This is a genomic window from Pseudomonas sp. Irchel s3h9 (assembly GCF_900187475.1).
GTDB classification, from domain to species: domain Bacteria; phylum Pseudomonadota; class Gammaproteobacteria; order Pseudomonadales; family Pseudomonadaceae; genus Aquipseudomonas; species Aquipseudomonas neuropathica.
Genome location: NZ_FYDH01000022.1, coordinates 1 through 85,748, shown reverse-complemented (window position 1 = coordinate 85,748; position 85,748 = coordinate 1). Strand labels below are relative to the sequence as shown.

Sequence of the window (85,748 nt, the reverse complement as noted above, 5' to 3'; positions counted from 1 at the left end):
ATTACTACTACGACACCCGGGGGCAATTGCTGTCGATCCGCTACCCGGACAGCAGCCGGCATCGGCTGGTCTGGAATAGCCTCGGCCAGTTGACCGAGGAAACCCTGCCCGACGGTGGCGTGCGGCGCTTTTCCTACGACGTACTGGGGCGGCGGACCACGACCGCAGACGAACACGGTGCGGTCACCCGCCAGCATTGGGACGCGCTTGGCCGACTGATTCAGACGACTTTTCCTACCGGCAGCACCCGCGCCTACAGCTACGGCGCCTACGGTCAGGTCACTGCCGAACGGGATGAACTGGGGCGCATTACCCGTTATGAATATGACGACGATCTGCACTTGGTTTCGCGCCGAATCAACCCTGACGGCACGCGGGTGCAGTACCGCTACGACCATGCGCAACTGCTGCTCACCGAGATCGAAAACGAATCAGGGGAAAAGTACCGGCTGGACTACACGCCGACCGGGCTGATTCGTCAGGAAAGCGGTTTTGATGGTCGGCGTACCACGTACGCCTATGACCTCAATGGGCATCTGCTGGAAAAGACCGAGTTCGGTGATGACGGCTCTTGTTTGCTCACTGCGTATGAGCGCGATGCGGCCGGGCGCCTGCTGGTCAAAACCCTGCCCGACGGCATCAAGGTCACCTACCAATACGACCGTCTCGGCCGTTTGATTGGGGTCGACGACGGTCAGCAACACCCGCTGGCCTTCGAGTACGACCGTCAGGACCGGCTGATCACCGAGCATCAGGGCTGGGGCACCCTGCGTTACCGCTACGACGCCTGCGGCCAGCTCAAACGCATGCGTCTGCCGGACAACAGCGTGCTCGACTACCGCCACGCCAAGGGCGGCGCGCTGAACGGGATTGACCTCAACGGCACGCCGTTGACCCGCCATGTCTATCAGTCCGGTCGCGAACAACAACGTCAGCAGGGCCTGCTGCTCAGCGAATATACCTACGACGATCAAGGACGATTACTCGCCCACGCCGTAGGCCATCAGCGTGATGCGCTGTACCGCCGGGATTATGCCTACAGCGCCAACGGCAATCTCGCGCACATTGCCGACACCCGTCACGGCCAGCGCACCTACGGCTACGACGCCCTCGACCGCTTGATCCGCGTACGTCACTCGCGCGACGAACTGCCGGAAAGCTTCGCCCACGACCCGGCCGGCAACCTGCTGATGCAGGACCGCCCCGGTCCCAGCCAGATCAAGGGCAACCGCCTGCTGATGCAGGGCGACCGCCACTACGACTACGACGCCTTCGGCAACCTGATCCGTGAACGGCGAGGCCGCGCACAGACACTCGTCACTGAATACCGCTACGACTGCCAGCACCGCCTGATCGGCCTGACCCGCCCGGACGGACAAACCGCGTCTTACAAGTACGACGCTTTCGGCCGGCGTATCCGCAAAACCGTCAACGGCGAAACCACCGAATTCTTCTGGCAAGGCGACCACCTCGTCGCCGAAAGCAGCGAAAACGAATACCGCAGCTACGTCTACGAACCCGGCACCTTCCGCCCGCTGGCGCTGCTCGACGGTAAAGGCCCGAAAAAGGCCTGCCCGTTCTACTACCAACTCGACCACCTCGGCACCCCGCAGGAACTCACCGACTACAGCGGCGACATCGTCTGGTCCGCGCAATACGACGCCTACGGCAAAGTCGCCGCGCTGACCCTGGCTGGCGACGACTACCTGAACCAGCCGCTGCGTTTTCAGGGGCAGTACTTCGATGCGGAAAGTGGCCTGCATTACAACCGCCATCGGTATTACGACCCGCGGCTGGGGCGGTATCTGACGCCGGACCCAATCAAGTTGGCGGGTGGGCTGAATCAGTACCAGTACGTGCCGAATCCGACGGGGTGGGTGGATCCGTTGGGTTTGAACTCCAACTGCCCGCCGCCGAATAAGCCTGGGTGTGAGGTGCCGGGTGGAAGTGATGGGGCTCAGGTTGATGAGAATGAGCCGAAACTACCGGAAATTGCTCACAATATAGATCCAAAAACTTTGAAGCGAATACATACAATAGAGGGAAAGACCTCAACCAAGACAGTCGAGGATTATAAAAATAAAATGCGCAACGGGTACGATCCAGTAGATCCCATCGATGTCATAGAACATGACGGCAACCTGTATATTCTTGACGGACACCATCGCGCAGCAGCCGCACGGCAAACCTCAACAAATGTGACAATCAAACTCATAACCGACCTTATAAAATACGACAGAACTCTAAACAGTATTGAAGATGTAATAGAGTCAGCAAACAACGTAGGTTTAGACAGATTGGAGCATCGGAGAAGAAGATGAGCGATCAAAATGAAACTTTGGACATCCTGATAAATGACTTCATCTCCATGGTGGAGTCCAGCACGCTGATATTTGAGCGCAAATTTGGCACTCGAGACATTCGAAGGCTTTGGCGCACCAAGGTAATCAAGCGATGCGGGAGAGTTACTCGAGGCGTTAAATATGAATTACATGGTATTGGCTGCCGCATCAATTTATCGACAGGAAGCGTAGATTTCGACTATGGCCCTAACGGTGAAATCAATGGATTTGATACTTGGCGCCTATACAACTTTGCCCGTGAAAGACCCTCTAAACATAGAAAATATTGCGATGAAGAAACCATTAAAAAAGAACTCAAAGAATATATAGAGCTAAAAAAAATCAAAAAAATGTCAGGCATAAGTAACCTGTATGTATTGGCTGACTCAAAAGATACCGATTAGACACGACCACAAAAAGGGCCTGCTCACTCAGGCCCTTAAAACCAATTCCAGACTTTCAACCCAACCTATTCCCCTCACTGCTCATCCTCATCCTCTTCATACTCCATATCCGCCTCATCCGAATCATTCAACGGCACCGTCGCATCATCCATCAACGATCCCGGGTCCTCATTCCCCGGGTCATTGATAAATGGCAGTCCACTCGAACCTTTCTCTTCCTTGCCTTCGGTTTCAGGAGTCATGGCAACCTCGTCATTTCAGGGAGTGTATGACGTTCGAAAAGCCCTACAGCCAATCGTTCCAGAGTCTGACGAGCAAATACAAAAAACCCGGCAAAATGCCGGGTTTCCGTTTAACCCCCCATCAATGATGGCGGTTTTTATGTTTGTTCTTGTGTTTGTGGCCACCACCCGAATGAGAGCCACCATCGTCACCCAGGTTATTACCGACCGCACCACCCGCCGCGCCGCCCAAACCTGCGCCAATGGTCGAACCCGTTGAGCCGCCGAGGCTGTTGCCGACAACCGAACCGCCCGCCGCGCCGAGACCACCGCCAATGGCGGCTTCGGTTCGGTTGCGTTTATTCGCCCCGACGGCACTCCCGGCCGCGCCGCCAACACCCGCACCTACGGCCGCGCCAGTACTGCCACCGAGTTGTCCACCGACCACATTGCCGAGCGCGCCGCCCAAGCCGCCACCCACAGCAGCGGTGCCATCACCAGCGGCCATCGCCCCTTGTGCTACCAGCAAACCGAAAAACAGTGCAGATAATGACAAGCGCATATGAACCTCACAGTTCCCGAAGTGGGACAGTCCGCCCAGACATGGGCCTATGTGAGATTGGAGACGCAAACGGGAAAAACGTTCAGCCATGAAAAAGCCCGACATCGAGCCGGGCTTTTTCTGACAAGGGATTAGTCTCAGTGACGCTTGTGACCTTTGGACAAGTTACTGCCCACTGCGCCGCCCGCCGCACCGCCCAGGCCTGCACCAATGGTCGCACCGGTCTTGCCGCCCAGGCTGTTGCCGATCACCGAACCACCCGCTGCGCCAACACCGCCGCCAATCGCCGCTTTGGTCCGGCTCCCCTTGCGCGCCGCCACTGCGCTGCCCGCCGCGCCTGCTACGCCAGCACCGATTGCCGCGCCAGTGCTGCCGCCCATTTTCTGGCCGACGACATTACCCAGTGCGCCACCCAGACCACCGCCCAGCGCCGCGGTGCCATCACCGGCAGCCATTGCACCTTGAGCAACCAGAAGCCCCAGAACCAGAGCAGGCAGTGTTAAACGCATGACGAAAACCTCAAAAATTGGGATGACAAAAAGGGCCGGGATTTAATGCCGTCGCCGCGCAAAAGTCCAGCCGAAATCAGAGGCTTCGCGTACTCGGCGCCGATTGGACAGCGATTCTGCAAAAGGTTTTATGACAGGCAAAAAAAAGCCCGCTGGGGAGACGGGCTGGAGACTTGCTTTCTAACGGATGGCTTCACCCTACCGCGGTAGACGTGAAAAGTTTGTGAAAGCCCCCCCGCATTTGCCACCGAAGTGCGTAGGACATTTCTCTCACTCAATCAGCCATAAAAAACCCCGTTCAATGACGGGGTTATGCAGTGACAGATTATTTTCTGGATCGCGCGCTGACCTTGGGTAGAAATTTTGCCTTCGGTCCTTTCGGTGCTGTGGATTTGATCTTGCCGGTCTGCACCCGGTCCTCGCCAAAGCCTGACTGGTACTCGGTCTGACCGCACCGTACACAGTTATTGAAGGAAAATTCAGCGCCATCGTCTTCGATATACGGATCAGTCATACCATCGCCCCTTCGCCACCGGTCGACACCGGCAAAAACCCATTCGCCTGAAAAAATATCGACCTCCAACGCTTTTGAGACTAGCTGGTCATTCCTGGACTTGTTATTCAGATCTCCTGATGCCCGACGAATGGCCTACAAAAACTCAACGCGATGAAGTGCCATTGGTCCTGCACCGCTAAAGAATTGCAGAGACAGGCCGTTGACCTTTTTCATACAAATGAATCTCAAGGAGAGAACATGCAAATCAACGGATTCCCGAATATGCCTGTCGTAAAACTCACGGACGAACAGATCGCAGCCGGCAAGGCTGGCGCTGAAAAACTCAAGGAAAAGATCGCTTCCGGTGAAATCACCATCAAGTCTCCGGGTCCGGATACACCGGTTCTGCAACCAGGGGTCATTTACCATCCCAGCAAGCCAGTCGAACCCAACCCGCCTTCTGATACACCCCCTCTGGTCGCCATTGATACACCACTGACCTATGACGAAAGAGGCACCGTGATCCTCAAGCCACAAGGCTGATTGCACCGCAAGATTGAGCCCATTCAGCCTCTGAATGGGCTTACACACCCGTCAAACAAACTCAGCGCAACTTCACCGCCGTACCCGTCGCAAACACCACAACCATCCCGCCCTTCCCGCCGGGCATACTGATCTCAAAGTCCACCCCGACTACCGCATCAGCCTGCAGAGCGCGCGCACGCTCCCGTATTTCTTCGGTCGCCTGAATACGCGCCTCCTTCAAAGCCCGCTCCAGCGTCTGCGAACGCCCACCGAAAAAATCACGCATACCGGCAAACATGTCACGGATCACATTGACCCCCTGCACCGACTCGGCACTGACGATGTCCAGATATGCAGTGATCTGCCGGCCTTCAATGGCGTGAGTGGTGGAAATGATCATGGAGTGTCGTCCCTACAAGGATGAATAAATTCGCGATTGTAATGGCTCAAAGCAGACTTCACGCCGCTGCCAATAAAATCCAGACGCCAGAAACCACAAAACCCCTGACTTCTTTCGAAATCAGGGGTTTTGTGTACTGAATATGGCGGTGAAGGAGAGATTCGAACTCTCGATACAGTTTCCTGTATACACACTTTCCAGGCGTGCTCCTTAAGCCACTCGGACACTTCACCGTATCTCTTCAAACATGTTCTGTCTGTCGAGGCGCGCTAATGTAGTCGAAAGCTTTTCCGATGGCAAACTTTTTTTCAGAATTTTCATGCGGTTAAGAGAAAAAGTCGTTTTGCTCGCTGGTAGGCCATGGCAAACCGGCCAATCTTCGGTGGAGGTGACCCTTCTATATAGAAGCAGAATGCCTCGCCGCGCTGGCTACGCCGTGAAACGGTGACTGGCGAGTCAGTCACGGCGCTTTACCTGGCCTGCGGCGGTGGGTAACGTCTGCCCATCTTTCTTACAAGGAATAGCGTCATGAGTGAGTTGATTTCCTACCACCTCGAAGACGGTATCGCGACCCTGACCTTGAGCAACGGCAAGGTCAATGCCATTTCTCCGGACGTGATTGCGGCATTCAACGCGGCGCTGGATCAGGCGGTGACTGATCGTGCCATCGTGATCATCACCGGTCAGCCAGGGATTCTGTCCGGCGGCTATGACCTGAAAGTCATGACCGCCGGCCCTAAGGAAGCCGTATCGCTGGTAACCGCGGGTTCGACCTTGGCGCGTCGCCTGCTCTCTCACCCGTTCCCGGTCATCGTCGCATGCCCAGGTCACGCGGTGGCGAAAGGCGCTTTCATTCTGTTGTCTGCTGATTACCGCATCGGTGTCGATGGCCCGTTCAGCATCGGTTTGAACGAAGTGCAGATCGGCATGACAATGCATAACGCAGGTATCGAGTTGGCGCGTGATCGTCTGCGTCGCTCGGCGTTCCACCGCTCGGTGATCAACGGCGAGATGTTCGATCCGAAAAGCGCCGTGGATGCCGGCTTCCTCGACAAGGTGGTTGCCGCCGAAGAGCTGCAAGGTGCCGCCCTCGCCGCTGCGCGTCAGTTGAAGAAGATCAACATGCTCGCGCACAAGAACACCAAGTTGAAGGTGCGTAAAGCGCTGCTGGAAGCTCTGGATAACGCGATCATCCAGGATCAGGAGCATCTGGGCTAAGCCCGGCTGATGCGCAAAAGAAGCCCGACCGTCGTGTCGGGCTTTTTCTTGCACGCATGGTTTAAAAGTCTGCGACCGCTCTAGGACAGGTCTGACCCTCCATTCTGAAACATGCGCTTAAACATCGGCTATCTCCGCACTCTATAGCGGCAATTGCCGAAAACAGTGCACATCCGTACACTGCGCCACCTTTTGTCCCGGTGGGGCCTGAAAATGCTGTTCGTGTTTCGTATGTTATTGATGGGCCTGCACTTTATTCTGGCCGGCGTGCTCGGGGTGATTCTCGGGATCTGCCGCCCGTTCAATCCGGACAACAGCCGTCTGTGCGCCCGCCTCTATGCGCTACCAGCGATGTGTATTTTGCGTTTACGGGTGAATTCCGATGTCAGCGGTTTGCTGAACAAACCCGATAGCTGCGTGATCATCGCCAACCACCAGTCCAACTATGACCTGTTCGTGTTCGGAAACGTCGTGCCGCGCCGTACCGTGTGCATCGGCAAGAAGAGCCTCAAGTGGGTGCCACTGTTCGGGCAACTGTTCTGGCTGGCCGGCAATGTGTTGATCGACCGTGGCAATGCGCACAAGGCGCGTCAATCGATGCTCACCACCACCAACACCCTGCAGAACAAAGACACCTCGATCTGGGTGTTCCCGGAAGGCACACGCAACCTCGGCGAAGAATTGCTGCCCTTCAAGAAAGGTGCGTTCCAGATGGCAATTGCCGCTGGTGTACCGATCGTTCCGGTTTGCGTCAGCAGTTACATCAAGCACATGCGTCTGAATCGCTGGCGCAGCGGGAAAATCCTCATACGCTCGTTGCCGGCGATTCCTACAGCCGGATTGACCATGGACGACATGCCCATGCTCATCAATCAGTGTCGCGAGCAGATGCGCGAGTGCATTGAATCGATGGATCGGCAACTGCAAGCTGCCTGAAAAGACAACCCGCCCTGTGCGGGTTTTCTTTTACCCGGTGAACTGTACAGATTTCACTGACTCTCAAGCAGCGACACGGCTAAGCTGAAGCCTTGAATTCCCTGCCACCTGCCAAGAAGAAGTGAATCACCACCATGGGTCGAGTTGTTGCTGCTGCGGTGTACAGCGCAGGCAAGAAAGTCACCAATATTACCCTCGACGAAGGCGCTGCCTGGGCTGCGAAAACCGGTCACTTTGTGTGGATCGGTCTGGAAGAGCCGGACGCTCAAGAGCTGTCCAACCTGCAACGTCAGTTCAACCTGCACGAACTGGCCATTGAAGACGCCCTGGAAAAACACAGTCGACCGAAGCTCGAAACCTTTGGCGACGCTTTGTTTATCGTCACCTACTCCCCCATCCGCGAGAACGGCGTTCTGCAATTTATCGAGACGCACATCTTTGCGGGCAAGGGCTACATCATCACCGCGCGTAATGGCCACTCGGCGTCCTACGCCCATGTACGCCAACGTTGTGAGGCACGTCCACTGCTGCTGGAGCACGGGGAAGATTTCGTACTTTATGCGTTGCTCGATTTTGTCATCGAGAACTATCAGCCAGTCGGCGAAGCGATCCATGCCGAGATCGATGAGCTGGAGCGCAACGTGTTGTGCAGCGCGTTGAATGAGCATGACATTCAGAGGCTGCATGGCTTGCGCCGCGATGTCGTACGCCTGCGTCGGTACGCGGCGCCGATGGTGGAGATTGGCGAGGAACTGCAGAAGCTGAGTTTCCCGTTTATCGACAAGAACATGCGCCCGTACTTCCGTGATGTGCAGATTCACGTCACGCGGCAAATGGAAGACCTGACCACCCTGGCCGACATTGCCAGCCAGACCATCGAGATTGGTGTGTTGCTCGAGGCATCACGGCAAAGCGTGGTGCAACGCAAGTTTGCTGCCTGGGCGGCGATTCTGGCGTTTCCGACGGCGGTTGCGGGGATTTACGGGATGAATTTCCAGAACATGCCGGAGTTGAGCTGGCACTACGGCTATTTCGGTGTGCTGGGGTTTATTACGGTGGGGTGTGTGAGTTTGTGGGCAAGTTTCAAGAAGTCTGGTTGGTTGTAGAGCAAACCGAGTTGTCTGGAACATTCGCGAGCAGGCTCGCTCCCACATTGATCGGTGGCGCACCGGAAATCCAATGTGGGCGCGAGCCTGCTCGCGAAGCTTTTGGCCTTAGACAGTTTCTGGTTTGTGCGCCACAAAACGCATCATCCACTCCGCAACCGTAGCGCCATGGTGTTCCTGCTCCAGGCTCGCCACACCTTTGCTGTAGATTTGCGAACCCAGCGCTTCCTGACGCAGATCCAGCAGCGCCCGCGAATAATCATGGATGAACTCCGGGTGCCCCTGGAAGCACAGCACCTGATCGTTGATGTGATACGCCGCAAACGGGCAGAAATCACTCGAAGCAATGACGGTGGCGTTTTCCGGTAGCGCAGTGACCTGATCCTGGTGACTGATCAGTAGCGTCAGCTCTTCGCGTACCGGGTTCATCCACGGCGCCTTGGCCGCGAGTTTGTAGTTGTGGGTACCGACACCCCAACCCTGGGTCGCGCGCTCGCTCTTGCCGCCGAGCAGCAGCGCCAGCAGTTGATGGCCGAAGCACACGCCGAGCAGTTTGTCGCCGCGCTCGTAGCGGCTCAGCAGGTATTCCTTGAGGGTTTGAATCCACGGGTCAGTGCCGAACGAATCGGCCTTGCTGCCGGTGACCAGGTACGCGTCGAAGGTCTGGTCGTCGCTTGGGTATTCGCCCTGCATCACGTTGTAGACGGTGAACTCGGCGGCAATCGGTTGCTGTGAGAACAGGCGCTGGAACATCTGCCCGTAACCCTGATATTGATCGACCAGTTCTGGACGCAGGATGTCGGTTTCCAGAATGCAGATGCGTAGCGACATAAAAAATACCTGACACGTGATGGGAATAATGAACACCCCAGAGCCTGCCTTGAAACCCCCTGGCAAGGCAAGCCCCGGAATGCGCGTTGTCCTTAGAACATTTCACCTTTTGCCGCTTTGTCCAGCAGCAGCGCGGGCGGTGCGAAACGCTCGCCATACTGCTCAGCCAGATACTGCGCGCGGGCGACGAAATCTTTCACTCCGTATTGGTTGATGAACTGCAACGCACCGCCGGTCCACGGCGCAAAACCGATACCGAAGATCGAGCCGACGTTGGCATCCGCCGTCGAGGTCAGCACGCCCTCTTCCACACAACGCACCGTTTCAATGGCCTGCACGAACAACAGCCGATCACGCACGTCTTTAGGCGAAATCTGCCCGTCGGGCTTCTCGAAGCGCGGCTTCAGCTCGGGCCACAAATGTTTCTGCGCGCCGACCGGATAATCATAGAAGCCGCCACCCGCCGCTTTGCCCGAACGCTTGTACTCGTGAAGCAGCAAGTCAATCACGGCGAAGGCCGGGTGTTCAATCAGCGGTTTCCCTTCTGCCTGTAGGTCCTTGGCGGTTTGCTGACGGATATGGCTCATCAGGCTGAGGGAAACTTCGTCAGAGATCGCCAGAGGCCCGACCGGCATCCCGGCCTTGCGCGCTTCGGTCTCGATCATCGGCGCGCTCACGCCTTCGCCGAGCATGGCGATACCTTCGTTGGTGAAGGTGCCGAAGACGCGTGAAGTAAAGAAGCCGCGACTATCGTTGACGACGATCGGGGTTTTCTTGATTTGCAGGACGAAATCAAAACCTCGGGCAAGCGTTTCATCGGTGGTCTGTGCACCTTTGATGATTTCCACCAGCGGCATTTTTTCCACCGGACTGAAGAAATGCAGGCCGATGAATTTGCCAGGATCAGGCACAGCCTTTGCCAGCCCGGTAATAGGCAACGTCGATGTATTCGAAGCGATGACCGCTTCGGCGCCGACAACTTGCTGGGCGGCAGAGGAAACCCTGGCCTTGAGATCGCGATCCTCAAACACCGCTTCGATGATCAGATCGCAACCCGCGAGATCCGCATCACTTTCGGATGGGGTGATCCGCGCCAACACCTCATCACGCTTCAAAGCATCCATCTGCCCACGGGCGACTTTCTTGTCCAGCAACGCCGCAGAATGTGCTTTGCCTTTCTCGGCGGCAACCAGATTGACATCCTTAAGCACCACTTCAATGCCCGCCGAAGCACTGACAAAGGCAATACCCGCGCCCATCATCCCTGCGCCAAGCACGCCGACCTTACGCGTGACATACGGCGCAAAACCCTGCGGCCGCGAACCACCAGCATTGATCTCGTTGAGTTGAAACCAGAACGTGCCAATCAGGTTTTTCGAGATCTGCCCGGTGGTCAGTTCGGTGAAGTAACGGGTTTCGATCAAGTGCGCGGTGTCGAAATCGACCTGAGCGCCCTCGACTACCGCGCAGAGGATTTTCTCCGGCGCCGGCATTGTCCCTTGGGTCTTGCTACGCAGAATCGACGGCGCAATCGCCAGCATCTGCGCGACTTTCGGATTCGACGGCGTACCGCCCGGAATCTGATAACCCTTCACATCCCAGCGCTGCACTGCCGTCGGATTGGCAACGATCCAGGCGCGCGCCTTGGCCAGCAACTCATCGCGATCCGCCGCCAGCTCATCAATCAAACCCGCCTGCAACGCCTGTTGCGAACGCACTTTCTTGCCTTCGAGTAAATACGGCAGCGCTTTTTCGATGCCAAGCATACGCACCATGCGCACCACCCCGCCGCCGCCCGGCAACAGGCCGAGAGTTACTTCCGGCAGACCGAGTTGCACTGATGCATCGTCCAGCGCCACGCGGTGGTGACAGGCGAGGCAGATTTCCCAACCGCCACCCAGCGCCGCGCCGTTGATCGCCGCGACCACCGGTTTGCCGAGGGTCTCTAGGGTGCGTAACTGCGCTTTGAGGGTCAGCACCATGTCGTAGAAGGCTTTGGCTTCGGGCTTGCCGATCTTGATCAGCTCCTTAAGGTCGCCGCCGGCAAAGAAGGTTTTCTTCGCCGAGGTGATGATGACCCCGGCAATCTGGTCTTTTTCAGTCACTAGACGGGCAACGCAAGCGGCAATGGCCTCGCGGTAAACGGCGTTCATGGTGTTGGCGCTCTGGCCCGGCATGTCGATGGTCAGCACGACGATCGCGTCCTGGCCTTTTTCGTAACGAATGGCTTCGCTCATAACAAGGTTCCTTGAATTCGGGGCTCAGAGGCGTTCGATGATGGTGGCAATGCCCATGCCGCCGCCGACGCACAGCGTCGCCAGGCCATAGCGCAGACGCCGCGCTTCCAGCTCATCGAGCAAGGTGCCGAGGATCGCGCAACCGGTCGCGCCCAGCGGGTGGCCCATAGCGATGGAACCGCCGTTGACGTTGACCTTGTCCGGGTCGACCGCCATGTCCTTGATGAACTTCAGCACCACCGAGGCAAACGCTTCGTTGACCTCGAACAGGTCGATGTCTTCAACGCGCAGCCCGGCCTTTGCCAGTGCCTTGCGCGTTGCCGGCGCCGGGCCGGTGAGCATGATGGTCGGATCGGTGCTGGTGACCGCCGTGGCGACAATGCGCGCCCGAGGTTGAAGGCCCAGCGCACGCCCCTTGGATTCGGAGCCGATCAGCATCAGTGCTGCACCGTCGACGATCCCTGAGCTGTTGCCCGGGGTGTGCACGTGATTGATGCGTTCGACATGGCTGTAGACCCGCAGCGCCGTGGCGTCAAAACCCATCTGGCCGATCATTTCGAAACTCGGCTTGAGCTTGCCCAAGCCTTCCAGAGTCGACTCGGCACGAATGAACTCATCGTGATCGAGCAGAATGATGCCGTTCTGGTCCTGCACCGGCACCAGCGACTTGTTGAACGAGCCGTCAGCCCGGGCCCGCGCGGCCTTCTGTTGCGAGTGCAGCGCATAGGCATCGACGTCCTGACGGCTGAAGCCTTCCAGCGTGGCGATAAGGTCCGCGCCAACACCTTGCGGAGTGAAATGGCTGTGCAGGTTGGTTTGCGGGTCCAGCGCCCAGGCGCCACCGTCGCTGCCCATCGGCACCCGCGACATCGACTCGACGCCACCGACCACCACCAGGTCTTCGAAGCCCGAACGCACTTTCATTGCGCCAAGGTTGACCGCTTCGAGTCCCGATGCGCAGAAACGGTTGATCTGCACACCCGCGACACTGACGTCCCAATCGGCCACTTGCACTGCGGTTTTGGCGATGTCCGAGCCGTGATCGCCAATCGGCGTCACGCAGCCAATGACCACGTCATCGACCTGACTGGTGTCCAGCGCGGTGCGCGCTTGCAGCGCGGCCAGCAGACCGGCCAGCAGATTCACCGGTTTGACGCTGTGCAGGGCGCCATCGGCCTTGCCTCTGCCACGGGGCGTGCGTAACGCATCGAATATCAAAGCTTGGGTCATGACGTCCTCGAACCTGTGCGGGGAGTGATTGCTTGTGACTCCACTCTTGACCCGTGCGGCCATGGATTCAATGACCACAGCGCTCAATGCGGTTGACGCACACGCTCAGACGGACGGTCATCGGCAGCTGGGTGAACCGGTTCAGGTCGGCGAGTTGTCTAGCCAGCGGCCGGCAAAGAAGCTGGCAATAAGCCTCATGCCTTTTTTATCGCATCTGGCAAGCATTCCATATGAAATGGATCTAAGCCAAGCGTGACGCGGCCCCTAATGTAGAACATGTACGTCAGGGTCGTCGGGTTTTGCCGAGGCAGACGTTCTTCAACAGGAAGTGCAGCGCTTGCCGTCATGGATATGCAGGCAGGCATCAGGAAATAACAATAAAGGCGGTCAAGCCATGTTCAAACAACCGAAAGTTCGTCAAGCAGGGCTCATTCTTTTCGCCACGACGCTGTTGTTGATTTTGCCGAATCTGACCAAGGTCATCGGCTGAGTCGAGCGGCAGGCGCTGTTCATCGCCACTGAAAATGTGACTGGCCCGCTACCCGGGCCAGCGTGGCTGTGCCAACCTTGGCGCACTCTCACGACATGGACGGCGATCATTTGAAAGCGCTCATTGTGTTCGGGGCCATGCTGCTGAGCATGCCCTTGTCTGCCGCCCAGTTGGATCTGCAACTGGGCGCAAGCAGCCGCACCTGGCAGACCGAGGAATTGCTCAAGCATCCTCAAGTGCAAACCCTGACGATCAAAAACGATGTGTCCTACAAGAAGGACATGACTTATCGCGCCGTGCCTGTGGCCGCATTACTGACAGGGATCAAACCGCAGGATCACCTGCAAGCGGTGGCACTGGACGGCTTTGCCGCCGAGTTGTCAGCTGCGCCGTTGCTTAATACAACAGGTGCGCGAGCATGGCTGGCCATCGAAGATCCGGCGCAGCCGTGGCCACCGCTGTCGGAAGGCAAGCACAGCGCCGGGCCGTTCTACCTGGTCTGGACCGATCCGCAGGCCGGCAATATCAGCCCGGAGCAGTGGCCGTTCGAAGTCGCGAGCATCAAGCGCATGGCGCCGGTGGCCGAACGCTTCCCTGCCCTGCTGCCGGATCCTGCGTTGAAGGCAGATGACCCGGTGAATCAAGGGTTTGCGCTGTTTCAGAAAAACTGTCTGGCGTGTCACCGGTTGAACGGTGCGGGTGATGCGCAATTCGGGCCGGATCTGAATATTCCTTACAGCCCGACCGAGTATTTCGGCGCGGATTTCCTCAAGCGCTACATTCGTGATCCGCAGAGTTTGCGTCAGTGGCCGCAGGCGAAGATGCCAGGGTTTTCGGTGGAGGTGTTACCGGAGGGGGATCTGGAAATGCTGGTGGGATATCTCAAGCACATGGCCGGGCGCAAGGTTAAGCCCTGAGCACATTTCCTTAAAGGAGTGAGCCTGCTCGCGATAGCGGTGTATCAGTCAGCACATTTGTAACTGACAGACCGCTATCGCGAGCAGGCTCGCTCCCACAGGGGTACGGCGTTTACTGTTGTTGCACCGAGATGATCGGAGTTGGCGAGACGAACACTTTCGCATGCATCTGCTCACACCCACCGCCCCGGCGCATACCGCGCACCGGGCAGGCATCCAGATAATCCAGACCTACCGCCAGTTTCAGATGGCGCTCGGGCCGCGCCAGTTCATTGGTCACATCAAAGCTGTACCAGGCGTCATCCAGCCACGCTTCAGCCCAGGCGTGGCTGGCCAGATGCTCGCAATCCTCGCTGTACAGATACCCCGACACATAACGCGACGGAATCCCGAGACTGCGTGCGCAAGCCAGAAACGCGTGAGCATGATCCTGGCAAACACCCGCACGCCCGGCGAAGGCCTCGGCGGCGCTGGTGTCGACCTCGGTGGACCCCGGCGTGTAGGTCATGTGCTGATTCAAGCCGTGCATCAGATCGATCAGCGCTGTGCGATCACGCCGCTGCTTGCAGGATTTCTCGGCGAACGCGCGTAACGCCTCATCCGCCTCGGTCAAACGGGTAAAGCGCAGGAACGGCAGCGCCGACTGGCTCTCATGCTCGGCCTCGCGCAGTTCGTCGATATCGACCTGCCCGCGCGCACCAATGATGATCGCTTCGTGCGGCTCGTCCATGGTCAGCACATGCAGGATATTGCCGAACGGATCGAGTTGCGCACGCACCGGGCGCGGCAGATCGAGCTGCCAGCTCAACACGTGTTGACGTTCGCTATCGTGTGGGGTCAGTCGCAGGTACTGGATGCTCGCCCGCACCTGATCCTCGTAGTGATAGGTGGTCTCGTGGCTTATGGAAAGTCTCATGCAGCCTCCAGGTAGGAACTGTGAATGGCGTTGCCCAACTGGCGCACCAGCGGGATGAATTCGGTCAGCCACGCGTGCAGGCCTTCCTCGAGAATTTCGTTGATGCCGGTGTAGCGCAGGCGCGCGTCCATCTCTGCCGCCAGACGCTGGGCCGGACGGCCATTGGCACCGGGCAGTTGCGCGAGAATCTGATCGATCTCTTCGGTGCAGGCACGCAGTGAACGCGGTACATCGGCACGCAACAGCAACAACTCGGCAACATGCCGGGCGCCGGGCGCATCGCGGTAGATTTCGGTGTAGGCCTCGAATGACGACAAGGCGCGCAGCAAGGCGCTCCACTGGTAGTAGGCGTGGGCCGTACCGTCGCTGACTGCTTCAGCCTGATCGCCAGCCATTTCATAGCGCGCATCGAGCAATCGCAGGGTGTTGTCCGCGCGTTCGATGAACGTACCGAGGCGAATGAAACGAAACGCATCATTACGCATGATCGTGCCGTACGACGCACCACGGAACAGGTGCGAACGTTCCTTGATCCATTCGCAGAAACGGCTCATGCCATAGCGACTGAGGCCCTGTTCGGCGATGCCGCGAATTTCCAGCCACGTCGAATTGATGTTCTCCCACATGTCCGCCGTGATGCGCCCACGCACCGCATGGGCACTGGCCCGCGCCGCGCCGAGGCAGCTGTAAATGCTCGCCGGGTTAGCCGCATCGAGGGCAAAAAAATGCAGCAGACGCTCAGCATGTAGCGCGCCATGGCGCTCGAGGTAATCGTCAAGGGTACCGGTGATCAGCAACGGCATGGCCAATTCGTGCAAACCATCGCCACGACCGTCCTGCGGCATCAGCGACAGCGAATAACTGATGTCGAGCATCCGGGCGAGGTTTTCCGCCCGCTCCAGGTAACGCGACATCCAATACAGATCCGAGGCAGTTCTACTTAACATGGCAAGCTTCCTTCAATCCTCGACCACCCAGGTGTCCTTGGTTCCGCCACCCTGGGAGGAATTCACCACCAAGGAGCCTTCGCGCAGCGCCACGCGGGTCAAACCGCCGGGAACCACCCGGGTTTCGCGCCCGGACAAGACAAACGGACGCAAGTCGATATGGCGCGGCGCGATGCCGTTTTCGACAAAGGTCGGACAGGTCGACAGCGACAGCGTCGGTTGCGCGATGTACGCGTGGGGTTTGGCTTTGATCCGTTCGCGGAAAGCATCGATTTCCGCTTTCGTCGATGCCGGCCCGACCAACATTCCGTAACCGCCTGAGCCTTGGGTTTCCTTGACCACCAGATCTGGAAGATTGGCCAGCACATGAGAAAGTTCAGACGGGTTGCGGCATTGCCAGGTCGGTACGTTCTTCAAAATCGGCTCTTCGTCGAGGTAGAACCGGATCATGTCAGTAACGAACGGATACACCGATTTGTCGTCCGCTACGCCGGTGCCGATGGCGTTGGCCAGCACCACGTTGCCCGAGCGATAAGAGGACAGCAGCCCCGGCACACCGAGCATCGAATCGGGATTGAACGCCAGTGGATCGAGAAACGCGTCGTCGAGCCGACGGTAGATAACGTCCACCGCTTTCGGGCCGTCCGTAGTGCGCATGAAAACTTTGTCGTCGCGAACGAACAGATCCGCGCCTTCCACCAACTCCACGCCCATTTCCCGCGCCAGGAATGCGTGCTCGAAGAACGCACTGTTGAAGCGCCCCGGCGTCAGCACCACCACGCTCGGGTCATCGATCGGACTTGAGCTTTTCAGGGTGTCGAGCAACAGGTTCGGGTAGTGATCGATCGGGGCAATACGCTGCGCGGCGAACAGCTCCGGGAACAGGCGCATCATCATCTTGCGGTCTTCGAGCATGTAGCTGACGCCGCTCGGTGTACGCAGGTTGTCTTCGAGCACGTAATAAGTGCCGTCGCCGTCGCGCACCAGATCGACGCCGGAGATGTGCGAATAGATATCGCGGTGCAGATCCAGGCCTTGCATCGCCAACTGATATTGCTCGTTGGCCAGCACCTGTTCGGCGGGAATGATCCCGGCCTTGATAATGCGCTGCTCGTGATAGAGGTCGGCGAGGAACATGTTCAACGCCTTGACCCGCTGGATGCACCCGCGCTCGACGATTCGCCATTCACTGGCAGGGATGCTGCGCGGGATGGTGTCGAAAGGAATCAGGCGCTCGGTGCCCTGCTCGTCGCCATAGAGCGTGAACGTGATGCCGGCGCGATGGAACAGCAGATCGGCCTCGCGTCGCCGCTGGGCCAACAGCTCATCCGGCGTATCAGCCAGCCATCGGGCGAACTCCCGATAATGCGGGCGAACCTGGCCGCCGGCATCGTACATCTCATCAAAATAGGTGCGGATCATGCCGTACTCCTTGTCACCCGGACATACAGGCCTTCGCAAGGCCCGTGCCATCGGCATAAACGCTTTGATTTCAATCGGTTGGAAATACACGCCGCAGGCACCGCACCATTCCTGTGCGGCAAATGCCCCAACCGGATTGCCCCCGCTTCATTGCGACGCACTGCATCGCCTATCACCAGCATAGTCAGAGTTGATTTCACTGCCCGGCGCTGCCTGCGGATAATCCGCACATTCGCTGCAAATCTTCACCGGCCCCGGCGCCATGAAGCGGCCAGCTCAACTGATTGGGATCGCCTCGGCGGCCCGCCCCGCTGTAACCCTGACCGGTTTCCTCTCCTTATCGGTCTTCCCTTTTAGCCACCCTCTCCGGTGGCTTTTTTTTGCCTCGGTTTCTTGTTTCAGGGTTTTGCCACAGCGTTTTGCTTATGCCGGAAATGACAACGGCCAACCCGAAGGTCAGCCGTTGCTCAACAAATGAAACCAGAGATCAGTTCAAACGGTGGCGGTTGCGCACCTCCTGCTTCACACCCCAGCCTTCGATAATGCCACCCAGAGGTTCAACCACGGCAGAGAATCCCTGCTCGAAGTCGCCGATATCGTCATATGTCGCGTACATCACTTTGCTCAATTCCAGCGCCCACGCACCGTCATCACGCAGGCTGACCTGGGCATTGATGGATTCACCACGAAATTTGCCTGCCGCCCTGCGCGCCCGCTCCTCGTCCGGGAAAATTGCGTAGAACTCGATGGGATGGAATCGGGAAAAATCGAAACCGCCTTCTTTCATGCGGCGCAGAACATTGCTGCTGATGTCTTCTTGATAGGCTGTGCTCATGAATCGTCCCCCTCGCATAGATGGATAGACTTTCCGTATTCCCGCCCCGGGCCTCTGGCCAAAGTACGACGGCAACGTGGTTGCACGCGGGAACAAGCATGTAGCTGACAAGACCAGACCTTAGCGATCCGTTCGCTGATCTCGGTTGCAGAGTAGCCCCAAGATAGAGCTGCTGCCAAGGCCTGGTGTTGAAGGTGACAAGAAGTATTTCAGATTGGGGTGATGCTGCGGATTTCGATGCTGTTCTGGGTTTTCAGGCTTTTGACGCCAGCATCGGCGGTGCGCCCTTCCAGATCGTTCAGATCCAGTTCGGCGGCGACGGGCAGGAGCCGTGCCTTGATCAATCGAGCGGCCTCATCGTCGCTGGGGCATTCCGCGCGCTCGAACACCTCATCGACAATTTCACCATGATCGTCCACGAAAGTGACTTTCCACTTTTGCATCGGTGCCTCCTCGATCAAACCCGCAAATGGGCTTACACCTATCTCGACTGTGTACGCCGAAAGTTGGTTCAAAAGGATTACAACGGGCGAAGATGAAAAAAACGACATCGACTGTAGGAGTGAGCCTGCTCGCGGTAGCGATTTCTCATCCAACGCTGATGTTGGTAGACAAACCGTAATCGCGAGCAGGCTCACTCCTACAAAGACTTGCAGCGATTATTCAGTCGTTGCTTGGCTTGTTGATCGCCTGCAGCACGTACTGCGGCAAGGCGAACGCACCAATGTGGATTTCCGGGTTGTAGTAGCGGGTGACGATGCCGCTGCCGATGAAGCGCTGTTGCAGGGTTTCACGGCTCAGTTTGCGGTACGCCGGATTGGTCGAGCCCCAGGCGAAAGTCATCGAGCCGCCGATGTAGGTCGGCACGGCTGCCTGGTAGAAGTGCCAGTCCGGGAACAGGCTGTTCAGGCGACCGGCAGTGGTTTTCACTTCGTCAATCTGCATGAACGGCGTACCGTTCTGGGTCACGAGGATACCGCCCTCGTTCAGGCAGCGATGGCACGCCTGATAGAAGTTCTCCGAGAACAACACTTCGCCCGGGCCGATCGGGTCGGTGGAGTCGGAGATGATCACGTCGAATTTTTCCGTGGTGGTGGCGACGAAACGCATGCCGTCGTCAATCACCAGGTTCAGGCGCGGATCGTCGTAGGCGCCGCTGGAGTGGTTCGGCAGGAACTCTTTGCACATATCGACCACGGTGCCGTCGATCTCGACCATGGTGATGTGCTCGACACCGGCATGCTTGGTCACTTCACGGAGCATGCCGCCGTCACCGCCACCAATGATCAGCACGCGCTTGGCGCTGCCGTGGGCGAGGATTGGCACGTGGGTGAGCATTTCGTGATAGATGAATTCGTCGGCTTCGGTGGTCTGGATCACGCCGTCCAGCGCCATCACCCGGCCCATGCGCGGGTTCTGGAAAATCACCAGGTGCTGGTGTTCGGTGCGCACTTCGTGCAGCAGTTTTTCCATGCGAAAACGCTGGCCGTAGCCTTCGTAGAGGGTTTCCAGGTACTCGCTGGTTTTGGTGACGGTCATGGTGAAGTGCTCCGATGAATGCGCGGGCGCCAATCGTGGGGACGATTGCCCGGGAAAGGCGCGCATTCTACGTTGCCGAAGATGACAGGTCGAACCTCACAACCACAATCCCCCTGTAGGAGCTGCCGAAGGCTGCGATCTTTTGATCTTGTTTTTTACAATCAACATCAAAAGATCGCAGCCTTCGGCAGCTCCCACAGGGGTATTGCGGTGTTAGCTGATTCAGATCCGCACGTTGCCCCGCGGTCCGGCAATCGCCCAGATGATCAGGCCCAGCACTGGCAGGAGGATGATCAGCAGCACCCAGACGATTTTCATCCCGGTGGTGGCGCCGCTTTTCAGCACATTGATGATGGCCCAGATGTCGAGGGCGAGGATGATCAGGCCAATCAGACCGTTGAACGTGGAACCCATGGTGTCGCTCCAGAATAGTGGCATGCACTTTTAGGATAGACGGTCGCGCGCAGGGTTCCCTTTTATTGCTATCTCGCTCAGACGTGCACGGCGATCTTGAGCGCTTCGAGCGATGGCGCAGCGGCGATACCGACTTCGGCGCACAACTCCAGCACCCGTGACACATCGTTACCGTAGACCAGTACCACCTGCAGTTCGTCGTCGAGCAACTGGCTGAAGTCCATCAGCGTGTAACCGCCGTTTTCCTTGTTCATGCTGCTCATTTGCACCTGGATGCGGTTGAGTGCAGTCAGGGCTTCGGTCTTGGCCAGTTGCTTGGGTTTGAGGTTGAAATCCACGCCCGGGCCGAACGAGGCGACGATCTGTGCAAACAGGTCAACGTAGGTGTCGGCCTGGAACAGCACGGTTTCCGGCAGGCTGCCGACCACGACCCACTCGCCCAACGCAATCGGGAATGTGTCGTCGTAGTTGATGTCCGGATTGGCTGCCAGAAAGGCATCGGCATCGGCGTAGGCTTGCGCGGCTTCGTCAGCCACTTTCACGATCTCGTCCTCGCCCATGCAGCCAGAGCTGATTTTGCTGATGAGTTCGACGAGTGCGGCTTTCATGAGGTCTGATCCTGTGGCGAAGGTGAATTTCGAGGGCGCGGAGGATAGCGCACAAAGCAAAAGATCGCAGCCTTCGGCAGCTCCTACGTTCAGCGCTCATCCACGGAATGGCAGGCCAACGCGTTCAATGTAGGAGCTGCCGCAAGCTGCGATCTTTTGAGGCCCGTCAGGCCAGCAGTTTTTCCAGCTGCGCGGTGGTATCAACCGCCCCCATCGTGCGCGCCGCATCCAGCGCTGTCACGCCATTGGCGTCCTTGGCTTGCGCATTGGCACCCTTGCTGATCAGGTAATCAACGATTTCAACGCGGTTGAACATCGCCGCCATCATCAGCGCCGTACGCCCATCAAACGACGAGCCTTCGATCTCTGCGCCCGCTTCGACCAGCGCCTTGACCACCGGCAGATCGCCTTTGAATGCGGCGCCGGCAATCGGGCTCTGGCCGTTGCCATTGCGCATTTCCGGGTCGGCCTTGTGTTTAAGCAACACCTGCACCGCATCCAGATGGCCGTAATAGCTGGCCAACATCAACAACGTGTCACCCTTGCTGTTCTTCAGGTTGACTGGCAAACCGGCCGTGACCAGGCGATCAAGCATCTCGGCATCACCGTCGCGCGCCTTGTTGAAAACCTGCTCGGTGAATTCGGCAGCTTCTTCAGGGGTCATCTGGCGGCTTTGGTCGGACATGGGGCAACTCCACTTTCGGTCAATCGGAAAGCCGACAGTTTCCCGAGCGAGACGGTGGCTGTCACCCCCTTTTTCTCAAGTCGAGCCATAGCCAGATTCAATAACGATGCTTGCCCTGATGAATTTCCGCCAACACTTCATCGGTGACCCGAACGTAAGTCTGCGTGCCGGGCAGCCATGCGAAGATCGGGTCATCCCCCGTCTGGCCGGGATCGAAGCCTTCGTTCTTGAGTCGGGTTTTCTGGTATTTGAAGGTGCCAGTGGTTTCCATCTTGACCTTCACTCGCAGGAACAACGGCACGGCATAAGCTGGCATGCGCTCCCGGGCAAAAGTCAGCAACTCGGCGAAATCCAGCGTCGCAAGGGATTCCGCCGGGGTGATCGCCGCCATACCGGCGCGGCCGTTGGTATTGCAGATCTCCACGCCATAAGCCACCGCCTCGGAAATATGCGGGTGTTGCAGCAGAAGATTTTCGACTTCGGTGGTCGAGACGTTTTCGCCCTTCCAGCGATAGGTGTCGCCGAGGCGATCGACAAATTGAGCGTGGCCGAAGCCGATGTTGCGTAGCAGGTCGCCGGTGTTGAAAAAACGATCGCCTTTGCTAAACACGTCGTGCAACACGACCTTGGCGGTTTTCTGTGGATCGGTGTAGCCGTCCAATGGAGCTTTTTCATCGATCCGTGCCAGCAAAAGCCCCTGCTCGCCTTTGCCGACCTTGCGCATGAATCCGTCAGGACTGCGGATCGGCTCGCCGCTGTCATGATCGTAGGCGACCAATTCCCAAGCCATCAGGGAGAAACCGATGGTGTTGTCGAAGTTGAGAATGTTGGTGAATCCGATGTTGCCGTCGCTCGCCGCGTACAGCTCACAGATGTGCTCGACGGCAAAACGTGTCTTGAACTCGGCCCAAGCGCCGGGGCGCAAGCCGTTGCCGATCATCTTGCGCACATCGTGACGGCTGTCATCGGCGCTGGCCGGTTGATCGACCAGGTAACGGCACAGCTCGCCGACGTAACCAATGGTGGTTGCACGGTAGCGGCGCACGTCGCTCCAGAACTGACTGGCGCTGAACTTGCGACGGATCGCGAAGCCCGAGGCACCGTTTACCGCCGAACCCCAGCACACGCAAAGACCGGTGGCGTGGTACAGCGGCAAAGTGCAATAGACGACATCGTCTGGACTCATGTTAAGGGCGATCATGCCGAAACTGGCGGAGCTGCGCATCCAGCGCCCATGCTTGAACACCCCGGCCTTGGGCAGGCCGGTGGTGCCGGAGGTATAAATGTAGAAACACGGATCGTCGAAGAAGATCTGCTGGCTGCTCGGCGGATTCTCGCTGGAGGCGTCGGCACTGGCGCTGATCAGATTGACGTACCCGTCGGGCGCAATGCCCGGATGGCTGTAGGTGTCCTGATCGGCGACAAACCAGGTGCGCGGTGCAGTGATCGCTACTTGATCGCGAATCGCCGCATACGCCGCAAGCAGTTCTTCGCCCACAATAATCGCCACCGGCGCCACCAGATTCACACTGTGGACAAGTGTGTCACGCGTCTGCGAGGTGTTGAGCAGCGCGCTGACCGCGCCGACCTTGGCCAGCGCCAGAATGGTCACCAGCAGTTCCGGGCGGTTTTCGATAAACACCGCGACCACGTCGCCCTTGCCGATGCCCTGCCCGTTCAGATAGTGAGCGATGCGGTTGGCCCACTGGTTGACCTGCGCATAGGTCAGCCGCACATCGCCGTGCAATAACGCCGGCCCCTCGGGATTGCGCAGTGTCGCTTGCTCGAATGTCCAGCCAAGGCCACAGCTTTGGGTCGGATCCGTGACGTTGGCCACCTTCATGCCCTTGACCACCCGCGGGATGGCTTTGGCAATCATCGGCAGTTTGCGGAGCATCATGCCCCAGGTAATCGTGTCGCTTGGCGCGTGACTCATGACAACTCCCCGTTCGACCTTGACGTGCAGGTCGATGTTTTTATTTTTCGGGCTTTGACTTGAAGCAACCGGCGCATTCGAGCACAGGTCGAGGTCGAAAATACGTCAGCGCTTCTCGGGCTGTACACGCGGTTTTTGCAATGTTTTGTATCCGCTGCTCTTTAGCGAGCACAGCGGATCTGCGGATCTGCGATTGGTTCAATCGAATCGATATCGATCCCGCAAAATGCAGGATGCACGATGGCCATTCATGCACTTTGCACGACAACCTGAATTTTAATTATTTTTAACTCTTTGATTTATAACGATTATTTTATTTTCAAATGCTGGCACAATCGCTGCAACCTCCTCTGCATGCTTGCCATTCAAGTGCATACGGAGCTGAAAGACATGAGCCTGATCCAAGAAAAATTTACCTCCCTGTTCTCCAACTTCGACGTCACCACTGCGCCACGTCCCGATGGCGGGATCCTGCTGACCCTGCGCAGCAGCGACGGCAAAGTGTTCAAACGCGCACTGACTTATCAACAACTGCATGCCGGCGACCAACTGTCGTGGGCGATCAGTGCAATTCGTCGTGACCTGGCAGAACAAGCCAGTGAGTTGCCGCAAATTGCCATGCTGCAGAGCCAGCAGCGTTTTGCTCTGCCGACATATCACTCGCTGTAATTTTTAAAGCGCATTAAACAAAACAGGCCGTGGAGCTTTCGCTTCACGGCCTGTTTTTTGTGGCTTATGCAAAACCTGTGGGAGCGAGCCTGCTCGCGAATAGGGTGTGTCAGCCACTGAAAATGCTGGCTGAACGCACGCTTTCGCGAGCAGGCTCGCTCCCACACTAGATCGGTGAGGTCAGAAGGCTTCGGGTTCTATTCCGGTGAACGTGTCGACGGTGATATGGCTGCCCAGCTCCCCGCCTTCGCGGGCTAGGCCGCAGGTTTGCAGGCCTGCCGACTGAGCGGCGTCGAGTTCTTCAACAATGTCCGAGAGAAACAGGATCTCCCCCGGTTCAACGCCGATGGCTTTCTGAATATTGGTGTAGGACTGCGCCTCACGCTTGGGCCCTGAAGTCGTGTCGAAATAACCACTGAACAACGGCGTCAGATCCCCCGCCTCCGAGCAGCCGAAAATCAGTTTCTGCGCCTGAATCGAACCCGACGAGTACACAAATAGTTGATAACCGGCAGCATGCCAGCGCTGCAGCGCTTCAACGGCATCCGGGTAAACATGCCCCTTCAATTGCCCGGCGTGATAACCCTGCGCCCAGACCATGCCTTGCAAGGCCTTGAGCGGCGTGGCTTTGCGATCTTCCTCGATCCAGCTCAAGAGAATTTCAACAACCCGTTCAACATCGGCCTGCGGCGCATTGCTGTCACGGCGCACGGCCTCCAGTTGCTCGGCCACATCGGGGCGCTCGGCGTTCTGGCGGACAAATTCCGGCAGGTGTTTAGCGGCAAACGGAAACAGCACGTCGAAGACGAAACTCACCGCGCTGGTAGTGCCTTCGATGTCCGTAACAATGGCTTTGATCGACATCGAATCAGTCCTCCAGACGCGGGAAGCGGCCGGCGATGTCTTCGCCGGTGAAATTGGCAACCCAGCCTTCAGGGTTGTTGAACAGACGGATCGCGACAAAGTGCGGATGCTCGCCCATGTCGAACCAGTGCTTGGTGCCGGCCGGCACCGAGATCAAATCGTTCTTTTCGCAGAGTACGGCGTAGACGTAATCATCGATGTGCAAGGTAAACAACCCACGGCCGGCGACGAAAAATCTGACTTCGTCTTCGCCATGGCGATGCTCTTCGAGAAACTTGGCGCGCAGCTCGGCTTTTTGCGGGTGATCGCTGTTCAGGCTAATCACGTCGACGGTGATGTAACCGCGCTCGGTCATCAGTTGGTCGATCTGCTCTTTATAGACGCTGATCACTTCTTCCTGGGTGGCACCGGGCTGGATCTTTGCGGCGGCTTGCCAGCGGTCGAAGCGCACGCCCTGCTCGGCCAGGGTCGAGGCGATGTCTTCAAAGTGGGTCAGCACCTTGTTCGGAATCTCAGGGCTTGAGACGTGATAGACGGACAGGCTGCTCATTGGGGCAATTCCTCGGTATCGGCCTTGCCGTCCGGTTCTTGCAGACCGGTCGGGCACAGCATTTCATCAGGCAAATGGGCTACTTCTGGTGAAGTCAGCCTTGGCGGTTCATGACGCTGCGGGTTTTCAACTCGCATTCAAACAGAAATTCAAAGGCCTCGATCTGCCGCAGCGCGTCGTTCATCTGCGCGCCCCAGGTGTAGAGGCCGTGGCCGCGAATCAGGTAACCGACACAATCAGGATGGGCGTCGAGCCAAGGCTGCACCTTGGCGGCGAGGCGCGCAATGTCCTGATCGTTGTCGAAAATCGGCACGCGCACCCGCGATTCGTGGGTCGAGATGCCACTGAAGGCTTTTTGCAGCTCGTAGTCTTCGAACTCGATAAAGTCTTGCGGAGTCAGGCGCGACAGCACCGTGGCATTGACCGAATGGGTGTGCAGCACTGCGCCGATCTCCGGCCGCCAGCTATACAGCTGGGTGTGCAGCAGGGTTTCGGCGGACGGCTTTTTGCCCGGTTCCAGGCTATTGCCGGAAAGGTCGGTGGCGAGCACATCGTCCACACTCAACTGGCCCTTGTGCTTGCCCGACACGGTCAGCAGCGCTTCGCTTGGCGAGAGGCGCGTCGAATAGTTGCTGCTGGTGGCCGGCGACCAGCCGCGACCATAAAGAAAGCGCCCGGCATCGACGATTTGCTGGGCGAGTTGTTCACGCGTAAGGCTCATGGCCTGTCCTCTTGCATACGTGTGGCAATGATAACGGCAGCAGCGAGCGCCGCGAGACTGGCAATACTAAAGGTCAATGTCGCGCCGAGGGCATTCCAGCTGTAGCCGGAATACAACGCGCCCATGGCGCCGCCGGTGCCGGCCAGTGCGGCGTACAGCGCCTGGCCCTGCCCTTGCTGGCGCGCGCCGAAGCTACGTTGCACGAAAGCGATGGCAGCGGCGTGAAAACTGCCGAAGGTCGCCGCGTGAAGCACCTGCGCAAACAACAGCACCCACAAGAACTCGGCGAACGAACCTAGCAGCAACCAGCGCAGCGCCGCCAGCAGAAAACTTGCCATCAGCACCCGGCGCAGGGAAAACCGCGCAAGAATCCGGCTCATCGCCATGAACATCAGCACTTCGGCAACGACACCCACGGCCCAGAGCATGCCGATGGTGCCGCGGGTGTAGCCGAGGCGTTCAAGGTGCAAGGTCAGAAAGGTGTAATACGGGCCGTGGCTCAATTGCATCAGCGCCACGCAGCCATAGAACGCCAGCACGCCGGGGTTGCGCAGTTGCTTGAGAAAGCCCTCCCCGCTCGGCCGATTGCCTTGCGGCGGTTGCGCGTTCGGCACCCACAAGCTGCTGAGGACGATGCCAGCCATGATCAGCACCAGCGCCGCCGGGTAGATATCGAGGCTGAGCCATTCGAACAATCGGCCAAGCGCGACCACGGTGATGATGAAACCGATCGAGCCCCATAAGCGGATTTGGCTGTAGCGCGAGGTCTGCCCCTGCAAATGCGCCAGGGTGATGACTTCGAACTGCGGCAGCACCGCGTGCCAGAAGAACGCGTGCAGCGCCATGACCATCGCCAGCCAGGCGTAGGTTTTGCTGACGAAAATCAACGAAAAAGTCAGCAGCGTACACACCGCGCCGAAGCGCACGATGGCCAGGCGTTTGCCGGTGTAATCGCCGAGCCAGCCCCAGATGTTCGGCGCCACACAGCGCATCAGCATCGGGATCGCGACCAGCTCACCGATCCGCGCGGGACTGAAGCCGAGGTGGTCGAAGTACAGCGCCAGAAACGGCGCTGTCGACCCGAGCAAGGCGAAATAGAACAGATAGAAACTGGACAGCCGCCAGTAAGGGAGCGCCGTCACGGTTATGCCGCGACGGCTTCAGAGCCCGCCATCAAAGCTGGCTCAGCACCGGGGTGCTCACGCGCACATCGGCGTTCTGGCCACGGTGACGCAGCAAGTGATCCATCAGCACGATGGCCATCATCGCTTCGGCAATCGGCGTGGCGCGGATGCCGACGCACGGGTCGTGACGGCCCTTGGTGATCACGTCCACAGGGTTGCCGTGGATATCGATCGAACGGCCCGGGGTGGTGATGCTCGACGTCGGCTTCAAGGCCAGATGCGCAACGATCGGCTGACCGGACGAAATACCACCGAGGATGCCGCCCGCGTTGTTGCTGAGGAAACCTTCCGGGGTCATTTCATCGCGGTGCTCGGTGCCGCGCTGGGCAACCGAGGCAAAACCGGCGCCGATTTCCACGCCTTTCACCGCGTTGATGCTCATCAGTGCGTGGGCCAGTTCAGCATCGAGGCGATCGAAGATCGGCTCGCCCAGACCCGGCATCACGCCTTCGGCAACGACAGTGATCTTCGCCCCAACCGAGTCTTGATCGCGACGCAATTGATCCATGTAGGCCTCAAGCTCCGGCACTTTGTCCGGGTCCGGGCAGAAGAAAGCGTTCTCTTCCACCGAATCCCAGGTCTTGAACGGGATTTCGATCGGGCCGAGCTGGCTCATGTAGCCACGAATGACGATGCCTTGGGTGGCCAGGTATTTCTTCGCAATCGCACCGGCCGCCACGCGCATCGCGGTTTCGCGCGCCGAGCTGCGACCACCGCCACGGTAGTCGCGCTCGCCGTATTTGTGGTGGTAGGTGTAGTCGGCGTGGGCTGGGCGGAACAGATCCTTGATCGCCGAGTAGTCCTTGGACTTCTGGTCGGTGTTGCGGATCAGCAGGCCGATCGAGCAACCGGTGGTGCGGCCTTCGAATACGCCAGAGAGGATTTCGACTTCGTCGGCTTCCTGACGCTGGGTGGTGTGGCGGCTGGTGCCTGGCTTGCGGCGATCGAGGTCGCGCTGCAGGTCTTCGAGGGAGATCTCCAGGCCCGGCGGGCAGCCGTCGACAATGGCGACCAACGCCGGACCATGGCTCTCGCCAGCGGTGGTGACAGTGAACAACTTGCCGTAGGTATTGCCGGACATGCAGGACGCTCCGTGAAATCAAACCCAAATTCGTGATGCGCGCCAGTATACGCAGGCTAACCGAGTAGTTCATCCTCGAACCTTAGTGGTGCTGGCGAGTCCAACCGGCACCTTGGCGAATGATGGCGTGATGATGCTGCGAGTTTTGATCTTGAGTCTTACCCTCTTTGCGGGCTTTGCCCAAGCGACGGTCCTACAACGCCCGGTCACTTTGGATACCGGCACCGGCGAACTTTTCGGTTCGCTGCTGCTGCCAAAATCTGACAACCCGGTGCCGGTTGTCCTGATTATTTCTGGCTCCGGTCCTACGGATCGCGACGGAAACAACCCCGACGGCGGGCGCAACGACAGCCTCAAGCGCCTGGCGTGGGTGCTGGCCAAACACAATATCGCCAGTGTGCGTTACGACAAGCGCGGTGTTGCGACGAGCCTGGCGGCGACGCCGGATGAGCGCAATTTGTCGGTGGAGGCCTACGCGGCGGACGCGGTGGCATGGGGGCAGAAGCTCAAGACTGACCCGCGTTTCGGCAAGCTGATCCTGCTCGGCCACAGTGAAGGCGCGCTGATTGCCAGCCTCGCCGCGCCGAAAGTGGATGCCGCTGCGGTGATTTCTCTGTCCGGCAGCGCGCGCCCGGTCGATCAGGTGATCCGCGAGCAATTGGCTCGCAGCCTCCCACCTCCGTTGATGCTACGCAGCAATGAATTGCTCGACAGCCTCAAGGCCGGCCAGACTGACGACAATGTGCCGCAACCGCTGCAGGTGATTTTCCGTCCGAGCGTGCAGCCGTATCTGATTTCGCTGTTCCGTCAGGATCCCGCGAAAGCCTTCGCGCAATTGAAGATGCCGGCGCTGATCGTCCAGGGCAGCAACGACATGCAGGTCGGCGTTGGCGATGCGCGGGCGCTGAAAGCCGCCAAACCCGACGCCGAACTGGCGGTGATCGACGGCATGAACCACGTCATGCGCATCGTCCACAACGATATGAAGCGGCAATTGGCTTCGTACAAGGATCCGAATTTGCCACTGGCGGCGGAACTTGGCGCGAAGATCATCGAGTTTATTGACGGACTTCGCACCCGTTAAGCGCGGTTTACCCTCTAGTCCTGCAAAAAACGGCCGATAAGCCTTTGTCGCCAGCGCAACGGCTGGCGACAAGCAGGGCTTGGACAGGATCTCGCCGTTATGACTGATACCCCGACTTCACCCGACACCACCGCTGAAAAAGACGCACCGCCAGCGGTCGAGCTGCCGTGGGCGGATGTCCACGTCGAGCACCACAAGATGCTCCGCCTGGCCCCATTGCAGACCGACCGCAACACTGGCGGCCGCCCCTTGCGCTTCGTCGAATTCGGCTATGCCGAGCGCAACAGCAAAGAAAAAAGCCTGATGCGCATGACGATCAAGCTGCCCGGCCAGCGTGTGCGCAAAGAGCAGAATCAGCTGGACGTGTGGGTCGATCACACGACCAAACGTGTGCACTTCGGCCCCGACAGTGGCTTGCAGATCGAACCAATGAACCGTGGCATCGGCCGTTACATGGCCGCGCAAGGCATCAATTGGGCGAAAAAGCGCTGGCCGACCTACACCGTTGACGGCATGGACTTGAACAACAAGGACGCGCTGAACGAAGACACCCGTCTGCGTCGCGATCATTTCCTGCGGGTGCATGGTTTTGATGTGGTGTACGCCGATGCCCAGCACTTGAAGGGCAGCGTCAAGGATGTATTGGTCGGCGATTTGCTCGGCGACTGGAACAGCGAAAAGCTGCAGATCGTCGAGATTCTTGAAGCGGCACAGATGCTGCAGCAGGCCGAACAGAATCTGGCTGAGCAGGAAGTGAAGCTGAAGAAACAGGAAGAGAAGGTCAGCAAGTTCAAGCGTGAAGACGCCGGGCTGCGTTTCACCATTACCTGTCTGGTGGCGTTTGCGGTGTTTCAGGCGGGGCTGTTGATCTGGATTGCTACGCACCGGTAGATCAAAAGATCGCAGCCTTCGGCAGCTCCTACATTGGAATGCGGTAATCCCTGTAGGAGCTGCCGAAGGCTGCGATCTTTTGCTTTTAACGGGTCAGACGCGGGCAGCGAACAGCGCCTGATGATCGCGACACTGCTCCGCCGTCAACATGAACACGCCATGCCCGCCACGCTCGAATTCGAGCCAGGCGAAATCGACTTCCGGGTACAACGCGTCAACGTGTACCTGGCTGTTGCCCACCTCGACAATCAACAACCCCTTCTCGGTCAGATGATCGGCCGCTTCAGCGAGCATGCGTCGCACCAGGTTCAAGCCATCGTCGCCACACGCCAGGCCCAGCTCCGGTTCATGCTGATATTCGTCCGGCATGTCGGCGAAATCTTCCGCATCCACGTAAGGCGGGTTCGACACGATCAGGTCGAAACGCTGGCCCGGCAAGCCATCAAACCCATCGCCCTGCACGGTATAGACGCGCTCATCGACGCCATGGCGCTCGATGTTCTGGTTGGCCACTTCCAGCGCTTCGAACGACAGATCGGCCAGCACCACTTCGGCGTTCTGAAACTCGTAGGCACAGGCGATACCGATGCAACCGGAACCGGTGCACAGGTCGAGAATCCGCGCAGGCTCGCTGCCGATCCACGGGGCGAAACGGTTTTCGATCAGTTCGCCAATCGGCGAGCGCGGGATCAACACACGCTCATCGACGATGAACGACATGCCGCAGAACCATGCCTCACCCAACAGGTAAGCGGTCGGAATGCGCTCTTCGATACGGCGCTTGAGCAAACGCTGCAAATTGACCAGCTCGTCGTCTTCCAGCGCGCAATCGAGGTAGCTGTCGGCGATTTCCCAAGGCAGGTGCAAAGCTCCCAGCACAAGCTGCCGCGCTTCGTCCCAGGCATTGTCGGTGCCATGGCCGAAAAACAGATCCTCCCCATGGAAGCGGCTGACGGCCCAACGAATATGGTCGCGCAGGGTACGAAGTCGGGAAGTGATCACGGGGCAGAACTCCAGAAAAAACGACTGGCGATTCTAGCAGCCAAAACGCGCGACGACGACGCAGGAAAAACATCGCACCGACGGTAGGAGTTTTCTGTTTTTTGCATCGGCTATTGAACAGAACGTGTAACTTGACAAGGCTGCAGGCCAATAACGACGGTGCCTACGATGGTAGCGATTCACAGAACCGCTCAGCCAGAGGACAATGTCGCAAAAGCCCCACCCCAAGGAGCCCCAGAATGTCCGTTCCAAAAACGATGTTTCAACTCAGCGGTCGCGGTTACGCAGCGGCCACACTGAGCCATGCCACCGTGGTCATCATCGATGCCCAGAAAGAATATCTCAGTGGCCCGCTGGCCCTGAGCGGCATGGACGCGGCCGTCGCAAACATCAAGCAAGTGGTTGCCGCAGCCCGTGCAGCCGGTCGGCCGATCGTGCACGTGCGTCACCTCGGCACCGTCGGCGGCCTGTTCGACCCGCAGGGCGAACGCGGCGAATTCATCCCTGGCCTCGAGCCACAGGGCGATGAAACCATTATCGGCAAACTGCTGCCGAGCGCGTTCCACGGCACCGAGTTGCTGGACCGTTTGCAAAACCTTGGCTCACTGGACCTGATCGTCTGCGGTTTCATGAGCCACTCCAGTGTCAGCACCACCGTACGTGCGGCGAAGAATCTGGGTTTCCGCTGCACTCTGGTCGAAGACGCCTGCGCCACCCGCGACCTGCCATTCAAGGGCCGAGTGCTCAGCGCCGCCGTGGTGCAGGAAGCCGAAATGGCGATCATGGCGGACAATTTCGCCACGCTCGCGTTGACTCAAGACCTGATCTGATCGGCTCTGATGGGCGGCTCGCGGCGCCGCTCATCTGCAAAATCCTCTCATTTGCCGCAAATGCCATAGCCTCAGGAACAACCCGGTCAACTCCCGGTCGAAGGGCCGATACCCATTGAGGAAGGTCGGAATGAAGTTATCCGATGGATTTGACGCACGCCGCTTGCGGCCCAAAGGCCAAAGCAACTGGCGTTTTCGATTCGGCGCGGCGATTGCCGCCATTCTGGCGACGTTCGGTGTGCTGCTGGCGATGGCCGGGGCCGCCAGCCTGCTCGGGCGCCCGCCAGCGCTCGGTGATTTGAATGCCACGCCGATGGGTTCGGCGATCATTCTGGCAGTCGGCTTGCTGTTTCTGTATTTCGGTGTCGCCCTGTGGCGTCGTTGCCGGCGTCGCGCCCGGCAATCGCGGGAACTGAACATGTCCCCGCACCTGATGAAAAAACACGACTGAATCACCGGCCTGGCTTTTTGCCGGGCCGTTTTGTTTCGACTTGGGTAAACTGGCCGCCCTTCGCGGAGGCTGACATGCAAGACGACGATTTTTCCCTGTTCAAAAGTGCGATCCAAGGCGTCAAGCCGATCAAGCACGACCGCGCCGACACCGGCAAACCCAAGGCTGACCGCGCACAGATCGCCAAGCTGCGCCAGTCCGCCACCGTGCGCACCGACACTGCTACCGTGGATGGCCTTTCCGACCAGTTCGTGATCGACGTCGGCCCGGAAGACGAGTTGATGTGGTCCCGTGACGGCGTGCAGGAAAGTCAGATGCGCAAGCTCAAGGTCGGCCAGATCCCGTTCGAAGGCAGCCTCGACCTGCACGGCATGAGCGTGGAAAAGGCCCGCGAAACCCTCTGGGCCTTTCTTGCAGAAGCGACTAAATTCGAAATCCGCTGCGTACGCGTCACCCACGGCAAGGCTGTGCGCCTGGACGGCAAGCGGCCGATGATCAAAAGCCACGTCAACACTTGGTTGCGCCAGCATACCCAAGTGCTCGGATTCTGCTCATGCCAGGCGAAACACGGCGGTGCCGGCGCGGTTTACGTGATGCTCAAACGCACCATGATGGAAGGCCGCGACGAATAATCGCGTTACACCGAACTTGCAGGGTTGTGTCCGCCACCGTACCCTTGCCCTTTGCGAAAATCCCCACAGGTAGTTTCATGTCCCTGGAACAGAATTACACCGCGATTCTCGGCCAATTGGGCGAGGACGTGTCCCGCGAGGGCCTGCTCGACACGCCAAAACGTGCCGCCAAAGCCATGCAGTACCTCTGCCGCGGTTATGAACAGACGCTCGAAGAGGTCACCAACGGTGCCCTGTTCAGCTCCGACAACAGCGAAATGGTGCTGGTCAAGGACATCGAGTTGTACTCGTTGTGCGAACACCACCTGCTGCCGTTCATCGGCAAGGCGCATGTTGCGTACATCCCGAGCGGCAAAGTGCTGGGCCTGTCTAAGGTCGCGCGGATCGTCGACATGTACGCCCGTCGCCTGCAGATCCAGGAAAACCTCAGCCGTCAGATCGCCGATGCAGTGATGCAAGTCACCGGCGCGCTGGGCGTAGCCGTGGTGATTGAGGCCAAGCACATGTGCATGATGATGCGCGGTGTCGAGAAGCAGAATTCGTCGATGATCACTTCGGTGATGCTCGGTGAGTTCCGCGAAAACGCAGCGACCCGCAGCGAATTCCTCAGCCTCATCAAGTAATTCGTTGCGCGAAGAAAACCGGCATTCATCGCCGGTTTTTTTTCGTCCGTGAAAAATCGGGTAAGCTGCGCGCCTTTCTCAATTTGCACCGTGAGGCTTTAAACGTGTTCGTCAAAGCGCTTCGTGTCGGCCTCGGCCAACTGGTTATCTTCATCGACTTCATCACCCGCCCGGGCAAGAAACAGCGTCCTGCCGAAACTCAGGCCCAGGTCAACGCCGCCGCACAAGGCCTGACCCTGTATCAGTTCCATGCCTGCCCGTTCTGCGTGAAAACCCGCCGCACACTGCGTCGCCTGAATGTACCGGTGGCGCTGAAGGATGCGAAGAACAACGAGCAGGATCGTCAGACGCTGCTGGATCAGGGTGGCCGGATCAAGGTGCCTTGCCTGCGCATTGAAGAGAATGGCCAGACAACCTGGATGTATGAGTCCAAGGTGATTATTGATTATCTGGATAAGCGGTTTGCCGCTGTCTGATGATTATGTTGTGGGTTGATTGACGCCTTCGCGAGCAGGCTCGCTCCCACCCTTTGGAATGCATTTCCACTGTGGGAGTGAGCCTGCTCGCGAAGGGACCCTCTCAGCCACCGCAAATCCCAGACAAAAATAAACCGGCCCTCGAGCCGGTTTATTGTTTTCAGGCCGCTTTCTCTAGCAGCGCCTGGCGCACCACCGCCGCCAATCGCTTGAGCCCTTCATCCAGTCGCGCCGGATCAATGTGGCTGAAATTCAAGCGCAAATGCCCATGATGGTTATCCGGATCCGGAAAGAACGGCTCCCCCGGCATAAACGCCACGTCATTGGCCAACGCCTCATTGAGCAACGTTCGCGTATCCAGCGGCTGCTTCAACGTCAGCCAAAAAAACAGCCCGCCCTGCGGCATGTTCCAGTCGGCGAGATCAGAAAAGTGCGTTTCCAGCGCCGTTTGGAAGGCATCGCGCCGTTGCCGATAGAAGCCGCGCAACTCACTCAGATGCTGCAGATACTTGTCGCTGCCGATCCATTGCAGGGCCTGCCACTGACCGATGCGGTTGGTATGCAGATCTGCCGATTGCTTGAGTTTGAGCAGATGCGGGAACAGGTCCGGGCTGGCGATCAAGTAACCGACGCGTAAACCGGGCAACAAGGTTTTCGACACGGTGCCGGTGTAGATCCAGCTCGCCTTCTGCAGACGCCCGGCAATCGGCTTGGCGCTGCCGCCATCGAAAGTCAGCTCGCGGTAGGGTTCGTCCTCGATCAGGGTGACGCCGAATTCGTCGAGCAATGCCGCTACGGCTGCACGCTTGGCTTCGCTGTAACGCACGGCGGACGGATTCTGGAACGTCGGGATCAGGTAAATGAACGCTGGCCGGTGCTGTTCGAGACGACTGCGCAATTGCGCCAGATTCGGGCCGTCGGCTTCTTGCGGCACGGTCAGGCAATCGGCGCCGAATAGCTGGAAAATCTGCAATGCGGCGAGATAGGTCGGCGCTTCAAGCAGAATTTCCGTGCCCTTGTCGATGTACAGCTTGGCCGCCAGATCGAGGGTTTGCTGCGAGCCGCTGACCACCAGTACCTGACTTGCGGTGCACTCCAGGCCCAGCGCCCTCGCCTCCGCTGCCAATGCTTCGCGCAATGCCGGTTCGCCTTCGCTCATGCCGTATTGGCCGAGTGACAGCGGCATGTCAGCCCACTCGACCTTCGGCAGCATCGCTTCGGCCGGCAAGCCGCCAGCGAACGACATGACCTCCGGGCGCTGGGCGGCGGCAAGGATTTCACGGATCAAAGAGCTTTTAAGGCGCGCGACACGTTCGGAAAAGGCCATGGAAGTCACCGGTAGCGAGGCATGGGAATAATGAGTCAAACTGGTTGACTGAAATTACGACAGCTTGAGCGAGTACGTCAACATGCTTGACCTTAAAAACCCCGCGAGCCAACAACAGGCGATGGAAGCGTTTTTCTTCGGCTATCAGGCCTTCACTGCCAAGGCTGATGAAATGCTCGAGCGCCGTGGGCTGTCGCGGGTACATCAGCGAATTGTGTTTTTCATCGCTCGATACCCGAATTTGAGCGTGAAGGAATTGCTGGGATTGCTTGGCGTGAGCAAGCAGGCCTTGAACATGCCGTTGCGACAGTTACAGGAAATACATCTGGTCGACAGCGTGGCGTCCGAGGCCGACAAGCGAAAGCGTCTGCTGGAGTTGACGGCCGAAGGCGCGAAGTTTGAACAGGCGCTGCGGCGTGAGCAGGTGAAATTGCTGGAGCGAGTGTTTGCCGAGGCTGGCGAGGCGGCGGTGAATGGCTGGCTGGCGGTGAATATGGCGCTGGGGAAAAGTCAGACGGCTCTCGACTGAATGGGACTGCCTCTTCGCGGGCAAGCTCGCACACAGGGGCACGCATTTCAAACGTGGGAGCGAGCCTGCTCGCGAAGGGGCCAGTGCAGGCGATATATCGCTATCGACGGAACTTTCGTAAACAAAACCAAAAACAATATTTGCTTTATTTGTACACAAAAGCATAATCCACAGCGTGCGAGTTCCTGACCGCATGGTCAACAAATTCGCGTATGCCTCAAAGGGCCGCTGCCACCCCTCATGGGTCCGGCCCTGGAAATAACAATAAAACTCTTGAGGAGTACTCGCTGTGGAAAGCCGCAAATCCGAAGCATCGACGCTGGACCTCTCGCCGCCATTACGCAGTGGCTTGCTGGAACGTCTGTTTAAACTCAGCTTGCACGGCACCACGGTGAAGACCGAGCTGATTGCCGGTCTGACAACCTTCATCACCATGGCTTACATCATCTTCGTCAACCCGAACATCATGGCCGATGCCGGGATCGATCACGGTGCAGCCTTCGTCGCCACCTGTATCGCCGCCGCGCTGGGCTGCCTGTTGATGGGCCTGTACGCCAACTGGCCAGTGGGTCTGGCGCCGGGCATGGGCCTCAACGCATTCTTCACTTACACCGTGGTCGGCACCATGGGCTACAACTGGGAAACTGCACTGGGTGCGGTGTTCGTCTCCGGTGTGCTGTTCATGATCCTGACTTTCTCGCGAATTCGCGAGTGGCTGCTGAACAGCATTCCAGTCAGCCTGCGCTTTGCGATGGGTGCCGGTGTCGGTCTGTTCCTTGGCCTGATCGGCTTGAAAACCGCGGGTATCGTCGTCGATAGCCCGGCCACACTGATCAAACTCGGCTCCCTGCGCGAACCTGGCCCACTGCTCGCGGCCATCTGCTTTCTGATGATCGCGATCCTCAGCTACCACCGAGTCTTCGGCGCAATCCTCATCAGCATCATCACCGTGACCCTGGCCGGTTGGGGCCTGGGCATCGTGCACTACGAAGGGATCATGTCGACCCCGCCAAGCCTGGCTCCGACCTTCATGGCCATGAACGTCGCCGGCGTGTTTAACGTCAGCATGATCAGCGTGGTGCTCGCCTTCCTCTTTGTGCACATGTTCGACACCGCCGGCACGCTGATGGGCGTCGCCCAGCGCGCCAATCTGGTGAATGCTGACGGCCGTATCGAAAACCTCTCCCGCGCGATGAAAGCCGACAGTGCATCCAGCGTGTTCGGTGCCGTGGTCGGTGTTCCGCCAGTCACCAGTTACGTAGAAAGTGCCGCTGGCGTAGCCGCTGGTGGTCGGACTGGTCTTACCGCAGTCACCGTAGGTGTGCTATTTATAGCGGCGATGTTCTTCGCACCGCTGGCCGGCATGATTCCCGCTTACGCCACCGCCGGTGCACTGATCTATGTGGCGATGCTGATGATGGGCGGCATGGCCCACATCGAATGGGACGAAGCCACTGACGCGATCCCGGCCATCGTCACCGCGATCATGATGCCACTGACCTTTTCGGTCGCCGACGGCATCGCGCTGGGCTTCATCACCTACGTGGCGTTGAAGGCTGGTACCGGCAAGTACAAGGAAATTTCCGTGAGCCTGTGGGTGCTCTGCGCGATTTTCATCGCCAAGTTCATCTTCCTGTAAGCGTCACGCGGTTCAAGCTTCAACACAGCCTCACCCAATCGGGTGGGGCTTTTGCACATTCTTGAGTACAACAAAAAAAGGAGGAAAGTGATGAGTCTGGAAACCTGGCTGCTGTTCAGCGGCGCTGCATTGGTGGTGATTCTGATTCCGGGGCCACTGTCGTTGTTGATGATCAGCAACAGTCTGAATTATGGGTTGCGCCGTTCTTATCCGGCATTTCTCGGTGGCGTATTCGCCTCTATCTGCCTGCTCAGTGCTTCGGCGTTGGGGCTGGGTGCCTTGTTGCTGGCATCGGAGCAACTGTTCAGTGCCCTGAAAATCGTCGGCGGACTCTATCTGTTCTATCTGGCCTGGCAGAGCTGGCAGCAATCGCGCCAGCCATCGGTCGGCGCCGTCGTGCCACAAGCTGCCGCCGTTCCACGGTTTCGCGCGTTGTTCGGGCGCGCCTTTGTACTGGGCGCCAGCAACCCGAAAGACATCCTGTTCTTCGCCGCTTTCCTGCCGCAATTCCTCAGCGCCGAACAGCCCTTCCTGCCGCAGTTGCTGGTGATGATCGCCACCTGGACTCTGCTGGATCTGCTGTGCAAACTGGCCTACGGACTCGGAGCCCACGGCGCAGCGCGTTACTTGCGCAGTGGCAAAGGACAGAGCTGGTTCAACCGGATCAGTGCCGGCTTGTTCGGAGGCGCCGGCGCGGCATCGTTGCTCAGCAGTCACTGAGACATTTGGATCACAAACTTTTTATTTATCTGTAGCCATCCCTGACTTGAAAAACTCAAGTCAGGGATGGCATTCGCAGCGACCGCTCGTGTTGCTCGCGACATCTCCCCGCCGCAACAACTGCATCCCTCAAGCGCAATACACAGCAACAACCCGTTGATGTACATCGTTCAAAAGGCGACCGTACTATCACGACTCAAATAAATAAAAACCCGCCAGAACAAGGAAGTTCACATGGCCACCCTGATACGTAAAGCGTCATTGGAAACTGCAGAGATCACCGACGCCGTCGTCATCGCCGACATGCGTTTCGAGCGCAATGAACATCATGTTTCGACCATTGATTTCAAACCCGAAACTGATGAAACAACCAGCATCAAAGTAAAAAGCAAAGTCGATCAATTGAAAATAGTCGACTCCGTATTCGGCCCGCTGCAAATCGGCAATATTTCAATAACACGAGTGTCACTTTATGCCTTGGGCGCCACGTTTGACGGCCAACCACTGAGTGGCAAAAGCACCTTTTTCCGGGTACCCAAGCGATCTTTCATCAACGCGTTGCAGTTCAGTGCTGTCGACATTGAACACCATATGAAATCGTCAACAGGCAAGGACAGTTATTTGTTGACGACACTGCTTTTCGAAATGGCCAGCGAACGCCCACTGACGGCCCCTCACCTGATAAGAGAAAGTTCGCAAGCTTCTACAGACGAAGGTAACTACCGTAGCAAATTGGTAAAACTACTGGATTCCGCACAGAAACTGGATCTGTATCACGCAAACCTGCCCAAACATAATCCTCGCTGGGTGTCCCTGGCGAAAAGTTACGCCGCGCTCGGTTCGAGTGTCGGCATCCAAGCTTTCGGCATATTCATGGGTTTACGCGGTGTGGTGGATGCTATCAAAGCAAACAACACCACCGAAGTCGCCATCAACAGCTTGGGTATTGGTACGGAAGTGGGTTCCATTGTTGTTGACATCGCCGTCAGCAAAATTGCGTCGAATATGCTCTCGGCCGGGCAAGGCGCCCTTATGGATTTTGCCAAAACCCGGTTTGCCCTGAGGCTGGGTCGCTCCGGCGGTTTGATCGGCGGCGCACTGACATTGCCGTTCGATATCTTCACCGCTGTCAGATCGATCAATGCCGCTGAAAATGCCGTCGGAAAAGAAGCCATGGACCATTACGTGAGCGCTGGATTGAGTATTACCAGCGCCGCCATGACGATCATCCTCGGTGCGGCAGCGTTGGCAGGCTTTTCATTTGCAGGCCCGGTCGGGCTTGCAGCTGGAGCAATCCTGGCCATCGGATCGCAAATTTATGGCGCGGTACGCGTGGTCGACGACATTGATGACTACATCGAACTGACGCTGGACGAGCGCTGGCGCACAGGCTGGTTTTCGTTCTGCATGATGGACCCTGACCAGGCCGTGCAAAACCGCTATCTGCTGGCAAAAACCAGGCTCCAACACGCGAAACAATTGAAAGAAACAGCCAGAAAACTGTTGGATGGGCAACTAAAGGACACAACCGAAGCCATCGTTAATGGCAAGTTTGAAGTCCACCTCAAACCCTCCCGAGTGCGCAAGCGTAACTGGTGGACCAAACAGGACCGTTGGGAAACGATCCAGGTTCCCGAGATCAAGGGAGGCGATGACATCATTGACGCCCGTAACGGGGTTTCCAAGGATACGCCTGGTGCAGAGTTGGGTACGGTTGGCGAAAACAAGGGCATTCTCTGGTTCATCAGCGAGGGCCAGGACTCAATCAAGGGCGTTGAAAACAAACCCAACAGCTTTCACTACCGATCGGGAAAAAAACAGCTGACCGGGGGTGAGAAAGACGACCGCTTCGTGTTCGAGGGTGCAGGGGATCTGCTTGTACAGGATGCCCAGTTTTCTGAGTATTCAACACTGAAAGGCGGCGCAGGCAACGACACGCTTGTTCTGGCTGGAAGCAATTACACACGCCGCAACGATAGAAAAGGCTATGACGTCGATCTGCTGGCCCAAACCCTGCAGGTAATCGCAACCGATCCGTCTGTAGAAGAGGGTGAAAAATATACTCTCCACAGCCTTCTGGAAAGTATCGAGAATGTTGAAACGGTCAGCGGGGCCATCAGTGTTGTGACCGGTTCGGATAAACGCAACATCATTAATTCGCGCGGCCAGGACACCATCAATGCGGGGCCCGGAAATGATCAAATCCATCTGACGTATCCCGGAGCAACAGCCTCGGGTGAGGCTGGCATTGACGAATACATCATTGACCACAAACCAGGCCGTATTGCCATCATCGAAGACGGCATAGAAGAAAGTATTGTTTTGCTCAACTGGAAATACGAACTGATCGAAAGCTGGGCAATCGAGAATGGCGCGCTGATCATCAGTTCCCGGTTCGCATTTGCGGACGACCCGAAAAGTGTCGTGATCATTCAAGGCCTGTATAAGAAAGACGCGAACAACTTCGTATTGCAGAATAATAAATTCACGTTCATGACCGGCGACGGCTACTCGTTAAAACTGCCTGACGCCCCAGACCTGCCCGACAGCATCGAAAATGGCCACAACCTCGAAATCGAAGTAGTCGTTGTAAAAAAAGGAACACCCGAAAGACCCCTTATCCTCCACGCTCCCGAGTGCCTGATCGATCATCAGCGTGATGCGAGTTACTACCTGCCAAGGTCCAGGAAAAACACGACAATCCGGTTGGTGAAACGTGCCGAAGCGGTGGTTCGTCTGCATCTTGATTACGACATCAGCGAACTGACACAGGTTGAAGCGCACTTCACCTCGGGAGAGAAGAAGTCAAATGGAGAACTTTTTGCGGGATGCGACCTGATTTATCACTTCGGCCACAACACACTGAAATTTGGCTTGTTCGCCTATGCGGAAGGTGGACTTGCCCCCAGAAACATGATCAGGATCTTGCGAACCATGGCCGCACGTCCCAACTACCGGGTCGTGCTCATTTTTAAAGGTGGCGTCACGGTCAATTTGCAACTGACACCGGAAACCGATGTTTGCCCCCTTGAAAGCCATAATCCGAATGATTTTGATACTTGGACGACGCAGCTCTCACTACCACTGCCACGGCGCACAGATCAGACTCCTTTTGAGTTACCTGAAACCAAACCCTTCAAATTCGACAGGGCGGGATGCGGTTCGCTTTTTTCCTATCCCGAGCAAACCTCGATCCAGAATCTTGAAGGTACTGGTTCCACCTACCTGATTCACCTGGTTGCCGATATAGCGATCAGATTGTCTACCCCGGGAGCACTCGCAAACGCCCCTGCCAGACTGCCTTACTCTTCCACCTGGGACCTCGACGCGACGAAACTCGGCAAGGTCGAGATCAGGCTGGAAAATAACCAGCTGCACATCGGCACCTGCATTATTCATTTGCCGGAGTACGAAAGCGAAGACCTGATCGATCAGGTCCGAGTCATTACCGAGAAAGGGGTTGTCCATACCGTCGATCTCTCTTTCGACAGGGTTTACCTGGATGGTCTGGATGCCCGCTTCTTTGAAGACCCCGGCTCGGCAAAAGACTTGCCCGAGGCTTTTGCAGCAATGGCCAATCAAGAGATCAAAGTGAGAAACATCGTGCTCGCCGACAACCGTCCCGAGGCGCTGAGTTACAACTTTCCCGCACACGGCTGGATCCTGCGCAGAGACAAATCTCGCGTTGAATACTCAGCACTGCAAGTGGTCAATCGGTGCAGCCATCAAGAACTCCCCCTCTTTGCACAGCCGCCGTTGATGACTGCTCCCTCTGCTTGACGCGCGCACCCCCGTCAAAAACCGATAACCACGTGCGCACTCCGAAGTGCAGTAACCGAACGTGTCCACAGGGATGCGGACGAGTGCGCCTGAAAAATGCGCTGAGGCACGTGCCCGCGCATCATCACTCAACGAGTAACTTCACATGGCCAAACCACCCAAAAAAGTTCCTGTGACAGTGGCAGCAGATACCACTGTTACAACCAGACCTGCACAGTCAGGCTCGGGTACTCGCGTCACTGCAAACCTGCCTGAATCAGCACTGCCTGGCGTCGACTCGACCACGGGACCTCCCGGTATCGCCACCACTCGCCCGCCCGTCGTCATCGTCAGTGATATGCCCGATACCTACCGTGCCGCCCGCAGTGCAATCGCCTGGCCACAGGATCGATTGCACGAGCTGATACCAAGCGGAGAAAACACGGGTCTGTTCACCGGCCCGGATCAACGAACCTACGCGCAAATCGGCAACGAAGGCCGGTTTGTCGTCGAACGGGATCTGCAAGGCAACTATTACGTTCCGCTGACCTTTGCACCCGGTGTTCCCGGCCCGGTACTGACCAGGATTGAAGGCCAGGCCAGCTGGCACATCCAGCGCCCTGGCTGGCAATCAACACAGTCTCGACCCGACACCCCTGCCACGCCACCGTCCCTCACCTACCTTGCGCCCGATGACGCAAAAACGCTGACCAGAGCAGAACTCTCAACGGGGGGACTTCGATACAACAAACTCAAACATACCTTCGTCGATACCGCAGACGGCACAGTAATGGTTCGGAAAAACCTGCAAGGTGAATATCAACTGACCTCGGCAACAAGCAGAGACTTGCCCGATGTATTTTTTCAACAGATTCCCGGAACGGTGCTCTGGCGCCGCAAGCATCCGCACTTGCCAACCCCCGACCATCCCGCTGCAGGCAGGTCGCGGCCAATGGCCGAAGCAGACGAACCGCAACCCGGCCCAAGCAAACGCGCGCGGGTCAACGTCCCCGAACAACCACTAGCACCAATAACCTTCGATGCCAGCGCTCCAGCCGAGCAAACACCGTTTTTCTGGCTACCCTGGGGCCATCTGAACAAACCAGCGCAGGTGGAGTCGGTGCAGCTCGGCTGGTTTCATTATCCGGTGGTGCCGAAGGGTTCCACCCCTCACCCCAAAGTCTACTTTGTGCAACATCCTGACTTTGTGCCAACACACTTCGATGCGTTTGAACAAATGCTCCGTACGGCGCCCTCGATGCAGCCTGTTGCAACATTTCGCATCGGTAACGATCCGGGAGAAATACACCCTGGAAAACGTTTCTTCGATGAACCGATCTCGCAGTCGGTAGCCAAGACATTCCCTGATTTCTCTGATGACACGGCACGGGCCGTCGCCAGAAGGCTGTTCGAACTCGCGGACAACACACCGATGATTACCGGCACCGGGCTGGTCAACATTCAGGCAGTCCTGCATCAGTGGAAACAACGGCCATTTCCCACCGCACCTGCGTATGCCGACCCGCTGAACATGCTAGCAGTGGCACCTTCCACCGATTTCCGCGGTAAAAAACTCATCCGTATGCCCTCCCAGGTCGACGGCGAACTGCAACGACTCAGCTTCGATCCCAAGCATTTTCCCGTCGAATGGAACCACTACAAAACCTACCCGACCGACCTGAACCTCAGACGCCTGCTTGGCGCCCTGTTGGTTCGCAGCGGCTATGACATATTTCCCCTGACATACGAACACCGCATGCCAACGCTGGTATTCAGGCGCGGAACCAGTGAGCGGATTTATTTTATGAAACTGGGTGTGGTGGATCATGTCGGCCTGTCCCACACCCCGGGCAATGAACTTGCAGAACCCAGCCTGCCGGCCAGGATAGGCAACGAGGCGTTTCACGCCCTGGCCACCGCGACCATGGAAAACAAAGTGGTCTGGCTCATCGGGGGCGTATTGAAGGTTGAGTCGACTCCGGATTCGGTGTTCGTGCTCAGGGAGCGCTGAGATCCCGCTACGACTCGCACCGGCCCTGCCGGCGCGAGTCGGCATGACTTTCGAACGCCTCGAAACACCCTGCAGCACTTGCCCTCATCGCCATACATATATACCGCACGCCGTGGCGAGTTTTTGCCGAACATCACGCCTTTGAAGCCAATGGGTCGGGCAAACACGATGCCGCGCAATTGCACATCGAATCCGCTTCCCGAATATCCGGCCGCATCACTGATCAGCGATTCATCGGAGCAAGTCCATGGCAAAACCACCCAGGAAAATTCCTCGCACGGCGTCACCGGAGGCGTCTAGCCGAGCAACCAATCCTTTACCTGTTCCAGTTGCAGCACTTCCCGGTGAACCGGGTCATTCCACTCCGCACACCGAAGCCACTTCATCACACGCGTTGCCAGAAGCACCCGCCGACCGCCCCAGCGTCATCGTCGGTCGTCCGTTCACCCGGCATCGCCAATTGAGCGAAGCGCGAACCTCTGATTGGGTGAGGCAGCAATCCATCGAAACCGGACCGTCTGCGCTGGCCGGTGCTTCCAGCAGCGAAAGACCAGCGCATCCGGTCTATATCGACCCCGAATCGGCAACCCGACTGAAGCTGCAACCAGGCACTGAAGAAGGGTTTCGCTACGACAAACGCAAGAAATCCTACGTCGAAATGGTCGGCGGCATGGTCATGGTGAGCAAAACTGCGGAAGGCTGGCGACAGACACATGCCGGGGAATCAACCCCGACGGGACAAAGAGTGGAACAGATTCCGGGGACAACACTCTGGCGTGAAATCGACACGCCGCAGCAAGGCGACCCAGCCGTAATCAATCCACTGTCCACCGAAGCGACCGATGCCATACCCGGCCAGAGCAAGCGCCAACGCCTGGACGAACAGAGCCATGTTGCAACCGGTACCAGCACGCTGGTCGAACATCTGTTAGCCCAGCCGGGCGTCGCCCTGGATCTTTCCGCCGGTCAGTGGAGAAACTGGGGGAAGTCCACAAAACCCGATTCAGGCGAGTCGATAGAGATCGACGGGCAACACTTTCGGATCGTCATGCAAGGTGTCAGTGCCGATACCGAACTGGTCTATTTGCAACACCCGGGATTTGCACCGGACCGCTATGACGCGTTCGAAAACATGCTGCGTCATGAGCCTTCGCGCCAACCGAAATGGGCACTGAAACGCGAAGGCCAATGGAAGGTTCTGGACAACGCTCCACCGTTCGAAATGTCCGCCACCCAATATGTTTCCGCCGCCTGCAACTATCTGTCCGAGCAGTCGACCAGCAACCTCGCGCGGGCGGTATTCGATCGGCTTTCACTGCCTCAGGGCATCAACGCCCATGGACTTTCGGTGATGGCGCTGACCTTCCGCCACTGGCTGGACAGGGTGAATCACGAACCCCCGCTACACGGACTGGTGGACCCTTTGATAATGCTGCCAAAACTGCCGACATCGCCCGGCCATCTGGCAGGCGGCCGCTTGCTCACACTGCCTGCGCACAACTCAGCCGTATTACAGCGCCTGGATTTCGACCCACAACGGTTTCCTCAAGAGTGGGCCCCCTATGCAGCAGCGCCGACGCCAGGAAACCTGCGCGGATTGATGGCGACCATCCTGCAACACAACGGCTACAGCATTAATCCGACCACGCGCCGACTCAGTGAAGGTGCATTGATTTTTTACCGCCCGGGCGTTGCCGCTCTATTCGTGTTGAAGCTGCCACCCATGGCTGGCAATCAGGTTACTCGCACCACACCCGCAGGTACCGAACTCATCGACCCCGCCTATCTGACGAGGCTCAGCGTGTCGCAAAAACAGGCGCTTGAGGTGCAGTTGGCTCACACCGAAGTCATCCATCTGGTGGGGGGTATACAACCCATATCCGCTGATTACCCGACGCTGTTCATTGTGAGAGAGGCCTGAGCCGCTGCTGAACGCCTGAACGGTGCGTCCGCAAGTCCGGACACCTGCACACCCACAATCCAAATCAAGAGATTCAGTTAATGGTCAAACCACCAAAGCGTGTGGCCGGTGTTATTGCGCCTGACACACGTCCAAATGCCGCTGGCATTGTCCCCAGAATCCCCGGCGAAAACACGCAACCCTCTGCAGACCTGCCGAGCAATTCCGTGCGTCAACCGCCGGTGCGGGTCCACGAGGCATCCGCCGTCTACCCCGTGTCGGTAGCGGCCGCTCTGCGCTCCATCAGCTGGCCTGCCGATCAAGTGCACCTGCTACAAAGGCTGGATCCCGACAGCGGATTGTTCACCAGCCCGGAGGGAAAGCTGTACGCCCATGTTGAAAATGCAGGGCATCTGCTGGTCGAAATCCATCACGATGGCCGCTACCAGATTCCCTTCAACTTCACTCCGCATCTGGCGGGTCCTTTCCTGATCAAAACCGAGCGCCAGCCAGTCTGGACCTTCGAACGACCCAGTTGGCTGGCGCACAACCCAGACAATGACGGGCCAGTTGCAGCCGCTGAGCGTATCCCCGGGGAACAGCCGATCTACCTCGCCCCCGATGCCGCCGCCCTGCTCTCCCCCCGCCTGCAAACACCGGACGGCGTTCGCTACGACAAGCACCGAAAAACCTATATCGATACCGCAGAAGGAACCGTCATGGTGCGTAAAAACGCCAACGGTCACTATCAGCAGACCTCCGCGACGGCGCGCAAAGTATCCGCTCTATTGTTCGAACAGATTCCCGGGACGCGACTGTGGCGCCGCAAGACCGGGCTAACCGATTTGGCTACACAACGCCCGCATCAGGAAGAGGGGACAGACGCCACCCGGGCGCTGACCGAAAGCCTGCTCTCGGACAACCCCGACGCGATCAACTTGAGTTTCGGTTTATGGCGAAACTGGGGACACAGTGTCCGACCAGCATTGGGCCAGCATATCGAGATCGACGGGCAGTATTACCGGGTGATGCAACAAGACCTGAATACCAACCCGCGACTGGTTTACCTGCAGCATCCGTTGTTCTCACCCGCCCTGTATGACGCTTTCGAATACATGCTGCGGGACAACCCGTCGCTGCAGCCTAAGTGGGCGGTTAAACAAAACCACCAATGGACGGTCCTCGACAGTGTCGTGCCCTTCGAGATGCCGATCACCCGGTACATCGCCAGAACCTTCAAATACTTGTCGGATCAATCCGTCAATTCACTCGCCCGGGCCATGTTCAATCAGGCGAACCGATCGGAAATCATCATTGCCCCCGGTCTGGCGCTGATGAACCAAGTGTTTCGTTACTGGGCCAACAGGGATCGGCGCAGAGCACCGAATCGAGAGCTGGCCGACCCGCTCCTCATGTTGCGCCCTCTGTCCGGACCGGAACCAACCCTGGCGATTCCTGCCTCGCTGGGTGAAGGCCTGATGCGCCTGGATTTTGATCCCGGGCGCTTCTCTCGCCACTGGAACGAGTACGCCACGACGCCCACTGCGGCCAATCTGCGAAGGCTGTTCAGGCAGATTCTGGAGGATGACGGTTACGTGGTGAGCAACCCGACAAACACGCTTGCGGAAAACGAATTGTTGTTTCACCGCGAGAAAATCGATCACGTGTTCGTACTGAAACTGCCACCTCTTAACGACGGGCGCCTGCAGCGATTTCGGCCTGAGCCTTTTGAGAACAATGAAGTCGTGCTGCAAACATCCAGCAGCGAATCAAAGCCTTTGTCGACTTACCGCACAGAAAAAAAGATCAGCTACCTGCTCGGCGGCACCCAAACAGATGTTCTGGGGCAGACAACGCTGTTCATTTTCAAAGACCAATGACCGCACAGGACAGTCAACCAAAAAACATGAACAGCTAAGAGACACTTCAATGACCAAACCCACAAAGACTACAGTCCGCCCTGCTTCGCCCGACACCTCCGCGATCAACAGATCTACCGCTGGCAATGGCAGCCTCAAAAACACCCAGGGTTCTGACATTTTTGCGCCAGGTACGAAGCAACCGCCCGACACTTCCACTCCCAATACGTCTGGCAGTGAAATGGCAGGCGCCCCACGCGTGGTGGTGAGTTACATAACGGATCCGCTGCTCACCGAAACCAATGCCAGACTGGCCGAGATATCCCTGCCGGTATTACAAACCGCTCTTCTACAGCCGCACATGTCCGTCGACGGGTTATTCGTGACCCCGGGCGGCCAGATTTACGCGCACCTGGAAGACGGCCGGCATTACCGGGTTGAACTCAACACCGCCGGTCACTACCAGATTCCCTGGCCCGCGGCCCCGGGCGTGACACCACCCATTCTGAAAAAAATCCACGGCCAGTCACGTTGGCGCATCGAGGCACAGTGGTACGCGGCTCACTCCAGACAGAGGAGTCTGTCTGCGCAGCAACGGACTGCCGAACCACTACAAGCGATCATCCTCGTCGACCCGCACCTGGCGACCCTTCTCCCTGCCGCGCGGGAGTCCCTGGACGGTATTCGCAAAGGGCCGCGTGGGAAAACCTATGTCGATATCGCCGAAGGAACCGTCCTGGTTCGCAGGAACGAACAAGGCGAATACAAACTGGCTTCAGCAACAACGATCAATGTGCCGGATATAGCGTTCGAGCAGATTCCCGGGCAATTCGTCTGGCGCCGTAAATTGCAGACGACTACAGATACACAACAAGCTCCACAAGCAGGCAGTTCCCGTGCCCTCCCCCGGTCGGAAAAGCCCGGCCCGAGCCCAAGTAAACGCCCTCGACTGCCAGAAGACAGTGATCCTCTCAATCCCTTCGTACTCATGGGCATCAGTGAATTATGGAAAGGCTGGGGAACCACGACGAAACCGTCAGCCGGCGACTCCATCGAAATCGGCGGCAAGCACTTTGCGATACTTGACCAGCCGAGCCACGCCATTGACGCCTTTGCCTTCATCAAGCCGCCACAGTTTTCTGCTACTCGTTTCGATGCTTTCGAACAGTTGCTGCTGACCAATCCTGAGTTGCAACCCAGGGCGGCGGTGAAGTGGGAGGGCAATACGGGGCATGGCAATCCGGCATGGAGAATCGTGGAGAGTCGGCCATTTGAAAAAACCCTGACGCAATATGTCAGCGATCAGTTCCCCTACCTTTCCGATCACTCTGCTAGTAAAGCCGCACGGGAGATGTTCAATCGAGCCAGTCACTCCGAGAAAATAACAGGGTCCGGGATCAGTGCATTGTTCGAGACTTTCAAGTACTGGGAAAATCGCTCTATTTTCACGGGCGATAACAGAGTCGCTCGTCAAGACTTGAGCGACCCGCTGATGCTCCTCTCGCCGCTTGCGACTGACGTAAATGGCTACATGCGTATGCCGCTACCTTCCGCTGAAGGTCTGCGAAGAATCGACTTCAACCCGAAATTGTTCTCCGGCTCGCAACACCAAAGGGGTCGCCGAACAACGCGAACACTGTTCAAAGATCTTCTTAGCGCACACGGCTACTACATTGCCCATGATTTCGGCGCCAACCAGGGGAATGCCTTATTGATCAAGCGAACGGGGGTTGATCCTGTTTTCATCCTGTTAATGGACAGGATTCAAAACAACACTGTTTTTCTCCCTGATCCAGTTGCCTGGCTCAAGAAAAGAGTCTTTGTCGACAACATGGACGTGCAGGTCAAAGACGAGTTGATGGTGCATTTGCACACCAACAGAATCATTTTTTTGCTGGGCACCAACGAGCCTCTCCCCACTCACGAACATAACCTTATTGTCACCCGACACAGCTGAATGAGCTCCGGAGTTCTCTGCAGCACAGGCGGGCAGATTACTCAGGCATAAAAAAGCCCGCAGTGTGAGCGGGCGAAAGACCAAAGAAGCTATATGCGCAGTCGCTTCCCGGCGGGGGGCAGCTGCTTGGGGGTCAACTGCCCCGGTACGTGGAATAGCTGTAAGGCGAAATCAGCAATGGCACGTGGTAGTGATCCTGTTCGGCAGAGATGCCGAAGCGCAGTACAACCACGTCCAGAAATGCCGGCTCCGGCAACTGAACGCCGCGGGCGCGGTAGTAATCGCCAGCGTGGAACTGAACCTGATAAACCCCGGTACGATAATCATCGCCTTGCAGCAGCGGCGCATCGACCCGGCCATCGCTGTTGGTTATCGCACTGGCGACCAATTCCAGGTGCGAACCTTCAACGCGGTACAGCTCGACCTTGATCGAACTGCCCGGGCAACCGTGTGCAGCGTCCAAAACGTGTGTTGTCAAACGTCCCATTGATTCTGCGCGCCTGCCTGCGTGGAAGCAGTCAGACCTCGCGCCTCCCGAAGTCAGATAAAAAGGAGACCGCACCGATTCGGAGCACGAAAAGCTGCGGCGAGCGACTGATTAAGACACTTTTCAAAAAAATTGTACACAATAAAAACGACATTTTTCACACCACCCCCGCCAATCGGGGGTTTCCCCGCGTTCTGCCAGCAACACGCCTATACATTGCACCTTCTATCCATTAACTGACTGGTCAGGCAGGTTTCTTGCAGGCTCACGCCAATACCAGGAAAAGATGACAGTCGGCGAAAAATGCGAAAATTCAGGCTTACAAATTGCGAATAAAGTTGTATACAATCAGCCCATCGCTGTGACGCCAGCCTGCCAGGCCGCCACACCCATCTGTCAACGAATAAGAAGGAAGACTGCAGTGAGCGCTGACTACCCACGCGACCTGATCGGTTACGGCAGTAACCCTCCTCACCCACACTGGCCGGGCAATGCCCGCATCGCCCTGTCTTTCGTACTCAATTACGAAGAAGGCGGCGAGCGCAACATTCTGCACGGCGATAAAGAGTCCGAAGCCTTCCTCTCCGAGATGGTGGCCGCTCAGCCGCTGCAAGGCGCGCGTAACATGAGCATGGAATCGCTTTACGAGTATGGCAGCCGCGCCGGGGTCTGGCGGATTCTGAAACTGTTCAAGGAATTCGACATTCCGTTGACCATCTTCGCCGTGGCCATGGCCGCCCAGCGCCACCCGGACGTGATCCGCGCAATGGTCGATGCCGGCCACGAGATCTGCAGCCATGGCTACCGCTGGATCGACTATCAGTACATGGACGAAGCGCAGGAGCGCGAGCACATGCTCGAAGCGATCCGCGTCCTCACCGAAATCACCGGCGAGCGCCCACTGGGCTGGTACACCGGCCGCACTGGCCCGAATACCCGTCGCCTGGTCATGGAAGAAGGTGGTTTCCTCTACGACTGCGACACCTACGACGATGACCTGCCGTATTGGGAACCGAACAACCCGACCGGCAAGCCGCATCTGGTGATCCCGTACACCCTCGACACCAACGACATGCGCTTCACCCAGGTGCAAGGTTTCAACAAGGGTGACGACTTCTTCGAATACCTCAAAGACGCGTTCGACGTGCTTTACGCCGAAGGTGCCGAAGCGCCGAAGATGCTCTCGATCGGTCTGCACTGCCGCCTGATCGGTCGTCCGGGTCGCCTCGCTTCGCTCAAACGCTTTATCGAATACGCCAAAAGTCATGAACAGGTGTGGTTCAGCCGTCGCGTCGACATCGCGCGTCACTGGCACGAAACTCACCCGTACCAAGAGGCCGCGAAATGAGCCGCTTTCAAACCCTGCAACCGTCGACCCTGAGCCGCGACGCTTTCGTCAACGCCTTCGCCGACATCTACGAACATTCGCCATGGGTGGCCGAGAAGGCCTACGACCTGGGCGCAGATGCCTCGATCGACGAGATCGAAACCCTGCACCAGCGCATGAGCGACATCCTGTTGAGCGCCGATCATGCCAGTCAACTGGCCCTGATCAACGCTCACCCGGACCTGGCCGGCAAAGCCGCCGTCCAGGGCCAACTGACCGAAGCCAGCACCAATGAACAGGCTGGCGCCGGTATTCACCAATGCACGGCCGAAGAGTTCCAGCGCTTCACCGAGCTGAACGACGCCTACAAAGCCAAGTTCAAGTTTCCCTTCATCATGGCGGTAAAAGGCAGCAACCGGCATCAGATCCTCGCGGCGTTCGAAACGCGCATTCACAACTCGGTCGATACCGAATTCAAATGCGCGCTGGCGGAGATCAACAAGATCGCCCTGTTCCGTTTACTGACTCTTTAGCAAGCCTGACCCGAGTACATCAAACGCGGAGAGTACCCAGGGTCCTGCAAGCATCCCCAGCCACTTTTTTAAAGGCAGACAAGAAGAATGAAAGCTTACGCCGTACCTTTCGAAAAATTCGTCAACCTGGCCGATGCCCGTCTGGGCACCAAAATCATTTCGGTCACCGATGACTGGTTCGCAGACGCCAATCGTCTGTTCCAACCGACCCCGGCCGTATGGAAGGAGGGCGTGTTCGATGACAACGGCAAGTGGATGGACGGCTGGGAATCACGCCGCAAGCGCTTCGAAGGCTTCGACAGCGCCGTAATTCGTCTGGGCGTACCGGGCTCGATCAAAGGCGTGGACATCGATACTTCATTCTTCACCGGCAACTTCCCGCCATCGGCCTCTCTGGAAGCGTGCTTCCTGGCGTCGGGCGAGCCTGATGAAAACACCCAGTGGACTGAAGTGCTGTCGGCCGTCGAGCTGCAGGGCAACAGCCATCACTACCACGAAATCAGCAACGACCAAGCTTTCAGCCACCTGCGCTTCAACATCTACCCGGACGGCGGTGTTGCCCGTCTGCGCGTGTACGGCATTCCGTTCCGCGATTGGTCGGCGGTTGGCGACAACGAGCAAGTCGACTTGGCTGCGGCCCTGAATGGTGGCCGCGCCCTCGCCTGCTCCGACGAACACTTCGGCCGCATGAGCAACATCCTCAACCCGGGCCGTGGCATCAACATGGGCGACGGCTGGGAAACTGCACGTCGTCGCACGCCAGGCAATGACTGGGTCATCGTCGCGCTGGGTCACCCGGGCGAGATCGAGAAGATCGTCGTCGACACCCTGCACTTCAAAGGCAACTACCCGGACACTTGCTCGATCCAGGGCGCGTTCGTCAAAGGCGGTACTGACAGCCAGATCGAAACCCAGTCGCTGTTCTGGCGTGAACTGCTGCCAAGCCAGAAACTGGAAATGCACGCCGAACACACCTTCGTCGAGCAGATCAAGGCGCTGGGCCCGATCACCCACATCCGCCTGAACGTGTTCCCGGATGGTGGTGTGAGCCGCCTGCGCGTTCTCGGCAAGGTCGCTAAATAACAACGCAATGATCGTTCCCACGCTCTGCGTGGGAATGCATCACTGGACGCTCTGCGTCCACTCAGGATGTGACGCGGAGCGTCACGGGCTGCATTCCCACGCGGAGCGTGGGAACGATCACTCAACGAAAAGAAGAACAGCATGCGCACACTAACGATTGAACCGCTGAGCAAAGAAGCCTTCGCCCCTTTCGGTGACGTGATCGAAACCGACGGCAGCGATCATTTCATGATCAACAACGGTTCGACCATGCGCTTCCATAAACTGGCGACGGTCGAAACCGCTCAGCCTGAGGACAACGCGATCATCAGCATCTTCCGCGCCGACGCGCAGGACATGCCGCTGACCGTTTGCATGCTGGAACGCCATCCGCTGGGCAGCCAGGCTTTCATTCCGCTGCTCGGCAACCCCTTTCTGATCGTGGTCGCGCCAGTTGGCGATGAACCTGTATCAGGCTTGGTCCGCGCCTTCGTCACCAACGGCAGGCAGGGCATTAATTACCATCGCGGCGTTTGGCACCATCCGGTGCTGACGATCGAAAAGCGGGATGACTTCCTGGTGGTTGATCGCAGTGGCACAGGCAATAACTGCGATGAGCATTTTTTCAAAGAGGATGAGCGTTTGATCCTCGCCCCCCACCAATAAGAGAAGGTCTGATCACTCGACAACAAGAGTGACAGGCGAGAGGTAAAGACTGTGGAAGCACATCTGTTGGAATGGCTGAACCTGAGCGTGCGCTGGGTTCACATGATCACTGGCGTGGCCTGGATCGGCGCGTCGTTCTACTTCGTCTGGCTGGAGAACAACCTCAACCGCGTCAACCCGAAAACCGGCCTGGCCGGTGACCTGTGGGCGATCCACGGTGGCGGTATCTATCACCTCGAAAAATACAAACTGGCCCCACCGGCGATGCCGGAGAACCTGCACTGGTTCAAATGGGAAGCCTACTTCACCTGGATGTCGGGTATCGCGCTGCTGTGCGTGGTGTTCTACTCCAATCCAACGCTCTACCTGCTGGCTCCGGGCAGCACCCTGAGCGGCCCTGAAGGCGTGGCCATCGGTATCGGCTCGCTGTTTATCGGCTGGTTCATCTACTCCTTCCTGTGCGACTCGGCACTGGGCAAACGCCCTGCTCTGCTCGGCTTCATTCTGTTCGTGCTGATCATCGGCGCGGCGTATGGCTTCAGCAAAGTGTTCAGCGGTCGTGGTGCATACCTGCACGTCGGCGCGATCATCGGCACCATCATGGTCGGTAACGTGTTCCGCATCATCATGCCGGCGCAGCGTGCCCTGGTCGCGGCGATTGCCGAAAACCGTACGCCGGATCCGGCGCTGCCAGCCAAAGGATTGCTGCGTTCGCGTCATAACAACTACTTCACCCTACCGGTGCTGTTCATCATGATCAGCAACCACTTCCCGAGCACTTATGGCAGCCAGTACAACTGGTTGATCCTCGCCGGGATCGCGGTGTTGGCGGTGTTGGTGCGTCACTACTTCAACACCCGTCATGACAGCCACAAGTTTGCCTGGACCTTGCCTGTGGCAGCGGTGGGCATGATCAGTCTGGCGTACGTCACCGGCCCGATGCCAATGTCGACCGCGCCGGAAGTGGCCAAGGCGCCAGCCAAAATCGAGTACCAACCGCTGCCGGAAACGGCACTGGGCGGTGGCGCGAAACCGGCTGAAGCAGCACCGGCAGCCCCTGCCGAACCTGCAGCAGCACCGGCGCAAGCCTCCAACGCAGGTCCGGCCTTCGACAAAGTGCACAACGTGATTCAAGAACGTTGCGCGGTTTGCCACTCGGCCAAACCGACCAGCCCGCTGTTCAGCGCAGCTCCGGCGGGTGTGATGCTCGACACCCCTGAGCAGATCCGCCAGAACGCGGCGCGCATCCAGGCGCAGGCCATCACCACGCAGATCATGCCACTGGGCAACATCACGCAGATGACCCAGCAGGAACGTGACCTGATCGGTGCATGGATCGCCCAGGGAGCACAGACCAACTAAGCAGTAAAAGCATCGCTGGCAAGCCAGCTCCCACAGGGTTTTGCACTGCCTGTGTGGGAGCTGGCTTGCCAGCGATTCGCCGCAACGCGGTTGTTACCTGATGCACAGAAACAGCTGTGAGCAACCCGGCAGCTGTTCAATCACAAGAATAAAAAGATCCGAGGTGTTGCATGTCCGAGCTGTCCAAAGCGCGCATCCCCGACGCACCCGCCATTCAGCGATTGCCCCTTTTGCAACTGATCCTGGTCGGTTTGCAACATGTTCTGCTGATGTACGGCGGTGCCATCGCGGTGCCGCTGATCATTGGACAGGCCGCTGGCCTGAGTCGTGAAGAAATTGCCTTCCTGATCAACGCCGACCTGCTGGTCGCCGGTATCGCCACCATCGTCCAGTCCATGGGCATCGGCCCGATGGGCATCCGCATGCCGGTGATGATGGGCGCCAGTTTTGCCGCTGTCGGCAGCATGGTCGCCATGGCCGGCATGCCCGGTATCGGCCTGCAAGGCATCTTCGGTGCAACGATCGCCGCCGGTTTCTTCGGCATGATCATCGCGCCGTTCATGTCCAAGGTCGTGCGCTTTTTCCCGCCGCTGGTGACCGGCACGGTCATCACCTCGATCGGTTTGTCGCTGTTCCCCGTGGCCGTGAACTGGGCCGGTGGTGGCGCTGCCGCTGCGCAATTCGGCTCACCGATTTATCTGGCCATCGCCGCATTGGTGTTGGGCACTATTCTGCTGGTCCACCGCTTCATGCGCGGTTTCTGGGTCAACATTTCCGTACTGATCGGCATGTGCTTCGGCTACATCCTGTGCGGCGCGATTGGCATGGTCGACCTGAGCGGCATGGCCAACGCGCCATGGGTTCAGTTCGTCACTCCGCTGCATTTCGGCATGCCGAAATTCGAACTGGCACCGATCCTGTCGATGTGTCTGGTGGTGGTGATCATCTTTGTAGAATCCACCGGGATGTTCCTCGCGCTGGGCAAGATCACCGGCCAGGAAGTCTGCCCGCGCATGCTGCGTCGCGGCTTGCTGTGTGATGCCGGCGCCTCGTTTGTCGCTGGTTTCTTCAACACGTTTACCCACTCCTCGTTCGCCCAGAACATCGGTCTGGTGCAGATGACCGGAGTACGTTGCCGCTCGGTGACCATCGTTGCCGGTGGCTTGCTGATCGTGTTGAGCCTGCTGCCGAAAGCAGCGTTTCTGGTGGCGTCGATTCCGCCGGCGGTACTCGGCGGCGCAGCGATTGCGATGTTCGGAATGGTCGCGGCCACCGGCATCAAGATTCTCCAGGAAGCCGACATCGGTGACCGTCGCAACCAGTTGCTGGTCGCGGTGAGCATCGGCATGGGCCTGATCCCGGTGGTGCGTCCGGAGTTTTTTGCGCATTTGCCGATGTGGATGAGCCCGATTACCCACAGCGGCATCGCCATGGCAACGCTCAGCGCGCTGACGCTGAACTTGCTGTTCAACATTCTCGGCGGCAAAGAGCGCGCGGCGATCAACGACTGCCACGCACACCAGCACTAACAGCAACACCGATGTACCCCCTGTAGGAGTGAGCCTGCTCGCGATAGCATTTTTTCAGTCAACTGATGTGTTGAATGTCATACCGCTATCGCGAGCAGGCTCACTCCTACAAGGGCAAAAAAAGCTCTGCGCCTCAAACAATAAAAACAAGAGGGAGCAACAGATGATTCGCACGCAAACCAACGTTCTGTTGAGTGGCGGCCTGCTGGCCGCGAGTCAGGCCATGGCCGGCGATTTACTGCTGTGGCAGACCAACAGCCTGAGCTATCTGTACGGCAAGAACTTCGCGATCAACCCGTCGATCCAGCAGACGCTGACCTTCGAGCACGCCGACAAATGGAAGTACGGCGACAACTTCCTGTTCGTCGACAAAATCTTCTACAACGGCAAGGAAGACGCGAACAAAGGCCCGCACGCCTTCTACGGTGAATTCACCCCGCGCTTCTCGTTCGGCAAGATCTTCGACCAGAAGCTCGAGTTCGGCCCGATCAAAGACGTGCTGCTCGCCATGACTTACGAGTACGGCGAAGGCGACAGCGAGGCCTACCTGATCGGCCCAGGCTTCGACCTCAAAGTGCCCGGCTTCAACTACGTCACCCTGAACATCTTCCGCCGCCAGACCGAAGGCCCGCGTCCCGGCGATGGCGTCTGGCAGATCACCCCCGGCTGGTCCTACAGCTTTCCCCTGGGCAATTCCGATGTGCTGATCGACGGCTACCTCGATTGGGTAGTCGACAACGATGAGAACTCACGCGGCACCTACCACGCCAACCTGCACATCAATCCGCAGATCAAATATGACCTGGGCAAAGCTTTGGGCTGGAGCCACAAGCAACTGTATGTCGGCACCGAATACAGCTATTGGAAAAATAAATACGGCGTCGAAAACACCCACAACTTCGACACCAATCAGAACACCGCCAGCCTGCTGGTCAAGGTGCACTTCTAAGATGGCCCGCAACCGTGCCCCATGCCTGTCGTCGGTGCTCTGTTGCGGGGCACTTGAGAGCTGGCCGAGGAGTCAGTATTCTCCGCGGCCTCCTGAATTCGGTCTAAAAAAAAGCCCGGATTTAATTCCTGACCGAAAAGCCAACTTATCCCGGCCCCGGTCAGTACCGAGGCATCCCGAAAACACACTCAATCGACTGTTTTTTAGCAGCCGAGCGGGTGTTTTTTTGCTTTTCCAAAGCCTTGGCTCAGCTCTTGCTAACAGCAACGAAGCTGACCGATCGGATGAGTTTTTTGCAGCAACGAAAAAAGGCGCCACACCAGAGCGCCGATCTTAAAAAAATAACGTGGAACACCTACTTTGGGAGCAACCGAATGAAACGTATGTGCACCAGCCTGATGCTCGCGGGATCGATGTTGGCCGGCGGCCAGGCCATGGCCGAAGGCCTGCTGCAGTGGCAGAACAACAGCCTGACCTACCTGTATGGCAAGGACTTCCAGGTCAACCCGCGCATCCAGCAGACCGTCACCTTCGAGCACGCCGATGCGTGGAAGTACGGGGACAACTTCTTCTTCCTCGACAAGATCTTCTACAACGGTGGCAAGGACTTCAGCAATGGTCCGAACACCTACTACGGTGAGTTCAGCCCGCGCATCTCGCTGGGTAAAGTGCTCGACCAGAAGATCGAGTTCGGCCCGATCAAAGACGTCCTGGTGGCGATGACTTACGAGTTCGGCGAAGGCGACACCGAGTCGTACCTGATCGGTCCAGGCTTCGACTTGGCGATCCCGGGCTTCGACTACTTCCAGTTGAACTTCTACCAGCGCCACACCCAGGGTGCTCGCGCCGGTGACAACGTCTGGCAGATTACCCCGGTCTGGTCCTACACCATCCCGGTCGGCAAGTCGGATATCCTGATCGACGGCTTCATGGACTGGGTCACCGACAACGACTCCAACTCCAAGGGTGATTACCACGCCAACCTGCACTTCAACCCGCAAGTCAAATACGACCTGGGCAAGGCGCTGAGCTTCGGCGAGAAGCAGTTGTACGTCGGTGTGGAGTACGACTACTGGAAAGACAAGTACGGCATCGACGACACCGGTGCGTTCAAGACCAATCAGAGCACCACGAGCTTCCTGGTGAAGTTCCACTTCTGATGCGGGTGTAAGTGGCGTCTGCGAGGACGCCATCGCTGGCAAGCCAGCTCCCACAAGTTCTTTGGTGTAGACAAAATCTGTTTACGACGCAAAGCCCTGTGGGAGCTGGCTTGCCAGCGATTGCCGCACCACCGATCTCAGGCTGGAACCACCGCTTTGGATATGCCCAAAAACCGGCACAACTCCTCGCGCTTGGCCAACGCATCACGCCGCCCCAGATCAATCAACTCGCTGCAGTACCCCGCCTCGAACAACAGATAACTCAACACCCCTGCCCCACTCGTCTTGGTCGCCCCCGGCCCGCGCAGAAACAGACGTAACGCCGCCGGCAACTCCTGGCGATGCCGTGCCGCAATCTCATCGATCGGCTGACTCGGCGAAATCACCAACACCTCCACCGGTGCCACGCCCAACTCGCGCGTCGGCGTGCCGGCAGGCATCAAGTGGCTGAACTGGTTGAGACGCTGCAGCAACTCGATGTCGCTCTCGAGGCTGTCAATGAACGTGCTGTTGAGCATGTGCCCGCCAATCTGCGCCAGCGTCGGCTGTTGCCCCGTGTAGGCGCGCTCCAGCGGCTGCTGCGGATCAAACCCGCGCGGGTTGCCGCTGACACCGACCACCAGCACCCGGCTCGCCCCTAAGTGCAGCGCCGGGCTGATAGGCGCCGATTGCCGCACCGCACCGTCACCGAAATATTCATCACCGATTTTCACCGGCGCGAACAACAACGGAATCGCCGAGCTGGCCAGCAGGTGATCCACCGACAGCTGCGTCGGCACACCAATGCGCCGATGCCGCAGCCATGAATCGATCTTGCCGCCGCCCTGATAGAACGTCACCGCTTGCCCGGATTCGTAGCCGAACGCCGTCACCGCCACCGCATGCAATTGCTTGCGCGCGATCGATTCGGCGATACCGGGCATGTGCAGCTTTTCATTGAGCAGTGCGCGCAGCGGCGAACTGTTGAGCAGCGCCACCGGCAGTTGCCGGCCGAGGCCGAGCAGGCTGTGGCTGACAAAACGGCTGGCCTGACGGATAACCCCGGGCCAGTCGCTGCGTAGCACGCGATGGCTGCGAAAGCCTTGCCAGAACAAGGTGAGACGCTCGATCGCAGCGCGAAAGTCGGTAGCGCCACTGGCGAGGCTGACCGCATTGATCGCCCCGGCCGAGGTGCCAACGATCACCGGAAACGGATTGTCGGCGCCCAACGGCAGCAATTCGGCAATCGCCGCCAGCACCCCCACCTGATACGCCGCCCGAGCCCCGCCGCCGGAAAGAATCAAACCTGTGACCGGTTCAGTTGGGCTCATCGCAACACTCCATGGTGCTTGAAAGGATGGGGGAATCAACCGCGTTTGGCGTACAGCTTCGGCTCGCCCGGTGGACGGCTCTTGAAGCGTCGATGCGCCCACAGGTACTGCTCGGGGCAGGCACGCAACGCGCTCTCGACCCACTGATTGATGCGGATGCAGTCAGCTTCTTCGGTTTCGCCGGGGAAATCTTCCAGCGGCGGATGAATCACCAAGCGATAACCGCTGCCGTCGGCCAGACGCTCCTGCGTGAACGGCACCACCAGCGCTTTACCCAAACGAGCAAACTTGGTGGTCGCAGTCACGGTCGCGGCTTGAATGCCAAAAAGCGGCACGAAGATGCTCTGTTTGGCGCCGTAGTCCTGATCCGGTGCGTACCAGATCGCGCGACCGGAACGCAGCAGCTTGAGCATGCCGCGCACGTCGTCACGCTCCACCGCCAGCGAATCGAGGTTGTGCCGCTCGCGGCCCTGACGCTGAACATAGTCAAACAACGGATTCTTGTGCTCGCGGTACATGCCGTCGATGGTGTGCTGCTGGCCGAGCAGCGCTGCACCGATTTCCAGCGTGGTGAAATGCGCCGCCATCAGGATCACGCCTTTGCCTTCGCGCTGGGCCTTTTGCAAATGCTCCAGGCCTTCAACGTGGGCCAGCTTGGCCAGACGCTCGCGCGACCACCACCAGCTCATAGCCATTTCAAAAAAGGCGATGCCGGTGGAGGCGAAATTTTCCTTGAGCAGGCGTTTGCGCTCAGCGGCGGATTTTTCCGGGAAGCACAGTTCAAGATTGCGCTTGGCGATGCGCCGCCGGTCGCCGGCCACGCGATACATCAGCGCGCCCAAAACTCGACCGATGGTCAGCAAGGCCGGATACGGCAACTGCACGATCAGCCATAAAAGCCCCAGACCGCACCAGAGCGGCCAGAAGCGTGGAGCAAGAAATGCTTTTCGAAAACGCGGGCGATCCATTAAAGCTTCCGTAAATACAGTGGCCGCGCATTCTACATCGTTCGACCCGGCTTGCGGCCTGCGGGCGTTCTCGTTATAAGTCTCGGCACTTTTAGTGACAAGCCGTTGTATGCCGACATGAGCCAAACCGAACCGTTAGACCAAGATCCCGTATTCCAGCTCAAGGGCAGCATGCTGGCCATTACTGTGCTGGAACTGGCCCGTAACGACCTCGAAAGCCTCGATCGGCAATTGGCCGCCAAAGTTGCCCAGGCGCCGAACTTCTTCAGCAACGCGCCGCTGGTTCTGGCGCTGGACAAACTGCCGCCGAGCGAAGGCGCCGTCGATCTGCCAGGCCTGATGCGCGTCTGCCGTCAACATGGCCTGCGCACCCTGGCGATTCGCGCCAGTCGCATCGAAGACATTGCCGCCGCCATCGCTATCGACATTCCGGTGCTGCCGCCGTCGGGCGCCCGCGAACGGCCGCTGGAAACACCCGAAGCCGAAGTCAAAAAGAAACCGGAAAAACCGCCTGAGCCAACGGTCAAACCGACCCGCGTCATCACCACGCCAGTACGTGGTGGCCAACAGATATATGCCCAGGGTGGCGATTTGGTCGTGGTGTCTTCGGTCAGTCCGGGGGCGGAACTTCTCGCCGATGGCAACATCCATGTATACGGCCCGATGCGTGGTCGGGCGCTGGCCGGCGTGAAGGGTGACACCAAGGCACGGATTTTCTGTCAGCAATTGAGCGCTGAACTGATCTCCATCGCCGGTCACTACAAGGTTTCCGAAGATTTGCGTCGCGACCCTATGTGGGGCTCGGGCGTACAGGTCAGCCTGTCGGGCGACGTGTTGAACATCATTCGGCTTTAACGGATACTGCCGCATTTTCCAAGCATCTCTAAAACGTAGCGAAAACGGCTCAAACGAAGTAGGAAAAAGGCTCAAAGCCAAATTCCAGCCAAGGCTGTCCGACTGCAGTAGTTTTCAAGAGATGTTTTTCAGGGGCTAAAAAGTCCTTCTTCCTTAGGGGTGAAACACCTTGGCCAAGATTCTCGTGGTTACATCCGGCAAGGGTGGTGTGGGTAAGACCACCACCAGCGCCGCTATCGGTACCGGCCTCGCTCTGCGCGGCCACAAAACAGTGATCGTCGACTTCGACGTGGGCTTGCGTAACCTTGACCTGATCATGGGTTGCGAGCGCCGCGTGGTGTATGACTTCGTCAACGTGGTCAACGGCGAAGCCAACCTGCAACAAGCGCTGATCAAAGACAAGCGCCTGGAAAACCTCTACGTACTGGCCGCCAGTCAGACCCGCGACAAAGACGCGCTGACTGTCGAAGGCGTGGAAAAAGTCCTGATGGAGCTCAAGGAACAATTCGAGTTCGTAGTCTGCGACTCCCCGGCGGGCATCGAGAAAGGTGCTCACCTGGCCATGTACTTCGCTGATGAAGCGATCGTCGTGACCAACCCGGAAGTGTCCTCGGTACGAGATTCGGACCGCATGCTGGGCCTGCTGGCCAGCAAATCGCGCCGCGCCGAACGTGGCGAAGACCCGATCAAGGAACACTTGCTGATCACTCGCTACCATCCAGAGCGTGTTGAAAAGGGCGAAATGCTGGGCGTTGAAGACGTCAAGGAAATCCTCTCGGTAACCCTGCTCGGCGTGATCCCGGAATCCCAGGCGGTGCTCAAGGCATCCAACCAGGGCGTCCCGGTGATTCTCGACGACCAGAGCGATGCCGGTCAGGCCTACAGCGATACCGTCGACCGTTTGCTGGGCAAAGAAAAAGCCCACCGTTTCCTCGATGTCGAGAAGAAGGGATTCTTCGAGCGCCTGTTTGGAGGTAGGTAATGAACCTTTTTGACTTCTTTCGTGCCAACAAAAAGCCAAGTACCGCCTCGGTAGCGAAAGAGCGTCTACAGATCATCGTGGCGCATGAGCGCGGCCAGCGCAGCACGCCGGATTACTTGCCAGCCTTGCAGAAGGAACTGGTCGACGTGATCCGCAAGTACGTCAACATCGGCAACGACGACGTACATGTTGCACTGGAAAGCCAGGGCAGTTGCTCGATTCTGGAACTCAACATCACCCTGCCTGATCGCTGAGTCGATCCGGCAGGTACGACGGCGGTTCAGGGCCATCCCATGCGGGAATGGCCCTGAACCGCCGTTGGCATTTGTTACGAGGCTGTTTTAATGCCGCTGTCCAACATCCACATCCTCCATCAGGACGCCGCCGTACTGGTGGTGAACAAGCCGACGTTGCTGCTCTCGGTGCCCGGTCGCGCCGACGACAACAAGGATTGCCTGATTACCCGTTTGCAGGAAAACGGCTACCCGGAAGCGCGCATCGTCCATCGCCTGGACTGGGAAACCTCTGGCATCATTTTGCTTGCGCGTGACGCCGACACGCATCGCGAACTGTCGCGCCAGTTTCACGACCGCGAAACCGAAAAGGCCTACACCGCTTTGGCCTGGGGTCAGCCGGAACTCGACAGCGGCAGCATCGATTTGCCGCTGCGTTACGACCCGCCGACCAAACCACGCCACGTCGTCGACCACGAATTCGGCAAACACGCGCTGACCTTCTGGCGCGTGCTGGAGCGTTGCGGCGACTGGTGTCGCGTCGAGCTGACGCCGATTACCGGTCGTTCGCACCAGTTGCGCGTGCACATGTTGTCGATCGGGCACCCGCTGCTCGGTGACGGGCTCTACGCTCACGAGCAGGCTCTGGCCGCCTGGCCGCGTCTGTGCCTGCACGCGAGCATGCTCAGTTTCACCCATCCGCAAACCGGCGAACGCCTGCGCTTCGAGTGCCCCGCCCCGTTCTGACCGACAACACTGACCCCCTGTAGGAGCTGCCGAAGGCTGCGATCTTTTGATCTGGTGTTTCGTAAATCAAAAACAAGATCAAAAGATCGCAGCCTTCGGCAGCTCCTACACGGATCCGGTGCAGATTCAATTCCCCGGCCGATGCGTTAAACTCCCGCCCATTGCTGTCTGGAGTTTCTTATGCGCGAAGAGTTGAACCAAGGCCTGATCGACTTTCTCAAGGCCTCCCCTACCCCGTTCCACGCCACTGCCAGTCTTGTTCAGCGTCTGGAGGCTGCCGGTTTCGTGCGCCTCGACGAGCGCGAGCCATGGACCACCGAGCCGAACGGCCGCTACTACGTCACCCGTAATGACTCTTCGATCGTCGCGATCAAAATGGGCCGCACTTCGCCACTGCACGGCGGTATCCGCCTGGTCGGCGCGCACACTGACAGCCCGTGCCTGCGGGTCAAGCCGCAACCGGAACTGCAGCGTCAGGGTTTCTGGCAACTGGGCGTTGAAGTCTACGGCGGTGCGTTGCTGGCACCGTGGTTCGACCGTGATCTGTCGCTGGCCGGCCGCGTGACCTTTCGCCGCGACGGCAAGGTTGAAAGCCAACTGATCGATTTCAAGGCGCCGATCGCGATCATTCCCAACCTGGCGATTCACCTCAACCGTGAAGCCAATCAAGGCTGGGCGATCAACGCGCAGACCGAACTGCCGCCGATCCTCGCGCAATTCGCCGGTGACGAGCGTGTCGATTTCCGTGCCGTGCTCACCGATCAACTGGCCCGCGAACATGGCTTGAACGCCGACGTCGTGCTGGATTACGAGTTGAGTTTCTACGACACGCAAAGTGCTGCAGTGATTGGCCTCAATGGCGACTTCATTGCCGGCGCGCGCCTCGATAACCTGTTGTCGTGCTACGCCGGCCTGCAAGCTTTGCTCACCGCTGAAACCGACGAAACCTGCGTGCTGGTGTGCAACGACCACGAAGAAGTCGGCTCCTGCTCGGCCTGCGGTGCCGACGGCCCGATGCTCGAACAGACACTGCGCCGTCTGTTGCCGGAAGGTGACGAGTTCGTCCGCACCATCCAGAAATCCCTGCTGGTCTCGGCCGACAACGCCCACGGCGTGCACCCCAACTACGCGGAAAAGCACGATGCCAACCACGGCCCGAAACTCAACGCTGGCCCGGTGATCAAGGTCAACAGCAACCAGCGCTACGCCACCAACAGCGAAACCGCCGGCTTCTTCCGCCATCTGTGCATGGCCGAAGAAGTCCCGGTACAGAGCTTCGTGGTGCGCAGCGACATGGGCTGCGGCTCGACCATCGGCCCGATCACAGCCAGCCACCTCGGTGTGCGCACTGTCGACATCGGCCTGCCGACCTTCGCCATGCACTCGATCCGCGAACTGTGCGGCAGCCATGACCTGGCGCACCTGGTCAAAGTGCTGAGCGCGTTCTACGCCTGCCGCGAATTGCCTTAAAAGCTTCGGCAAATTGCGATTCAATGTAGGAGCTGCCGAAGGCTGCGATCTTTTGATCTTAAAAACAAAATCAAAAGATCGCAGCCTTCGGCAGCTCCTACTCAGATCAATAGCGGTCGGCAGAAACCGACCTAGACTTACATCATTCATTTCGACAAGGCAGTCTCCATGATCTCGATGTCTTCGTTCCACGCCATGCTCATTCCGATCCTGAGCGGAATGATCCTGCTGGCCATCGGCTTCAACTTCCGCGACAAGAACGCCGGTGTGTTCGCCATGTGGATCGGCATGCTGACGATCCTCGCCACCGTGGTATACAAGATCCTCGCCAAACTCAACGAATAAATCCGCGCCCGGCTCGCATTGAATGGGTGGGCCTCGTACACTCCAGCGAATCCGCCCCTTGCGAGGTTGACCGCCTAGTGTTCGCTCGTCTTTTTGCTTTGCCCAGTCTGTTCCTTGTCTGCCTGATGACACTGCTGCCGATGGCGTCCGCCCACGCGGTCGGTCTGCCGGGCCTGCTCAACACCAACAAGGCGCAACCCGAAGCCCAGGAACCGCTCGGCCAGTCCCTCGACGAAGTCATCAAGTCGCTGGAAAACGACAAGCAACGCGCGCAACTGCTGACCGACCTGAAGAAGCTGCGCGACGCCACCAAAAAGGCCCAGGCCAGCCCCGAAGAAGGCGTACTCGGCCTGATCGGCGGGACCCTCGCCAACTTCGAAAAGCAATTCACCGGTACCGACAGCCCGCTCAACCGCTGGGGCAACGAGTTCGACTTGGCCAAGGAAGAGCTGAGCGGCATGATGTTGCCGGCCAACGAATGGCTGCCGATCATCTTCGGCTTCGCCATGATCCTCGCGGTGTGGAGTCTGCTTGCCGCCGCGCTGATCTGGCTCGGCCATCGCGTGCGCATGCGTTTCGGCCTCACTGAAGAATTGCCGCAACACCCCAAAGCCCTCGACATGCTGCGCTTCGCCCTGCGCAAACTCGGGCCGTGGCTGATCGCTTTAGTGATGACCGTTTACATGAGCTACGCCTTGCCGTCGTCTCTAGGTAAAAGCCTGGCGATGGTGCTGGCCTATGCGCTGGTGGTCGGCACCTGTTTCTCGGCGATCTGCGTGATTGCGTTTTCCCTGCTCGACGGCCCGCACCGCCATCGTGCGCTGTACATCCTCCGTCATCAGGCGTTCCGGCCGCTGTGGCTGATCGGCAGCTTCGCCGCGTTCGGCGAGGCGCTGAATGATCCACGCCTGATCGAAAGCCTCGGCGTGCATCTGGCCCACACCGCCGCGACCATCGCCAATGTCCTCGCGGCGCTGTCGACCGGCTTGTTCATCCTGCGTTTCCGCCGACCGATCGCGCATTTGATCCGCAATCAGCCGCTGTCACGACGCCTGACCCGCCGCGCGCTCAGCGACACCATCGAAATCCTCGGCACCTTTTGGTACGTGCCGGCGCTGGTGCTGGTCGGCATCTCGCTATTCGCCACCTTCGTCTCCGCCGGCGACACCAGCACCGCCTTGCGCCAGTCGCTGATCTGCACCGTGCTGCTGGTGTTGTGCATGGTGATCAACGGCCTCGTGCGCCGTCATTCCTTGAAACCGCAACGCGGGCCGAAACGTCACGCGCTCTACTCCGAACGCCTGAAAAACTTCTTCTACACGCTCGCGCACTTGCTGGTCTGGCTGGTCTTCATCGAACTTGGCCTGCGCGTGTGGGGCCAGTCGCTGATCGGTTTTGCCGAAGGCGAAGGCCATGACATCAGCGTCAAACTGTTCAGCCTGATTGGCACACTGGTTTTCTCCTGGCTGATCTGGATCCTCGCCGACACCGCCGTGCACCACGCCCTGACCCGCTCGCGCAAAGGCCTGGCCAATGCGCGGGCGCAGACGATGATGCCGCTGATCCGCAACGTGCTGTTCGTGGCGATCTTCATCATTGCGCTGATCGTCGCGCTGGCGAACATGGGCATGAACGTCACGCCACTGCTGGCCGGTGCCGGTGTGATCGGTCTGGCCATCGGTTTCGGTGCGCAGTCACTGGTCGCGGACCTGATCACCGGTCTGTTCATCATCATCGAAGACTCGCTGGCCATCGATGACTACGTCGACGTCGGCGGCCACCTCGGCACTGTCGAAGGCCTGACCATCCGCACCGTGCGCCTGCGCGATATCGACGGCATCGTCCACACCATCCCGTTCAGCGAAATCAAAAGCATCAAGAACTACTCACGGGAATTCGGCTACGCGATCTTCCGCGTCGCAGTGCCGTACAACATGGAAATCGACGACGCGATCAAACTGATGCGCGAAGTAGGCCAGAAGATGCGCACCGATCCGTTGCAGCGGCGCAACATCTGGTCGCCGCTGGAGATTCAGGGTGTCGAAAGCTTCGAGTCCGGCAGCGCGATTCTGCGCGCACGCTTCAAGACCGCACCGATCAAACAGTGGGAAGTGTCCCGGGCGTTCAACCTGTCGCTCAAACGCCATCTCGACGAAGCCGGACTCGACCTGGCAACGCCGCGCATGAGCGTGCAAGTGATCACTGCCGGTGGCGGTCAGCCGAAGGAATAGCACTCAGGCGCGCGGTTGCAGTCACAGGCAGGGAAGCCCGACAACAATAATCAAGGAGAGACCGATGCAACTGACGCGCATTGCCCAAGCCGTTCTACTCACCCTGTTCGCCAGCCACGCCGGTGCCGCCACGCTGGAAAGCACCCGCACGCAAATCGCCGAACAAGCGCACAAGCTCGAGCCGGAACTGCTGGAAACCCGCCGCGACATCCACGCCCACCCGGAACTCGGCAACACCGAAAAGCGCACCGCCGAACTGGTCGCCAAACAACTGCAAGCTCTGGGCCTGGACGTCAAAACCGGCGTCGCCCGCACCGGCGTAGTGGCCGTGCTCAAAGGCGCCCTGCCCGGCCCGACCGTGGCCCTGCGCGCCGACATGGACGCGCTGCCGGTCAAGGAAGTCGCCGACCTGCCCTTCGCCTCGAAAGCCAAAGGCACCTACCTCGACAAAGAAGTCGACGTCATGCACGCCTGCGGCCACGACGCCCACACCGCGATCCTGCTGAGCACGGCGAAAATTCTCACGGGCATGCGCGACACCTTGCCCGGCACCGTGGTGTTCTACTTTCAGCCTGCCGAAGAAGGCCCAAGCGACTTCATCCCCGACGGAAAAAACACCTGGGGCGCGAAAATGATGGTCGAGGAAGGCGTGATGAAATCACCGAAACCCGATGCGGTCTTCGGCCTGCACGTCTGGGCCGGTGTTCCCGCCGGCCAGATCGCCTTCCGCCCAGGCGCCACCCTGGCCAGCTCCGACGACCTGCGCATCAAAATCCTCGGCAAACAGACCCACGCCGGCCGCCCTTGGGACGGCATCGACCCGATCACCGTCGGCGCGCAAACTATCGTCGGCCTGCAAACCGTGGTCAGCCGCCGCACCGATATCTCGACTTATCCGTCAGTGGTCAGCATCGGCACCATCAACGGCGGGACGCGCTACAACATCATTCCCGAATCCGTCGACATGACCGGCACGATCCGCTCCTACGACTACGGCATCCGCCAGAAACTGCATGCCGACGTCCGCCAGACCGTGGAAAAAATCGCCGAAAGCGGCGGCGCCAAAGCCGACGTCACCATCATCGAAAAATACGACCCGACCATCAACAACCCGGCACTGACGGAAAAAATGCTGCCGACGTTGAAGTGGGCGGCCAAGGATGATGTGGTGAATGCACCGCTGGTGGGTGGCGCGGAAGACTTCTCGTTCTTTGCCAAGGAAGTGCCGGGACTGTTTGTGTTTCTCGGCGTGACGCCAAGAGACCAGGACATGAGCAAGGCAGCGCCGAATCACAATCCGGGGTTCTTTGTCGATGAGTCGGCGCTGGTGGTAGGCGTGAGAACATTGGCCTCGTTGGCGACGGATTATCTGTATGCCAATGCTGGGGCGGGCAAGTAGGGATGAGGTGACTGTGGGGGCGCCTTCGCGAGCAAGCTCGCTCCCACATTTGGACCCTGTACAGCCTGCCAGAAACAGGTCGGCTGTCAGGCCGCCATCGCTGGCAAGCCAGCTCCCACGAGGATTGAGCCAACCGGTAAACCTGTATCGCTTCGGCTTCTCACCACTCAACACAATGAGCGCAAGCTCGAGTACCGTTCTTGATCTTGATCCACGGGCGACGTCGGAAGGCTGAGTGGAGGGATTGATCCGGGGGTGGGAGCGCAGCGACCGTTTGGCGCAGCCAAACACAGCGAGAGGAGGTGCAGCGAAGCAAACCGTAGGCGCTGCGCCCGGATCGATCCCGGAGCGAAGGAACCCCGAGCCCCAGCGAGCGGGCCGCACGCAGGAGCAAGCCTTTTTGGTTACTTTTTCGGCGTCTGGAAAAAGTGACCCGCCGTAAGGGCGGAACCCTAATCAGCACCACCCGAAGCAACGGATATGCCCCCCAAAACGATCAAACCACATCAACCCCAACGTGAATCGCATCATGCCGCCAAAACTCCAGATCACAATCAATCAACCGCTCATGCTGATCATAATTGACCCGAGCAATCCGTAACCCCGGGCTCCCCACCGACACCCGCAAAGCCGCCGCCGCATCCACCGACAATGACGTCGGCACAATCTCAAACCGCACCCGCCCATAGTGCAAATCGTAATGCCGCGCATACAACTCGGTGATCGACTGATTCAAATCAAACTCAAGAATCCCCGGAAAAAACTGCGGATTCAAATAATGCTCCACATACAACACCAACCGCCCATCAATCCGCCGCGACCGGCAAATCTGAATCACGCTCGACAACGCCGGCAACTGCAACCACGCACACACCGCCGCCGACGCCGGCTGCAACCGCGCCGAAATCACCTCGGTCGACGGCACCCGCCCTTGCGCACTGACCATCGCGTGAAAGTGACTGCGCTGCATCAGGTTATAGGCCAGACGCGGCGGCGAGACGAACCAGCCACGGCGCTCCTCACGATAAATCTGCCCCTGCGCCTCCAGTTGCAGCAACGCCTCTCGCACAGTAATCCGCGTCGTACCGAACAACTCACTGAGCTTGCGCTCGGCCGGCAACTTGCTGCCCGCCGCCAGCAACCCGTGATCGAGTTGCTCCTGCAACACCTGGCCAATCGCTGTCACCGCTTTTGTTGCCTCATCGCGCATCAACGTTACCTATCTGGACTAGACCAGCACTGTTTCGGGGCAAAACTGCACGGCGATCAAGCCGTTTCCTGATGTTGCAAGCCTAGGCAGTGCAGATGACCGCGAGATGACAAAACTACCGAACGGTCGTCTTCACGACTTGCAATACATCGGCCAAGTCCCTTGCTCTGCGGGCCTTTGGGCATGGTCTACGCTTATCTGGCAGCCGCCAATACCAGGCAAATAAAAGGCCTGACACAAGGCCGCCGACATCAAAGTGTCATCCAGCCCCCTTAAATTGGCTCAGGTATTGCTGACCTAGACCAACACACACCGCAATCGCAGCGTTGAACACGACCAAGGAGCTTCGGAATGAAACAGCTTTTCCTGGCAACACTGTTAGGCTCGACCATTGCAATGTGCACCTCCGCCATGGCGGCCGGCACCGATCTGAAAACCCTCGAAGCCGCTGCGAAAGCGGAAGGCGCCGTCAACAGCGTCGGCATGCCCGATGACTGGGCCAACTGGAAAGGCACCTGGGAAGACCTGGCCAAAACCTATGGCCTGAAGCACATCGACACCGACATGAGCTCGGCCCAGGAAATCGCCAAGTTCGCCGCCGAAAAAGACAATGCCACCGCTGACATCGGCGACGTCGGTGCGGCCTTCGGCCCGATCGCGGTCAAGCAAGGCGTGGTGCAACCGTACAAGCCAAGCACCTGGGATCAAGTCCCGGACTGGGCCAAGGACAAGGACGGCAACTGGGCGCTGGCCTACACCGGCACCATCGCCTTCATCGTCAACAAAAAGCTGCTGCACGGCTCCGAAGTGCCAACCAAATGGGCTGACCTCAAGGGCGGCAAATACAAGGTCTCCATTGGTGACGTGAGCACCGCCGCCCAAGCCGCCAACGGCGTTCTCGCTGCGGCACTGGCCAACGGTGGCGACGAGAAAAACATCAAGCCTGCCCTGCTGCTGTTCGCCGACATCGCCAAGCAAGGTCGTCTGTCGATGGCTAACCCGACCATCGCCACCATGGAAAAAGGCGAGATCGAAGTCGGTGTGGTCTGGGACTTCAACGGCCTCAGCTACAAAGCCAAGATGGCCAACCCGGATGACTACGTGGTGCTGATCCCGTCCGACGGTTCGGTGATTTCCGGCTACACCACCATCATCAACAAGTACGCGAAAAACCCGAACGCCGCCAAGCTGACCCGCGAATACATCTTCAGCGACGCCGGCCAGACCAACCTCGCCCGCGGTAACGCCCGCCCGATCCGTGCCGAGCACTTGCAACTGCCGGAAGACGTGAAGGCCAAACTGCTGCCGAACGAGCAGTACAAAAAGGTCACCCCGATCAAAGACGCCGATGCGTGGGAAAAAACTTCGAAAGCCCTGCCACAGCAGTGGAACGAGGAAGTCATCGTAGAGATGAAATAAACCGGCTTATCACTACTGCGTGATCTGTTGAAGATCCAAATGTGGGAGCGAGCCTGCTCGCGAAGGCGTCGTGTCAGTCGACATCAATGTTGAATGATCTGCCGCATTCGCGAGCAGGCTCGCTCCCACAGGGGATCTCGGCTGAATCTGAAATTTCCTGTTTCGCGGAGTTTTTGCCCCTATGAAGCACAACGTCATCCTTGTCGTGCTCGACGGCCTCAACTACGAGGTCGCACGTCACGCCATGGGGCATCTGCAGGCTTATGTTGGCGCAGGGCGCGCCGCGCTCTATCAGTTGGAGTGCGAACTGCCGGCCCTGTCCCGACCGCTTTATGAATGCATCCTCACCGGTGTGCCGCCGATCGACAGCGGCATCGTCCACAACAACGTCTCGCGCCTGTCCAATCAGCGCAGCATTTATCACTACGCCCGCGATGCCGGTCTGAAGACTGCTGCAGCGGCGTATCACTGGGTTAGCGAGTTGTATAACCGTTCGCCGTTCGTAGCCGCCCGCGACCGCCACACCGACAATTTGTCGCTGCCGATCCAGCACGGGCATTTCTACTGGAGCGATCACTACCCGGATTCGCATCTGTTCGCCGACGCGGAAAACCTGCGCCTGCGCCACGATCCGAATTTCCTGTTGATCCACCCGATGAACATCGACGACGCCGGGCATAAGCACGGCCTCGACTCTTCGCAATACCGCAACAGCGCGCGCTTCGCCGACATCATCCTTGCCGACTATCTGCAAAGCTGGCTCGACGCGGGCTATCAGGTATTGGTGACCGCCGATCACGGCATGAACAACGATCGCTCGCACAACGGCCTGTTGCCGGAAGAACGCCAGGTGCCGCTGTTTGTCCTCGGTGACGCGTTCAGCCTCGACGCTGGCGCCGCACCCAAGCAGACCGAAATCTGCGGCACCGTCTGCGAACTGCTCGGCGTGCCCCACGACAAACCTGTGTGCCGGGAGTTGCTCAAGTGAACTCGATGACTCGCGGCAAATGGCTGGCGGCGCTGTGCCTGGTGCCCTTCGCGCTGTTCTTTATCGTCTTTGAAATCGCCCCGCTGGTCTGGGTGATGATCAACAGCTTGCAATCGGAAGAGTTCGGCTGGGGCTTCGCCAACTTCAGCAAAATCTTCAGCTCGAAATTTTACTTGCAGGCGATTCAGTACAGCCTGGAGATTAGTTTCTGGTCGAGTGTGTTCGGCATCATCATCGCAGTACTCGGTGCGTATTCGCTGCGCCGGGTCGACTCGAAATTGCGCAACTTCGTCAACGCCTTCGCCAACATGACCAGCAACTTCGCGGGGGTGCCTCTGGCCTTCGCGTTCATCATCCTGCTCGGTTTCAACGGCAGCATCACCATCATGCTCAAGCAGTCGGGGATCATTCAGGATTTCAACCTGTATTCAAAAACCGGCCTGATCATCCTTTACACCTACTTCCAGATTCCCCTCGGCGTGCTGCTGCTCTACCCAGCCTTCGACGCCTTGCGTGAAGACTGGCGCGAGTCCGCCGCATTGCTCGGCGCCAATGGCTGGCAATTCTGGCGGCATATCGGCTTGCCGGTGCTGACCCCGGCGCTGCTCGGTACGTTCGTGATCCTGCTGGCCAACGCCCTCGGTGCCTACGCCACGGTGTACGCGTTGACGACGGGCAACTTCAACGTCCTGCCGATCCGTATTGCTGCGATGGTCTCCGGCGATATTTCCCTCGACCCGAATCTGGCCAGCGCGTTGGCCGTGGTGCTGGTGGCGCTGATGACCATCGTCACCGTCGTGCATCAACTGCTGTTGAAGAGGAGCTACCATGTCTCGCGCTGAATCCGGCCCGGCCGGCCTCTACCACCGCGTCGTGGTTTATCTGTTGTTCGCGATCCTCTTGCTGCCACTCGTGGGCACGCTGGTCTATTCGATCGCCAGCAGTTGGTCAGCGACCATCCTGCCCAGCGGTTTCACCTTCAAGTGGTACATCCAGTTGTGGAGCGATCCGCGTTTCCTGCACGCATTCGGCCAGTCATTGCTGGTGTGCGTTGGCGCGCTGGTGCTTTCAGTCGTGCTGATCCTGCCGCTGCTGTTCGTGGTGCATTACCACTTTCCGAAACTCGATGCGCTGATGAACATCCTCATCCTGCTGCCCTTCGCGGTGCCGCCGGTGGTGTCGTCGGTGGGACTGTTGCAACTTTACGGTTCCGGGCCAATGGCCATGGTCGGTACACCGTGGATTCTGATCGGCTGCTACTTCACCGTGGCCCTGCCGTTTATGTACCGGGCGATCACCAACAATCTGCAAGCGATCAACCTGCGCGACCTGATGGACGCTGCGCAACTGCTCGGCGCCAGCACCTTTCAAGCGGCGTTTCTGGTGGTGCTGCCGAATCTGCGCAAAGGCCTGATGGTCGCGTTGCTGCTGTCGTTCTCGTTCCTGTTCGGTGAGTTCGTCTTCGCCAATATTCTGGTCGGCACGCGTTACGAAACCTTGCAGGTTTATCTGAACAACATGCGCAACAGCAGCGGTCACTTCACCAGTGCGCTGGTCATCTCGTATTTCTTTTTCGTGCTGGTCCTGACCTGGATCGCCAACATCTTGAACAAGGACAAAAGCGAATGAGCTATGTCAGCGTCCAACACCTGCAGAAAAACTACGCCGGCACGACCGTGTTCAGCGACATCGACTGCGAAATCAACAAGGGCGAGTTCGTCACCCTGCTCGGCCCGTCCGGTTGCGGCAAGTCCACCCTGCTGCGTTGCATTGCCGGACTGACGCCAGTGGATGGCGGCAAGATCCTGCTGGATGGCGTCGACATCGTGCCGTTGAGCCCACAGAAACGCGGGATCGGCATGGTGTTTCAGAGCTATGCGCTGTTCCCCAACATGACCGTCGAGCAGAACGTTGCCTTCGGTTTGCGCATGCAGAAGGTCAATGCCGATGACAGTCATAAACGCGTTTCCGAGGTGTTGAAGCTGGTGGAACTAAACGACTTCGCCGGCCGCTACCCACATCAGCTATCCGGAGGCCAATGCCAGCGCGTGGCCCTCGCCCGTTCGCTGGTCACCCGTCCGCGTTTGTTGCTGCTGGACGAGCCGCTGTCGGCGCTCGATGCGCGGATTCGTAAACACCTGCGTGAACAGATCCGCCAGATTCAGCGCGAACTCGGCCTGACGACGATTTTCGTCACCCACGATCAGGAAGAAGCGCTGACCATGTCCGACCGGATTTTCCTGATGAATCAGGGAAAAATCGTCCAGAGCGGCGACGCCGAAACCCTGTACACCGCACCGGTCGATGTGTTCGCCGCCGGCTTCATCGGCAACTACAACCTGCTTGATGCTGATGACGCATCAAAGCTGTTGCAGCGCCCGATCAACCACCGCATCGCCATTCGCCCGGAAGCCATCGAATTGAGCCTCAACGGCGAACTCGACGCGCAGATCCGCAGCCACAGCCTGCTCGGCAATGTCATCCGCTACCGGATCGAAGCGCGCGGCGTAGAACTGGTGGTGGATGTGCTTAACCGCTCGGCGGCCGATCTGCATCCCGACGGTCAGCGACTGGCACTTTCCATCGATCCAACGGCCCTGTGTGAGGTAGCCTGATGACTTTGCTGACGTTGAAGAGAGAACTGCACTGATGGCCCTGGCAATTTTTGATCTGGACGAAACGTTGATCCACGGCGACTGCGCCACCCTCTGGAGCGAGCAGATGGGGCGCCTGGGCTGGGTCGATCCCGAGTCGTTCATGCGCAAGAACAACGAGCTGATGGACGCCTACAGCCATGGCAAATTGCGCATGGAAGACTACATGGAGTTCAGCCTCGAACCGCTGATCGGCCGCACGCCGGAAGAAGTCGAACATCTGGTCGGCCCGTGGGTGGAAGACTTCATTGAACCGATCATCTTCAGCGATGCCACCAAGACCATCGCCGCACACCGCAAAGCCGGCGACCGGATTCTGGTGATCTCGGCGTCGGGCACGCATCTGGTCAGACCGATTGCCGATCGACTGGGCATCGATGAGATTCTCGGCATCGAACTGGAAGTCGCCCATGGCGTTTACAGCGGCCATACCGTCGGCACCCTGACCTACCGCGAAGGCAAGATCACCCGTTTGCTGGAGTGGCTGGATGCCGAAGAGGAGAACCTCGAGGGCGCGAGTTTCTATTCCGACTCACGCAATGATCTGCCGTTGTTGCTGAAAGTGGATTTCCCGCATGTGGTCAACCCGGACCCAGTGCTGCTGGAACACGCCGAAAAGGCCAACTGGCCAATTCATCTCTGGAAATGACAAAGATTTAATCTGCAATTGCAGACAGGCTGACATCCCAAACCTAAGTTCGCCTCGAAGTGTCAGGTCGATGTAGCTCGACAGAACAACCCGGTCAGTCCCCTCTCCCTTTGGGAGAGGGTTAGGGTGAGGGGCTTTTTGCCTTGATCTCAGCTCAGACTTTCGTCAATCACCAACACCAGTTTGCCAGCCACCTTGTTGCTCGCCAGCTCCGTAAACGCCGCCTCGGCATCCTTCACCGCAAACGCCTTGGCCAACTGCGGACTCAACCGCCCTTCGGCAAACAACGGCCACACCTGCTGGCCCAGATCACTCAACAGATCCGCCTTGAACTGATCGTCACGACTGCGCAACGTCGAGCCCAGCAGTTGCACACGCTTGGCCAAGACCTGCGCCAGATCCAGTTTGGCCTCACGGCCACCCATCAAACCGATCAACACCCAACGGCCGTCCAGCGCCATCAGTTTGAGGTTCAGCGCCGAATAATTGCCGCCGACCGGATCGAGAATCACATTGAACGGCCCGAAATCACGCAGGCTCTCCAGATCATCGGTGCGCAGCACCCCGCCCTGCGCACCCAGCGCCTCACAGTAGGCCAAACGCTCGGCCGAACCGACGCTTACCCAACATGGATTGCCGAACGCCTTGCACAACTGAATGGCGGCTGAACCGATTCCACTTGCGCCGGCATGCAGGAGAACTTTCTCACCCGGTTTGAGCGCCGCAAGTTGAAACACATTCAGCCAGACTGTTGCATAAACCTCAGGCAATGCGGCGGCCTCGATCAGCGAGACGCCTTCGGGAACCGGCAGCACATGCCGGCCGTCGACGACTACCTCTTCGGCCATGCCACCCCCGGCCAGCAGGGCGCAAACCCTATCGCCAACCTGCCAGGCACTGCCGGCGCCGACCTCGCTGATCACCCCGGAGCACTCAAGCCCAAGCACTTGGCTGGCACCTGGTGGGGGCGGATAAAGCCCTGCTTTCTGTAATAAATCGGCGCGATTGAGGCCCGCTGCCGCCACTCGGATGCGGACTTGTCCTACATCGCACGTAGGACTCGGCTCTTCAACCCATGCCACTTGACCGTCAACGCCTTGCAATGCCTTCACAGTGCCTCCATAGTGAGTCTGGACTGAGCCCGAAGCTGTAGCGCCGGGCTTTTTGCATTATGCGACCGGCTCTCGTAGAACCGGCGACTTCAAAGACGGCCTAATATGCGTTATCAATTGTCCCCGCGTCGAATCAGCATGAAGCATTTGCTCCCCAGCACCGCCCTCGCTCTTTTCATCGGTATCGGTTTGTTGCCGGTGTCGGGCACTACATTCGCAGCCAACAGCTGGGACAAGTTGCAGCCTGATCGCGATGAAGTCATCGCCAGCCTGAACGTCGTCGAGTTGCTCAAGCGTCACCACTACAGCAAGCCGCCGCTCGACGATGCGCGCTCGGTGATCATCTACGACAGCTACCTCAAGCTGCTGGATCCGTCGCGCAGCTACTTCATGGCCAGCGACATCACCGAATTCGACAAGTGGAAGACCCAGTTCGACGACTTCCTCAAAAGCGGCGACCTCAACGCCGGGTTCACCATCTACAAGCGCTATCTGGACCGCGTAAAGTCGCGTCTGGACTTCGCCCTTGCCGAGCTGAACAAAGGCGTCGACAAGATGGACTTCACCACCAAGGAGACCTTGCTGATTGATCGCAAGGACGCACCTTGGCTCAAATCCACCGCTGAACTCGACGACCTGTGGCGCAAACGCGTCAAGGACGAAGTGCTGCGGATGAAGATCGCCGGCAAAGAGCCGAAGCAGATCCAGGAAACCCTGACCAAGCGCTACAAGAACCAGTTGGCGCGCCTGGACCAGACCCGTCCGGAAGATATCTTCCAGGCGTACATCAACACCTTCGCCATGTCGTACGATCCGCACACCAACTATCTGTCGCCGGATAACGCGGAAAACTTCGACATCAACATGAGCCTGTCCCTCGAGGGCATCGGTGCCGTGTTGCAGAGCGACAACGACCAGGTCAAGGTCGTGCGTCTGGTGCCGGCAGGCCCGGCTGACAAGACCAAACAGGTTGCCCCGGCCGACAAGATCATCGGTGTTGCCCAAGGCAACAAAGAGATGGTCGACGTGGTCGGCTGGCGTCTGGACGAAGTGGTCAAGCTGATCCGCGGCCCGAAAGGCACCGTGGTGCGTCTGGAAGTGATTCCGGCAAGCAATGCGCCGAACGACCAGACCACCAAGATCGTGCCGATCACCCGTGAAGCGGTGAAGCTTGAAGACCAGGCCGTGAAGAAGTCCGTGCTCAACCTGAAACAGGACGGCAAGGACTACAAACTCGGCGTGATCGAGATCCCGGCCTTCTACCTCGACTTCAAGGCGTTCCGCGCTGGTGATCCGGACTACAAGAGCACCACTCGCGACGTCAAGAAACTGCTGACCGAACTGCAGAAAGACAAAGTCGACGGCGTGGTCATCGACTTGCGCAACAACGGCGGCGGTTCCCTGCAGGAAGCCACGGAGCTGACCAGTCTGTTTATCGACAAGGGGCCGACCGTCCTCGTGCGTAATGCCGATGGCCGTGTCGACGTCCTCGAAGATGAAAACCCGGGCGCGTTCTACAAAGGTCCGATGGCGTTGCTGGTCAACCGCTTGTCCGCCTCGGCTTCGGAGATCTTCGCCGGCGCCATGCAGGACTACCACCGCGCGCTGATCATCGGTGGCCAGACCTTCGGTAAAGGCACCGTGCAGACCATTCAGCCGCTGAACCATGGCGAACTGAAGCTGACTCTGGCCAAGTTCTACCGGGTTTCCGGTCAGAGCACCCAGCATCAGGGCGTGTTGCCGGACATCGACTACCCGTCGCTGATCGACACCAAGGAAATCGGCGAGAGCGCACTGCCGGAAGCCATGCCGTGGGACACCATCCGCGCAGCGATCAAACCGGCGGCCGATCCGTTCAAGCCGTTCCTGGCGCAGCTCAAGTCCGAGCATGACACGCGCACCGCCAAGGATGCCGAGTTCGTGTTCATCCGTGACAAGCTCGCCCTGGCGCAGAAACTGATGGAAGAAAAAACCGTCAGCCTCAACGAAGCCGAACGCCGTGCCCAGCACAACGACATCGACGCCAAGCAACTGACGATGGAAAACATCCGTCGCAAAGCCAAAGGCGAAGAGCCGCTTAAAGAGCTGAAGAAAGAAGACGAAGACGCTCTTGCGGCCGCTGACCCGGACAAGGTCAAACCGGAGGACGATGCCTACCTGAGCGAAACCGGGCGCGTGCTGCTGGATTACCTGAAGCTGAGCAATCAGGTGGCCAAGAAGTAAGGTGATGGCAATTTAGTGCTGACGATCCCCGGATCGTCATCAAACAGTCATCATTCTGTCGTGCAATAAAGGACTGGGAGCCATTCTCTTCATCGAGAACGCTCCCAGTCCTTTTTTTATCGCCAGAGATTGCCATGACCACGACCGAACAGCTGAGTGCCTTGAGCTCGATCCTGACTCAAAGCGGTTTACACAGCCTGTTCCAACCGATCATTTGTCTCTCGGAACGGCGCATTCTCGGCTACGAAGCGCTCACGCGCGGCCCTTCCAACAGCCCTCTTCACTCGCCGATCGCGCTGTTCGCCGTGGCCCGTCAGGCCGGGCGTTTGAGCGAGCTGGAAATCGCCTGCCGCCAAAGCGCTTGCCGTCGCTTCAACGAGCAGCAACTGCCGGGCAAACTGTTTCTCAACGTCTCACCGGAATCCCTGCTTGAAGCCGCGCACCAACCGGGGCGCACGTTGCAGTTGCTGCAGGATTTCGGCATTCCGCCGAGTCAGGTGGTCATCGAACTGACTGAACAAACACCGATCGACGATTTTCAGTTGCTGCAAACCGCCTTGCATCACTATCGAGCGATGGGTTTTTCCATTGCGCTGGATGATCTCGGGGCCGGTTATTCGAGCCTGCGGCTATGGTCAGAACTGCGCCCGGACTACGTGAAGATCGACCGACACTTCATCGACGGCATTCATCAGGATGCGCTGAAGCGCGAGTTTGTCGGCTCGATCCTGCAAATCGCCAAAGCCTCGCGCGCGCAAGTCATCGCCGAAGGTATCGAACTGCCGGAAGAACTCGCGGTGCTGACTGAAATGGGCGTCGATCTGGTGCAGGGTTACTTGCTCGGTCGCCCCCAGGAACACCCGCCCCGCGATGCCCGCGCCTTGATGCCCAAACACGACAGCAGCAGCGTTGCGCTGAACGACGAAGGCAGCGACCTAAGTGCCCTGCTCAACGACCAGCCAGCCGTACCCCGCGACACACCGACCGCCACCGTGCTCGAAGCCTTCCGCCGCCAGGCCAACCTCAACTCACTGGCAGTACTCGACGAACAAGGTCAACCCTGCGGCATCGTCCACCGCCACTCATTGTCGGATGCGTTGCTCAAACCGTTCGCCACCGACCTGTTCGCGCGTAAACCGATCAGCCGTCTGATGAACGACGATTTCCTCGCCGTGGAAATGAGCCAGTCGCTGCAACAAGTCAGCCGCCTGATCACCAGCCGCGCGCGGCAACGCATCGAAGAAGACTTCATCATCACCCTCAATGGCGGCTACCTGGGTCTTGGCCGGGTGATCGACGTACTCAAACTGATCACCGAGTTGAAGATTCAACAGGCGCGGTATGCCAATCCGCTGACTTTGTTGCCGGGGAATGTGCCGATCCAGCAATGCCTGACGCGGTTGCTGCAGCAGGGGCGCGAGTCGGTCATCTGCTACGTCGACATCGACAGTTTCAAACCCTTCAACGACATTTATGGCTACGGGCGTGGTGATGAAGTTTTGCTGTGTTTGGCGCAATGCCTCAACGAGCGCGTCGACCCGAGCCGCGACTTCGTCGGCCATATTGGCGGCGACGACTTCCTCCTGGTCCTCGGCCCGGAAGACTGGCGCAAACGTCTTAATCAACTGCTCGATGATTTCCAGAGTCAGTGCCGACGTTTCTATCGGCCTGAACACCTTGAGGCTGGATGTTTTACTGCGCCGAATCGCCAAGGGGTGCGGCAGGAGTTTCCTTTGTTGTCACTGTCCATTGGTGTCGTTCATCTGCACCCAGAAGCTTGCGCGCACCTTGATGCTAGCCAACTCGCTGAGATGGCCTCGCAGGCGAAGCATCATGCGAAGAATGTTCCGGGGTATAGCGTGCATGTGATTGATAGTCTCACCGCTCCAGACCTCCATCCATCGCAACTAGTCGGCCAACGTTGATTTCTTCAACTTCGCGAATTAGCCAGATCAATCAAAATCACCATTATGTTTGATCTTCAAGACTCGCCCGAAGTAAATCATCCTTCCATGATTCACTTACGACTTCGTATATGTGTTCAAAAAAACCACGAGCGTCTATTATTTGTGTTTCGTCCCACGCGAGCACTCTCGGATCTTCATAGTCACTTTCAAACTCTCCAGAAAAATCAAAACAAGCATCCTGTAAATGGCTTTCAATGAGATTGTAAATCAAATATCTATGACGATAGGTTAGATAATCAAACTCAGGAACAATGAAATTTTTAATTATTTCTTGTCGATCATCATACTTATTTGGATCGTAATCCCACAATGCCTGACCAAGCGTCTCTTCCCGATCATAAATCGATATCCCACTCAGAACGTTAGAGAGCCGGGGCTCATATGGCAATCTTGTAAATGGTAGCATCAACATAAGTTCACCTATCTTGGAAAGCCAGTAAATGGCCTCGCAAACGAAGCATCGTGCGAAGAATATTCAGGAAAATAGCGTGCACTTGCTCGACGCTGCGCCCCCGCTCGCGAACCAGCCGTCGCAACTAATCGGTAAAACTTCGCGTTAGGGCGGGCTCGCTCGCCAAGGGGGCCGCTCTCTCATTGCACATTATGAAACTGCAACTTTATTGGCCTGAGGTTTTTTCATTGCGATATTTCGTCAAACACTCCACCAAAACCCTCATAAAACTGAGCCGATCCGTAACCTCATCATCAAAATATGTAGTCATTCGGTTAAACACACGATCAAAATTGTCATCCTCCTTCAAAAAATGATCGACCGTATTTATGAGAGACTCTTGTTCTGCATCCGTATACTCATAAAATTCCGGCTTTAACAAAATATCGAACAACTCCGTTAACTCCTCAGGATCGTTTACGTTCTTTTCAACTATTAACCGCTCCCGCTCGACATCAAAAGTATTTTCGATATCAAAAACAAACAGTAAATTTTTTATATCCACGATCTTATATATTTTTCTCATCAATCAAAATCCGTATACGACGTTATGGTATCGCCATTTGCTCTGAGAATAACAACAGCGTTATTCTGCTGCCCATAAACTCCCTCCTTTGTATAACCTTCCCCAACTATTTTCCCCATATCCATGGGCCTTCTAGACGTTTGGAGATCAGTCTGACGAAGTATTAGTTTCGCTCTATAGATAGCATTTAACTGATCTCTGTGACTGAGAAAGTGAGTGGCCGCACTTGGAATTTTAGGCTCTCCGTCTTTTGACCCACCAATATAGGTCTCTATGACACCAGTCGTTGGATTTCTCCCTGTCATAGCTCTTTCAAATTGAGATTGTAGGGTTGTTTGTGCGCCGTGTTTTTCTAAAAAATGCTCTCCATTTTGTGGATTCTCCATTTCATGCAAACGTCGGTATGCGTTTTCTTCAGCTAATACATCAATCCTCGCTCTACGCTCCTGCGCCGTCATCTTCGGCAGCGCGGGCTCCCCCTCGTCAACCTTAGCCCCACCAATACCGCCGGGCACCTCACAACCCGGCTTATTCGGCGGTGGGCAGTTCGACGTCAACCCCAACGGATCCACCCACCCCGTCGGATTCGGCACGTACTGGTACTGATTCAACCCACCCGCCAACTTGATCGGATCCGGCGTCAGATACCGCCCCAGCCGCGGGTCGTAATACCGATGGCGGTTGTAATGCAGGCCACTTTCCGCATCGAAGTACTGCCCCTGAAAACGCAGCGGCTGGTTCAGGTAGTCGTCGCCAGCCAGGGTCAGCGCGGCGACTTTGCCGTAGGCGTCGTATTGCGCGGACCAGACGATGTCGCCGCTGTAGTCGGTGAGTTCCTGCGGGGTGCCGAGGTGGTCGAGTTGGTAGTAGAAGGGACAGGCTTTTTTCGGGCCTTTGCCGTCGAGCAACGCCAGCGGGCGGAAGGTGCCGGGTTCGTAGACGTAGCTGCGGTATTCGCTTTCGCTGCTTTCGGCGACGAGGTGATCGCCCTGCCAGAAGAACTCGGTGGTCTCGCCGCCAACGGTTTTGCTGATGCGCCGGCCAAAGGCGTCGTATTGGTAACTGGCGGTCTGGCCGTCGGGGCGGGTCAGGCCGATCAGGCGGTGCTGGCAGTCGTAGCGGTATTCAGTGACGAGTGTCTGCGCGCGGCCGCGACGTTCGCGGATCAGGTTGCCGAAGGCGTCGTAGTCGTAATGACGATCGCCTTGCATCAGCAGGCGATTGCCCTTTATCTGGCTGGGACCGGGGCGGTCCTGCATCAGCAGGTTACCGGCCGGGTCGTGGGCGAAGGATTCCGGCAGTTCGTCGCGTGAGTGGCGTACGCGGATCAGGCGGTCGAGGGCGTCGTAGCCGTAGGTACGCTGGCCGTGGCGGCTGTCGGCGATGTGCGCGAGATTGCCGTTGGCGCTGTAGGCATAATCGCGGCGGTACAGGGCATCGCGCTGATGGCCTACGGCGTGGGCGAGTAATCGTCCTTGATCGTCGTAGGAGTATTCGCTGAGCAGCAGGCCTTGCTGACGTTGTTGTTCGCGACCGGACTGATAGACATGGCGGGTCAACGGCGTGCCGTTGAGGTCAATCCCGTTCAGCGCGCCGCCCTTGGCGTGGCGGTAGTCGAGCACGCTGTTGTCCGGCAGACGCATGCGTTTGAGCTGGCCGCAGGCGTCGTAGCGGTAACGCAGGGTGCCCCAGCCCTGATGCTCGGTGATCAAGCGGTCCTGACGGTCGTACTCGAAGGCCAGCGGGTGTTGCTGACCGTCGTCGACCCCAATCAAACGGCCGAGACGGTCGTATTGGTAGGTGACCTTGATGCCGTCGGGCAGGGTTTTGACCAGCAGGCGCCCGGCCGCATCGCGCTCATACGCAGTGAGCAAACAAGAGCCGTCATCACCGAACTCGGTCTTTTCCAGCAGATGCCCATTGAGGTCATAGGCGTACGTGGTACGCCGACCATCAAAACCGCTTTCCTGACGAATCAGCCCGGTCGGCGTGTAGTCCAGCCGGTACTTTTCCCCTGATTCGTTTTCGATCTCGGTGAGCAGCAGTTGCGCATGGTCGTAACGGTACTGCACCCGCGTGCCGTCGGGGTTGATCCGCCGCGAAACCAGGTGCAGATCGTCGTCATACTCATAACGGGTAATACGCCCGAGTTCATCGCGCTCGGCGGTGACCTGACCGTAGGCGCCGTAGCTGTAAGCCCGGGTGCTGCCGGTAGGAAATGTCGTCTGGATCAGTCGGCCGACGGCATCCCAGTGCTGACGGGTGACTGCACCGTGTTCGTCGGCGGTTGTGGTCCGTCGCCCCAGTGCGTCGTAGGAAAAACGCCGCACGCCACCGTCGGGCAGGGTTTCCTCGGTCAACTGGCCGAGGCTATTCCAGACCAGCCGATGCCGGCTGCTGTCCGGGTAGCGGATCGACAGCAATTGCCCCCGGGTGTCGTAGTAGTAAT

80 protein-coding genes, 1 tRNA gene and 1 pseudogene are annotated in these 85,748 nt (G+C 58.2%); 48 read left to right on the top strand and 34 right to left on the bottom strand.

Going from position 1 to position 85,748, the window contains the following annotated elements; all coding sequences use genetic code 11:
• Together CKW26_RS27860 and CKW26_RS27855 are read left to right on the top strand one after the other, a co-directional pair.
• A partial coding sequence (locus tag CKW26_RS27860) for an RHS repeat-associated core domain-containing protein (RefSeq protein WP_177409297.1) occupies positions 1 to 2,321 on the top strand: 2,321 nt, incomplete at its 5' end.
• Positions 2,318 to 2,746 (top strand): hypothetical protein, encoded by a 429-nt coding sequence (locus CKW26_RS27855; RefSeq protein WP_095050938.1) that lies wholly within the window; start codon positions 2,318 to 2,320, stop codon positions 2,744 to 2,746. The genes CKW26_RS27860 and CKW26_RS27855, both read left to right, overlap by 4 nt.
• 74 nt (positions 2,747 to 2,820) lie before the next feature.
• Here the strand turns inward: CKW26_RS27855 and CKW26_RS30135 are convergent, their stop codons facing one another.
• The 4 genes from CKW26_RS30135 to CKW26_RS27840 all read right to left on the bottom strand — a co-directional run bounded on the left by CKW26_RS30135 (position 2,821) and on the right by CKW26_RS27840 (position 4,552).
• The gene (locus CKW26_RS30135; protein WP_007914082.1) at positions 2,821 to 2,988 is read right to left on the bottom strand and encodes a hypothetical protein; all 168 of its coding nucleotides are present in this window, start codon (positions 2,986 to 2,988) and stop codon (positions 2,821 to 2,823) included.
• 121 nt (positions 2,989 to 3,109) lie between these two features.
• The gene (locus CKW26_RS27850) at positions 3,110 to 3,529 is read right to left on the bottom strand and encodes a YMGG-like glycine zipper-containing protein (RefSeq protein WP_007914081.1); all 420 of its coding nucleotides are present in this window, start codon (positions 3,527 to 3,529) and stop codon (positions 3,110 to 3,112) included.
• Positions 3,530 to 3,666: 137 nt separating this feature from the next.
• Positions 3,667 to 4,038 (bottom strand): glycine zipper domain-containing protein, encoded by a 372-nt coding sequence (locus tag CKW26_RS27845; RefSeq protein ID WP_007914079.1) that lies wholly within the window; start codon positions 4,036 to 4,038, stop codon positions 3,667 to 3,669.
• Between the two features lie 325 nt (positions 4,039 to 4,363).
• Positions 4,364 to 4,552 carry a hypothetical protein gene (locus CKW26_RS27840; protein ID WP_095050941.1) on the bottom strand — a complete coding sequence of 63 codons (189 nt, stop codon included), beginning with the start codon at positions 4,550 to 4,552 and terminating at the stop codon, positions 4,364 to 4,366.
• Positions 4,553 to 4,792: 240 nt separating this feature from the next.
• Between CKW26_RS27840 and CKW26_RS27835 the strand changes: the two genes are divergently transcribed.
• The gene (locus tag CKW26_RS27835) at positions 4,793 to 5,077 is read left to right on the top strand and encodes a hypothetical protein (RefSeq protein ID WP_095050937.1); all 285 of its coding nucleotides are present in this window, start codon (positions 4,793 to 4,795) and stop codon (positions 5,075 to 5,077) included.
• Between the two features lie 61 nt (positions 5,078 to 5,138).
• On the opposite strand, the gene CKW26_RS27830 is transcribed toward CKW26_RS27835, so the two are convergent.
• Both CKW26_RS27830 and CKW26_RS27825 read right to left on the bottom strand, forming a co-directional pair.
• Positions 5,139 to 5,459, bottom strand: a complete 321-nt coding sequence (locus CKW26_RS27830; RefSeq protein ID WP_016985528.1) for a YbjQ family protein — start codon at positions 5,457 to 5,459, stop codon at positions 5,139 to 5,141.
• Between the two features lie 143 nt (positions 5,460 to 5,602).
• Positions 5,603 to 5,692, bottom strand: a tRNA-Ser gene (locus tag CKW26_RS27825).
• A gap of 295 nt (positions 5,693 to 5,987) precedes the next feature.
• Between CKW26_RS27825 and CKW26_RS27820 the strand changes: the two genes are divergently transcribed.
• The 3 genes from CKW26_RS27820 to CKW26_RS27810 all read left to right on the top strand — a co-directional run bounded on the left by CKW26_RS27820 (position 5,988) and on the right by CKW26_RS27810 (position 8,719).
• A complete protein-coding gene (locus tag CKW26_RS27820; protein ID WP_093441795.1) occupies positions 5,988 to 6,677 on the top strand; it encodes a crotonase/enoyl-CoA hydratase family protein in 690 nt (229 codons plus the stop codon).
• A 213-nt stretch (positions 6,678 to 6,890) separates the two neighbouring features.
• The gene (locus tag CKW26_RS27815) at positions 6,891 to 7,613 is read left to right on the top strand and encodes a 1-acyl-sn-glycerol-3-phosphate acyltransferase (protein WP_095050936.1); all 723 of its coding nucleotides are present in this window, start codon (positions 6,891 to 6,893) and stop codon (positions 7,611 to 7,613) included.
• Positions 7,614 to 7,747: 134 nt separating this feature from the next.
• Entirely contained in the window at positions 7,748 to 8,719 is a 972-nt protein-coding gene (locus CKW26_RS27810) for a magnesium and cobalt transport protein CorA (protein WP_095050935.1), read from the top strand.
• A 108-nt stretch (positions 8,720 to 8,827) separates the two neighbouring features.
• Here the strand turns inward: CKW26_RS27810 and CKW26_RS27805 are convergent, their stop codons facing one another.
• From CKW26_RS27805 to CKW26_RS27795, 3 genes are all read right to left on the bottom strand, one after another.
• A complete protein-coding gene (locus CKW26_RS27805; protein ID WP_095050934.1) occupies positions 8,828 to 9,550 on the bottom strand; it encodes an amidotransferase in 723 nt (240 codons plus the stop codon).
• Between the two features lie 92 nt (positions 9,551 to 9,642).
• The gene (locus CKW26_RS27800) at positions 9,643 to 11,787 is read right to left on the bottom strand and encodes a 3-hydroxyacyl-CoA dehydrogenase NAD-binding domain-containing protein (protein ID WP_095050933.1); all 2,145 of its coding nucleotides are present in this window, start codon (positions 11,785 to 11,787) and stop codon (positions 9,643 to 9,645) included.
• 24 nt (positions 11,788 to 11,811) lie between these two features.
• Entirely contained in the window at positions 11,812 to 13,017 is a 1,206-nt protein-coding gene (locus CKW26_RS27795; RefSeq protein WP_095050932.1) for an acetyl-CoA C-acetyltransferase, read from the bottom strand.
• A gap of 585 nt (positions 13,018 to 13,602) precedes the next feature.
• Here CKW26_RS27795 and CKW26_RS27785 point away from each other — a divergent pair.
• The gene (locus tag CKW26_RS27785; protein WP_093441765.1) at positions 13,603 to 14,424 is read left to right on the top strand and encodes a cytochrome c; all 822 of its coding nucleotides are present in this window, start codon (positions 13,603 to 13,605) and stop codon (positions 14,422 to 14,424) included.
• A 112-nt stretch (positions 14,425 to 14,536) separates the two neighbouring features.
• On the opposite strand, the gene CKW26_RS27780 is transcribed toward CKW26_RS27785, so the two are convergent.
• The 10 genes from CKW26_RS27780 to CKW26_RS27735 all read right to left on the bottom strand — a co-directional run bounded on the left by CKW26_RS27780 (position 14,537) and on the right by CKW26_RS27735 (position 23,726).
• Positions 14,537 to 15,340, bottom strand: a complete 804-nt coding sequence (locus CKW26_RS27780; protein ID WP_007914065.1) for a transglutaminase family protein — start codon at positions 15,338 to 15,340, stop codon at positions 14,537 to 14,539.
• A complete protein-coding gene (locus tag CKW26_RS27775) occupies positions 15,337 to 16,287 on the bottom strand; it encodes an alpha-E domain-containing protein (protein WP_016982907.1) in 951 nt (316 codons plus the stop codon). The genes CKW26_RS27780 and CKW26_RS27775 overlap by 4 nt, the downstream gene beginning before the upstream one ends.
• A 12-nt stretch (positions 16,288 to 16,299) precedes the next feature.
• Positions 16,300 to 17,709 carry a circularly permuted type 2 ATP-grasp protein gene (locus tag CKW26_RS27770; RefSeq protein ID WP_007914061.1) on the bottom strand — a complete coding sequence of 470 codons (1,410 nt, stop codon included), beginning with the start codon at positions 17,707 to 17,709 and terminating at the stop codon, positions 16,300 to 16,302.
• A gap of 487 nt (positions 17,710 to 18,196) precedes the next feature.
• A complete protein-coding gene (locus CKW26_RS27765) occupies positions 18,197 to 18,544 on the bottom strand; it encodes a ribonuclease E inhibitor RraB (protein ID WP_093441760.1) in 348 nt (115 codons plus the stop codon).
• A 209-nt stretch (positions 18,545 to 18,753) separates the two neighbouring features.
• Complete coding sequence (locus tag CKW26_RS27760; protein WP_007914057.1) at positions 18,754 to 18,987, bottom strand: hypothetical protein; 234 nt, start codon at positions 18,985 to 18,987, stop codon at positions 18,754 to 18,756.
• Positions 18,988 to 19,207: 220 nt separating this feature from the next.
• Positions 19,208 to 20,083: a polyamine aminopropyltransferase gene (gene speE / locus CKW26_RS27755; protein ID WP_016982904.1), complete on the bottom strand. Its 876-nt coding sequence runs from the start codon at positions 20,081 to 20,083 to the stop codon at positions 19,208 to 19,210.
• A gap of 222 nt (positions 20,084 to 20,305) precedes the next feature.
• Positions 20,306 to 20,497: a PLDc N-terminal domain-containing protein gene (locus tag CKW26_RS27750; protein WP_007914053.1), complete on the bottom strand. Its 192-nt coding sequence runs from the start codon at positions 20,495 to 20,497 to the stop codon at positions 20,306 to 20,308.
• A gap of 77 nt (positions 20,498 to 20,574) precedes the next feature.
• On the bottom strand, positions 20,575 to 21,105 hold the full coding sequence (locus tag CKW26_RS27745; RefSeq protein ID WP_095050930.1) for a hypothetical protein: 531 nt from the start codon (positions 21,103 to 21,105) through the stop codon (positions 20,575 to 20,577).
• A gap of 166 nt (positions 21,106 to 21,271) precedes the next feature.
• The gene (locus CKW26_RS27740; RefSeq protein ID WP_095050929.1) at positions 21,272 to 21,790 is read right to left on the bottom strand and encodes an ankyrin repeat domain-containing protein; all 519 of its coding nucleotides are present in this window, start codon (positions 21,788 to 21,790) and stop codon (positions 21,272 to 21,274) included.
• Between the two features lie 97 nt (positions 21,791 to 21,887).
• Positions 21,888 to 23,726 carry a long-chain-acyl-CoA synthetase gene (locus tag CKW26_RS27735; protein ID WP_095050928.1) on the bottom strand — a complete coding sequence of 613 codons (1,839 nt, stop codon included), beginning with the start codon at positions 23,724 to 23,726 and terminating at the stop codon, positions 21,888 to 21,890.
• 390 nt (positions 23,727 to 24,116) lie between these two features.
• On the opposite strand from CKW26_RS27735, the gene CKW26_RS27730 reads away from it, so the two are divergent.
• A complete protein-coding gene (locus CKW26_RS27730) occupies positions 24,117 to 24,395 on the top strand; it encodes a DUF3509 domain-containing protein (protein WP_008080936.1) in 279 nt (92 codons plus the stop codon).
• Between the two features lie 180 nt (positions 24,396 to 24,575).
• Here the strand turns inward: CKW26_RS27730 and mtnC are convergent, their stop codons facing one another.
• From mtnC to aroC, 5 genes are all read right to left on the bottom strand, one after another.
• A complete protein-coding gene (gene mtnC, locus CKW26_RS27725) occupies positions 24,576 to 25,259 on the bottom strand; it encodes an acireductone synthase (protein ID WP_095050927.1) in 684 nt (227 codons plus the stop codon).
• Between the two features lie 4 nt (positions 25,260 to 25,263).
• Positions 25,264 to 25,809, bottom strand: a complete 546-nt coding sequence (locus tag CKW26_RS27720; protein WP_095050926.1) for an acireductone dioxygenase — start codon at positions 25,807 to 25,809, stop codon at positions 25,264 to 25,266.
• A 94-nt stretch (positions 25,810 to 25,903) separates the two neighbouring features.
• The gene (locus CKW26_RS27715) at positions 25,904 to 26,530 is read right to left on the bottom strand and encodes a methylthioribulose 1-phosphate dehydratase (RefSeq protein ID WP_095050925.1); all 627 of its coding nucleotides are present in this window, start codon (positions 26,528 to 26,530) and stop codon (positions 25,904 to 25,906) included.
• The gene (locus CKW26_RS27710; protein ID WP_095050924.1) at positions 26,527 to 27,672 is read right to left on the bottom strand and encodes an MFS transporter; all 1,146 of its coding nucleotides are present in this window, start codon (positions 27,670 to 27,672) and stop codon (positions 26,527 to 26,529) included. Before CKW26_RS27710 ends, CKW26_RS27715 begins: the two co-directional genes overlap by 4 nt.
• Before the next feature lie 31 nt (positions 27,673 to 27,703).
• The gene (aroC, locus tag CKW26_RS27705) at positions 27,704 to 28,795 is read right to left on the bottom strand and encodes a chorismate synthase (RefSeq protein ID WP_095050923.1); all 1,092 of its coding nucleotides are present in this window, start codon (positions 28,793 to 28,795) and stop codon (positions 27,704 to 27,706) included.
• A gap of 130 nt (positions 28,796 to 28,925) precedes the next feature.
• Here aroC and CKW26_RS27700 point away from each other — a divergent pair, with 130 nt between their 5' ends.
• Both CKW26_RS27700 and CKW26_RS27695 read left to right on the top strand, forming a co-directional pair.
• On the top strand, positions 28,926 to 29,879 hold the full coding sequence (locus CKW26_RS27700; RefSeq protein ID WP_095050940.1) for an alpha/beta hydrolase: 954 nt from the start codon (positions 28,926 to 28,928) through the stop codon (positions 29,877 to 29,879).
• A 99-nt stretch (positions 29,880 to 29,978) separates the two neighbouring features.
• A complete protein-coding gene (locus CKW26_RS27695) occupies positions 29,979 to 30,770 on the top strand; it encodes a hypothetical protein (protein WP_093441710.1) in 792 nt (263 codons plus the stop codon).
• 93 nt (positions 30,771 to 30,863) lie between these two features.
• On the opposite strand, the gene prmB is transcribed toward CKW26_RS27695, so the two are convergent.
• Entirely contained in the window at positions 30,864 to 31,772 is a 909-nt protein-coding gene (prmB, locus tag CKW26_RS27690; protein ID WP_095050922.1) for a 50S ribosomal protein L3 N(5)-glutamine methyltransferase, read from the bottom strand.
• A gap of 239 nt (positions 31,773 to 32,011) precedes the next feature.
• Here prmB and CKW26_RS27685 point away from each other — a divergent pair, with 239 nt between their 5' ends.
• The 5 genes from CKW26_RS27685 (at position 32,012) to CKW26_RS27665 (ending at position 34,784) form a co-directional block, all read left to right on the top strand.
• Positions 32,012 to 32,602: a cysteine hydrolase family protein gene (locus CKW26_RS27685; RefSeq protein WP_007914026.1), complete on the top strand. Its 591-nt coding sequence runs from the start codon at positions 32,012 to 32,014 to the stop codon at positions 32,600 to 32,602.
• Positions 32,603 to 32,732: 130 nt separating this feature from the next.
• On the top strand, positions 32,733 to 33,053 hold the full coding sequence (locus CKW26_RS27680) for a hypothetical protein (protein WP_007914024.1): 321 nt from the start codon (positions 32,733 to 32,735) through the stop codon (positions 33,051 to 33,053).
• Positions 33,054 to 33,127: 74 nt separating this feature from the next.
• Positions 33,128 to 33,685, top strand: coding sequence for a Smr/MutS family protein (locus CKW26_RS27675; RefSeq protein ID WP_095050921.1), 558 nt, complete (start codon positions 33,128 to 33,130; stop codon positions 33,683 to 33,685).
• Positions 33,686 to 33,762: 77 nt separating this feature from the next.
• Positions 33,763 to 34,308: a GTP cyclohydrolase I FolE gene (folE, locus tag CKW26_RS27670; RefSeq protein ID WP_003442011.1), complete on the top strand. Its 546-nt coding sequence runs from the start codon at positions 33,763 to 33,765 to the stop codon at positions 34,306 to 34,308.
• A 104-nt stretch (positions 34,309 to 34,412) separates the two neighbouring features.
• Positions 34,413 to 34,784, top strand: coding sequence for a glutathione S-transferase N-terminal domain-containing protein (locus tag CKW26_RS27665; RefSeq protein WP_093441696.1), 372 nt, complete (start codon positions 34,413 to 34,415; stop codon positions 34,782 to 34,784).
• A 160-nt stretch (positions 34,785 to 34,944) separates the two neighbouring features.
• On the opposite strand, the gene CKW26_RS27660 is transcribed toward CKW26_RS27665, so the two are convergent.
• Positions 34,945 to 36,111 carry a PLP-dependent aminotransferase family protein gene (locus CKW26_RS27660; protein WP_095050920.1) on the bottom strand — a complete coding sequence of 389 codons (1,167 nt, stop codon included), beginning with the start codon at positions 36,109 to 36,111 and terminating at the stop codon, positions 34,945 to 34,947.
• 82 nt (positions 36,112 to 36,193) lie between these two features.
• Between CKW26_RS27660 and CKW26_RS27655 the strand changes: the two genes are divergently transcribed.
• The 8 genes from CKW26_RS27655 (at position 36,194) to CKW26_RS27615 (ending at position 50,485) form a co-directional block, all read left to right on the top strand.
• A complete protein-coding gene (locus tag CKW26_RS27655) occupies positions 36,194 to 36,640 on the top strand; it encodes a MarR family winged helix-turn-helix transcriptional regulator (protein WP_095050939.1) in 447 nt (148 codons plus the stop codon).
• 289 nt (positions 36,641 to 36,929) lie between these two features.
• Positions 36,930 to 38,279, top strand: a complete 1,350-nt coding sequence (locus CKW26_RS27650) for an NCS2 family permease (protein ID WP_007914003.1) — start codon at positions 36,930 to 36,932, stop codon at positions 38,277 to 38,279.
• A 90-nt stretch (positions 38,280 to 38,369) separates the two neighbouring features.
• Positions 38,370 to 38,999, top strand: coding sequence for a LysE family translocator (locus tag CKW26_RS27645; RefSeq protein WP_038366975.1), 630 nt, complete (start codon positions 38,370 to 38,372; stop codon positions 38,997 to 38,999).
• Positions 39,000 to 39,233: 234 nt separating this feature from the next.
• Positions 39,234 to 42,779 (top strand): calcium-binding protein, encoded by a 3,546-nt coding sequence (locus CKW26_RS30345; protein ID WP_256579972.1) that lies wholly within the window; start codon positions 39,234 to 39,236, stop codon positions 42,777 to 42,779.
• A 145-nt stretch (positions 42,780 to 42,924) separates the two neighbouring features.
• Entirely contained in the window at positions 42,925 to 44,769 is a 1,845-nt protein-coding gene (locus CKW26_RS29935; protein WP_141231888.1) for a hypothetical protein, read from the top strand.
• Positions 44,770 to 45,016: 247 nt separating this feature from the next.
• The gene (locus CKW26_RS27625; protein ID WP_095050917.1) at positions 45,017 to 46,690 is read left to right on the top strand and encodes a hypothetical protein; all 1,674 of its coding nucleotides are present in this window, start codon (positions 45,017 to 45,019) and stop codon (positions 46,688 to 46,690) included.
• A gap of 80 nt (positions 46,691 to 46,770) precedes the next feature.
• Complete coding sequence (locus CKW26_RS27620) at positions 46,771 to 48,549, top strand: hypothetical protein (RefSeq protein WP_095050916.1); 1,779 nt, start codon at positions 46,771 to 46,773, stop codon at positions 48,547 to 48,549.
• A 49-nt stretch (positions 48,550 to 48,598) separates the two neighbouring features.
• The gene (locus tag CKW26_RS27615; RefSeq protein WP_095050915.1) at positions 48,599 to 50,485 is read left to right on the top strand and encodes a hypothetical protein; all 1,887 of its coding nucleotides are present in this window, start codon (positions 48,599 to 48,601) and stop codon (positions 50,483 to 50,485) included.
• A 133-nt stretch (positions 50,486 to 50,618) separates the two neighbouring features.
• On the opposite strand, the gene uraH is transcribed toward CKW26_RS27615, so the two are convergent.
• Positions 50,619 to 50,972, bottom strand: a complete 354-nt coding sequence (gene uraH, locus CKW26_RS27610) for a hydroxyisourate hydrolase (protein WP_003223171.1) — start codon at positions 50,970 to 50,972, stop codon at positions 50,619 to 50,621.
• 421 nt (positions 50,973 to 51,393) lie between these two features.
• Here uraH and puuE point away from each other — a divergent pair, with 421 nt between their 5' ends.
• The 8 genes from puuE to CKW26_RS27570 all read left to right on the top strand — a co-directional run bounded on the left by puuE (position 51,394) and on the right by CKW26_RS27570 (position 59,560).
• A complete protein-coding gene (puuE, locus tag CKW26_RS27605) occupies positions 51,394 to 52,320 on the top strand; it encodes an allantoinase PuuE (protein WP_093441662.1) in 927 nt (308 codons plus the stop codon).
• A complete protein-coding gene (gene uraD / locus CKW26_RS27600; protein ID WP_047292945.1) occupies positions 52,317 to 52,832 on the top strand; it encodes a 2-oxo-4-hydroxy-4-carboxy-5-ureidoimidazoline decarboxylase in 516 nt (171 codons plus the stop codon). The genes puuE and uraD overlap by 4 nt, the downstream gene beginning before the upstream one ends.
• An 87-nt stretch (positions 52,833 to 52,919) precedes the next feature.
• Complete coding sequence (gene alc, locus CKW26_RS27595; RefSeq protein WP_007913974.1) at positions 52,920 to 53,915, top strand: allantoicase; 996 nt, start codon at positions 52,920 to 52,922, stop codon at positions 53,913 to 53,915.
• Between the two features lie 141 nt (positions 53,916 to 54,056).
• Complete coding sequence (locus CKW26_RS27590) at positions 54,057 to 54,560, top strand: ureidoglycolate lyase (protein WP_034151759.1); 504 nt, start codon at positions 54,057 to 54,059, stop codon at positions 54,558 to 54,560.
• Positions 54,561 to 54,611: 51 nt separating this feature from the next.
• Entirely contained in the window at positions 54,612 to 55,922 is a 1,311-nt protein-coding gene (locus CKW26_RS27585) for a urate hydroxylase PuuD (RefSeq protein WP_095050914.1), read from the top strand.
• A gap of 170 nt (positions 55,923 to 56,092) precedes the next feature.
• Positions 56,093 to 57,451, top strand: a complete 1,359-nt coding sequence (locus CKW26_RS27580) for a nucleobase:cation symporter-2 family protein (protein WP_095050913.1) — start codon at positions 56,093 to 56,095, stop codon at positions 57,449 to 57,451.
• A 163-nt stretch (positions 57,452 to 57,614) separates the two neighbouring features.
• On the top strand, positions 57,615 to 58,400 hold the full coding sequence (locus tag CKW26_RS27575; protein WP_016982869.1) for an outer membrane protein OmpK: 786 nt from the start codon (positions 57,615 to 57,617) through the stop codon (positions 58,398 to 58,400).
• A 374-nt stretch (positions 58,401 to 58,774) separates the two neighbouring features.
• Positions 58,775 to 59,560 (top strand): outer membrane protein OmpK, encoded by a 786-nt coding sequence (locus CKW26_RS27570; protein ID WP_007913962.1) that lies wholly within the window; start codon positions 58,775 to 58,777, stop codon positions 59,558 to 59,560.
• A 137-nt stretch (positions 59,561 to 59,697) separates the two neighbouring features.
• On the opposite strand, the gene CKW26_RS27565 is transcribed toward CKW26_RS27570, so the two are convergent.
• Positions 59,698 to 60,870: a patatin-like phospholipase family protein gene (locus CKW26_RS27565; protein WP_095050912.1), complete on the bottom strand. Its 1,173-nt coding sequence runs from the start codon at positions 60,868 to 60,870 to the stop codon at positions 59,698 to 59,700.
• A 35-nt stretch (positions 60,871 to 60,905) separates the two neighbouring features.
• Positions 60,906 to 61,838, bottom strand: a complete 933-nt coding sequence (locus CKW26_RS27560; RefSeq protein WP_095050911.1) for a lipid A biosynthesis lauroyl acyltransferase — start codon at positions 61,836 to 61,838, stop codon at positions 60,906 to 60,908.
• A 117-nt stretch (positions 61,839 to 61,955) separates the two neighbouring features.
• Here CKW26_RS27560 and minC point away from each other — a divergent pair, with 117 nt between their 5' ends.
• The 8 genes from minC (at position 61,956) to CKW26_RS27525 (ending at position 70,100) form a co-directional block, all read left to right on the top strand.
• Positions 61,956 to 62,693 (top strand): septum site-determining protein MinC, encoded by a 738-nt coding sequence (minC, locus tag CKW26_RS27555; protein ID WP_026000431.1) that lies wholly within the window; start codon positions 61,956 to 61,958, stop codon positions 62,691 to 62,693.
• 169 nt (positions 62,694 to 62,862) lie between these two features.
• Positions 62,863 to 63,675: a septum site-determining protein MinD gene (gene minD / locus CKW26_RS27550; RefSeq protein ID WP_007913953.1), complete on the top strand. Its 813-nt coding sequence runs from the start codon at positions 62,863 to 62,865 to the stop codon at positions 63,673 to 63,675.
• Complete coding sequence (minE, locus tag CKW26_RS27545; protein ID WP_003223146.1) at positions 63,675 to 63,929, top strand: cell division topological specificity factor MinE; 255 nt, start codon at positions 63,675 to 63,677, stop codon at positions 63,927 to 63,929. Before minD ends, minE begins: the two co-directional genes overlap by 1 nt.
• A 90-nt stretch (positions 63,930 to 64,019) precedes the next feature.
• Positions 64,020 to 64,655, top strand: a complete 636-nt coding sequence (locus tag CKW26_RS27540; RefSeq protein ID WP_016982865.1) for an RluA family pseudouridine synthase — start codon at positions 64,020 to 64,022, stop codon at positions 64,653 to 64,655.
• A 180-nt stretch (positions 64,656 to 64,835) separates the two neighbouring features.
• Complete coding sequence (locus CKW26_RS27535; protein ID WP_007919200.1) at positions 64,836 to 66,125, top strand: M18 family aminopeptidase; 1,290 nt, start codon at positions 64,836 to 64,838, stop codon at positions 66,123 to 66,125.
• A 168-nt stretch (positions 66,126 to 66,293) separates the two neighbouring features.
• Positions 66,294 to 66,470, top strand: coding sequence for a hypothetical protein (locus CKW26_RS30130; protein WP_163004785.1), 177 nt, complete (start codon positions 66,294 to 66,296; stop codon positions 66,468 to 66,470).
• 77 nt (positions 66,471 to 66,547) lie between these two features.
• The gene (locus CKW26_RS27530; RefSeq protein WP_095050910.1) at positions 66,548 to 68,701 is read left to right on the top strand and encodes a mechanosensitive ion channel family protein; all 2,154 of its coding nucleotides are present in this window, start codon (positions 66,548 to 66,550) and stop codon (positions 68,699 to 68,701) included.
• Between the two features lie 64 nt (positions 68,702 to 68,765).
• A complete protein-coding gene (locus CKW26_RS27525; protein WP_095050909.1) occupies positions 68,766 to 70,100 on the top strand; it encodes an amidohydrolase in 1,335 nt (444 codons plus the stop codon).
• 496 nt (positions 70,101 to 70,596) lie between these two features.
• Here the strand turns inward: CKW26_RS27525 and CKW26_RS27520 are convergent, their stop codons facing one another.
• Positions 70,597 to 71,310 (bottom strand): UTRA domain-containing protein, encoded by a 714-nt coding sequence (locus tag CKW26_RS27520; protein WP_064121017.1) that lies wholly within the window; start codon positions 71,308 to 71,310, stop codon positions 70,597 to 70,599.
• A gap of 351 nt (positions 71,311 to 71,661) precedes the next feature.
• On the opposite strand from CKW26_RS27520, the gene CKW26_RS27515 reads away from it, so the two are divergent.
• The 7 genes and pseudogenes from CKW26_RS27515 to CKW26_RS27490 all read left to right on the top strand — a co-directional run bounded on the left by CKW26_RS27515 (position 71,662) and on the right by CKW26_RS27490 (position 77,020).
• On the top strand, positions 71,662 to 72,729 hold the full coding sequence (locus tag CKW26_RS27515; protein ID WP_007916337.1) for an ABC transporter substrate-binding protein: 1,068 nt from the start codon (positions 71,662 to 71,664) through the stop codon (positions 72,727 to 72,729).
• Between the two features lie 41 nt (positions 72,730 to 72,770).
• Positions 72,771 to 72,860, top strand: a pseudogene (locus CKW26_RS30340) (metal ABC transporter ATP-binding protein); the annotation flags it as partial.
• Between the two features lie 50 nt (positions 72,861 to 72,910).
• Positions 72,911 to 73,717: an alkaline phosphatase family protein gene (locus CKW26_RS27510; RefSeq protein WP_095050908.1), complete on the top strand. Its 807-nt coding sequence runs from the start codon at positions 72,911 to 72,913 to the stop codon at positions 73,715 to 73,717.
• A gap of 5 nt (positions 73,718 to 73,722) precedes the next feature.
• A complete protein-coding gene (locus tag CKW26_RS27505) occupies positions 73,723 to 74,559 on the top strand; it encodes an ABC transporter permease subunit (RefSeq protein ID WP_172604543.1) in 837 nt (278 codons plus the stop codon).
• Complete coding sequence (locus tag CKW26_RS27500) at positions 74,546 to 75,346, top strand: ABC transporter permease (protein ID WP_007916333.1); 801 nt, start codon at positions 74,546 to 74,548, stop codon at positions 75,344 to 75,346. The genes CKW26_RS27505 and CKW26_RS27500 overlap by 14 nt, the downstream gene beginning before the upstream one ends.
• Entirely contained in the window at positions 75,343 to 76,332 is a 990-nt protein-coding gene (locus CKW26_RS27495) for an ABC transporter ATP-binding protein (RefSeq protein WP_095050906.1), read from the top strand. Before CKW26_RS27500 ends, CKW26_RS27495 begins: the two co-directional genes overlap by 4 nt.
• Positions 76,333 to 76,366: 34 nt before the next feature.
• The gene (locus CKW26_RS27490) at positions 76,367 to 77,020 is read left to right on the top strand and encodes an HAD family phosphatase (protein ID WP_007916329.1); all 654 of its coding nucleotides are present in this window, start codon (positions 76,367 to 76,369) and stop codon (positions 77,018 to 77,020) included.
• Positions 77,021 to 77,169: 149 nt separating this feature from the next.
• On the opposite strand, the gene CKW26_RS27485 is transcribed toward CKW26_RS27490, so the two are convergent.
• The gene (locus tag CKW26_RS27485; RefSeq protein WP_095050905.1) at positions 77,170 to 78,132 is read right to left on the bottom strand and encodes a zinc-binding dehydrogenase; all 963 of its coding nucleotides are present in this window, start codon (positions 78,130 to 78,132) and stop codon (positions 77,170 to 77,172) included.
• A 138-nt stretch (positions 78,133 to 78,270) separates the two neighbouring features.
• Here CKW26_RS27485 and CKW26_RS27480 point away from each other — a divergent pair, with 138 nt between their 5' ends.
• Positions 78,271 to 80,355, top strand: a complete 2,085-nt coding sequence (locus tag CKW26_RS27480) for a carboxy terminal-processing peptidase (protein ID WP_177409296.1) — start codon at positions 78,271 to 78,273, stop codon at positions 80,353 to 80,355.
• A gap of 134 nt (positions 80,356 to 80,489) precedes the next feature.
• The gene (locus tag CKW26_RS27475) at positions 80,490 to 82,280 is read left to right on the top strand and encodes a bifunctional diguanylate cyclase/phosphodiesterase (RefSeq protein WP_095050903.1); all 1,791 of its coding nucleotides are present in this window, start codon (positions 80,490 to 80,492) and stop codon (positions 82,278 to 82,280) included.
• A 43-nt stretch (positions 82,281 to 82,323) separates the two neighbouring features.
• On the opposite strand, the gene CKW26_RS27470 is transcribed toward CKW26_RS27475, so the two are convergent.
• From CKW26_RS27470 to CKW26_RS27460, 3 genes are all read right to left on the bottom strand, one after another.
• Entirely contained in the window at positions 82,324 to 82,734 is a 411-nt protein-coding gene (locus CKW26_RS27470; RefSeq protein WP_095050902.1) for a hypothetical protein, read from the bottom strand.
• Between the two features lie 205 nt (positions 82,735 to 82,939).
• Complete coding sequence (locus CKW26_RS27465) at positions 82,940 to 83,299, bottom strand: hypothetical protein (protein WP_095050901.1); 360 nt, start codon at positions 83,297 to 83,299, stop codon at positions 82,940 to 82,942.
• Positions 83,299 to 85,748: RHS repeat-associated core domain-containing protein (locus CKW26_RS27460; protein WP_141231887.1), on the bottom strand; the 2,450-nt coding region annotated here is incomplete at its 5' end. The genes CKW26_RS27460 and CKW26_RS27465, both read right to left, overlap by 1 nt.

Coding starts and splice junctions, on each gene's coding strand:
- CKW26_RS27465 (WP_095050901.1), bottom strand. CDS start 83,299: ATGAGAAAAATATATAAGATCGTGGATATAAAAAATTTACTGTTTGTT.
- CKW26_RS27675 (WP_095050921.1), top strand. CDS start 33,128: ATGCAAGACGACGATTTTTCCCTGTTCAAAAGTGCGATCCAAGGCGTC.
- CKW26_RS27655 (WP_095050939.1), top strand. CDS start 36,194: ATGCTTGACCTTAAAAACCCCGCGAGCCAACAACAGGCGATGGAAGCG.
- CKW26_RS27570 (WP_007913962.1), top strand. CDS start 58,775: ATGAAACGTATGTGCACCAGCCTGATGCTCGCGGGATCGATGTTGGCC.
- CKW26_RS27850 (WP_007914081.1), bottom strand. CDS start 3,529: ATGCGCTTGTCATTATCTGCACTGTTTTTCGGTTTGCTGGTAGCACAA.
- CKW26_RS27490 (WP_007916329.1), top strand. CDS start 76,367: ATGGCCCTGGCAATTTTTGATCTGGACGAAACGTTGATCCACGGCGAC.
- CKW26_RS27500 (WP_007916333.1), top strand. CDS start 74,546: ATGTCTCGCGCTGAATCCGGCCCGGCCGGCCTCTACCACCGCGTCGTG.
- CKW26_RS27805 (WP_095050934.1), bottom strand. CDS start 9,550: ATGTCGCTACGCATCTGCATTCTGGAAACCGACATCCTGCGTCCAGAA.
- CKW26_RS27715 (WP_095050925.1), bottom strand. CDS start 26,530: ATGAGCCTTACGCGTGAACAACTCGCCCAGCAAATCGTCGATGCCGGG.
- CKW26_RS27475 (WP_095050903.1), top strand. CDS start 80,490: ATGACCACGACCGAACAGCTGAGTGCCTTGAGCTCGATCCTGACTCAA.
- CKW26_RS27520 (WP_064121017.1), bottom strand. CDS start 71,310: ATGCGCGATGAGGCAACAAAAGCGGTGACAGCGATTGGCCAGGTGTTG.
- CKW26_RS27730 (WP_008080936.1), top strand. CDS start 24,117: ATGAGCCTGATCCAAGAAAAATTTACCTCCCTGTTCTCCAACTTCGAC.
- CKW26_RS27745 (WP_095050930.1), bottom strand. CDS start 21,105: ATGAAAGCCGCACTCGTCGAACTCATCAGCAAAATCAGCTCTGGCTGC.
- CKW26_RS27470 (WP_095050902.1), bottom strand. CDS start 82,734: ATGTTGATGCTACCATTTACAAGATTGCCATATGAGCCCCGGCTCTCT.
- alc (WP_007913974.1), top strand. CDS start 52,920: ATGAAAGCTTACGCCGTACCTTTCGAAAAATTCGTCAACCTGGCCGAT.
- CKW26_RS27680 (WP_007914024.1), top strand. CDS start 32,733: ATGAAGTTATCCGATGGATTTGACGCACGCCGCTTGCGGCCCAAAGGC.
- CKW26_RS27775 (WP_016982907.1), bottom strand. CDS start 16,287: ATGTTAAGTAGAACTGCCTCGGATCTGTATTGGATGTCGCGTTACCTG.
- CKW26_RS27695 (WP_093441710.1), top strand. CDS start 29,979: ATGACTGATACCCCGACTTCACCCGACACCACCGCTGAAAAAGACGCA.
- CKW26_RS27815 (WP_095050936.1), top strand. CDS start 6,891: ATGCTGTTCGTGTTTCGTATGTTATTGATGGGCCTGCACTTTATTCTG.
- uraH (WP_003223171.1), bottom strand. CDS start 50,972: ATGGGACGTTTGACAACACACGTTTTGGACGCTGCACACGGTTGCCCG.
- CKW26_RS30345 (WP_256579972.1), top strand. CDS start 39,234: ATGGCCACCCTGATACGTAAAGCGTCATTGGAAACTGCAGAGATCACC.
- CKW26_RS27540 (WP_016982865.1), top strand. CDS start 64,020: ATGCCGCTGTCCAACATCCACATCCTCCATCAGGACGCCGCCGTACTG.
- CKW26_RS27565 (WP_095050912.1), bottom strand. CDS start 60,870: ATGAGCCCAACTGAACCGGTCACAGGTTTGATTCTTTCCGGCGGCGGG.
- CKW26_RS27855 (WP_095050938.1), top strand. CDS start 2,318: ATGAGCGATCAAAATGAAACTTTGGACATCCTGATAAATGACTTCATC.
- CKW26_RS27835 (WP_095050937.1), top strand. CDS start 4,793: ATGCAAATCAACGGATTCCCGAATATGCCTGTCGTAAAACTCACGGAC.
- CKW26_RS27495 (WP_095050906.1), top strand. CDS start 75,343: ATGAGCTATGTCAGCGTCCAACACCTGCAGAAAAACTACGCCGGCACG.
- minE (WP_003223146.1), top strand. CDS start 63,675: ATGAACCTTTTTGACTTCTTTCGTGCCAACAAAAAGCCAAGTACCGCC.
- uraD (WP_047292945.1), top strand. CDS start 52,317: ATGAGCCGCTTTCAAACCCTGCAACCGTCGACCCTGAGCCGCGACGCT.
- CKW26_RS27760 (WP_007914057.1), bottom strand. CDS start 18,987: ATGCAAAAGTGGAAAGTCACTTTCGTGGACGATCATGGTGAAATTGTC.
- folE (WP_003442011.1), top strand. CDS start 33,763: ATGTCCCTGGAACAGAATTACACCGCGATTCTCGGCCAATTGGGCGAG.
- CKW26_RS27510 (WP_095050908.1), top strand. CDS start 72,911: ATGAAGCACAACGTCATCCTTGTCGTGCTCGACGGCCTCAACTACGAG.
- CKW26_RS27810 (WP_095050935.1), top strand. CDS start 7,748: ATGGGTCGAGTTGTTGCTGCTGCGGTGTACAGCGCAGGCAAGAAAGTC.
- CKW26_RS27740 (WP_095050929.1), bottom strand. CDS start 21,790: ATGTCCGACCAAAGCCGCCAGATGACCCCTGAAGAAGCTGCCGAATTC.
- CKW26_RS27735 (WP_095050928.1), bottom strand. CDS start 23,726: ATGAGTCACGCGCCAAGCGACACGATTACCTGGGGCATGATGCTCCGC.
- CKW26_RS27845 (WP_007914079.1), bottom strand. CDS start 4,038: ATGCGTTTAACACTGCCTGCTCTGGTTCTGGGGCTTCTGGTTGCTCAA.
- CKW26_RS27830 (WP_016985528.1), bottom strand. CDS start 5,459: ATGATCATTTCCACCACTCACGCCATTGAAGGCCGGCAGATCACTGCA.
- aroC (WP_095050923.1), bottom strand. CDS start 28,795: ATGTCCGGCAATACCTACGGCAAGTTGTTCACTGTCACCACCGCTGGC.
- CKW26_RS27685 (WP_007914026.1), top strand. CDS start 32,012: ATGTCCGTTCCAAAAACGATGTTTCAACTCAGCGGTCGCGGTTACGCA.
- CKW26_RS27780 (WP_007914065.1), bottom strand. CDS start 15,340: ATGAGACTTTCCATAAGCCACGAGACCACCTATCACTACGAGGATCAG.
- CKW26_RS29935 (WP_141231888.1), top strand. CDS start 42,925: ATGGCCAAACCACCCAAAAAAGTTCCTGTGACAGTGGCAGCAGATACC.
- CKW26_RS27505 (WP_172604543.1), top strand. CDS start 73,723: ATGACTCGCGGCAAATGGCTGGCGGCGCTGTGCCTGGTGCCCTTCGCG.
- CKW26_RS27560 (WP_095050911.1), bottom strand. CDS start 61,838: ATGGATCGCCCGCGTTTTCGAAAAGCATTTCTTGCTCCACGCTTCTGG.
- speE (WP_016982904.1), bottom strand. CDS start 20,083: ATGACCGTCACCAAAACCAGCGAGTACCTGGAAACCCTCTACGAAGGC.
- minC (WP_026000431.1), top strand. CDS start 61,956: ATGAGCCAAACCGAACCGTTAGACCAAGATCCCGTATTCCAGCTCAAG.
- CKW26_RS27840 (WP_095050941.1), bottom strand. CDS start 4,552: ATGACTGATCCGTATATCGAAGACGATGGCGCTGAATTTTCCTTCAAT.
- CKW26_RS27785 (WP_093441765.1), top strand. CDS start 13,603: ATGGACGGCGATCATTTGAAAGCGCTCATTGTGTTCGGGGCCATGCTG.
- CKW26_RS27480 (WP_177409296.1), top strand. CDS start 78,271: ATGAAGCATTTGCTCCCCAGCACCGCCCTCGCTCTTTTCATCGGTATC.
- CKW26_RS27765 (WP_093441760.1), bottom strand. CDS start 18,544: ATGAGCACAGCCTATCAAGAAGACATCAGCAGCAATGTTCTGCGCCGC.
- CKW26_RS27590 (WP_034151759.1), top strand. CDS start 54,057: ATGCGCACACTAACGATTGAACCGCTGAGCAAAGAAGCCTTCGCCCCT.
- CKW26_RS27615 (WP_095050915.1), top strand. CDS start 48,599: ATGACCAAACCCACAAAGACTACAGTCCGCCCTGCTTCGCCCGACACC.
- CKW26_RS27800 (WP_095050933.1), bottom strand. CDS start 11,787: ATGAGCGAAGCCATTCGTTACGAAAAAGGCCAGGACGCGATCGTCGTG.
- CKW26_RS27720 (WP_095050926.1), bottom strand. CDS start 25,809: ATGAGCAGCCTGTCCGTCTATCACGTCTCAAGCCCTGAGATTCCGAAC.
- CKW26_RS27700 (WP_095050940.1), top strand. CDS start 28,926: ATGATGCTGCGAGTTTTGATCTTGAGTCTTACCCTCTTTGCGGGCTTT.
- CKW26_RS30130 (WP_163004785.1), top strand. CDS start 66,294: ATGATCTCGATGTCTTCGTTCCACGCCATGCTCATTCCGATCCTGAGC.
- CKW26_RS27750 (WP_007914053.1), bottom strand. CDS start 20,497: ATGGGTTCCACGTTCAACGGTCTGATTGGCCTGATCATCCTCGCCCTC.
- mtnC (WP_095050927.1), bottom strand. CDS start 25,259: ATGTCGATCAAAGCCATTGTTACGGACATCGAAGGCACTACCAGCGCG.
- CKW26_RS27820 (WP_093441795.1), top strand. CDS start 5,988: ATGAGTGAGTTGATTTCCTACCACCTCGAAGACGGTATCGCGACCCTG.
- CKW26_RS27535 (WP_007919200.1), top strand. CDS start 64,836: ATGCGCGAAGAGTTGAACCAAGGCCTGATCGACTTTCTCAAGGCCTCC.
- CKW26_RS27645 (WP_038366975.1), top strand. CDS start 38,370: ATGAGTCTGGAAACCTGGCTGCTGTTCAGCGGCGCTGCATTGGTGGTG.
- CKW26_RS27625 (WP_095050917.1), top strand. CDS start 45,017: ATGGCAAAACCACCCAGGAAAATTCCTCGCACGGCGTCACCGGAGGCG.
- CKW26_RS27795 (WP_095050932.1), bottom strand. CDS start 13,017: ATGACCCAAGCTTTGATATTCGATGCGTTACGCACGCCCCGTGGCAGA.
- CKW26_RS30135 (WP_007914082.1), bottom strand. CDS start 2,988: ATGACTCCTGAAACCGAAGGCAAGGAAGAGAAAGGTTCGAGTGGACTG.
- CKW26_RS27620 (WP_095050916.1), top strand. CDS start 46,771: ATGGTCAAACCACCAAAGCGTGTGGCCGGTGTTATTGCGCCTGACACA.
- CKW26_RS27770 (WP_007914061.1), bottom strand. CDS start 17,709: ATGATCCGCACCTATTTTGATGAGATGTACGATGCCGGCGGCCAGGTT.
- CKW26_RS27515 (WP_007916337.1), top strand. CDS start 71,662: ATGAAACAGCTTTTCCTGGCAACACTGTTAGGCTCGACCATTGCAATG.
- CKW26_RS27660 (WP_095050920.1), bottom strand. CDS start 36,111: ATGGCCTTTTCCGAACGTGTCGCGCGCCTTAAAAGCTCTTTGATCCGT.
- CKW26_RS27580 (WP_095050913.1), top strand. CDS start 56,093: ATGTCCGAGCTGTCCAAAGCGCGCATCCCCGACGCACCCGCCATTCAG.
- CKW26_RS27525 (WP_095050909.1), top strand. CDS start 68,766: ATGCAACTGACGCGCATTGCCCAAGCCGTTCTACTCACCCTGTTCGCC.
- CKW26_RS27575 (WP_016982869.1), top strand. CDS start 57,615: ATGATTCGCACGCAAACCAACGTTCTGTTGAGTGGCGGCCTGCTGGCC.